General features: G+C 70.2%; 122 protein-coding genes and 1 tRNA gene (1 of these 123 running past the window's edge). 87 read left to right on the forward strand and 36 right to left on the reverse strand.

Going from position 1 to position 112,034, the window contains the following annotated elements; genetic code table 11:
* Positions 1 to 23: 23 nt before the first annotated feature.
* On the reverse strand, positions 24 to 1,211 hold the full coding sequence (locus tag OG764_RS38330) for a SpaA isopeptide-forming pilin-related protein (protein ID WP_328973426.1): 1,188 nt from the start codon (positions 1,209 to 1,211) through the stop codon (positions 24 to 26).
* 344 nt (positions 1,212 to 1,555) lie between these two features.
* On the opposite strand from OG764_RS38330, the gene OG764_RS38335 reads away from it, so the two are divergent.
* Positions 1,556 to 2,458, forward strand: coding sequence for a helix-turn-helix transcriptional regulator (locus tag OG764_RS38335; RefSeq protein WP_328973427.1), 903 nt, complete (start codon positions 1,556 to 1,558; stop codon positions 2,456 to 2,458).
* A 330-nt stretch (positions 2,459 to 2,788) separates the two neighbouring features.
* On the opposite strand, the gene OG764_RS38340 is transcribed toward OG764_RS38335, so the two are convergent.
* From OG764_RS38340 to OG764_RS38350, 3 genes are all read right to left on the reverse strand, one after another.
* Positions 2,789 to 3,418 (reverse strand): HAD-IA family hydrolase, encoded by a 630-nt coding sequence (locus OG764_RS38340; RefSeq protein WP_328973428.1) that lies wholly within the window; start codon positions 3,416 to 3,418, stop codon positions 2,789 to 2,791.
* A 329-nt stretch (positions 3,419 to 3,747) separates the two neighbouring features.
* The gene (locus OG764_RS38345; RefSeq protein ID WP_328973429.1) at positions 3,748 to 4,971 is read right to left on the reverse strand and encodes an MAB_1171c family putative transporter; all 1,224 of its coding nucleotides are present in this window, start codon (positions 4,969 to 4,971) and stop codon (positions 3,748 to 3,750) included.
* A gap of 8 nt (positions 4,972 to 4,979) precedes the next feature.
* Positions 4,980 to 5,585, reverse strand: coding sequence for a hypothetical protein (locus OG764_RS38350; protein WP_328973430.1), 606 nt, complete (start codon positions 5,583 to 5,585; stop codon positions 4,980 to 4,982).
* A gap of 932 nt (positions 5,586 to 6,517) precedes the next feature.
* On the opposite strand from OG764_RS38350, the gene OG764_RS38355 reads away from it, so the two are divergent.
* From OG764_RS38355 to OG764_RS38370, 4 genes are read left to right on the forward strand one after another with little or no spacing between them, the layout of a single operon-like run.
* On the forward strand, positions 6,518 to 7,006 hold the full coding sequence (locus tag OG764_RS38355) for a hypothetical protein (RefSeq protein ID WP_328973431.1): 489 nt from the start codon (positions 6,518 to 6,520) through the stop codon (positions 7,004 to 7,006).
* 45 nt (positions 7,007 to 7,051) lie between these two features.
* Positions 7,052 to 7,606 (forward strand): hypothetical protein, encoded by a 555-nt coding sequence (locus OG764_RS38360; RefSeq protein WP_328973432.1) that lies wholly within the window; start codon positions 7,052 to 7,054, stop codon positions 7,604 to 7,606.
* Between the two features lie 15 nt (positions 7,607 to 7,621).
* Positions 7,622 to 8,842, forward strand: a complete 1,221-nt coding sequence (locus tag OG764_RS38365; RefSeq protein WP_328973433.1) for an MAB_1171c family putative transporter — start codon at positions 7,622 to 7,624, stop codon at positions 8,840 to 8,842.
* Positions 8,839 to 10,413 carry an amidase family protein gene (locus tag OG764_RS38370; protein WP_328973434.1) on the forward strand — a complete coding sequence of 525 codons (1,575 nt, stop codon included), beginning with the start codon at positions 8,839 to 8,841 and terminating at the stop codon, positions 10,411 to 10,413. Before OG764_RS38365 ends, OG764_RS38370 begins: the two co-directional genes overlap by 4 nt.
* A 21-nt stretch (positions 10,414 to 10,434) precedes the next feature.
* On the opposite strand, the gene OG764_RS38375 is transcribed toward OG764_RS38370, so the two are convergent.
* The 3 genes from OG764_RS38375 to OG764_RS38385 form a co-directional block, all read right to left on the reverse strand.
* Positions 10,435 to 11,250, reverse strand: coding sequence for an SDR family oxidoreductase (locus tag OG764_RS38375; RefSeq protein ID WP_328973638.1), 816 nt, complete (start codon positions 11,248 to 11,250; stop codon positions 10,435 to 10,437).
* 103 nt (positions 11,251 to 11,353) lie between these two features.
* Positions 11,354 to 11,596, reverse strand: a complete 243-nt coding sequence (locus tag OG764_RS38380) for a DUF397 domain-containing protein (RefSeq protein ID WP_328973435.1) — start codon at positions 11,594 to 11,596, stop codon at positions 11,354 to 11,356.
* On the reverse strand, positions 11,593 to 12,501 hold the full coding sequence (locus tag OG764_RS38385; RefSeq protein WP_328973436.1) for a helix-turn-helix domain-containing protein: 909 nt from the start codon (positions 12,499 to 12,501) through the stop codon (positions 11,593 to 11,595). Before OG764_RS38385 ends, OG764_RS38380 begins: the two co-directional genes overlap by 4 nt.
* Before the next feature lie 224 nt (positions 12,502 to 12,725).
* On the opposite strand from OG764_RS38385, the gene OG764_RS38390 reads away from it, so the two are divergent.
* From OG764_RS38390 to OG764_RS38410, 5 genes are read left to right on the forward strand one after another with little or no spacing between them, the layout of a single operon-like run.
* On the forward strand, positions 12,726 to 13,112 hold the full coding sequence (locus tag OG764_RS38390) for a hypothetical protein (RefSeq protein WP_328973437.1): 387 nt from the start codon (positions 12,726 to 12,728) through the stop codon (positions 13,110 to 13,112).
* 16 nt (positions 13,113 to 13,128) lie between these two features.
* Complete coding sequence (locus OG764_RS38395; RefSeq protein ID WP_328973438.1) at positions 13,129 to 14,493, forward strand: hypothetical protein; 1,365 nt, start codon at positions 13,129 to 13,131, stop codon at positions 14,491 to 14,493.
* An 8-nt stretch (positions 14,494 to 14,501) separates the two neighbouring features.
* Complete coding sequence (locus tag OG764_RS38400) at positions 14,502 to 15,260, forward strand: 2'-5' RNA ligase family protein (RefSeq protein ID WP_328973439.1); 759 nt, start codon at positions 14,502 to 14,504, stop codon at positions 15,258 to 15,260.
* A 34-nt stretch (positions 15,261 to 15,294) separates the two neighbouring features.
* Entirely contained in the window at positions 15,295 to 16,689 is a 1,395-nt protein-coding gene (locus OG764_RS38405) for a hypothetical protein (protein ID WP_443056286.1), read from the forward strand.
* A gap of 10 nt (positions 16,690 to 16,699) precedes the next feature.
* Positions 16,700 to 17,587, forward strand: a complete 888-nt coding sequence (locus OG764_RS38410; protein WP_328973441.1) for a bifunctional diaminohydroxyphosphoribosylaminopyrimidine deaminase/5-amino-6-(5-phosphoribosylamino)uracil reductase RibD — start codon at positions 16,700 to 16,702, stop codon at positions 17,585 to 17,587.
* A 47-nt stretch (positions 17,588 to 17,634) separates the two neighbouring features.
* Here OG764_RS38410 and OG764_RS38415 read toward each other — a convergent pair whose 3' ends face one another.
* The 4 genes from OG764_RS38415 to OG764_RS38430 form a co-directional block, all read right to left on the reverse strand.
* Positions 17,635 to 18,045, reverse strand: coding sequence for a hypothetical protein (locus tag OG764_RS38415; RefSeq protein ID WP_328973442.1), 411 nt, complete (start codon positions 18,043 to 18,045; stop codon positions 17,635 to 17,637).
* Positions 18,042 to 18,383, reverse strand: coding sequence for a hypothetical protein (locus tag OG764_RS38420; RefSeq protein ID WP_328973443.1), 342 nt, complete (start codon positions 18,381 to 18,383; stop codon positions 18,042 to 18,044). Before OG764_RS38420 ends, OG764_RS38415 begins: the two co-directional genes overlap by 4 nt.
* A 115-nt stretch (positions 18,384 to 18,498) precedes the next feature.
* A complete protein-coding gene (locus OG764_RS38425; protein ID WP_328973444.1) occupies positions 18,499 to 19,554 on the reverse strand; it encodes an aldo/keto reductase in 1,056 nt (351 codons plus the stop codon).
* A complete protein-coding gene (locus OG764_RS38430) occupies positions 19,551 to 20,039 on the reverse strand; it encodes an ATP-binding protein (RefSeq protein ID WP_328973445.1) in 489 nt (162 codons plus the stop codon). The genes OG764_RS38425 and OG764_RS38430 overlap by 4 nt, the downstream gene beginning before the upstream one ends.
* Positions 20,040 to 20,827: 788 nt before the next feature.
* Here OG764_RS38430 and OG764_RS38435 point away from each other — a divergent pair.
* The 18 genes from OG764_RS38435 to OG764_RS38520 all read left to right on the forward strand — a co-directional run bounded on the left by OG764_RS38435 (position 20,828) and on the right by OG764_RS38520 (position 37,663).
* A complete protein-coding gene (locus tag OG764_RS38435; protein WP_328973446.1) occupies positions 20,828 to 21,331 on the forward strand; it encodes a hypothetical protein in 504 nt (167 codons plus the stop codon).
* Positions 21,332 to 21,524: 193 nt separating this feature from the next.
* Positions 21,525 to 22,838 (forward strand): sensor histidine kinase, encoded by a 1,314-nt coding sequence (locus OG764_RS38440; protein WP_328973447.1) that lies wholly within the window; start codon positions 21,525 to 21,527, stop codon positions 22,836 to 22,838.
* Positions 22,839 to 22,867: 29 nt separating this feature from the next.
* Positions 22,868 to 23,302, forward strand: a complete 435-nt coding sequence (locus tag OG764_RS38445) for a roadblock/LC7 domain-containing protein (RefSeq protein WP_328973448.1) — start codon at positions 22,868 to 22,870, stop codon at positions 23,300 to 23,302.
* 1 nt (position 23,303) lies between these two features.
* Positions 23,304 to 23,663, forward strand: coding sequence for a DUF742 domain-containing protein (locus tag OG764_RS38450; protein WP_328973449.1), 360 nt, complete (start codon positions 23,304 to 23,306; stop codon positions 23,661 to 23,663).
* 4 nt (positions 23,664 to 23,667) lie between these two features.
* Positions 23,668 to 24,267, forward strand: coding sequence for a GTP-binding protein (locus tag OG764_RS38455; RefSeq protein ID WP_328973450.1), 600 nt, complete (start codon positions 23,668 to 23,670; stop codon positions 24,265 to 24,267).
* Positions 24,264 to 24,806 carry a GAF domain-containing protein gene (locus OG764_RS38460; RefSeq protein WP_328973451.1) on the forward strand — a complete coding sequence of 181 codons (543 nt, stop codon included), beginning with the start codon at positions 24,264 to 24,266 and terminating at the stop codon, positions 24,804 to 24,806. Before OG764_RS38455 ends, OG764_RS38460 begins: the two co-directional genes overlap by 4 nt.
* 52 nt (positions 24,807 to 24,858) lie before the next feature.
* Positions 24,859 to 26,115 (forward strand): acyl-CoA dehydrogenase family protein, encoded by a 1,257-nt coding sequence (locus OG764_RS38465; RefSeq protein WP_328973452.1) that lies wholly within the window; start codon positions 24,859 to 24,861, stop codon positions 26,113 to 26,115.
* Between the two features lie 54 nt (positions 26,116 to 26,169).
* The gene (locus tag OG764_RS38470; RefSeq protein ID WP_328973453.1) at positions 26,170 to 27,402 is read left to right on the forward strand and encodes a cytochrome P450; all 1,233 of its coding nucleotides are present in this window, start codon (positions 26,170 to 26,172) and stop codon (positions 27,400 to 27,402) included.
* Positions 27,399 to 27,824, forward strand: coding sequence for a hypothetical protein (locus tag OG764_RS38475; protein WP_328973454.1), 426 nt, complete (start codon positions 27,399 to 27,401; stop codon positions 27,822 to 27,824). Before OG764_RS38470 ends, OG764_RS38475 begins: the two co-directional genes overlap by 4 nt.
* Before the next feature lie 12 nt (positions 27,825 to 27,836).
* Positions 27,837 to 28,556, forward strand: a complete 720-nt coding sequence (locus tag OG764_RS38480) for a hypothetical protein (protein ID WP_328973455.1) — start codon at positions 27,837 to 27,839, stop codon at positions 28,554 to 28,556.
* Positions 28,557 to 28,561: 5 nt separating this feature from the next.
* Complete coding sequence (locus tag OG764_RS38485; RefSeq protein WP_328973456.1) at positions 28,562 to 29,260, forward strand: HAD family hydrolase; 699 nt, start codon at positions 28,562 to 28,564, stop codon at positions 29,258 to 29,260.
* A gap of 249 nt (positions 29,261 to 29,509) precedes the next feature.
* Positions 29,510 to 31,345, forward strand: a complete 1,836-nt coding sequence (locus OG764_RS38490; protein WP_328973457.1) for a glycoside hydrolase family 15 protein — start codon at positions 29,510 to 29,512, stop codon at positions 31,343 to 31,345.
* The gene (locus OG764_RS38495) at positions 31,342 to 31,959 is read left to right on the forward strand and encodes a helix-turn-helix transcriptional regulator (protein ID WP_328973458.1); all 618 of its coding nucleotides are present in this window, start codon (positions 31,342 to 31,344) and stop codon (positions 31,957 to 31,959) included. Before OG764_RS38490 ends, OG764_RS38495 begins: the two co-directional genes overlap by 4 nt.
* The gene (locus OG764_RS38500) at positions 31,956 to 32,612 is read left to right on the forward strand and encodes a hypothetical protein (RefSeq protein WP_328973459.1); all 657 of its coding nucleotides are present in this window, start codon (positions 31,956 to 31,958) and stop codon (positions 32,610 to 32,612) included. The genes OG764_RS38495 and OG764_RS38500 overlap by 4 nt, the downstream gene beginning before the upstream one ends.
* Complete coding sequence (locus OG764_RS38505; RefSeq protein WP_328973460.1) at positions 32,609 to 33,115, forward strand: hypothetical protein; 507 nt, start codon at positions 32,609 to 32,611, stop codon at positions 33,113 to 33,115. Before OG764_RS38500 ends, OG764_RS38505 begins: the two co-directional genes overlap by 4 nt.
* Positions 33,116 to 33,127: 12 nt before the next feature.
* Complete coding sequence (locus OG764_RS38510) at positions 33,128 to 33,421, forward strand: helix-turn-helix domain-containing protein (RefSeq protein ID WP_328973461.1); 294 nt, start codon at positions 33,128 to 33,130, stop codon at positions 33,419 to 33,421.
* The gene (locus tag OG764_RS38515) at positions 33,405 to 35,480 is read left to right on the forward strand and encodes a tetratricopeptide repeat protein (RefSeq protein ID WP_328973462.1); all 2,076 of its coding nucleotides are present in this window, start codon (positions 33,405 to 33,407) and stop codon (positions 35,478 to 35,480) included. The genes OG764_RS38510 and OG764_RS38515 overlap by 17 nt, the downstream gene beginning before the upstream one ends.
* Positions 35,477 to 37,663, forward strand: a complete 2,187-nt coding sequence (locus OG764_RS38520; RefSeq protein WP_328973463.1) for a tetratricopeptide repeat protein — start codon at positions 35,477 to 35,479, stop codon at positions 37,661 to 37,663. The genes OG764_RS38515 and OG764_RS38520 overlap by 4 nt, the downstream gene beginning before the upstream one ends.
* A gap of 164 nt (positions 37,664 to 37,827) precedes the next feature.
* Here OG764_RS38520 and OG764_RS38525 read toward each other — a convergent pair whose 3' ends face one another.
* Entirely contained in the window at positions 37,828 to 39,150 is a 1,323-nt protein-coding gene (locus OG764_RS38525) for an XRE family transcriptional regulator (RefSeq protein WP_328973464.1), read from the reverse strand.
* 233 nt (positions 39,151 to 39,383) lie between these two features.
* Between OG764_RS38525 and OG764_RS38530 the strand changes: the two genes are divergently transcribed.
* From OG764_RS38530 to OG764_RS38580, 11 genes are all read left to right on the forward strand, one after another.
* Positions 39,384 to 39,989 carry an rRNA adenine N-6-methyltransferase family protein gene (locus OG764_RS38530; protein WP_328973465.1) on the forward strand — a complete coding sequence of 202 codons (606 nt, stop codon included), beginning with the start codon at positions 39,384 to 39,386 and terminating at the stop codon, positions 39,987 to 39,989.
* On the forward strand, positions 39,977 to 41,155 hold the full coding sequence (locus OG764_RS38535; protein WP_328973466.1) for a phosphodiesterase: 1,179 nt from the start codon (positions 39,977 to 39,979) through the stop codon (positions 41,153 to 41,155). Before OG764_RS38530 ends, OG764_RS38535 begins: the two co-directional genes overlap by 13 nt.
* Positions 41,152 to 41,967, forward strand: coding sequence for a TauD/TfdA family dioxygenase (locus OG764_RS38540; RefSeq protein WP_328973467.1), 816 nt, complete (start codon positions 41,152 to 41,154; stop codon positions 41,965 to 41,967). The genes OG764_RS38535 and OG764_RS38540 overlap by 4 nt, the downstream gene beginning before the upstream one ends.
* A complete protein-coding gene (locus OG764_RS38545) occupies positions 41,964 to 42,524 on the forward strand; it encodes a dCTP deaminase (protein ID WP_328973468.1) in 561 nt (186 codons plus the stop codon). Before OG764_RS38540 ends, OG764_RS38545 begins: the two co-directional genes overlap by 4 nt.
* Positions 42,521 to 43,045 (forward strand): dCTP deaminase, encoded by a 525-nt coding sequence (gene dcd / locus OG764_RS38550; RefSeq protein WP_328973469.1) that lies wholly within the window; start codon positions 42,521 to 42,523, stop codon positions 43,043 to 43,045. Before OG764_RS38545 ends, dcd begins: the two co-directional genes overlap by 4 nt.
* Entirely contained in the window at positions 43,042 to 43,785 is a 744-nt protein-coding gene (locus OG764_RS38555; RefSeq protein WP_328973470.1) for a PIG-L deacetylase family protein, read from the forward strand. Before dcd ends, OG764_RS38555 begins: the two co-directional genes overlap by 4 nt.
* Entirely contained in the window at positions 43,782 to 44,522 is a 741-nt protein-coding gene (locus OG764_RS38560; protein ID WP_328973471.1) for a WbqC family protein, read from the forward strand. The genes OG764_RS38555 and OG764_RS38560 overlap by 4 nt, the downstream gene beginning before the upstream one ends.
* Positions 44,519 to 45,625, forward strand: coding sequence for a glycosyltransferase family 4 protein (locus OG764_RS38565; protein WP_328973472.1), 1,107 nt, complete (start codon positions 44,519 to 44,521; stop codon positions 45,623 to 45,625). The genes OG764_RS38560 and OG764_RS38565 overlap by 4 nt, the downstream gene beginning before the upstream one ends.
* Entirely contained in the window at positions 45,622 to 47,292 is a 1,671-nt protein-coding gene (locus OG764_RS38570; RefSeq protein WP_328973473.1) for an aminoacyl--tRNA ligase-related protein, read from the forward strand. The genes OG764_RS38565 and OG764_RS38570 overlap by 4 nt, the downstream gene beginning before the upstream one ends.
* A gap of 195 nt (positions 47,293 to 47,487) precedes the next feature.
* Positions 47,488 to 47,562, forward strand: a tRNA-Ala gene (locus OG764_RS38575).
* Between the two features lie 74 nt (positions 47,563 to 47,636).
* A complete protein-coding gene (locus OG764_RS38580) occupies positions 47,637 to 48,716 on the forward strand; it encodes a UDP-N-acetylglucosamine--N-acetylmuramyl-(pentapeptide) pyrophosphoryl-undecaprenol N-acetylglucosamine transferase (protein WP_328973474.1) in 1,080 nt (359 codons plus the stop codon).
* 7 nt (positions 48,717 to 48,723) lie between these two features.
* Here the strand turns inward: OG764_RS38580 and OG764_RS38585 are convergent, their stop codons facing one another.
* Positions 48,724 to 49,101, reverse strand: a complete 378-nt coding sequence (locus tag OG764_RS38585; RefSeq protein ID WP_328973475.1) for an HIT domain-containing protein — start codon at positions 49,099 to 49,101, stop codon at positions 48,724 to 48,726.
* Between the two features lie 120 nt (positions 49,102 to 49,221).
* On the reverse strand, positions 49,222 to 49,641 hold the full coding sequence (locus tag OG764_RS38590) for an SDR family NAD(P)-dependent oxidoreductase (protein ID WP_328973476.1): 420 nt from the start codon (positions 49,639 to 49,641) through the stop codon (positions 49,222 to 49,224).
* Positions 49,642 to 49,789: 148 nt separating this feature from the next.
* Between OG764_RS38590 and OG764_RS38595 the strand changes: the two genes are divergently transcribed.
* The 11 genes from OG764_RS38595 (at position 49,790) to OG764_RS38645 (ending at position 61,793) form a co-directional block, all read left to right on the forward strand.
* Positions 49,790 to 50,821 (forward strand): radical SAM protein, encoded by a 1,032-nt coding sequence (locus tag OG764_RS38595; protein WP_328973477.1) that lies wholly within the window; start codon positions 49,790 to 49,792, stop codon positions 50,819 to 50,821.
* On the forward strand, positions 50,818 to 52,224 hold the full coding sequence (locus OG764_RS38600; RefSeq protein ID WP_328973478.1) for a B12-binding domain-containing radical SAM protein: 1,407 nt from the start codon (positions 50,818 to 50,820) through the stop codon (positions 52,222 to 52,224). The genes OG764_RS38595 and OG764_RS38600 overlap by 4 nt, the downstream gene beginning before the upstream one ends.
* Before the next feature lie 89 nt (positions 52,225 to 52,313).
* Complete coding sequence (locus OG764_RS38605) at positions 52,314 to 53,270, forward strand: S66 peptidase family protein (protein ID WP_328973479.1); 957 nt, start codon at positions 52,314 to 52,316, stop codon at positions 53,268 to 53,270.
* On the forward strand, positions 53,267 to 54,271 hold the full coding sequence (locus OG764_RS38610; RefSeq protein ID WP_328973480.1) for an amino acid--tRNA ligase-related protein: 1,005 nt from the start codon (positions 53,267 to 53,269) through the stop codon (positions 54,269 to 54,271). Before OG764_RS38605 ends, OG764_RS38610 begins: the two co-directional genes overlap by 4 nt.
* A gap of 19 nt (positions 54,272 to 54,290) precedes the next feature.
* Positions 54,291 to 54,701: a hypothetical protein gene (locus OG764_RS38615; RefSeq protein ID WP_328973481.1), complete on the forward strand. Its 411-nt coding sequence runs from the start codon at positions 54,291 to 54,293 to the stop codon at positions 54,699 to 54,701.
* Positions 54,698 to 55,429: an SDR family oxidoreductase gene (locus OG764_RS38620; protein ID WP_328973482.1), complete on the forward strand. Its 732-nt coding sequence runs from the start codon at positions 54,698 to 54,700 to the stop codon at positions 55,427 to 55,429. Before OG764_RS38615 ends, OG764_RS38620 begins: the two co-directional genes overlap by 4 nt.
* Complete coding sequence (locus OG764_RS38625) at positions 55,429 to 56,454, forward strand: helix-turn-helix transcriptional regulator (protein ID WP_328973483.1); 1,026 nt, start codon at positions 55,429 to 55,431, stop codon at positions 56,452 to 56,454. Before OG764_RS38620 ends, OG764_RS38625 begins: the two co-directional genes overlap by 1 nt.
* A gap of 1 nt (position 56,455) precedes the next feature.
* Positions 56,456 to 57,436 (forward strand): DNA-3-methyladenine glycosylase family protein, encoded by a 981-nt coding sequence (locus tag OG764_RS38630; protein WP_328973484.1) that lies wholly within the window; start codon positions 56,456 to 56,458, stop codon positions 57,434 to 57,436.
* Positions 57,437 to 58,018: 582 nt separating this feature from the next.
* Entirely contained in the window at positions 58,019 to 60,028 is a 2,010-nt protein-coding gene (locus OG764_RS38635) for an ABC transporter ATP-binding protein (protein ID WP_328973485.1), read from the forward strand.
* The gene (locus tag OG764_RS38640; protein ID WP_328973486.1) at positions 60,025 to 60,561 is read left to right on the forward strand and encodes an HIT family protein; all 537 of its coding nucleotides are present in this window, start codon (positions 60,025 to 60,027) and stop codon (positions 60,559 to 60,561) included. The genes OG764_RS38635 and OG764_RS38640 overlap by 4 nt, the downstream gene beginning before the upstream one ends.
* Positions 60,562 to 60,923: 362 nt before the next feature.
* On the forward strand, positions 60,924 to 61,793 hold the full coding sequence (locus OG764_RS38645) for an endonuclease (RefSeq protein ID WP_328973487.1): 870 nt from the start codon (positions 60,924 to 60,926) through the stop codon (positions 61,791 to 61,793).
* A gap of 291 nt (positions 61,794 to 62,084) precedes the next feature.
* On the opposite strand, the gene OG764_RS38650 is transcribed toward OG764_RS38645, so the two are convergent.
* A complete protein-coding gene (locus OG764_RS38650) occupies positions 62,085 to 62,927 on the reverse strand; it encodes an SGNH/GDSL hydrolase family protein (protein ID WP_328973488.1) in 843 nt (280 codons plus the stop codon).
* Between the two features lie 93 nt (positions 62,928 to 63,020).
* Complete coding sequence (locus tag OG764_RS38655) at positions 63,021 to 63,386, reverse strand: hypothetical protein (protein WP_328973489.1); 366 nt, start codon at positions 63,384 to 63,386, stop codon at positions 63,021 to 63,023.
* Positions 63,387 to 63,685: 299 nt separating this feature from the next.
* Here OG764_RS38655 and OG764_RS38660 point away from each other — a divergent pair, with 299 nt between their 5' ends.
* From OG764_RS38660 to OG764_RS38675, 4 genes are all read left to right on the forward strand, one after another.
* The gene (locus tag OG764_RS38660; RefSeq protein WP_328973490.1) at positions 63,686 to 64,237 is read left to right on the forward strand and encodes a hypothetical protein; all 552 of its coding nucleotides are present in this window, start codon (positions 63,686 to 63,688) and stop codon (positions 64,235 to 64,237) included.
* Between the two features lie 154 nt (positions 64,238 to 64,391).
* The gene (locus OG764_RS38665) at positions 64,392 to 64,601 is read left to right on the forward strand and encodes a hypothetical protein (RefSeq protein ID WP_328973491.1); all 210 of its coding nucleotides are present in this window, start codon (positions 64,392 to 64,394) and stop codon (positions 64,599 to 64,601) included.
* A gap of 203 nt (positions 64,602 to 64,804) precedes the next feature.
* Positions 64,805 to 64,975, forward strand: a complete 171-nt coding sequence (locus OG764_RS38670; protein WP_328973492.1) for a hypothetical protein — start codon at positions 64,805 to 64,807, stop codon at positions 64,973 to 64,975.
* Positions 64,975 to 65,145 carry a hypothetical protein gene (locus OG764_RS38675; RefSeq protein WP_328973493.1) on the forward strand — a complete coding sequence of 57 codons (171 nt, stop codon included), beginning with the start codon at positions 64,975 to 64,977 and terminating at the stop codon, positions 65,143 to 65,145. The genes OG764_RS38670 and OG764_RS38675 overlap by 1 nt, the downstream gene beginning before the upstream one ends.
* 205 nt (positions 65,146 to 65,350) lie before the next feature.
* On the opposite strand, the gene OG764_RS38680 is transcribed toward OG764_RS38675, so the two are convergent.
* Positions 65,351 to 66,358, reverse strand: coding sequence for a DUF6624 domain-containing protein (locus OG764_RS38680; RefSeq protein WP_328973494.1), 1,008 nt, complete (start codon positions 66,356 to 66,358; stop codon positions 65,351 to 65,353).
* 113 nt (positions 66,359 to 66,471) lie between these two features.
* On the opposite strand from OG764_RS38680, the gene OG764_RS38685 reads away from it, so the two are divergent.
* Positions 66,472 to 66,915 carry a hypothetical protein gene (locus tag OG764_RS38685; RefSeq protein ID WP_328973495.1) on the forward strand — a complete coding sequence of 148 codons (444 nt, stop codon included), beginning with the start codon at positions 66,472 to 66,474 and terminating at the stop codon, positions 66,913 to 66,915.
* A 35-nt stretch (positions 66,916 to 66,950) separates the two neighbouring features.
* Here the strand turns inward: OG764_RS38685 and OG764_RS38690 are convergent, their stop codons facing one another.
* Positions 66,951 to 67,517 carry a GNAT family N-acetyltransferase gene (locus tag OG764_RS38690; RefSeq protein WP_328973496.1) on the reverse strand — a complete coding sequence of 189 codons (567 nt, stop codon included), beginning with the start codon at positions 67,515 to 67,517 and terminating at the stop codon, positions 66,951 to 66,953.
* Positions 67,514 to 68,320: a GntR family transcriptional regulator gene (locus OG764_RS38695; protein ID WP_328973497.1), complete on the reverse strand. Its 807-nt coding sequence runs from the start codon at positions 68,318 to 68,320 to the stop codon at positions 67,514 to 67,516. Before OG764_RS38695 ends, OG764_RS38690 begins: the two co-directional genes overlap by 4 nt.
* A 538-nt stretch (positions 68,321 to 68,858) precedes the next feature.
* On the opposite strand from OG764_RS38695, the gene OG764_RS38700 reads away from it, so the two are divergent.
* From OG764_RS38700 to OG764_RS38735, 8 genes are all read left to right on the forward strand, one after another.
* Positions 68,859 to 69,047 carry a hypothetical protein gene (locus OG764_RS38700; RefSeq protein ID WP_328973498.1) on the forward strand — a complete coding sequence of 63 codons (189 nt, stop codon included), beginning with the start codon at positions 68,859 to 68,861 and terminating at the stop codon, positions 69,045 to 69,047.
* Positions 69,047 to 69,565: a hypothetical protein gene (locus tag OG764_RS38705; RefSeq protein WP_328973499.1), complete on the forward strand. Its 519-nt coding sequence runs from the start codon at positions 69,047 to 69,049 to the stop codon at positions 69,563 to 69,565. Before OG764_RS38700 ends, OG764_RS38705 begins: the two co-directional genes overlap by 1 nt.
* Complete coding sequence (locus tag OG764_RS38710; protein WP_328973500.1) at positions 69,562 to 69,723, forward strand: hypothetical protein; 162 nt, start codon at positions 69,562 to 69,564, stop codon at positions 69,721 to 69,723. Before OG764_RS38705 ends, OG764_RS38710 begins: the two co-directional genes overlap by 4 nt.
* A 248-nt stretch (positions 69,724 to 69,971) precedes the next feature.
* A complete protein-coding gene (locus OG764_RS38715; protein ID WP_328973501.1) occupies positions 69,972 to 71,549 on the forward strand; it encodes a DUF2637 domain-containing protein in 1,578 nt (525 codons plus the stop codon).
* Complete coding sequence (locus tag OG764_RS38720; protein WP_328973502.1) at positions 71,542 to 72,846, forward strand: hypothetical protein; 1,305 nt, start codon at positions 71,542 to 71,544, stop codon at positions 72,844 to 72,846. The genes OG764_RS38715 and OG764_RS38720 overlap by 8 nt, the downstream gene beginning before the upstream one ends.
* A 13-nt stretch (positions 72,847 to 72,859) precedes the next feature.
* Positions 72,860 to 73,333, forward strand: a complete 474-nt coding sequence (locus OG764_RS38725) for a hypothetical protein (protein WP_328973503.1) — start codon at positions 72,860 to 72,862, stop codon at positions 73,331 to 73,333.
* Positions 73,330 to 74,358 (forward strand): hypothetical protein, encoded by a 1,029-nt coding sequence (locus tag OG764_RS38730; RefSeq protein ID WP_328973504.1) that lies wholly within the window; start codon positions 73,330 to 73,332, stop codon positions 74,356 to 74,358. Before OG764_RS38725 ends, OG764_RS38730 begins: the two co-directional genes overlap by 4 nt.
* A gap of 244 nt (positions 74,359 to 74,602) precedes the next feature.
* Entirely contained in the window at positions 74,603 to 74,866 is a 264-nt protein-coding gene (locus OG764_RS38735; RefSeq protein ID WP_328973505.1) for a hypothetical protein, read from the forward strand.
* 164 nt (positions 74,867 to 75,030) lie between these two features.
* Here the strand turns inward: OG764_RS38735 and OG764_RS38740 are convergent, their stop codons facing one another.
* From OG764_RS38740 to OG764_RS38765, 6 genes are all read right to left on the reverse strand, one after another.
* Positions 75,031 to 75,429, reverse strand: a complete 399-nt coding sequence (locus tag OG764_RS38740; protein ID WP_328973506.1) for a hypothetical protein — start codon at positions 75,427 to 75,429, stop codon at positions 75,031 to 75,033.
* Positions 75,430 to 75,463: 34 nt separating this feature from the next.
* A complete protein-coding gene (locus OG764_RS38745; RefSeq protein WP_328973507.1) occupies positions 75,464 to 76,267 on the reverse strand; it encodes a hypothetical protein in 804 nt (267 codons plus the stop codon).
* A gap of 73 nt (positions 76,268 to 76,340) precedes the next feature.
* A complete protein-coding gene (locus OG764_RS38750) occupies positions 76,341 to 76,868 on the reverse strand; it encodes a hypothetical protein (protein WP_328973508.1) in 528 nt (175 codons plus the stop codon).
* Between the two features lie 119 nt (positions 76,869 to 76,987).
* Complete coding sequence (locus OG764_RS38755; protein ID WP_328973509.1) at positions 76,988 to 77,893, reverse strand: hypothetical protein; 906 nt, start codon at positions 77,891 to 77,893, stop codon at positions 76,988 to 76,990.
* 191 nt (positions 77,894 to 78,084) lie between these two features.
* The gene (locus OG764_RS38760; protein ID WP_328973510.1) at positions 78,085 to 78,633 is read right to left on the reverse strand and encodes a hypothetical protein; all 549 of its coding nucleotides are present in this window, start codon (positions 78,631 to 78,633) and stop codon (positions 78,085 to 78,087) included.
* Positions 78,634 to 78,958: 325 nt separating this feature from the next.
* The gene (locus OG764_RS38765; protein ID WP_328973511.1) at positions 78,959 to 79,318 is read right to left on the reverse strand and encodes a hypothetical protein; all 360 of its coding nucleotides are present in this window, start codon (positions 79,316 to 79,318) and stop codon (positions 78,959 to 78,961) included.
* 173 nt (positions 79,319 to 79,491) lie between these two features.
* On the opposite strand from OG764_RS38765, the gene OG764_RS38770 reads away from it, so the two are divergent.
* The 4 genes from OG764_RS38770 to OG764_RS38785 all read left to right on the forward strand — a co-directional run bounded on the left by OG764_RS38770 (position 79,492) and on the right by OG764_RS38785 (position 85,998).
* Entirely contained in the window at positions 79,492 to 81,270 is a 1,779-nt protein-coding gene (locus tag OG764_RS38770; protein WP_328973512.1) for a recombinase XerD, read from the forward strand.
* Positions 81,270 to 83,243, forward strand: coding sequence for a hypothetical protein (locus OG764_RS38775; protein ID WP_328973513.1), 1,974 nt, complete (start codon positions 81,270 to 81,272; stop codon positions 83,241 to 83,243). The genes OG764_RS38770 and OG764_RS38775 overlap by 1 nt, the downstream gene beginning before the upstream one ends.
* A 185-nt stretch (positions 83,244 to 83,428) precedes the next feature.
* A complete protein-coding gene (locus OG764_RS38780) occupies positions 83,429 to 85,600 on the forward strand; it encodes a hypothetical protein (RefSeq protein WP_328973514.1) in 2,172 nt (723 codons plus the stop codon).
* Positions 85,600 to 85,998 (forward strand): hypothetical protein, encoded by a 399-nt coding sequence (locus tag OG764_RS38785; RefSeq protein WP_328973515.1) that lies wholly within the window; start codon positions 85,600 to 85,602, stop codon positions 85,996 to 85,998. Before OG764_RS38780 ends, OG764_RS38785 begins: the two co-directional genes overlap by 1 nt.
* A gap of 90 nt (positions 85,999 to 86,088) precedes the next feature.
* Here OG764_RS38785 and OG764_RS38790 read toward each other — a convergent pair whose 3' ends face one another.
* Complete coding sequence (locus OG764_RS38790; RefSeq protein ID WP_328973516.1) at positions 86,089 to 87,480, reverse strand: sporulation protein; 1,392 nt, start codon at positions 87,478 to 87,480, stop codon at positions 86,089 to 86,091.
* Between the two features lie 329 nt (positions 87,481 to 87,809).
* Between OG764_RS38790 and OG764_RS38795 the strand changes: the two genes are divergently transcribed.
* The 20 genes from OG764_RS38795 (at position 87,810) to OG764_RS38890 (ending at position 104,374) form a co-directional block, all read left to right on the forward strand.
* On the forward strand, positions 87,810 to 89,576 hold the full coding sequence (locus OG764_RS38795; protein ID WP_328973517.1) for an asparagine synthetase B family protein: 1,767 nt from the start codon (positions 87,810 to 87,812) through the stop codon (positions 89,574 to 89,576).
* Between the two features lie 28 nt (positions 89,577 to 89,604).
* Positions 89,605 to 90,042: an NUDIX domain-containing protein gene (locus OG764_RS38800; protein ID WP_328973518.1), complete on the forward strand. Its 438-nt coding sequence runs from the start codon at positions 89,605 to 89,607 to the stop codon at positions 90,040 to 90,042.
* 71 nt (positions 90,043 to 90,113) lie between these two features.
* On the forward strand, positions 90,114 to 91,433 hold the full coding sequence (locus OG764_RS38805; protein WP_328973519.1) for a UDP-glucose dehydrogenase family protein: 1,320 nt from the start codon (positions 90,114 to 90,116) through the stop codon (positions 91,431 to 91,433).
* Between the two features lie 378 nt (positions 91,434 to 91,811).
* Positions 91,812 to 92,396 carry a hypothetical protein gene (locus OG764_RS38810; protein ID WP_328973520.1) on the forward strand — a complete coding sequence of 195 codons (585 nt, stop codon included), beginning with the start codon at positions 91,812 to 91,814 and terminating at the stop codon, positions 92,394 to 92,396.
* Between the two features lie 195 nt (positions 92,397 to 92,591).
* The gene (locus OG764_RS38815; protein ID WP_328973521.1) at positions 92,592 to 93,224 is read left to right on the forward strand and encodes a hypothetical protein; all 633 of its coding nucleotides are present in this window, start codon (positions 92,592 to 92,594) and stop codon (positions 93,222 to 93,224) included.
* Entirely contained in the window at positions 93,221 to 93,934 is a 714-nt protein-coding gene (locus tag OG764_RS38820) for a DUF6884 domain-containing protein (RefSeq protein ID WP_328973522.1), read from the forward strand. The genes OG764_RS38815 and OG764_RS38820 overlap by 4 nt, the downstream gene beginning before the upstream one ends.
* Before the next feature lie 94 nt (positions 93,935 to 94,028).
* Positions 94,029 to 94,760, forward strand: coding sequence for a VWA domain-containing protein (locus tag OG764_RS38825; RefSeq protein WP_328973523.1), 732 nt, complete (start codon positions 94,029 to 94,031; stop codon positions 94,758 to 94,760).
* 107 nt (positions 94,761 to 94,867) lie between these two features.
* Positions 94,868 to 95,251 carry a hypothetical protein gene (locus OG764_RS38830; RefSeq protein WP_328973524.1) on the forward strand — a complete coding sequence of 128 codons (384 nt, stop codon included), beginning with the start codon at positions 94,868 to 94,870 and terminating at the stop codon, positions 95,249 to 95,251.
* 199 nt (positions 95,252 to 95,450) lie between these two features.
* Positions 95,451 to 96,233 carry a hypothetical protein gene (locus tag OG764_RS38835; RefSeq protein ID WP_328973525.1) on the forward strand — a complete coding sequence of 261 codons (783 nt, stop codon included), beginning with the start codon at positions 95,451 to 95,453 and terminating at the stop codon, positions 96,231 to 96,233.
* Between the two features lie 164 nt (positions 96,234 to 96,397).
* Entirely contained in the window at positions 96,398 to 97,363 is a 966-nt protein-coding gene (locus tag OG764_RS38840; protein ID WP_328973526.1) for an AAA family ATPase, read from the forward strand.
* 155 nt (positions 97,364 to 97,518) lie between these two features.
* A complete protein-coding gene (locus tag OG764_RS38845) occupies positions 97,519 to 98,049 on the forward strand; it encodes a hypothetical protein (protein WP_328973527.1) in 531 nt (176 codons plus the stop codon).
* A gap of 117 nt (positions 98,050 to 98,166) precedes the next feature.
* Complete coding sequence (locus OG764_RS38850; protein ID WP_328973528.1) at positions 98,167 to 98,694, forward strand: hypothetical protein; 528 nt, start codon at positions 98,167 to 98,169, stop codon at positions 98,692 to 98,694.
* Positions 98,695 to 98,709: 15 nt separating this feature from the next.
* A complete protein-coding gene (locus OG764_RS38855; RefSeq protein WP_328973529.1) occupies positions 98,710 to 99,501 on the forward strand; it encodes a hypothetical protein in 792 nt (263 codons plus the stop codon).
* Positions 99,502 to 99,538: 37 nt separating this feature from the next.
* A complete protein-coding gene (locus tag OG764_RS38860) occupies positions 99,539 to 100,819 on the forward strand; it encodes a phosphoadenosine phosphosulfate reductase family protein (RefSeq protein WP_328973530.1) in 1,281 nt (426 codons plus the stop codon).
* A 28-nt stretch (positions 100,820 to 100,847) separates the two neighbouring features.
* Entirely contained in the window at positions 100,848 to 101,003 is a 156-nt protein-coding gene (locus OG764_RS38865) for a hypothetical protein (protein ID WP_328973531.1), read from the forward strand.
* A gap of 43 nt (positions 101,004 to 101,046) precedes the next feature.
* Entirely contained in the window at positions 101,047 to 101,484 is a 438-nt protein-coding gene (locus OG764_RS38870; RefSeq protein ID WP_328973532.1) for a hypothetical protein, read from the forward strand.
* Positions 101,481 to 101,807 carry a hypothetical protein gene (locus tag OG764_RS38875; RefSeq protein ID WP_328973533.1) on the forward strand — a complete coding sequence of 109 codons (327 nt, stop codon included), beginning with the start codon at positions 101,481 to 101,483 and terminating at the stop codon, positions 101,805 to 101,807. Before OG764_RS38870 ends, OG764_RS38875 begins: the two co-directional genes overlap by 4 nt.
* 133 nt (positions 101,808 to 101,940) lie before the next feature.
* Entirely contained in the window at positions 101,941 to 102,564 is a 624-nt protein-coding gene (locus OG764_RS38880) for a cell envelope biogenesis protein OmpA (protein ID WP_328973534.1), read from the forward strand.
* Between the two features lie 50 nt (positions 102,565 to 102,614).
* Positions 102,615 to 104,150, forward strand: coding sequence for a hypothetical protein (locus OG764_RS38885; protein WP_328973535.1), 1,536 nt, complete (start codon positions 102,615 to 102,617; stop codon positions 104,148 to 104,150).
* A 20-nt stretch (positions 104,151 to 104,170) separates the two neighbouring features.
* Entirely contained in the window at positions 104,171 to 104,374 is a 204-nt protein-coding gene (locus OG764_RS38890; RefSeq protein ID WP_328973536.1) for a hypothetical protein, read from the forward strand.
* 98 nt (positions 104,375 to 104,472) lie between these two features.
* On the opposite strand, the gene OG764_RS38895 is transcribed toward OG764_RS38890, so the two are convergent.
* The 10 genes from OG764_RS38895 to OG764_RS38940 form a co-directional block, all read right to left on the reverse strand.
* Positions 104,473 to 105,072 (reverse strand): hypothetical protein, encoded by a 600-nt coding sequence (locus OG764_RS38895; protein WP_328973537.1) that lies wholly within the window; start codon positions 105,070 to 105,072, stop codon positions 104,473 to 104,475.
* A 136-nt stretch (positions 105,073 to 105,208) separates the two neighbouring features.
* A complete protein-coding gene (locus tag OG764_RS38900; RefSeq protein ID WP_328973538.1) occupies positions 105,209 to 105,367 on the reverse strand; it encodes a hypothetical protein in 159 nt (52 codons plus the stop codon).
* Positions 105,368 to 105,369: 2 nt separating this feature from the next.
* Positions 105,370 to 106,605: an MFS transporter gene (locus OG764_RS38905; protein ID WP_328973539.1), complete on the reverse strand. Its 1,236-nt coding sequence runs from the start codon at positions 106,603 to 106,605 to the stop codon at positions 105,370 to 105,372.
* A gap of 325 nt (positions 106,606 to 106,930) precedes the next feature.
* Positions 106,931 to 108,139 (reverse strand): hypothetical protein, encoded by a 1,209-nt coding sequence (locus OG764_RS38910; protein WP_328973540.1) that lies wholly within the window; start codon positions 108,137 to 108,139, stop codon positions 106,931 to 106,933.
* A gap of 44 nt (positions 108,140 to 108,183) precedes the next feature.
* A complete protein-coding gene (locus OG764_RS38915) occupies positions 108,184 to 109,023 on the reverse strand; it encodes a hypothetical protein (protein ID WP_328973541.1) in 840 nt (279 codons plus the stop codon).
* Positions 109,024 to 109,129: 106 nt separating this feature from the next.
* Positions 109,130 to 109,354, reverse strand: a complete 225-nt coding sequence (locus OG764_RS38920; protein WP_328973542.1) for a hypothetical protein — start codon at positions 109,352 to 109,354, stop codon at positions 109,130 to 109,132.
* A gap of 17 nt (positions 109,355 to 109,371) precedes the next feature.
* Complete coding sequence (locus OG764_RS38925) at positions 109,372 to 110,124, reverse strand: HNH endonuclease family protein (RefSeq protein ID WP_328973543.1); 753 nt, start codon at positions 110,122 to 110,124, stop codon at positions 109,372 to 109,374.
* Between the two features lie 58 nt (positions 110,125 to 110,182).
* Positions 110,183 to 111,013 (reverse strand): tryptophan synthase subunit alpha, encoded by an 831-nt coding sequence (gene trpA / locus OG764_RS38930; protein ID WP_328973544.1) that lies wholly within the window; start codon positions 111,011 to 111,013, stop codon positions 110,183 to 110,185.
* A gap of 130 nt (positions 111,014 to 111,143) precedes the next feature.
* Complete coding sequence (locus tag OG764_RS38935) at positions 111,144 to 111,482, reverse strand: SH3 domain-containing protein (protein WP_328973545.1); 339 nt, start codon at positions 111,480 to 111,482, stop codon at positions 111,144 to 111,146.
* A 100-nt stretch (positions 111,483 to 111,582) separates the two neighbouring features.
* On the reverse strand, positions 111,583 to 112,034 hold the 3' portion of the coding sequence (locus OG764_RS38940; RefSeq protein ID WP_328973546.1) for a hypothetical protein. 391 nt of this gene lie beyond the right edge of the window; only the last 452 of its 843 coding nucleotides appear in the window; its start codon lies off the right edge, out of view — the gene reads right to left on this strand; its stop codon occupies positions 111,583 to 111,585.

A 112,034-nucleotide genomic window follows, 5' to 3' on the forward strand; every position in this document is an offset into this window, starting at 1 on the left:
GTGGACGCGGGGCGCAGCGGTGGTCAGGCGCCGGTCTGCGGCAGGACCGGGATGGTGACCGGGCGCGGCTTCGGCTTCGGCTGCTCGGGGATCTTGGTGTCCTTGACCGCGACCTCGGCCGTCTTGCCGTCGGTGACGGTGGCCTTCTGGTCGGCGGCGAGCTGGTAGCCCTCGACGGCCTTGACCTCGTGCACGGTGTAGGTGCCGGGTGCGAGGTCCTTGGCCTGCCAGGTCCCCTTGGCGTCGGTCTTGCCGGTGGCAACGGTCTTGCCCGCGCTGTCCTTGACGGCGAACTCGACGCCGTCGAGGGCCTTCTTGGTGTCGGCCGCGGTCTTGGTGACGACCAGGGCGCCCTTGGGGCTGTCGGTCTTCAGGTGCACCTCGGCCTGGGCGCTGGAGGCGCCGCCGGCGAGCAGCAGGCGCTGGGCCTTGGCGTTGTTCGGCGTCAGTGCGCGCAGCTGGGTGGCGGGCAGCGTCTTGGCCTGGGCCTTGAAGTCGACGGTGCCGTCCTTGGCCGGGGTGATGGTCGCGGTGGCGATGCCGTCGGCGTTGGTGGTGATGCTTGCCGCTCCCGCGGCCGCGCCGGAGACGTCGAGGTCGAGCTTGATGCCGGGCACCTTGTGGCCGGAGGCGGCGGTGACGTCGAGGGTGACGGACGTCTTCACCCCGGGCTTGAGCGGGCTGTCGATCGGCTTGACGTTGACCTTGTACGGGCCGGCGAACATCGCGGCCTCGTTGAGGTAGCCGGTGGCCCACTTCTTCGCCGACGGCGAGACGTTGGAGTAGCCGAGACGCTCCAGGGCGCGCTTGCCGTCGGGCAGTGCGTACGTCGTGCCGGCCTCGAGGTAGGTGTAGACGACGGCGTCGACCGCGGCGGCCTGCTCGTCGTTCTTGGTCTGCCCGTACTTGCCGAGCACGTAGGCGGCGCGGGCGAGGTCCTCGGCGGAGGCGTTCTTGCCGGTGGCCTTGGAGGTCCAGGCGGTGACGGACTTGGCGGGCCCGTATCCGCCGGCCGCGTCGGGGCCGGCGAGCTCGGGGTCCGCACAGTAGGCGAGGCCGTCGACGCCGGCGACGGTGTAGCCGCCGATGTGGGAGGTGTCCGGCTTTCCGGTACTGTCCGGAATCAGGTATCCAGGTCCCCACTTGTCCGCCGCGACCGCGTGCGGCGCGAGCAGAATGCCCGTGCCCAGCGCAACCGCCGTGCCAAACACGACATGACGCTGAATTCGGGAGCGGGCATGCGAGCGGGGGCGTGTTGATGCAACACTCATCCAGATCTCCGTTCGGGGACTGCCAACCGGACCCGGCCATTAACGGTTCCTAGGCCACTTCGTGACCGGGTCCGGTGGACCCGTCCCTCGCGGGACGGGTAGTTCAGTGGTGAATAAACAGGGCATAAGATCAACGTGCGACGCGATGCCCCACTCACCAGGTGCGATACAGAAACGTACGGTAGATTCGTGTATCGATCAAGCCGGTTGCTGTCAGCCGGTTGCCGTTATGGTGCAGTGATCGTCGCCGAAGTCGTCTAGACCACCACCTCGCAGGAGTTCATGTGCCCCGTCAGTTCGACGGCCGCAAAGTACGCGCTGTCCGACGCGGTAGAGAGCTCAGCCAGAAGCAGCTGGGCGCGTGCGAGGGCGTGGGCGTCAGCGGCCCCACCGTTGCCCGGTGGGAGAGCGGCGACGAGATGCCCAAGGGCGACAAGCTCCCCGCGATCGCTGCCGCACTCGGTCAGCCGCTCGACGCCCTGTTCCCCCACGAGGGCCCCGCGGACCTGCAGCTCCTGCGCTGCGACGCCGGCCTCAGCGTGGCGCAGGCCGCTGCGGTCATCGACGCCACCCGCGTGCCCCTGGCCAACGCGGAATCCGGCAGACGCCGGCTACAGGACGCGTACGTGGGCCCTCTCGCGGACGCCTACGGGGTGACCCGGGAAGAACTGCTGGCCGCCCAGGACGTCTCGTTCGGCCTTCGCACTGCACGAGCGTCTGCGCCGTCGCGGGACGAGCAGCCGTCCCTGCCCCGCACAGTCGCGGAGAAGATCAACTACCTTCTGCAGTACGGGTACGAGGGCCAGACGGCTCCGTCCGACGAACAGATCGCGCAGGCCGTCAACGAGCACGCGCGCGCGCACGGCCGCATGGGAAGTACCACAGCCGACGACATCGCCGCGCTCCGCGAGGGTGCCACGACTGACGTCTCGGATTCGGTGCGTGCCGGCCTGGCTCACGCTCTCCAGGTCGATGCCGCCCTCTTCCGGGACGACGAGGAGTTGAGCCCCACGGTCCGCGAGTTCCTCGCAGCCGTCCGCTTCTTCCGGTCGATCCAGGAAGGTCAGATCCTCGGCCTTGCTGCCCGCGGCAACCACACGGGCTTGTCGGCCGAAACGATGACCAAGATCAACGAGATCGTCGGAGAGCTGAAGCACAAGTTGCCGGGCGTAGAAGACGGGTCCTGAAGCCGGCCGCCGGCGCCAACCAGGAGGTCGTGCGCAGCGGACAGGTCCACAGGACATCGGCGGAGTCGTCGTGCCACGCGCTGTGATGGCAGGACCCGGCGCCCCAGGAGCACATACTGGCGCCCTTCAGTAGGGCGGTGTGCGGAGAGCGGGCCAGAAGGCGAGCTGTTCATCCGGGCGCCGGCCTGCAGCAGACGTCCGGTCCGGGCGCCGGCCCCCCTCGGGTGCGGCCCCGAAACACAGATCCCCGGCCCTATGCCTCCTCGCGGGGAGGCATAGGGCCGGGGAAAGCTGAGCGGCCAGGCACTGAGGTCCTGGCGCACCGTACGGCTACGCGGCTGCGGTGAGGTCCACGCCGAGCAGGTTCGAGAGATCGGTAACCGTCTGCTGGGGGTCCTTGTTGTGCACCCCTGCGAAGCCGAGCTGCTCCGCCGCCTGGACGTACGCCTCGGTGTCGTCGACGAAGACGCACTGGTCGGCGGGCATGTCCATGAGCTTGAGCGCGATCTCGAAGAGCTCGGGGTCGGGCTTGCGCATCTGGTAGTGCTCGGAGATCACCACGGCGTCGTAGAGCTTCTCCAGCTCGTATCCGTCGTACAGATCCCACGGGGCGAGCCCCACGGAGTTGGACAGGATGCCCACCTTGATCCCGGCGCGCCTCGCCGCGGCGGCCGCGTTGATCAGCAGCGGCTCAGGACGCAGGCCACCGAAGATCCTGCCCATCAGGTTGTCGGGAGAGACACCCAGCTTCTTGCCCGCGAACTCGTTCCACTCGGTCTGGCTGACCGCTCCGCGCTCGAGATCGCTGGTGATCCGGACGCCCTCGCCGTCCTGGTAGAGGGCGTTGATGCAGGCACCCTTGGGGAGCCCTTCGCGCTGCTCGAAGGCGAGCACCACAGGCAGCAGCGGGGTGGTGAGCACGCCTCCGAAGTCGAGGACGAGGCCGGTGCGGTGAGACATGCAGGAACTCCATTACTGAGAATTTGGGCGCCGTCCGTACTGGACAGCGTCCGGCCCGGCTTACGCGTGGCGGCGACAGCGCCTGCGCTTCGCATGCCAGGGTCGGCGGTACCTACGGGGCGGGATCGACGCCACCCACAGTCTGGCCCAAGGTACCAGCCGTCATTTTGAGGACGCGGGTAGCCCCGTCCGCGCTTGATGGCTCGGCCGGGTATCTCGGGCACTTTCGCATTATGCATTCCTCCCGTCTCGGTGTGTGGGGCTGCTGAATTCGGCAGCCGAATTGGAAACCGCAGTGTGATGTGGATTTATGGTCTGCCGCGGACCGCTCACGTCTTCAGTTCTGCGGACTGCTGGAGAATTCTTTGAGCGTCGGCCGGGGTTATGTGGGCGTATATCTTGCTCACCTGTGTGAGCCAGGCTGCTTCGCTATTCGTGTCGACGAAAGGTTTCTCCTGCAGCTGCCCTGTCGCGTACTGGCCGGCCTTTGAGGAGGCGGCGGCCCGGATCGCGGCCGCGATCCAGTACGCCTCGGCGGCCGGCTCGGGGTCCTCGTGCGACTCGGTCGCGTCCTCCGCAGCCCACAGCAGTGCTTCCGGAGCGTAGTACCGGAGCTTTTCGCAGGCATCGGCGATGTCCTGGGTCCATCGGTCCAGGCGTACGTCGCTGGGGACACGCAGGTGGATCAACTCCGACAGGCGTGACCCCGGCGGGTAGAGGCTCGTTCCGGGGAAGGTCTTCACCAGGTCGAACCAGAGCGGGTGCAGCAGGTAGAGGGTTTTCATGGTTTTCCAGCGAGCAGCGGCCGCACTGGTTGTGGGAATACTCGCTCCTGTCGCCACAATCAGGAACAGCAGATTCATCCACATTGCCGTGAGGTCGATGAGCGTATCCATCAAGGACTGGCTCACCGGGAACAGCACTGCCGCCCACACAATGACGATTCGGGCCATGGTGTGGACGAGTCCCATCCACATCGAGATTCCCATCAAACGGAGACCGATGCGCATGCTCGTCGTCTCCGCTTGCCGCGATGCACGTGACCACTGATATCCGCATACGGCAGTAGTGACCAGCGGGAAGAAATAGAAAACGCTCATGTATGCCGCGGCGCCCCATTCCCCGGCATGGTCGCTGAGGAAGTCATCGCTCTGCCTGGGGCGGTCCACCACGGTGAAGAACAAGATGGTGAGGAGAGTCACGCCGATGGCGCCCGCCGGGTAGGAAGCGCGCGCGATCCAGCGCGAGACCGCGACATGCCGGGGCACCACCGCCTCGGAGCTCTTGCCGTAGCTGGTCGCGACGTACGTCAGGGACGCGATGATCGCCGCGGTGCTGGCGAAGTGCCTCATCAGTGCGCTCAGGTCGACCACGGGAATGCGGTCCACGGCCAGCATCACGGCCGGCGTGTACAGCCACAGGGCTACGGCGAATCCGGCGTAGCCACCCCAGAGGGCGCGGCGGTGCGCGTCTGCGTACCGGACCGCCGGGAAACGCCAGACGGCGATGATGGTCATCACGGCCGCAGTCAGGTACCTGAAAGAGTCGAGCATGCCGTCCGTCATTCCTGGTGAGAGCCGCGGCGCGGCGGCGCAACGGGGTGGGACAGCGAGGACTCCAGGAGGCTGGTCATGTCGTCCCCGTCGAACGGGTGCCTGCGGGCCAGCCGCTTGATCAGGGATGCCGACAGCTCGGCCTGCTTCTCCTCGGGACTGTCGAAGTTGACACGCCCCTGGACCAGGGCCGAGGGGAAGCGGCGAAGGACTTCCTCCCGGATGTGTTCAGGGACGTACCGCTCGATCTCTTCAGCGGTCAGGGTCGTCCCGTGGTCCAGCCACTCGTGTGCGAGTTCGTGAAGGATGATGTGCTCGGTCTGGTTGCGGCTGGACCGGCGGCGGTAGAGCACGATCGTGAACTCCGGCGCCTTCACCCGAAGGCCGCACGCGGTGCCCATGCCTCCGTCAGGATCATCGAAGGGCACCAGCCGAATCTGGCGCTTGAGCACCTGCTCCATGTTCCGCACCAGCGCCTCGACACTGAACGGGGTAGGGACAGGCAGATCGGCGAGCAGCCTCTCGCATTCCTTCACGAGAGCGCGCTGCGACGGGTCCCTACGCCAGCGCAGCAATCCATTCGCGAAGTGCAGGGGGTGTCTGCCGATCTGCACTCTGCGCAACCCGGAGCTCCAGCTCCGGGCGGTCGTCTGCCGTGGAACCCACCTCTTCATCACGTGCGTCCTCCTCGCCCCTGCCCCGATTCACTTCCGGGGGCGCCTTCCAACCCGTACCCAAACACGCGTTCTATTTGCATGTCGAACCGGTTGACGCCGCACGCGCCATCCAGCCGGGCGATACCCCTACAAGACCCGTCGCTGTAAGTGACGGAAGATCAACAACCCTGCGCAACGGCTCAACTGCGTAGCGGGTGGGGCGGAGCCCACTATGTCCCGCCGATTCGCCCAAATGCAAGCAAGAATTCCGGTTACTCGTGGCAAGTCCGGTTGGACCGCCGGTTTCCGGCATCCCTGAATCCGGGACCGCCGCTATTGCCTAAGAGGGCGCCATTCGTCCCTGATAGGAAGTCACAAAGACTGTTGCCGCAGCTCACAGGCGGTGCATCCAATGCTCTAGCCTGTCCCAGCAACACATTCCATCCATCCGCGAAAGAGGTATCCGTGCGCGCTGCCGCACCGGCAATGTCCGGCAATCCCGGATTGTCGCGAGATGCCTATCTCCGCCGTTCTCAGGCACGTCTGTCCCAAAATCGACATATTGCGCAGCGTAAATGTGACGCACGCCGGAACCTCAGCTCCGGCCGCCCTTTGTGCTGGGCTCAGGCCATCCGAGCGCTTACACTGAGTCACGATCGCGGCATGAGTCGACCGTAAGAACCGCCGGAGCGGTGGAGCGGATGGCTCACCGCCGGGACTCGGAGCAGCTGATCCTGCTCGTCCCGCGACGTGCACGTCACTACCCCCCCGATGGTCATCTTCCGGGCCCAGTGGTCCAGCCGCACCCTCGGTGCGTGCAAGGTGAACCTAACTTCCGGACATCACAGCGTCAACTATAGTTGAACCACTTCGAGAGAGAGCAGCGCACCGTGCCCCATGCAGGCGAGAGAGCGGACAGTGAGACGCCGCCGCCAACGGCCCCGGTTCCCGCACCCGGCCCCGGGGCGTCCTTTGCCGACCGACTGAACTACCTGTTCGACCGGGTCAGGCCGCCGGGTGCGGACGAGTACAGCAACGCCCATGCCGCCCGGGAGATCTCCTCGTACGGCGAGGAGAACATCACCGGCGCGTACATCTCACTGCTCCGCAAAGGGCAGCGGAACCCGACCGTCAAGCTGGTGCCGCTGTTCGCCCGCTTCTTCGGCGTGGAGGCGGGATTCTTCGTCCAGGACGAAGTCACGCTCAGGGTTACCAAGCAGTTCGAGCTGCTGCGCAGGCTGAGCCAGGCCAATGTGAAAGAGATCGCACTTCGGTCCATCGGCCTGTCCCCGCAGAGCCTCGACGAGGTGCTGAAGAAGATCGAGGCCGTGCGTGAGCGGGAAGGGCTGCCCTCCGCCCCGGACCAAGATCTTCCCTGATCAGCGGATACGCTCGGCTATCAGCGGCTCTTGAGAGGAACACGCATGTGGCACAGCCGTCGTGCGCGCCGGCCCGTCGACCACGTCGGGGAAGTCGAGCAGCGCTGCCGAGCATTCGTTGAGGAACTGGATCTTCCTCCCGTCGACAGCGTCCTCGGCCTGTTGCCGTTCGTGCAGCAGAAGATCGGACGGGAGGTCCAGCTGGTCCCGTTCACGCCGGACCTTTCGGACCTGGAGTCGCTGGACCCCTCCGCACCATGCGGCATGTGGATCGTCACCGACACGACGGACTACTTGTTCTACGACGAGGGCGTCAGCCCTGCGTACACAGAGATCGTCGCCGGTCACGAGCTCGCTCACATGCTCAAGCACGGCAAGAAGAGCAAGTCTTTGGACATCTCCGGCTTCGGCGGTGTGTTCACCGACATCGACCTGGCCACCGTCCGGCTGGTCCTCGGCCGGACCGAGTACACGGAGCCGGACGAGTTCGAAGCGGAGCTGATCGGCTCACTCCTCCAGGAGCATGTCCGCCGCTCGCGGGCCGCTGCCGCCCGCGGTTCTGCCGATGACGACCCCATAGCCCGTACGCTGCTGCGCTGACCAGAACTGAGCACCGTGAAAGACATACTCCACCCCCTGTGCCTGGTGATCGCTGGCACAGGTTTCCTCTTCCTGCTCCGCGACCTGGGCAAGCGCCCGCGCAACCCCGCTGTGATCGCCCTCGCGTTCACGTACGGGTTCTCCGCCCTCAGCTACCTCATCTCGATCACTTGGGTCTGGGTGCGCATCGACAGCACCTTCGGCGTCACGAACATTGCCGTGCCCCTGGCCCAGAGCTGCGTGATCCTCGTGTTCGCACTCCAGGCTGCCGTCCTCGCCTACTGGTCCCGGCCCGCTGAAGCGGCCCGGCGCCGTAGCCGTCATCTGCTCCTCGGAGCCGTCGGCGTGATCATCGGGATGGCAGTGCTCTTCGCTCTGCTGACTCCCACCGCCCAGCGGCCCACCGACTTCTCGAACTACTACGCGCACGATCCGTTCTTCCAGTGCTACATGACGCTCTACATCGGCGCGTACACCGTGGCCGAGGTCTATCTGGTGCGGGCCTGCTGGAAGTACGCGCGCTCCGCGGCCAACGGGTCGATCGCCACTGGCCTGCGCCTCGTTGCGGTCGGGGCGGCCATCACCCTCGGCTACTGCACGATCCGCATCGCAGCCGTCGTCGGCGGGATCTTCGACTTCAGCGTCAAGGGCCTCGACCCCTACGCCTGGCTCTGCGGCGACGTGGGCGCCACCCTCACGCAGATCGGCTATTTCCTGCCGACCCTGTCCCGGCGCATCGGCAACACCAGGACCTGGGCGAACACGCACCTGTCGTACCGGCGCTTGGCGAAGCTATGGACCGCCCTGGCCCAGGCCCACCCCAAGATCACCCTGCTCCAGCCGGATCCCCAGCACGGCTCGCTCCTCCACCGCGGTAGTGCGCAGTTCCCGCTGCTGCGGCGCCGCGTGGAAATCCGCCACGGCCAGAAGCTGCTGCGCCGCTACCTCGACCCCGCCGCGCGCGCCGAGGCCGAAGCCCGCCGCGCCGGCGAAGGACTGGGCGGTGCCACGCTGGCGGCGGCCGTCACCGCGGACCAGATCCACGCTGCCCTCGTCCGCTTCTACGCAGATGCCCCGGTCGACGCTCCCACTGAGTACGCCGACGTGCACCTGCCCCTGCCCACGGCCGCGGAGGAACTACTCCACCTCGAGCGAGTCGCCGGCTTCTTTACCCCGCCTCGCCCAGAGGCACCCACCGCCGACCTTGCCAGCATCACTTCAGGAGCCGTTACGTGATCCTCCGCCGCACCGTCCTTGCCACCACGGCTGCCCTCGCCGCCGCTACCGCCATGCCCACTTCCGCCAGCGCGCGCACCGGTGTCGGCAAAAGACCACCGAGCACGATCCCCCTGCGCCAGGCGTCCGCCGCCGATCAGCTGGCCGCTCTTCGCGAGCGCCGGATCACCAGCCGCAGCCTGCTGGAGCAGCACCTCGAACACATCGCCAAAGCGAACCCGAAGCTGAACGCCATCGTCACCCTCGACGCCGACGGCGCCCGCGCCGCCGCCGACAAGGCGGACCAGCACCTCGCCACGACCGGCAAGCCGCTCGGTCCGCTCCACGGCCTGCCGATGACGGTGAAGGACGCCCTCGAGGTCAAGGGGATGCGCACCACGTGCGGGTCCCCCAGCCTGACCGACCACGTTCCCGACCGTGACGCCGACGTCATCGCGCTGCTGCGCAACGCCGGCGCGATCATCATCGGCCACACGAACGTGCCCACCATGTGCCAGGACATCCAGACGTCGAACCCGATCTTCGGCAAGACCGTGAACCCCTTCGACGCCGAGAAGACCGCCGGCGGCTCCTCCGGCGGCCCGGCGGCCGCGGTCGCCGCAGGCTTCACCAGCCTCGAAGTCGGCTCCGACCTCGCCGGCTCGCTACGCCTTCCCGCCGCGTACTGCGGTGTCTACGCGTTGCGGACCTCCCGTGGCGCCAGCCCGATCGTGCCCACCCGCGGCCACATCCCCCGCCTGCCCGGCTGGGACACCAGCAGCGACATGATCACGCTCGGCCCGATCGCCCGGAGCGTCGAGGACCTCGGCCTCCTCCTGGACGTCATCGCCGCGCCCTCGCCCGCCGACCGCGCCGGCTGGAAGATCGACCTGCCTGCCCCGGCCAAGACCAAGCTCCGCCACTACAAGGTCGGCATCTGGGCCGACGACGCGTACTGCCGTGTCGACGCCGACACCCGCGCCCTCCTCGACCAGGTCGCCAAGCTCGTACGCGGGCTCGGCGCCACCGTCGACGACTCCACCAGGCCCGTCGACTTCGCCGAAAGCGACAAGCTGTTCCAACGCCTCATGTACGCCACGGCCTCGGCCACCGCCACCGATGCGGCGTTCTCGGCCGACGTCGCGGCGGCCGAGAAGGTCCCGGCAGACGACCCGAGCGGCCTGTTCCTGCACTCCCGCACCATGCGCCATCGCGACTGGTGCGTCGCCGATGAAGCACGCCAGAAACTCCGCGCGACCTGGGACAGCTACTTCGACGAGCACGACATCCTCATCACCCCGGCTGCGCCCACGGCCGCCGTGCCCGACCAGACCAGCACGCCGGCGCCGCAGCGGTACATCACCGTCGACGGGAAGAAGCGCTCGTTCTACGACCAGACCAGCTGGCTCAACTTGACCAGCCCGGTCGGCCTGCCCTCCTTGGTGCTCCCCGCTGGCAAGACCGAAGCCGGGCTGCCGCTGGCCATCCAGATCATCGGCCCGTACCTGGGAGACCGCACCGTCCTCGAAGCGGCCAAACAACTCGCGTCCCGACTTCCCGAACCCATCCGGGCATCGGCGTTCTCCGTGTGAGTTCCAGGAAGGTCAGCCGTGTCACGCACGGGGACGCAGAAACTCGCGTGCCCCGCGCAGGATGGTGTTCAGTTGCCGCTGGGTCGCCTGACTGCGGAGGCGAACATCGATGGCTCCCGGAAGGGAGCTGTCTGCCCGCCGGCCTGCGGGCAGACCCGCGGGATCGAGACCGTCCCGCTCGGCAATGAGGACACCGAGTTCGTGACGGCTCAGCGCATCCGCCCCCGCGAGGTGACGGACGCCGGCCGCGTTGCTGACTGCCAGCTCCAGGAGCGCGGAGGCCAGGTCGGCGACATCTACCGGACAACGGACATCGTCGGTGAACAGGGCGCCATCGACGGTACCCGCGGCGAGATGGTGCACGAGGCGTTCGTGCTCGGACCTGCCGTAACCGATGATCAGCGACGTGCGGGCGACGACCGCCTCCGGATACACGGCCAGGACCCCGGTCTCCGCTGCGGCTTTGGCTGCGCCGTACGGAGTGACGGGGTCGGGGAGAGCGGACTCGTCGTAATCCACCGCGGCGCCGGAAAACACGGCGTCCGAGGACACCTGCACCATGCGGACTCCGCGCTGCGCCGCCAGCATCGCGAGCCGGATAGGGCCCGTTGCCGTGACCGCCCAGTCGGCCCCGCCGCTCGATGCGTTGATGATGATGTGCGGGTCCACCTCGGTCACGACCGCCTCCAGACGGTCCACGTCCCGCAGATCAAGGTGATGCCACGTGGCCCCGGAGGCATCGCCGACCTTGGTGGCGCACGTCGCGGCGGTGGGGTACCCGGCCGCTCCCGCCTGACGGATCAGTTCGGTCCCAAGGAAGCCGCTGCCACCGACGATCAGTACTGTCCTGAACGGAGTCGGAAGGTCCAGCGGTGTGGTCGCCCCAACTTCCTTGCGGACGACCACACCTTGATCTGGGACGAACGATGCGCCAGCGATGTCAGCCGAGCCCGGCAAGGTGATCGAACTCGCCGGCCTTCGCCCCGAGGATGGCCGCCTCAAACTCCTGCTGACTAAACACCAGCGGGTCACCGTCAGGGTTTTCCGTGTCACCGACCAAGATCCACCGTCCCTTGCGCGCGAACCGCATGCAGTTGCCTCCGCCACCGCTATCGAAGCTAGGCACTTGCCACTCGACGTCGCTCAGATCCAGAGTCGACGGGTCGGGCTTTTGTACAGTCACTGCAGCTCCCTGATCATCTTCTTAAACAACATACGGGTGTCGTCTGGGTCGAGCGCCCTCTGCCAGAGGCTGCTGAAAGCCGATGTGTACGCATCCGTATACAGGGCTTCATCGAAGTATCCCGAGCTGACCATGTTCTCCAACCACACGACGGAGCGCGCTGGTTCGGGAAAGTGCATGAGGACGAACGCCCCGGATGTGCCGGGGTGGCAGTCCACTGACTCGGGCAGGACGCGGATGGCGTTCCAGGGCTTCTCGGACTCCAGGAGCAGCCGCTCGAGCTGGCCTTTGAGGATCTCCTTGTCCTTGACCGTCTTCCGCAACCCCTCTTCGTCGAGGAGCGCACGAAACTGGCGCGGGGCGCCGCCGGCGATGCGGCTCTGCCGGTCCATGCGGATGTCCACGAGGCCTTTGATCTCGACAGGACTCAGTTCTTCGCGCATCGCCGAGATGACGTACTCGGCGTATTCGCGGGTCTGGAGCCGACCGGGAACGATCTTAGGCTCGTAGTTGTCCTCGCCCGAGGCCCGCAGCTCCAGAGCGAGGAAGCCCTCGAACCGCATCGGGCCGAGTAGGGCTGCGTTCCGGCGCCACAGGGCGGGCCGGGGGCTGTTGGTTGTTGTGTCGCTGTCGGCCTGCAGGAAGGCCAACACCTCACGGCGCTCGGCGGGATCTGCCTCAAGACAGTCCAAGATCGCTTCCGCAAGCTCTGGGGCGACGCGCTTCCTCCTGCCCAGCTCAATCCTGCTGACCGCGGATCCGTCCAGTGCGAAAGGGGGGTTATGCCGCCCGAGTCGTTCCGCTACGTCGCCCTGCGTCAGATCCCGCCGCTCGCGCAACTGCCGGAAGGCAACACCGACTTCACGGAGCATCAGCGACCCGGGGGCCTCGTTCCCATGCGACATGGTGGCCAGTGTGACGGCTCGGAGCGATCCCGACAACCAATCTCTTCAGCAATTTGCTCAACCATGTTGCTAGGGCTACGGCGTTGGGCCATCCTGGCCAGGGTCACGATCTGTGTCGGCGCTGTCGCTTCTCATGGCATCTGCCGCCGGACTGTGCGGACCGTTGCTGGTTCCACCGTTGTCCGAGGAGGGCTGCAAGGATGCCCCGCCCCACGTTGTTCCACGTGCTGGTCCAAGAGCGCCGATGGGACAACTGGGCTGTCTTTGCTGGTCACTTGGAGCGCACGGCCCGCGACTTGGCTCTGAAGAACGACTCTCCCCGGTTCTCCGGGGTCTTCATTGCCCGGCGTACGTTCGACCGGTGGATGCTCGGTGATTTGAGAGCAATACCGCAGCAGGACACCCGGGTGGCTGTGGAACACCTTCTGGGGTTCCCCTTCGATGAACTGTTCGGCCCACCCCGCGATGTCCCTAGAGAGGCTGACATCCGGGGCGACCGCGGCGAGCCCGGCGCCGAACGGAGTGGAGCCGCTCTCGCCGATCCTCAGTCCCAACGGGCGGCACAGTACGACACGGCGATGCCGGCGTTCGACGAACGGCCTGGAGGATGACGTGCATACGACACGGATGACGCTGTTTCGCCGGCTGGTTGAGGAGCGGGGCTGGACCACGGTCGAGACGTTCAACCCCCACTTCTCCCGCGCGGGGCGAGAACTGGCCAAACAACCCGACATGAAACGCCTCGCGGCCGTCAACGTCGCCCGCCGCACCTTCGACCGGTGGATGGCCGGAGAGTTGAAGGGCCTGCCGCAGCGCGACACCCGAATGATCCTGGAACACCTCTTCCAGCAACCCGCCACACTGCTGTTCGCCACGCCGGATGGCACGCATCAGGAGGCTGCCGCAAACCCCAGGCCGGCCGATCGGTCACACTCGGCGGTCCCCGTCCTGCGCCCCGCCGGGGCCTTCGACGACCCACAGGCCGTGATCACGCAAACGGAGTTACTGACGCAATCCAGCGTAGATGCGGTGGTATTGGATCATTTCAGTGCGGAGATCCAGGGGATCGTCGACCGGTACGAGACCCAGGGCCCACAGGCATTGGCCGGCGAGGCACGTGTCCTGCGGGGTGCACTCGGCGCCCTGCTGAGCGGCCGCCAACACCCGCCAGCCGTACACGCCGAACTGTTCAGGCTAACTGGACGAGCGGCAGGCCTCTTGGCGTACATGGCCGTCAACGCGGGGGCCGAGTCCAGCATCGCGGAGGCCTACTGTGCGCAGGCCGAAACCTTTGCCGAGCACGTCGGAGATACATCGCTCCAGATGTGGGCCGCGGGCACCCGGTCTCTGAGCCTGTACTACCAGCAGCGTTACGCCGAGGCCGATGCCGCGGCGGCCGCCGGAATCGACTTGGCGCCCAACGACGGGCAGGCCATCCGGCTCCTGGCCAACGGACGAGCGCGGGCCCTGGCCCGGCTCGGCGACCGAAGGGGCGCGGAGCGGGCCATCGGCAGGGCACTGGACCTTTCTGAACAGCAGTCCTTCCTACCTTCCGGGATCACCTCGTGCATTTCCTTCGTGCCCTACAGCCTGGCCCGGACCCTGGCCAACGAGGTCACCACGAGGTTGTCCCTCGATGACACGGGCGAGGTTCTGTCCTGTGCCCAACGAATCGACGGCCTGATCGAGGAGTCCGACTCCGAGTGGAGCCGGTCGCTGGTGGCGCTCGATGTCGCCACGGCGCTCCTGCAGCACAAGCAGCCGGAGGTGGAGCATGCCATGGCTCTGGGGCGCCGCGCGCTCCATGCCGGCACGACCGCGCCGATCACCTCCGTATGGAAGCGGGCGATCGAACTGTACGAGCGGGCGGAGCGCTGGCACGGCGAGCCCGATGTAGGTGACTATGCCGAAGAACTTCGGACCTGGCGGTCACGCCCCCAGGCCAAATCGATCGTCAGTGGCTCGGGCGTGGAGCTCGCACCGCAGCAGTAAGGAGAATCGTGACGCCCGAACTGGACGTCTTTCCCGGAGCTTTTCCGCACCGTCCGCCCCCGGACCTCGACAGCACCGGCCTTCTCGTTGAGCACGACTGGCGGGCGTTCTCCGCCGTCGAGCAGATGGCGAACCACTGGGCACGCCCGGGGTGGGCGGAGGGCTTTCGCGTCTACTACTGGATGTTGACATTCCCCGATGCCGAGGACCTGGTGAGCCGCGCGCGACACTGCCAGGACGCACTCGCGGACCTGGGCATGGACCCCGTCCCCCAGGACGGACTGCATGTGACGGTGACCCGCATCGGCGATGCCGGCGTGGTTACCAATGATCAGTTGTATCTCCTTGCCGACCTGGCAGGAGAGTTGCCGTTGACGTCCTTCCAGATCGCTGCCCACCCCATGGCGGGATCGCGAGGGGCCGTTCGGTTCACCCTCGCTCCGTGGTCGCCGCTGGTCCGCCTGCATGCCGCCCTCAGCGAGGTCGGACGACGCGCTGGCGTTCCCGGCGGCAAGCCCACCCTGGCTTTCCGGCCCCACCTGGGCGTGCTGTACAGCAACCGGGAGCGTCCCGCTTCCCCGGTGGTCGAGAGCGTGGCCCGCCTGCGCACCCTTGATCCGGTCCCCTTGGAGATCAGCAGCGTGGAACTCGTCGAGCTCTGGCGTACCACCGGTCCCGTGCCGGCCTACCGGTGGCGTGTCGTGCGGAGCGTCCCCCTGCGTCCGCGCTCGGATCTCCCTGCCCTGTCCGGTCGGCAGCGGGGCTGACGGGGACGGAGGGCACGAGGTGCACACCGTGCGGATGACGCTGTTTCGCCGGCTGGTTGAGGAGCGGGGCTGGACCACGGTCGAGACGTTCAACCCCCACTTCTCCCGCGCGGGGCGAGAACTGGCCAAACAACCCGACATGAAACGCCTCGCGGCCGTCAACGTCGCCCGCCGCACCTTCGACCGGTGGATGGCCGGAGAGTTGAAGGGCCTGCCGCAGCGCGACACCCGAATGATCCTGGAACACCTCTTCCAGCAACCCGCCACACTGCTGTTCGGCTCCCCCGGCTTAGGCAGTGAGGACAGCGCCGGCGAGGCAGCGGGCAGGTCCCGCGCTTCCCAGGGCCCCCTGGGGTCGGGGCCGGCGGAGGGGGGCATCCTCACCCCAAGCCCGTTCCTCCCGCAGGAAGGCGCAGACGTGGACCGACGTCAGCTGCTCCTGGCCGGCAGCGCTGCAGCGGCGCTACCTTTCCTGGCTGGTCACGCCGAGGATTCCGCGCAGCATCATTTGGACGGCATGACGTCCGACGAGGCGGAGGCGATGCTTCTGCACCTGCGAGAGATGTGGCACCTGCTCGTGCAGAGCGACAACCTCCTGGGCCCTCGGCACGCGCTTGAAAGCGTCCATAGAAACCTCAGCCTGCTCCAAGACCTCCTGGAGCACACCGGCTCTCACCTACGCGGCGAAGCGCTGGTGCTGGCCTCCCGCTACGCCGAGTCCGCAGCCTGGCTTCATGAGGACTGCGCCACCGACGCCGCGGGCACCGCGCGGGCCGCGCACTGGACGAACCAAGCCATGGCCTGGGCGGTCGAAGCCGGCGACGACGTGATGACCGCATGGACCCTGTTCCGGCGTGCTCAACAGGCCACCGCCAGTGGCCGCGCCGCTCCAAGCATCAGCCTCTCCCGCGCCGTCCAGCGCTACGACCACGCCATCACCCCGCAGATGCACGCGGCCGCCCTCCAGCAGGAGGCGCACGGCTACGCCCTCGCCGGGGACGAGGTGGCGTGCCACCGGCTCATCGATCGGGCCGAGACGTTCGCCGCTCGACCTGAGAGCGCCGGGGACGGCCGCAGCGGGCATGGCGACTTCGCTACCCCGGCGTACCTGGAGGGGCAGCGCGCGAACTGCTGGCTCCTCCTGGGGCGCCCGGACCGCGCCGTTCCGATCCTGTCCACTGCCCTCGCCGCCTTGCCGCAGGTCTACCGTCGGGACCGCGGCCTCCTGCACGCTCGCCTCGCCATCGCCCACGCTCGCAACGGCGAACTGGACCAGGGCGTCGATCAGGCGCGCCGGGCGCTGGTGGTCGCCCGCAGCGGAGGATCGACGCGAACTCTCCGTGAGACGATCGCTGCCGTTGACGCGATGCGTTCCTCCCCCGACACCCCCGGGGTGGCCGAGCTGGTCCGGGCGGTCGCGCAGAGCTGAGGGAGGGGCCATGCCCACGTCGGTGGAGCTGGCGGCGATGCGTCGCGCCATCATCATCTCCGCGAGCGGGCTTGGCGCCGCCAGCCCGAACCCGGCCGTCGGGTGCGTGATCCTTGATGCCGCGGGCCGCTCGGTGGGCGAGGGCTACCACCTCCACAAGGGGGCCGCGCACGCCGAGGTCAACGCGCTCGCGGCCGCCGGCACCCGAGCCGCGGGCGGCACGGCCGTGGTGACGCTGGAGCCCTGCAATCATGAAGGCCTCACGCCGGCCTGCCATCAGGCTCTACTGGACGCCAGGATCTCTCGCGTGCTGATCGCCGTCATGGATCCCACTTCGCGGGGCGAGGGTGGAGCCGCGAGGCTGCGCCAGGCGGGCGTGGATGTCCTCGCGCATGTCCTGGAGGAGGAAGCACTGGCCGTGCTCGGGCCCTGGCGCGCTTCTCTGTCGGGGCAGCGTCCCGTCTTGCACCTGCTCCTCCAGACTGACGCCGCGGGCAATCCCCTCGCCCCTGGGCCAGAGGTGCTTGCCGAGATCGCGGTTCAGCGTCATTCGCACGACCTGGTGATCTCGAGCGACGGCTCGGCCGACGAAGGCCGGGCAGGAAGTCACGGACGCGTTTTCAGCGTGCCAGGCTGTCCGGTGTCCGACGATCCCGAGGAATCGGTTGCCGCACTCACCGCGGCAGGGGCCCGCACGGTGTTGCTTGTCGGGCCCTCGAAGCTGAGCGAGGAGCTGCTCGATGCGGGATTGGTGGACCGCCTCACGCTCCTCCAGCCGGTTCCGGAGCCCTCGCAGGACACGGTGGGCGGCGCACCGCTGTTTCCCGACGGCTTCGTCCTGTCCGGGGTCACTCGTGTGGGCGGGCAGCTTGTCGTCACCGCCGAGCGAGCGGGCTGACCGGCGCCCATTCTGGACCGGCTGTGGGCTGACGATGCGGGAGCCGTCTAGGGCGCTGGAGCGAAGGCGGCGTTGTCGGGCATCCGGTCCCTGAAGGCACCTGGGATGGTGCCCATGAGCCAGACCCGATGGGTTGCGTGCACGGTGCCATGCGGGTCGTCCAACAGTACGTAGTGCCGCCGCTCGACACCGGCGTAGCCGATCTCGGGCGGGAAGCCCTGCTCCTCGGTCCACGTCAGGTAGTGACGACCGTCGATCCTCAGTACGCGGCGCCCGTCGGGGTCATGGTCTCCGAGCATGACATAGCCCAGACATGTCAGCCAGAAGTCGCCTGAACTGCACACGTGGTAGGCCGCCATCCGCGCGCCGACACCGCGAATTTCACGGTTGGTCCCCTTGCACGGGCACAGCTTGCACTCGAAGACTTCATGCCGCTCGGGAACGCGGGCCGGCCTCATCGGCGGGACTGGACGGACGCCCGCCCCCGGATGTGCTGGCACTTCATGCCCCGCTCGACGTCCTGGAGCGAGGGTCTGCGGGGTGCGCCGCAGGTGATGCACTCGCTCGGCCAGGGCATGGAACGGGCGCCGGGGAACCGTGCCTTCGGTTCGTAGCCCGCGGCGCGCATCGTCTTCTCGCCCTCGCGCTCCTCGTCGGTGTAGGGGGCGGGAGGCGGGGGCAGCTCTGTGTGGCTGTCCCTCGTGGCGATGGGCAGCACGGACTCGGAGGGTGGGGTGGGGCCTCCGAACAGCAGCCCCAGGCTTATCCAGCGCTTCGGTTCTGACGGCTCGTGCATTGCGGGTCCTGTCTCTTGTAGAGCGGTCCAGTTTCGGCGCGTCATCCGTCCTGTTGGCCGGGGCGGGCTGTGGGCCGGAGCGCGGCTGCGGCGTACTTCGTCGGGCGCCCGGTGCTCATAGCTGCAGTGCCTTGACCGGGGCGTGTGTTGCCGCTTCCTGGACCTGAGCCCGGAGGCCGGCGTAGACGTCGTCGACGACCCCGAGTTCTGCGGTTGTGAGTGGATCGCCCAAGCAGCTGTAGTTCTCCTCTACCTGCCCCGCGTTACTGAAGCCGACCACGACCACGCACTGATCGCCGCGCTGCAGGCACGAGCGAAGAGCCAGTCTCGTCAGCGTGCCGGGTGCGTCGCCGAAGTGGCGGCGCAGGGCGTGGAGTTGTTCGTCGACCCGGTCTCTGAGCGGAGGCAAGAGCCCCGTACGCCGCGGGGAAGCGGTGGCGGGTGATACGAGCCCGCTGCCTCCGCTTCCCGCAAGCACACCGTGGGCCAGGGGAGCTGCCAGCACCAGGCCGACGCCGTGCCGCGCCGCGAAGGTGAAGAGATCCTGCCCCTCAAGGGACACGGCCGGGGTGAACGCATTGAACCGGGTCCAGACCACGTCCGGCTTGATCAGCCGGAACAGGTACAAGAACCGCTCCGCCTGAGCCGCCCACTCCTCGGCGGACGCGGCGTAGTGCGTGAACGGTCCCCGCATTCCGATCGCCCTGATCGCCCTCACTTCGCGGAGCGTGCGCATGGAGTCGATGGCATTGCTCAGGTAGCAGTCTCGTGGGCCGAAGTCGAAGCTGTCCAAGGTGTAGAGGTGGAGCTCCTCGGCGTACAGGTTCTCCAGGCTCTGCTCGAGCTGATGGTGGATGTGCCGGCCGGCGTACGGGTGCTCTGCGCTGCCGCGTATCTGGCCTACCTTGCTGCTCAGTTGAAGGGGCAGGTCCGGGTTCTCGCGTACGAACTGACCGATGACGCGTTCCGAGTACCCGTAGCCGTAGGAGTCGGAGGTGTCGAAGAAGGTTGCCTCCTGCTCGACGGCACGGTGGAGTCCGTTGAGGATCCGGCTGACCCTCGGGGATCCGTCGGGGGGTACCGCTCCTGTGGACACGTCGCAGTGGAGCCCGAGCGGGTGGGTGACGATCCCGCGGCACAGGTGCCGGACTCCGAGGTCGTGAGGGGTCATGCGGCGCTCCCTGCCAGGCAGAAGGCGGCGGTCACGATCTTGCCCTCGCGGGCGGGCTCGACTCCCCAGCCGGTGGCGAACGCGGAGATCAGGGACAGCCCCCGGCCGTCCTCGGGCAAGCTCTCTCCCCCGGTCGCGCCGGTCATCTCGTCCAGGCCAGCCAGATAACTGGCCGGTTCGGTCGGAATGGCGGTGGTGTCCCGTCCGCGGTCAACGACGCCCACGGTGACGCCCTTCTCGTAGAGATCGACGGTCAGGGATACAGGCCCGCCCGCGTGCTGGATTGCGTTGGTGAGGAGTTCGGTGGCGACCAGCACGGTGTCGTCGATCCGGGCCTCGTCGGCCCGGTCTTTGAGCAGTCTGCGGACCGTCTCACGGGCCCAGGTCAGCAGTTCCTCCTCCTCGGCTACGAGTGCGAAGGCGTGGTGGTCGACCATTGGCCCCAGGGTCAATTCCCGGATCAGTTCGGCGGCTGTCGGCAGCACCTTCGTCTCCTCGCGTTTCGAGACGCCTTGTGGCGCGGGCCGGATATCCGTCCCGCCACCAACCCTGGCCGACGGGCTGTGGCACCGGTACGCCAAACCTTGGCCACGTTGTGGCCATCTCGCTGCTGCGGATCAAACCCGAGGCACTCGGGAGACCAAGGACACTCCGACGGCTCACGCTCCGTCAAGGACAGTGCCGTGCCGCTGTTTGCCCCTCCTGGGGCCTCGACCAGCCATAACGCAGGCCGGTGACAGCGGAGCCGAGATCGGGGGCGCACGAGCGGACGTTCACTGGGCTGTGCCCCGTCATGGCGGGCGATCGGTGTCCGGCCGAGTGCATCGGCGCTCTGACCGGGCCCACGGCCGAACACCCTCCCCAATCCACCCCAAATCGCCACCGGAGAGCGTTCCCGTGGCCCCAGCCCAGCACGCCTCGCCACTCCGATCACTCGAAGTCAGCACTCCATCCAGGGGACAAAGGTACTCAAGTTCCGCAAACAACGCGGCACATGAGTGCACTGCGGCGCGCACTGTCAAGCGGTTCCGGGAAGGTGGCCGCGAGATGGCCACGCATCGCACGCGCCGCGAAACCTCTCGATGATGGGCGGATTTCGCCCGATTTGCCCCCCAGGTCGAGGCGACGTGAATGCATGGATTCCGTGCCTGGCACCGCAGAGATGGCCACGACGTGGCCACGCTTTGGCGTACCGGTGCCAAGCCGAGGCGATCACGCTTGATTCCAGATGAGTCCTCGTCCAGATCCGTCCCCCGTCCCCTCCGGAGTTCCGATGATCCGCACCGTCTTCTCCCTCCCTCGGCGCGCTCGCCGCGCCGAGGTGGCTCCGCGCACCTGGCGCCGCCCGCGCACCATGGGCGGGGAGATCGTTCTGGCGGCCGGCTCGCGGGTCGCCGACGCTGAGCGCGACGTCCTGCTCGTACTGGGCGATGACGGTCCCCTGCCCGCCCTGCAGTCTGAGGTCGACCGGCTCCTGACCCGGTTCTCACTCCACCTCGAGGGCCTTGTCCGAGCGCTCGACGCGGGTTCCGGATCGGCTGCCGGGGTCGACCGTGCGCGCCGTTTGGGGCGGTTGCCCCCTCCCCGCGGCTACCTGGAATCTCGGGTCCACCTGGTGATGGCCGCCGAAAGCGCTCAGGAGCTGCTCGCCCGCATCGCCATCGAAGGTGTAACTGCCAGTCCGCGGCCCCGCATCTGGAGGCCTCCGGGTGTCCGAGCCCCCCGTCAACCCGCCGAAGCCCACTGGGCCCGTGACCGTGAGGAAGCGCATGTCTGAGCACCGCCGGTCGACTCAACTCCGCCGTCGCGCACCCGGATCGGTGGCACTGACTCAGTACTCGCTGCGTGGGCTGGTCCTGCGGCCGATGCTGGGGGCCGGTGTCGCTGCCATTGCCGCCGGGGCTGCTCACCAGGCAGGTCAACTCCCCCTCCCAGTGGCGGCTTCCAGTGCGGCCGCGGTCTGGATCGGCATGACCCTCCACGGAGTGCGCCGCGCCGATGCCGCCCTCGCGGGTGCCAACGTTCACCTGGAGAACGTGGTGAGCGGCCTCGAAGAGCTGCGCACAGCGGTGAGCGAAGCCCTGGAGCGGGTGGGCACGGGAACCCTCAACGGCGCCCCAACTGCAGCATCGCCGCAGTTCAGCGGCTCTCTGAGCGCCGACCCCGTGCTCGCCGTCGAGCAGCTGCTGTTCGTCGTGCGAGGCGAGGTGGAACAGGCCATCGCCAGTGCCGCGCAGCTCCAGCAGCACAACACTCTTGGGGAGCGTGCGCAGACGGACCTGCTGCGCACGATCGCTCAGCGGCAAAGCGCGCTCATTGCCCGTGCGTTGGAAGCCCTCGACAAGGCGGAGAGCAGCGTCGAGGACCCCGACATCCTCGACAGCTTCTTCCGCATCGATCATCTGGTGACGCAGCTGCGCCGGTCGGCGGAGAACATCGCGGTCCTGGGCGGCCAGCCCCTCGCCGGCCGCAGCCGCACGCCGCTTCCGGTGTCCACCGCCCTGCGTCGCGCTGTCGAGGAGATCGAACGGTACGACCGGGTCGGGATCATGCCGCCCCCGGACAAACTGGCCTTCCCCGGTCACGTGGGACCGGATCTCGTGCACCTCCTGGCCGAGCTACTGGAGAACGCGGTCCGGTTCTCCGACTCCCGCACCCGAGTTGTCCTGACTGCGACCGAGGAGCAGGGGGGCCTGATTATCGCCATCCGCGACCAGGGCATATCCATCCAGCCCGCCCAGATGGTGGAGCTGAACGCGCAGTTGGACGCGCCGGACACCGTAGATGTGTACGCGCGGCTGAGAGCGGGCGCCATCGGCCTGGTGGTCACCGGCCAGCTCGCCCAGCGCTGCGGTATCCGGGTCCAGCTGCGCGCCAACCACGACGGCCCCGGCGTGACCGCCTACGCGCTCATCCCGAACTCCGTCCTGACAACCACCTCCGTGCAGGTCCGGAGCGAACCCGCACCGGCGCGGGCCGCGACGCGGTACGGGGCACGCCCCGAGCCGCTGGCGCACCACAGCGACTACGGTCCGCCGCACCCGGCAGGCACCTCGCACCCGCCCCCCGTGGGTGCGGCACCGGCCGCGCGTCAGCACACGGCCGTAGCCCCAACGGAAGGGCGCATCCCTCTGCCCGTCCGCCCGGCCCAGGCCGCCCCCCACCCCGGCCCGGCACGCACCGACGCTGCGCCGGTGACGAGCAAAGGTCCCACGCCCGGACTCGTGGCGACCTACCGCCAGGGAGTCCAGAGGGCAGCGCAGCACCGCCCGGACGGCGTGTAACCCCCCTACCCCCGATCTGGAGAGATCTCATGTCGCAACGCACCATCGAGCTGAGTCCCTTGGGGCAGATGCTGGCGGACTTCGTCGACCACACCCCCGGCGCAGTCGCATCCGTCCTCGTCACGTCCGACGGCCTGGTCGGGGAATTCCACGGCCTCCCCGAGGAGGACGCCGACACCCTGGCGGCCGCGGTCAGCGGGATCGCGTCCCTGGCCAACGGAGTATTCCGGGACGCCCCCGGCGAGGTCCAGCAGACCGTAGTCGAGCACGACTCCGGCACGCTGTTCGTCATGCGGGCGAAGGTTCCGCAGCAGGTCGAAGGCAAGGTCGGAAACCTCCTCGCGGTCCTCACCAACGACACGGCCGATGCAGGCGTGGTCGGCTACGCGATGCTCCAGTGGATCGACAGGATGCACGACCACCTGCTCAACCCCGTCCGTACCTCGCCGCGGCCGGTCCAGTGACGTGGTCCGCCCTCACCCGGACCCGGCCGCCGAGGCGGTCGGCTCGCGGCTGCGCCCCTACACACTCACCGGGGGGCGCACCCGGCCCGACTACCCACTACAGCTGGACACCTTTCTGGCGGCCCGCCCCGCGCCGGACAACGTCGAACTCGGGCCGGAGAGCGAGTGGATCCGGCTGTTGTGCGCGAAGCCCCGGGCTGTCGCTGAACTCGCCTCGCGTTTGGGCCAGCCCGTCCAGGTCGTCAAGATCCTCGCCTCCGATCTGCTCCATCTGCGCGCCCTGGCCGTCGCGGAACAGAACGACGAAGGCCCCACCCGAGAACTCCTGGAGACGGTCCTTGTCCGTTTACGCGCCCTCTGAACCGGTGCCCTCACGCCTGCACAAGATCAAGATCGTCGTGTCGGGGGGGTTCGGGACCGGCAAGACGACACTGGTCGGCGCCATCAGTGAGGTCAAGCCCCTGCTCACCGAGGCCCCGATGACGCAGGCCAGCGAGGGTATCGACCGGCTGGACGGGGTGGAGTCCAAGACCACCACCACCGTGGCCATGGACTTCGGACGGGTCACCCTTGCGGGGCCGGAAGCCGAGCCGGACATCGTGCTGATGCTGTTCGGCACCCCCGGGCAAGACCGGTTCAACCGCATCTGGGACGACCTCTCCCACCGCGCGGCCGGGGCGGTGGTACTGGTCGACACCCGCCGTCTGGAGGACGCCTTCGCGGTCGTGGACTATTTCGAGGCCCGGCACCTGCCCTTCCTCGTCGCGGTGAACCTGTTCGACTCCGCTCCGCGCTACCTGCTCGACGAGGTCCGCCAGGCCCTTCGCCTCGGCGCGCACGTCCCGGTCCGCGCCTGTGACGCCCGCAGGCGCGAGTCCGTCCGCGATGTCCTGTCCGACCTCGTGGCCCACGCCCTTTCCCACCTGCCCGTCTCTGCACGCGCCGCCCTCGGAGCCCGCCCATGATTCCCGCCCTCGGCACCCCACCAGCCGACGCCCGCATACACCTGCTGAACCAGCTCGGCATGGACCGGCCCGACCCGCAACTGGACGCTCTGGCGACCGAGTTGGCCGCCGCGGCCGGAGCGCCGTACGCCATCGTGAACGCGTTCAACCCGGCCACAGGCCGCCAGGAGTTTGTCGGCCTGTCAGCGCCACCCGGCAACGGCCTGGCGGAGGTGGACCGGTCGATGGCCCCCGACTGGGGCTACTGCCCCGAGGTCGCCCGCCGCACCACCGCCCTGGTGCTGCCCGATGTCTTCGCCAAACCGCGCTTCGCCGTGAACCCCGTCGTCGACCAGCTCGGCATCCGCACGTACGCCGGCGCCCCGCTCATCCACACGTATCCAGACGGGTCGGCCGGCGAAGTCTTCGGCACCGTCTGCTTCGTCGGACTGGAGCGGATGGACCGGTCCACCGGCCAGGCATCCCTCGTGCTCATCAAGGAGTACCGCGACCTCGTACAGGAGCTGGTCTACCAGCGTTCCGGCATACCGCTTCCGTAGCCACCGCTTCGCCGACGGCACCCGGCCGGGTGTCCCTTTGGAGGGGAATTCAGTGTCCGAGTCGTATCTGACCGACCACCACCTGCAGCTCCGAGACGAAGTCCGCGCGTTCGCCGACGAGGTCGTCGCGCCCCGCGTTGCGGACATGGAAGCCAGCCGCGAGATTGAGCACGACCTTGCGGGCGAGATCGCCCGCCGCGGCTGGGTCGGCGCCACGATCGGCAAGGAGTACGGCGGGATGGCGGTCGGCCATCTCGCCAAGACCATCATCATCGCTGAACTCTCCCGGGTGAGCGCCGCGATGGGGGCGATGGTGCAGGCCTCGCAGCTCGGCACCGCGAAGATCGTGTACTTCGGGACCGCGGAGCAGAAGGACACCTGGCTGCCGCGGATCGCCGCCGGAACGTGCCTGCCCACCATCGCGGTCACCGAGGATGTCTCCGGCAGTCACGTACTGGGCATGCAAATGACCGCCGAGCGCGACGGAGACGACTATGTCCTCAACGGCGCCAAGGTCTACGTCGGCAACTCCCATGTCGGCAACCTGCACGGGGTTGTGGCCCGCACCGGTGACGGTTCCCGGGGACTGACCGCCTTCCTCGTGGAGTCCGACCGTCCCGGCCTGACCCTCTCTCCACCCAAGCAGACCCTCGGCCTGCACGGCTTCTCCTTCGGCGAGCTGGTCTTCCACAACTGCCGCATCCCCGCCACCAACCGCCTCGGCGCCGAAGGCGACGGCCTGGACGTCGCCTACTCCTCCAGCATCCTGTACGGCCGTCCCAACCTCACGGCCGTGGCCCTCGGGATACACGAGGCCATTCTGGAAACCACCACAGCCTTCTGCCACGAGCGCATCCGCTACGGCAAGCCGCTGCACGAGCTGCCGACCGTCCGGGCCAAGCTCGGCCAGATCCAGTCGCGGCTGATGACCGCCCGGCTCACGGCCTACCACGCGGCGAGCCTCCTCGACCGCCACCGGCCCGAGGACGACGCCCACGAGGAGCACACCGACCTCCCCTCGTGCGACGCCGAGTTGATGAATGCCAAGTACGTCAACACGGAGTACGCGCTGGACTCCGCGCGCACCGCGATGGAGATCCACGCGGCCGCGGGACTGCACACCGACCGCCCCATGGAGCGCTACCTGCGCGACGCGCACCACATCTACGCGCCCGCCGGCACCTCCGACATCCAGCTGCAGCGGCTCGCCGAGACCGCCCTGGGCCTGGCCAAGGGCGACTACTCCCGCCGCTTCACCGGAGCGGAGCCCGCCGCACCCCACCCCGCGACGGCTGCCGTGCCGGCCTGATCCCGCACAGGACGCCCACCCCCGCGTCCCGTCCCCCATCCCTGGAGACTCCCGATGCCCCCGCACACAATCGCCCCCAGCAGTTCCATCAGCCTGTTCGACGAGCGCGTCCTGGCCGACCCCTACCCCACGTACGCGGCGCTGCGCGCCACGGGGCCGGCCGTCCACCTGGAGAGGCACGGGGTGTGGGCCGTGCCCGGCTACGCCGAGGTGCAGGCCGTCCTCCAGGACCCGGACACCTTTACCTCGATGGGCGGGGTGGCGCTCACGGAGCAGGCCAACACCGGGTTCCTCGCCGACTCGGTGGTGTCCCGCGACGGTGAGGAGCATGCCCGGCTGCGGCAGGCCCTGGCCCGGCGGATGGGCCCTCGGGCGATCTCCAAACTCCGCGAAGAGCTCTCCGCACGTGCCCGCCGTCTGGTGGCGGAGCACGCCGAGAGCGGCTCCTTCGATGCCGTCGCGCTGTCGAGGCAGATGGTGTGCGACACCATCGGGCACCTGGTGGGGCTTGCCGAGCCCGAGCACACCACCCTGCTGGGTGGCACCTTCGACGTGTTCGGCCCCGACAACGACCGCCTGAGCCAGGCCCTGCCGGAGGCCGCCGCGATGCGCGCCGCCCTGGTGCGGGCGATCAGCCGCGACGCTGTCGATCCCGGTTCCCTGGCGGGCGCCGCGTACGCGGCAGCAGACCGCGGCCGTCTCACCGAGGCGGAGGCCGTGGGCCTGGTCTGCGACTATGCGGCCGCCAGCGTGGACACCACCGTCTTCGGGCTGGCCGAGACGATCGCCCGGCTCGCGATGGACCCCGTGCAATGGACCCGGCTGCGCAAAGACCCCAACCGGGCGGAGGCTGCCTTTCACGAGGCGCTGCGTCTGGACGCCCCGATACAAGGACGCGGCCGGATCGTGTCCCGCACGACCGACCTGAGCGGCGTGCGGATCGAGGCCGGTGAGCACGTGTGGCTGCTCTACGGCTCCACCGGCCGAGATGAGCGCAAGTGGTCGCGGGCCGAAACTTACGACCTGGCCCGCCCGTTCGTCGACCGGCATCTGGCCCTGGGCGCGGGCGCCCACCAGTGCCCGGGTGTGTCGCTGGCCCTGATGCAGGCTCGCTGTCTGCTGCGGGCGCTCGCGCACCGGTGCACCCACCTGGAACTGGTCGGCGACCCGGTCCGCGCCCTACACAACACCGTCCGCGGACACTCCAGCGTGCCGGTCGCGGTCGAGACGTCCCCGTACGCCGGGGACGCCACGGCGCCCGGCGCCACCTTGAGGAGGCCGCGGTGAACTCCCGCGCTTCAGCCGCCTTACCGTGCGAGGTTGAACTCGCCGACCGTCTGCTGCTCCAAAGCGGCGCCGCCTTCCCCACCGGCCACGGCCTCGATGCCGTCGTCGTGCCTGAGCCCCTGGCCCACGACGCCCTGGACACCCTCGGCCGCCACCCGCTCGACCCGGTGGGTGCCGTCGCCGCCCTCACCAGCGGCTGGGCGTTCTTCGTCCCCCCCATGTCGGACGATCCCGGCTGGCCCGAACCGGTCCGCTACCTGAGCGACGGCTCGACGATCACGCTCCCGCCGTCGCCTGGCACCCTCGCGGCGCACGACGACGCCCGGTGGATCCGCTGGCGCCCCTGCGGGCGCGTGTTCACCGCTCCCCTGCTCCTTCAACTCGCCCTGCATGCCCTCGGCAGCCGGATCCTCATTTCCTGACCAGGAGCTCCCGTGCAACCCCTCAGTCTTCCCACCACCCCCGGCCGGCCTGCCACCGTAGGACGCCCGGCCCCGGACAGTCCGCTCTACATCGCCCCCCGCCAGGGCGAGTTCCTGTGCGATGTCAACGTGCTCTTCGACGAGCACGGGCACGTCTGCTACGAGGACGAACGTCCCGACGACCGCGACGTCGACAACATCCTGTGGGAGCGGTGGGGCGGAGTGGCCTCCGGCCCGGTGGCGATGGCCCACCACCACCCCGTCCGGCAGCGCGAAGTGATGGACGCCGCCTTGAAGTGCGCGGTGTGCAAGGGCGAGCCGGACCGTGATGACCGCGGGGTGCTGTGGCTGCTGCACGTGGACGACAACACCCGGTCGACCCTGACGTTCCCCACCGACATCACGACCGCCACCCCCTCAGTGTGCGCCAAGGACGCCGTCCGCGCCCTGGAGGCGTGCCAGGTCCTGCAGCGGGGCTTCATCGCGGTGCGGGTGCGGGAGGCGGAGATCGTCGGGGTGCGCGGCACCGTGTACTCCCCCAGCGCGTCGCCCCTGCTCGACCAGGACGTGCGGCTCGACGACGACCGCATCCACAGGGTCGTCGCCCGCCAGTTGTTGCGCCAGCTGCGCAACGCCGAACTCGACGAGACCACGCTGTCCACGGCCGGCCTGCCCACGCGCACCGGCACAGGCACGTGCTCGGTCGACGTTCCGGGGCCGGTGTGGGGATGACGACGATGCGGCACACGAGCAAGGTCGCGCTGTTCGACCTGGACGACACCCTCACCGATCACACGGCCGCGTTCGCCGCGTGGGCCGGCGAGTTCGCCCACTCCACGGGCATTCCGTTGTCCTGGCTGATGCGGGCCGAGACGTTGCACGCCGGCGCCCGCCACTCCTTCTTCGCCGACCTCAAGGACGCCTTCAAGCTCCGGCGGTCCATCGCCTCCCTGCACGCGGACTACCGGCTGCGTTCGGCCGAGCTCGTGCCGTACCGCCCCGAGGTCTGCTCCGCTCTCCAGCATCTGGCCGACGACGGATGGGCGCTGGGCGTGGTCACCAACGGGTCGCCCGACGCGCAACGCCTCAAGCTCGAAGTCGCCCGTCTCACGCCGTACCTCGGATCGGTGGTGATCTCCGGCGAGTACGGGGTGCGCAAGCCCGACCCCGCCCTGTTCCACGTGGCCCTGGACGAACTACAGGCTCCGGACACCGACGCAGGCGTCATGGTCGGCGACTCGCTGACCGCCGACGTCGCCGGTGGTCAACTCGCCGGCCTGCAGACCGTGTGGATCTCCCACGGCCGCACCCTCCGCCTTGAAGACCCGGTACCCACCCGCACCACGCTCGAGGTGGTGTCGGCCGCCAACGCGCTGCGCACCCTGGTGCCCGCGCTCGGCGCCAGCGTCCTGCCTCAGCCGGTGGCGGCGCCATGACCGGCAAGAACCTTGCCCGGATGGGCACCTTCGTCCTCGCCATCACGGTGATCATCCTCGCTGCCCAGTTCCCCGGACCGCACTGAGCCCCGTCCGGGCGACGGTGCACCTACCCGCCGCCCGGACGGCACCACCCACGACCGCATCACAGCCCGCCCGCTGCGGGCATCGAGCCACACCACACCACGTATCCGCCACGTCCCCTCCTGCCCCGGCAGGCCGAGGACCCCTTTCGCAGAACGGACTTCCATGGCTGGGCGTATCGAGGACTACGCACTGATCGGTGATCTCCAGACGGCCGCACTCGTCGGCCGCGACGGGACGATCGACTGGTTGTGCCTGCCCCGGCTCGACTCGGAGGCCGTGATCGCTGGACTTCTCGGCACCCCGGACAACGGCTACTGGCGTATCGGCCCGTCGGTGTTCGGAGTCGGCCCGAGCCCTGCGGCCGACCGCCGTTCCTACCGCGGGGACTCGCTGATCATGGAGTCGGAGTGGGACACCCCGACCGGCACGCTGCGGGTCACCGACTTCATGCCGCCGCGCACGGACGACGACGACAGCCCGCGCGTGGTCCGGGTCGCCGAAGCCGTCACCGGAACCGTCGCCGTCGACGTCGCCCTGTCCTTGCGCTTCGACTACGGCAGGGTGGTGCCCTGGGTTCAGAAGACCGACGACAACCGCATCTCCGCGGTTGCAGGCCCTGACGCAGTATGGCTCGACACCGAGGCGGAGACCCACGGTGAGAAGCTGACCACGCGCTCCCGCCTCACGCTCGCCGAGGGCGAGCGCGTCACGTTCACCCTTAGCTGGCAGCCCTCGTACAAGGGCCCGCCGGGCAGGCTGGACGTCGACCAGGCCTTCGAGGACACCGAAAAGTTCTGGGCGGACTGGGTCTCGCGGTGCACCTACAACGGCCGCTACCGGGCCTCGGTCATCCGCTCGCTGATCACGCTGAAAGCGCTGACGAACCCGCTGACCGGGGGGATCGCCGCAGCAGCGACCACCTCCCTGCCGGAGGAGATCGGCGGCGTCCGCAACTGGGACTACCGCTTCGTCTGGATCAGGGACGCCGCGAAGATCCTGTCGAGCTTCTTGCGGGCCGGCTACCTCGACGAAGCCCGTGCCTGGCGGAAGTGGCTGCTGCGCGCGGTCGCCGGCGACCCGGAGAACCTGCAGATCATGTACGGCATCGCCGGAGAACGCGAGATGCCGGAGACCACGCTGGACTGGCTCGTCGGCTACGAGGCGTCGGGCCCGGTCCGCATCGGCAACGGAGCCGCCGGCCAGCGCCAGCTCGACGTGTACGGCGAAGTCATCGGAACCCTTCACCTGGCCGCTCAATGCGGTCTCGAGCGTGACGAGACCAGCAACACCCTGCTGATCGAGCTCGTGCGGTCGGTCGAGCTGCACTGGGGTGAACCTGACGCGGGCATCTGGGAAGTGCGCGGCCCGAACCAGCACTTCGTGCACTCCAAGGTGATGGCCTGGGTCGCGGTCGACCGGGCCGTCAAACTCGTCGAGGACGGCCACGCCGACGGCCCCGTCGAGCAGTGGAGGCAGCTCCGCGACACCATCCACCTGGACATCTGCACCAACGGATACGACGCCGAACGCAACACCTTCACCCAGTACTACGGCAGTCAGGAACTCGACGCCGCACTGCTGCTCATCCCCCAGGTGGACTTCCTGCCGGCGGACGACAAGCGGGTCATCGGCACGATCGAGGCCGTCCAGAGGGAACTCTCCACCCCTGACGGGTTCCTCCTGCGCTACCCGACCAACGGCGATGACCCCGGTGTGGACGGGCTGCCGGGAGATGAGGGTGCGTTCCTCGTCTGCGCGTTCTGGATGGTCAAGGACCTGGCGATGATCGGCCGCCACGGCGACGCGCGGACCTTGTTCGAGCGCCTACTCGACCTGAGCAACGACGTCGGGCTGCTGGCCGAGGAATGGGACCCGCACCTGCAGCGCCAGCTCGGGAACTTCCCCCAAGGCTTCAGCCACAAGGGAATCGTGGAGGGAGCCCTCGAACTGGAACTCGGTGAACAGCGGGCATCGCTCCTCGCGGGTGCGTCCCGATGAGCCTGAACACCACTACCGAGGGCTTACCCACGTCGACCGCGCCCGCCACGGATTCCGTTGGCCACAGCGCCGTTGCCCACAAGGACGTCACGGTCTTGACCACCGACCGCGTCGACCGCGCCTTCCATGACGACCTGAAGTCCCACTACGCGCACCACCCCGACATCGCGGTCGTGCTGGTAGCCGGCCGCGTCACCGCGCACGACATCGTCGCTGTCGCGCCGTACGGCGTCGCGGCGGTGGTGCGATCCGCCGAGCTACACGATGACCCGGACTTCCTCACGGGCGTGAAAGCCCTGGTGGCTGACGGCGGTCACCGCCTTCCCACCGGTGTGGGCAGCCGCATCCGGACCGCAGCGGCCGCGCCGGTGCGCCGGCAGGAACTCGGCCGGCCCGGCGTCCTCTTGAAGCCGCCGGAGGTCGCCGTCCTGGCCCTCGTGGCGGAGGGTCTCACCCGTACGGGCATCGCTCGGCGCCTCCATCGGGACGACGAGCATGTCCGGTACACGCTCAAGAGCATCTTCGGGCGGTTGGGCGTAGACCGGCGGGCCGAGGCAGTCGCATACGCCGCCCGAGAAGGGCTTCTGTGGGGCCCCGACTGGGAGGCGCGGTGAGCACTCAGCCCCCGCGGCCGGCACACGCCGGAGCGCTCGACGCCGCCACCCCGGCGCCGGCGCCCTCACTGCGCGGCCACCGCAGCTTCCAGACGTACCGGCTGGGCGAGGCCACGGCCCTGGCCGGCTCGTCGGTCTCCACCGTCGCCCTCCCCGTGATCGCGGCGATGGAACTCGACGCCACTCCGGGCCAGGTTTCCACCCTCGCCTCCGCCGTGATGGCACCCGCGTTCCTCCTCGCACTGCCCGCCGGGGTAGCGGGCGACCGCTGCTCCAAGACCCCGAAGGGATGCCCTGTGAAGGCATTGCTCCCACTGTTCCGCTCTGCCCGATCTCCGCTCTTCACCGCTCTGAACGGCAACCCGCAGACGCCCGACCGCCCGACCGGCGGTGCCGATCTCGCCGGCGATCCCCCGGACCAGCAGGCAGATGTTCGCACAGAGCGACTCCTCGCGATGGCCCGCCGGCTCCTGGCGGCCGGCCATCTCCGGCTGCTCGCCGTCGCGGAATACACCGTGCTCGCTCGCCTCCAGGGCCCTGAGCAGTATGGCGTCGAGTATCCGGCCGCCGCCTTCCGGGACGACGGGACCATCCGAGTCCCCGACGGACCGCCCGCCCTGCGCCCGCACCCGATGGCGGGAGAGCCGGCATGAGCCAACTCCTGGAAAGCGCCACCAGCGTCGATGAGTCGCTCCTGCTCGCTCGCCGCTCCGCACCGGGGCCGCCGGTAGCCGCGGCCCGCGAGAGGCGCCCCGTTTCTGCGGTGGAGCGCTCACGCTGGCTGAGCGCCCTGCGCCTGCGGATCCTACGCTCGCTCACCACGGGCATCTCCGGCCCGCCGCGAGTCGCCCTGTACGTCCTGGTCAGGGACAACAGCAGCGCCGCTGACCGGCGCGCGATAGCGCTCGCCCACGCCGGGCGGGCGGGCTTCGAGGTCGCCGAGACCTACGTCGATGACGAGTGGCAGAGCGACCCGGGGGCCCGTTTCGCCTTGGGCCGTGCCTACGCGGCGCTGCGCCGAGGTGACATCCACGGTCTGGTCGCCGCCTCGCAGGTCGACATCTCCTCCTGCGACTCCGTGTACGAACAGGAACTTCACCGTCTGCAGGTCGCAGGCGGCTTCCTCGACCTCGCTCTCGACGAAACCCGAATCTGAACAGGACACGTCATGTCGAAATCCACGAACTCCTGCGCGTCTGACGCCGCTCCCGCCGTGAGCGGGAAGGCGCCGTCGGTGAAGCCCGGTCAGCGCCTCACCGGCGAGCGCGCGGAACGCTTCGGCGCCTACGTCGTCTCGCTGTACTCCGAGCCCGATCCCATGGCGATCCGGGCCATCTGCGAGAAGACCGGACGGTCCTACGGCAACATCCACCGCATCCTCACGGACGCCAAGGTCACCATGCGCAGCCGCGGCTACCAGAAGCCGTCCGGCACGGAGGAGCACCGTGACGACGTCGAATGAGATCAGCGGGAGTGCCTGGCTGTCCGGCCTCGTTGTCCAGGCCCGCGACGTCCACGGCGGCCTCCACCATCACGCGGCTCCGCAGCAGCTGCCCACACCGCACCAACTGCCGCGCCTCACGCCGCACTTCGTGAATCGCACGGAGGAGATCGACACCCTGGACGAGGCACGCCGCACCGGCAGCAGTCTGGTGGTGATCACCGGACTTGTCGGGGTCGGCAAGTCCGCCCTCGCCACGCGGTGGCTCTCCTCCACCACCGACGCGGCCAGGCCGGAGCTGTACGCCGAGCTGAGCGGACTGGCAGGCCCGGCCCGGCCCGAAGACGTACTGCAGCCGTGGCTTCGCGCCTTCGGGATCGACCGTCCGCCAGCGGGGCTGCGGGAGCTGAGCGCCTTGTGGCGCTCGGTCACGGCCGCCCGCCCGGTCTCGGTCCTGCTCGACAACGTGAGCGACGCCGATCAGGTGCCGCCGCTCCTGCCTGCCGGAACGTCCAGCATGACCGTCGTCACCAGCCGCCGGTTGTTGTGGGAGCTGGCGGTGGACGGCGCGGCGGCCCTCTCGCTCGGCCCTCTCGACCCGCGTTCCTCGATCGCGCTGCTGGCGCGTTTCACCGGCGAGGAGCGGATCGCGGCCGAGCCCGAGGCCGCCTCCCTCCTCGCGGACCGGTGCGCGCAGCTGCCCCTTCCGCTTGTCCTGGCCGGTGCCCGGCTGAAGTTCCGGCCCGGTCGCAGTCTCGGCGCGGCGGCCGACGCCCTTGTCCACCCTCGTCGTGAGGACCCCGTACGCATGGCTATCTCCGCTGGACTGACCGAGACCTATGCCTCCTTGGGGGCGGCCGCGCAGTACGTGTACCGGTCGCTGGCCCTCCTGCCGCTCGTCGCCGTCGATGCGGACATGGTGGGCGCCGCCTGCCGTCTGGAGCGGGACGACGCCGAGCGGCTGCTGGAAGTCCTCGCTGATGAGCAGCTGCTGACCCCGGGCACGTCCTATGTGGGCCCTGGGCCGCTCTACCGGATGGCCGCGGCCGTACACGAGCACGCCCTCGGTCTCGCCGAGCGGCACGACGAGCCGGACGAGCGGCAGAGACTGGTCGGGCGGCTGTGTGAGTGGATGCTCGCGATCGCCACCCAGGCACAGCGTCTGCTGACTCCTGCCCAGGCCACGCTGCGGAGCCATCTGCCCGCCGGGGCAGATGCCCCTCCTGTCTTCAGCGACAGCCGCGGCGCGATGACCTGGCTGGAGGAGCGTGAGTCCGACCTCCCGGCCGTTCTGGAGGCGGCCGTGGCCAGCGGGGCGGACGAGCTCACGTGGATGCTCGTCGACGCCTTCTGGCCCCTGTTCCTGCGCCGCCACCCCTACGCCCTGTGGGTCCAGGCGCACGAAGTCGGCGTCGCCGCCGCGCGTCGTACCGCAAATGCCGCCGCCGTACGGCAGATGCTGCTCTCCGGAGCGATCGGCCTGAGCTCGGCCGGCCGCCTGAAGGAGGCGCTCACCTGGTACGGCCAGGCCCGGCAGGAAGCACAGGCTGAAGGTGACGTGCGTGACGAGGGGCAGGCGCTGCTCGGGATCGGCTCCTGCCACCACGAGGGGGGGCGCCCCGCGCAGGCCGAGCCGTACCTCACCCAGGCGGTGGCCTTATGGACGTCCTGCGGCTACCGGCGCGGCGTTGCCCTGGCGACGGTCCTGCTGGGCGAGATCTCCCTCACCCGCGGCGAGTCGTCCGAGGCTCTCGACCGGTTTGCCATCGCGCACAGCGTCCTCGCGGGCATCGGCGACTCCTACGACGCGGCTCGCGCCCTCGCGCTGCAGGGCCACACCCGGGTCCTGCTCGATGATCTCGAAATCGGCGTCACCGAGCTGCAGAACGCGCTGACGGTATTCGCCGCGGCGAACAGCACCCGCTGGCGGGCCCGCACGCTGGAGATGCTCGGCGGTGCCTACCGGATTCGCGGGAGCGAGCACGCTGCCCGGGACTGCTTCCGGCAGGCTGCGGAACTCGTCGAGGTGATCCGGCCGGAAGAGGCGGAACGGCTGCGCCGGCTGGAGCGCGACCGATGACGGCCGCATCCCCCGTGCCGGGATCACAGACGAGCAACACCATGCGCGACGCCACCGTTCACGGACCGACGATCCAGGCAGGCAGCATCAGCGGCGGCGTCCACTTCCACCAGACGCCCTTCGGCCCGCCCACCCCGTGGCAGGTCAGACCGGTGCCCGCCTCCTTCACGGACCGCACCGAGGACCTGGAAAACCTCACCGCTTGGATCCGCAGCAGGTCGCCGTACGTCCGCGTGGTGGCCGTCCACGGGCCGCCCGGAGTCGGCAAGAGCACCCTGGCCCAGCGCCTCCTGGACGAACTCCGCGACGAATACCCCGGCGGACAGCTCTACGTCGACCTGCGCGGGTACGACCAGGCGGGCCCGGCCCGGCTCGACGAAGCCCTAGGCCAGCTGCTGCGCTCCCTGTACGGCGGTGGCCTGCCCTCCGGGGTGGAGGAACGTGCCGCGTGGTGGCGGTCGGTGACGGCCGAGCGCTCCCGCCAGCCGATCGCGGTGCTCGTGGACAACGCCGTCCATGCCGATCAGGTACGAGCCCTGCTGCCCGGCGGACGCGAACACCTGCTCGTGGTCACCAGCCGGACGCCGCTGACCGATCTCGGCCGCGACGGAGCCCGCCACCACCACCTTCAGCCCTTCTCCCCCGCCGCCGCCCAGGAGTACCTGGCGGCCGTGGCCGGCGAGCAACGCGTCGCCGGCGACCGGCGGGCCGCGCACGCCATCGCCTCCCTGGCCGTCGGACTTCCTCTCTCCCTCGCCCTGGCCGGGACCGTACTGGCCTCCCACCCCGACCGCTCCCTGGCCGAGCTGGCCACCGCACTGACCCACAGGCGCCAGCAGGTCCTCGCCTCACCTCACGGCCTCACCCCCTTCGGAATCGCCATGAACAGCTCCCTGAACGAGGCCTACTGGGGCCTGCCCCGCCCTACCGCCAGCGTCTTCCGCAGCTTGGGCCACCTCTTCCCCTACGACCTGGACGCCGGCGTAACCGCCGCCGTCTGCGGCCTCACCCCGCAGGAGGCTGAGGACGAGCTGGCCGCGCTCGCCGGCGCAGGACTCCTGATCACGGCACGCGAGGACGCGGCCCGGGGCGCGGTGTACAGCTTCCACGACGAGGTCCGCGCGTACGCCCGGCACCGTGCGGTGACCGAGGCGACGGACGGCGAACTCGACGAACAGACCCGCCGTGGTCTCGACTTCTACCTGGCCACCATCACCGCGGCCGAGTACCTGCTGACGGACACCCACCGCCGCCTGGCCCGCGACTACCGATTCGAGCCGGACGGCCCCGCTCCGTTCACCGGTAAGGACGGAGCGGCCGCGTGGCTCCACGCCCAGAGCGACAACCTGCTGCCCGCTGTCCGCGCCGCGGCGGCGGGCCGTCTTCCCCGAACCTGCTGGCAGCTGGTCCACGCGCTGTGGGCCTACCTCCGCCTGGTCCACGACCACACCCTCTGGTTCGAGGCGCACAAACTCGGCCTCGCGGCCGCGCGCGAGTGCGGCGACCGGCTCGCCGAGCAGGAGATGCTGAACACCTGGGGGGTCGGCCTGCGCGGGGACAACAAGGTCGAGGCCGCCGTCGAGCGGTTCGAGCAGGTACTGCAGATCGCCCGTGCCGACGGCGACCGTCGCGGCGAGGCCCAGTCCCTGCACGAGATCGGCGCCACCTACCTGGCCGCCGACCGCATGGACGCCGCCCGAGGCCCGCTTGAGCAGGGCCGCGCGCTGCGCCACGCTCTCGGCGCCGAGGCCACCGACCCGCACGAACAACGCACATACGCCCGCGCTGTCGCCCTGAGCGACACCGCCCTCGGCCAGGTCGCCATCGGTCTCGGTGACGCTGCCGCAGCGATCACCCGGCTCACCACCGCGCGCACGACGCTCCTCGGCGTCCAGGACGCCTTCGACGCGGCCCGAGCCCTGGCCTGGCTCGGGCGCGCGCACGCCCTAGCCGGCGACCGCGACACCGCCGAGCGCGAGGGACAACAGGCCGTCGCCGAGTGCACCGCAGCCCGCTCCCCGCGGTGGACGGCCCGCAGTCTCGAACTCCTCGGCCGCACCCTGCAGGAGTCCGGCCAGGGTGCCCAAGCCCGCGCCGCGTTCGAGCGGTCGCTTGAGATCTACATGTCGGTTAACCCGCGCGACGCCGACCGCGTCCGCCGCCAGCTCCTCGCCGTTTCATGACCCGCCCTGCCTGTCCGAGTCCCTCCGGTTGCGGAGGTCGCCACGTTCGCAGCTCACGAAGGAAGATCATGGGCGTACAGCCGCACTCCAGCTCGGTCACCAGCGGAGGGGAAGCCGGACGAGGGTATGGCAGCGTCGGTATCAACGTGCCGTTCGTGCCCGAGTTATGCGACGGCGTGCAGGAGCTCAGGCACGCCTTCCGCCGTCTGGTACGGGGTGAAGGCGGGGGCCAGATCGCGGACGAGTTGAACGCACCGTGGTGCTCCGATTCGTTCGGCCAGGTGGAACGCTTCGAGGGCGTCGGCAGCTGCTGCTTCGGGTTCGCGACGGCTGAGGTGGCCTTGCGCCCGGTAGGCGAGGAAGATGCCACGGGTCTTGTCGCGACTGGCCGGCAGGAGGGCTTGGCCTTCGGCGATGAGCCGGTGCGCCTGGGCGGTGTCGCCGAGGTCGAGCAGACAGCGGCCCGAGTCGACCGCGAGGTCGGCTTGCGACATCCACGAGCACCAGGCGGGGATGTCGCCGTTGTCTCCGGCGTCGAGCAGTCGTTCGGCCGCGTTCAGCGAGTGCTGGGTGGCGCGGCGTTCGCCGAGCGCGGCTTGGGCGCGTGCCAGCCGCAGGTGCAGCAGGGAACTGGCTGCGGGGTGGGTAGTGCGGCGGAGGGCCTTGGTGAGGATGCCGGCGGCGGTGGTGGGATCGTCCCGCCAAGAAGCCTGGTAGGCGAGGTCGCTGAGAAGGGCCGCGCCCATGTCCCGGTCGTCCCCGGCGTGAGCGTTGTGCAGCCCAGCGATCCAGTACCTGCTTGCGGCGCCGTGCTGGCCATGGTCGAAGCGGATCCAGGCGACCGTCTGGGAGAGGCTGGCGGCGAGCTTGTGCAGGCGCACTCCCACGGGGCGGGAGTAGCGCTGCTCGTCGATCAGGTCGGTGACGCGAGCGAGGTGTGCGTCGTAGAGGGGCGCGATGTGCTGGCGTTGCTCGGTGGCCAGCGCGTTGAGGCGGGCGCTCGTCTCCTCCAGCAGGGCCACGACATCCTCGCCCACCTCGGCTCCGGGCCGTGGGGGCCCGACGGCGAGAGCCGTGGGTTCGGTTCCGGCCCAGCTTCCGGCCAGGACGATCAGTGCGGATCCGGGGATGGCGCTGAGGAGGGTTCGACGGTCCATGGTGTGCAGGGCCTCTCGCAGAGCGGGCACGGAGTTGGCGTGGCCGAGCGGTACGACACCCCTGTCGACACGAGGAAGCCAGGCCGGCCAGGCGGCAGGGTCGACGTCACCGGCCGGGATGCCCAGGACCTCCGCGATGTAGGTCTGGGAGACGGCGTCGGGCCGTACTCCATTGACCTCCCACTTACGCACCCGGGCTTTGTCGACGCCAGAGCGAAGCCCGCGACGACGGGCAGCGCCGTGCACGGCCTCGGCGAACTCAACGCGGGTGAATCCCAGCGCGATTCGCAGCGCGGCCAGCGGGTGGGGTGTGCGCTCGTCCTCGTCCACGACGAAATCCAATCAGGCAGGCACGGCCTGAGCGTACTGCCGCAGGCGGCAAGACTCCCGCGGGACTCCCGCCAAACCCTGGGGCGGTACGCACAGTTGGCCGACACTCGATCACCCCAGCGAACTTTCAAGCGCTGCGGCGCATCACCCCGGTTCCGTCTGCGCGGTGCCCCTGTGCGCACCCGGCTGCGTCCCTCGACGCCGAGCAGGTGCCTTGCGAAAGGACTTCCTCAGTGATCAAGCAACCCTTGACGGTGGACGAAGTCGTCGGCGTGGCCGACCGTTACGCCGCTCTCGGTTTCCAGACCCGTGGAGATCTCGGGCAGCACTTCCTGCGGACCCCGGACGCGGCTCACGCGCTGCTGGAGCGAGCGGGCATTCCGGCGGGAGCGCACGTGCTTGAGGTCGGAGCGGGGCTGGGCACGCTCTCGTCCGCGATCGCGACCGCCGGACACCGCATCTGGGCGGTGGAGAAGGACGAGCGTCTGCGAGACCACCTGACGGAGCGGCTTGCCCCGTTCGGGGCTCGGGCTCGTGTCACCTTTGACGACGTACGCCGCGTCGACCTGGACGACGGACTGGATCTCGGCAGCGCGCTGGTGTCCATCATGCCGTTCGACCCCGAGCTGTCCGCCGACCTGATCCGGCATGTGTTCACCTGCCCCCGCGTGGAGTACGGGCTCGTGGTCGTACCCAGTGCCAGCGCCCAACTACTTGCCAACTGCCCAGACTTGGTCGTCGAAGAAGTCGACGGCATCGCCCGGTCCTCCTTCTGGCCGCCTGCGCCCACGGTGCTGCGGGTCCTCGCGATCAGCCGCCGGTCGACATGCAGGAGCTGATCGCCACGGGGTGCTTCCACTCCTCGCTGCCCGACGGCCACCGCGCCCTGTCGGCGCTGCGCACCGCGCGGAAGGCCGGGGCCCTCACCATCGACGCCGGAGACTTCTTCTCCGGCAGCGCCTTCCACACCTACTCCGCCGGCCGCGTGGAGGAGAGGCTCCTGGCCGAGCTGTACGACGCGGTCGTCCCCGGCAACCACGACCTGCCCGACCTGATGCGACTGCGTCATCCCGAGACGTTCCCTCCGGTCGTCTGCGCCAACGTCTCTCCGCCGAGCACCTTCGCCGGCCGGTGGACGGCCGGGCTGGTGCTGCACGGGGCGTCACTTCGGGTCGGGATCGTCGGATATCTGGGCGAGCAGGCGTACGAGGCGATTCCTTCGGCCGAGCGCGCAGGGTTCACCTATCGGGCCCCGACGGCCACGCTGATCGGCGCCGAGGCCGATGCCCTGCGGTCGGCGGGGGCTGATGTGGTGGTGGGGGTGAGCCACAGCGGTTTCCTCGCCGATGTCGCCGACCAGGAGTCCCGGTGGCCCCTCACCACGGTGATCGCCTCGCACTGCCACTCGCCATGGACGCACTGGACGGAGCAGAACCGGCACGTGGTCAAGCCGGCTGCGCAGGGCGCCGGCCTGCTCCGCCTCAGCCTGGGCGTCGACGATCTGGTCAGCGTGCGCCACGACAGCCCCACCACGAGTAGCCCGGCGCAGGCGCTGCCCGGTATCGGCGCCGAACTCGCAGCTTTCGCGGCGTGGGGGGCGCATCCCGTGGGCCGGCTCGCGGCCCCCCTGCCCGAGCGGGAGGACATCGCCCGCCTCCTGGCGGCCCGCGCGCTGCTTGGGACGGGCGTCGACGCCTTCGTCCTCAACACCTACACGCTGCGCGGGGGACTGCCGTGCGAGGTGACCCGGGCGGCGTTGTGGGCCTGTGCGCCCTTCGACAGCGACCTGGTGGTGCTTGACGGCACCCACCGGCCGCGTGCCCTTGCCGCGCGGGCTCGGGAACTGGGCGAGGACCTCACCGTCGCTCCCGCCCCGGCAAGCGAGGAGCCGGGACGCGTCGCCACCACCGCCTACCTCGCCGAGCGCCTCGGACTGCCCGCCCGGCCTCCTGCCCAGCCGTGCACGCTGCACGGCGCCCTCGCCGCCTGCCTGGAGACGTCATGACCGACCTGCTGAATCTGAACGCCCGCGAGCTGACCTGCGGCCCGATCGCACCGGATGCCTTCGCGTACGCCTTCGACGGTCCCGGCGCGGGTCGCGCGCTCGTCACCTTCGAATCCCAGGAGCACGACCACAATCTGGACCTCGCGCTGAGCCTGCTGTCCACCCTGGGCACGGTCCTGGCCCTCTACCCCGACCGGGGCTGCTGGGACGAACTGTCGGTCCGCGACGACGTCGACCCCGGACGCACCCACGGCGTGGGTGAGAACCGCTTGCATGTCGACCTCGTCGACCGCGACCGCACACCGCGCCTGATCGCCCTGTACTGCGTGCGCGCGGACCCGGCCGGCGGCGGCGCCTCCGCCCTGTCCGACCTTCACGCCGCTGCGGGGGACCTCGACCAGGCCCACCGTGACCTGCTGCGGCGGCCGGTCTTCTCCTACTTCACCGACCACGGGGTGAACGGCGTCGGCAAGGGCCTGGCCCGCTTCCCCGTCCTGCCCGAGCACCTCGACGGCAGTGAGCCGATCCGGTTCACCTCCAAGATGCTCCCCCACCTTCAGCGCGGCGAACTGGTGGACAGCGACACCCCCGAGCAGGTCGCGGCCGCGTTCGGTCGTCTCGTGGCCGCCGCCGAGGCCCGGCGGACCAGCGTACGACTGCAGCCCGGTCAGCTCCTCATCTTCGACCAGTGGCGCTACGCCCACGGCCGCATGCCGCTGGGCCCGGCCCAGAGCGAACTGCCGCCCGGCCAGCGCCGACTGCTGAAGCAGGCCTACGGCCACCGCCCCCAGCCGACCGGAGGAGCACGATGATCCTCACCGGACCCGCGATCCGCGACGCCGTCACCAGCGGGACGATCACCATCGACCCGTTCGAGCCGCGCCTGCTCAACCCCAACAGCTACAACTACTGCCTGGGAGCCCAGCTCGAAGAGCTCACCAGCCGGCCGGCCGACCCCACCGTGCCCGCCCGCACGCGCACCATCCACCTGACCGCCGACGGCTTCGTGCTCCAGCCGGGCACCGTCTACCTGGGCACCACCGTCGAGACGATCGGCAGCGCGGCCTTCGTCACCAGCCTGATCGGCCGCTCCTCCCTCGGCCGGCTCGGCTGCTTCCTGCAGATCTCCGCCGACCTCGGCCAGCTCGGTGCCGTGCACCGCTGGACGCTGGAGATCACCGTCGTCCAGCCCCTGCGGATCTACCCGGGCATGCGCGTGGGCCAGGTCTCCTTCTGGCAGCCGTCCGGGAGCCGTTCCCCCTACCACGGGCACTACGGCACCCTCAGCGTTCCCGCCGCCTGGTCCCCCCGCGCGGCCGCCGGCCACGGCGCCACATCCGCCCCTCTCCTCCAGGAGGTGACCGCATGATCCTCACCGGCCCCGAGATCACGTCCCGCGTCAAGGACGGCCACATCCGCATCGAACCCTTCGACGCGAGCCACGCCCAGCCCAACTCCTACGACTTCCACCTCGGCGAGACCATCGGCTCCTACACCAGCCACGTCCTGGACTGCGCCCGAGAGAACCCCTTCGAGGAGCAGCCCATCCCCGCGGACGGGTTCGAGCTCCAGCCGCACCGCATCTACCTGGCCGCCACCCGGGAGCGGATCGGCAGCGACCTCTTCGTGCCCATCATCCGGGCCCGTTCCTCCATCGCCCGCCTGGGCCTGTTCGTCCACGTCACCGCCGACCTGATCGACCTCGGCTCCTTCGGCCAGCTCACCCTGCAACTGCACGCCGTCCAGCCGGTGCGCATCTACCCGGGCATGCTGATCGGACAGGTCACCTTCTGGGAGCCGACCGGCGAGCGCGTGCTGTACGACGGCAAGTACCAGGGCAGCCGCGGCCCGCAGCCCTCCAAGGCCCACCTCGACTTCGAGGCCCGGTGAACACCACCGCCGCCCTCGGCGGCGCGCCGAACGGTCCTGGGCCCGCCGGGCGGGGGGAGCGGGTGGTGGCGCTGGTCGCCCACCCCGACGACGCCGAACTGCTGTGCTACGGAACGCTGCGCCGGGCTGTGACGGCCGGGGCCACCGTGACGGTGGTCGTGGTCACCCACGGCGCGAACGGCGTCTCCCTGGCCGACGCCGCCGACGGCCGCCGGCTCGGCACGGACGAACGGTCCGAGGAGGTCCGCGCGGCCTGGCACTCCACCGGCATCCAGCTCACCTTCCTCGGCCTGCCCGACGGCGCCCTGGTCGCCGACCGGCACCTGATCTCCACCGTGGAGGCCGAACTGACGCGCCTGGGCTGCACGCTGCTCATCACCCACAGCCTGAACGCCGACACCGACCACCAGGACCACCGCGCCCTGGCCAGCGCCGCCGCGAACGCCGCCACCCGCGTGGCCACCTGCCACACCGTGCTGCACGGCGAACCCCATGCCCCCCGCTCCGCCTTCACCCCCACCGTCCTCGTCGACATCACCGAGCACCTCGACGCCAAGGTCACCGCCCTGGCCGCACACCGCACCCAGGCCGGGCGCTGGTACCTCGGCAAGGACTACACCCACCACCGCGCCGCCCAGGCCGGATGGCACCTGCGCCCCGCGGCCGCTGCCGCGGGACGCGCCTACGAGTCCTTCGAGACCTCCGTGCTCACCCTCTTCCCCCAGGAGGAACGGCCGTGACCGTGACCTACATCGAGCAGCCGCCCTTCGCGCCCTGGCTCGGGTTCTGCGAAGCCCTCTTCGCCTGCGACACCGTCGCCCTCTACGACGACGTCCCCTACACCGACGGCGGCTACCAGAACCGCAACCGAATCAAGACCGCCGACGGCGTGCGCTGGCTGACCGTCCCGGTCACCCGCGCCCCCGGTCAGCTGATCCGCGACACCCCCATCGCCTCCGGCTTCGACGCCGACAGCATGCTGCGCACGATCCGCCTGGCCTACGCCCGCACCCCGCACGTCGACGAGGCGCTGCACGTACTGCGGCCCGTCCTCGGCGCCGGGCACACCTGGCTGACCGACCTGAACCTTGACCTGCTCACCCAGATCCGGGCCGCCCTCGGCGCGCCCGCGCGCCTGCAACTCGCCTCCGAGCTGCACATCGACGACGAAGACCGCACCCGGCGTCTGGCCGCCATCTGCGCGGCCACCGGCGCCGAGATCCTGTGGGCGGGCTCCGGCACCCGCACCTACCTCGACACCACTGCCCTGGCCGAGCACGGCGTCAGCGTGCGGTGGAACGAGTACGCCGACCGCCACCCGGCCTACGTCCAGGCCTGGGGCCGGCAGGGCTTCGCGTCCAACCTGTCCGTCATCGACACCGTCTGCGCGCTGGGCTGGGCCGGCACCGCGGCGCTCCTGCGCACCGGCCTTGCCGCCTACCTCCAGCAGCACGCCCCGAAGGAGGCGACCGCATGACGCGCCCGCTGATCCTCACCGGCATCGACCTGCCCCTAGAGCCCTCGTGCGGCTCGACCATCTGGTGCAGCGACGTTTACACCCGCCTGACCGGCCACGGCTACCGCACGGTGTTCGCACACCTGCCCGGCAGCGGAACCTGGCAGCACGGCTTCACCGACACCGCCGAACTGGCCGCGCAGAAAGCACCGTACGGGCCCGGCTTCGACGCATACGCCGACGCGCTCACCGACGAAGTCCGCAGCCTCGTCAGCGAAAGACGGCCGGACCTGATCCACGCCCAGCACCTCGGGTTCGGCCTCGCGCTCGCCTTCGCGCGAGCGGCCGGCAGCACGCCGATGGTGTCCGTCGCGCACGGCACCGACGTCATCACCGCCACCGAGCACGTGCAGGCGCGAGCCGTCCTGAACGAGATCGTCGACGCGAGCGTGCGCGTCATCGTCCCGAACGCGGCCATGGCCGACGAGGTGGACCGGCTCACCGACGGCCACCACACCGACCGCCTGGTGATCGTGCCCTGGGGCATCCCGCTGCCCGCGGCACCGACCGCGCACCCGCGCCCGGGAAAGCACCTGCGCCTGGTGCACGCGGGCCGACTGGACGCCAACAAGGACACGATCACCGCCATCGAGGCACTGGCGCGGACCACAGGACACCAGCTCACCGTGATCGGCAGCGGCAGTGAACTCGAGACCCTCACCCGGCGCACCGCCGAGCTCGACCTCGCCAACCGTGTGACGTTCGAGCCGTTCCTGCCCCGCCAGGACCTGTTCAAACGGTTCGCCGACTTCCACGCGATGCTGTTCACCACCCGCAAGCTGGAGGCCTACGGGCTCGTCGCCGTCGAAGCCCAGGCGCACGGCCTGCCAGTCCTCTACAGCAATGTCCCCGGGCTGGGGGTCACGCTCGGAACCGGCGGCCTGAGCTTCCCACCGGGCGACGCCGGCGCCCTCGCCTCGCTCATCGACAACCTGGCCGCCAGCCCGGCCACCCGGCAGCTCCTGCACCAGGCGGCCCTCGCCAACGCCCGCGGCTACGACGTCGCCCACACCGCGGCCCACTTCGCCGCGCTGTCCCGTACCGCGATGGAAGGCGCCCGATGAACGACATCCCGCTGTACGCCAGCCGCCTGTGGCCGCCGGTCAGGCCCCGCACCGGCGACGCTTCCGCCTCCACCCTCGACCTGCTGCACACCCTCGGCTTCATCGCCCGCACCGACGCGACCGGCGTACACAGCCTGCTGCCGCTCGGCGTGCGGGTGCACGACCGGCTCAACGCCATCGCCCGGCGCGCCTTCGAGGAGCGCGGCGCGCTGACCTTCGCCCCGCCCACGCTGCAGAGCCGCACCCTGTGGGAGCAGACCGGGCGCTGGGACGTCTACCGCCGCGAACGGGCGCTGCTGACCGTGGCCTCCTCCAGCGGTGAGGAGATGTGCCTGGCCCCCACCTCCGAGGAGATCGCGGCCGCCACCGTCCGCGAGCACCTGCGCTCCCACCGGGACCTGCCTGTCCGCCTGTCGCTGAGCACCGCCAAGTTCCGCGACGAGCTCTCCCCGCGCGGCGGGCTGATGCGCGGCCGCGAGTTCACCATGGCCGACGCCTACACCTTCGACACCGGCCCCGACACCATGCGCGAGTCCGTCGACTTCCTCAACCAGGCTTGTACGGCGGCCCTCACCGGAATGGGCCTGACCGGTACCTTCACCGCGCCCGCCGACGGCGGCAGCATCTCCGCCGGCCCCAGCACCGAACACCTTGTCCTCGCCGACAGCGGGCAGGGCACGATCGTCGCCTGCGCCCACTGCGGCAACCGCGGCGACGGTGCCGTCGTCGCCGCCGGGCCCCCGCCGCCCGGCCTGGACCCGGTCGTCAACGTCATCGCCTTCACCCTCACCCTGCCCGACGGCGCCACCCAGACCGCGACCGTCGCCATCCGCTCCGACCTCCACGTCAGCCCTCGCAAGGTCGCCGCCGCCACGGGCGCCGCCCGCGTCGACCTCATCGACCCCGACCTCCTTCCCGACCTGCTCAGCAAGAAGGCCGGCACCCTCACCCCCTGGGACGCCGCCGGCGCCACCGACGTCGTGCCCCTGTACGACGTCTCCGCCGCCGAACTGGACACCTTCTCCATCTCCGACGGAGACACCGGGCTCCGGACCGGTGTCCGCTGGAGCGGCACCCGCGCTCTGCCCGCCCTGCACCCCAGTGGCGTCGACCTGCACCACGCGACCGAACACAGCGGCTGCGGTACCTGCCGCCAGGGCCGCTACAGCCTCCTGCGCGCCATCGAGGTCGCCCACGTTTTCGAGCTGGGCACGCAGTACGCCGCCCCGATGAACCTCCGCTACAGCGATCCCGCCGGCCGCCCCGCCACCCCGTGGATGGCCTGCTCGGGCATCGGCATCACCCGATGCCTACAGACCGCCGCCGACCTCAACCGCGACCGGCACGGCCTGCGATGGGCACCGGGCACCGGCCCCGCCGACGTCCACCTCGTGGTGCTACGCGCCGATCAGCCCGACATGCGCGACCGCGCGGACCGTCTCACCCGCAGCCTCACCGATCGCCGCGTGAGCGTACTCGTCGACGACCGGCCCCTGCCCGCCGGCGACAAGCTCCGCTACGCCCGCCTCCTCGGCCTGCCCCATGCGGCCGTCCTCTCCCCCGACCACCCTGACACCGAGATCGAAGTCATCGCACGCTCCACCGGCCGCACCACCCGTACCGATCTCAGCCACATCGCCGCCCAAAATCCTTTCACGCCCACATAGATCCATCGCGGTAAACCGCCGAGAACACAGGACGACACCGACCCCGGTGACGTCTCGAATTGTCATTTCAAAAATCGGGAAACGGGCTTGCAGTTCAATCGGTCTGTGCGGCGGCGGAATGTTTTCGCTCGGCCGTACGGACCCGTTGACCGCAGGCGACAGGCGGTCTAGCGTCCTTCCCATCGCAACTCGAAACGGGTCGTAGCTCAATCGGTGGAGCACGGCAAAAGCGTTGCCGAGGAGCTGGTTCGAATCCAGCCGACCCGACCAATTAGCCATATTCAAGGCGACAGAAGAACGCTCCCGTGGTGAAACACGGTGCGGTCATTTCAGAAAAGGGTCCGATGAAAATCGCCATCACGGGCGGCGCCAGTGCCGGTCACGTTGTTCCGGCCCTCGCTGTCGCCGGCCAGCTCCGCGACCGCGGCGCCGAGCTGGTCTTCCTCGGACGCGAGAACACGATCGAGCACGACTACGCCCAGCGCGCCGGCATCCCCTTCCGTCACGTCCCGTCGGCCGGGCTGCGCCGCCACCGCTCCGCCAGCAACCTGCTGATGCCGTTCACCGTCGCCCGGGGCATCGTCGCCGCCTTCACGGCGCTGCGGCGCGAACGGCCCGACGCCCTGTTCTCCAAGGGCTCGTACGTCTCCGTGCCTGTCGGCATCGGCGCCGCCCTCGCCCGCGTCCCCGTCGTCATCCACGAGAGCGATCACTCCCTCGGGCTGGCGAACAGGATCCTGGGACGCCTGGCCACCACCATCTGCATGAGCGTCCCCGCCTCCGGCCCGATGCCGCGCTGGATGCGCGGCAAGACCCAGGTGACCGGGCTTCCGCTGCGCGCGGACCTCGCCGACGCCAAGCCCGAAGCGCTGCGCGACCGTCTCGGCGTTCCCGCCGACAAGCGGGTACTGCTGATCTTCTGCGGCAGCAGCGGATCGCAGCGCATCAACAGCGCCATCCGCACCCAACTCGCCGCCCTGTCCGAGCGGTACAGCGTGCTGCACGTCGTCGGCAAGGGCAACCTCGACCCCCAGTTTGCCGACCGGCCCGGATACTGGCAGCTGGAGTACCTGCACAACGACATGCCCCACGCGCTGGCCCTGGCGGACCTCGTCATCGGCCGGGCGGGGGCCACCACCCTGGCCGAACTCGACGCCCTGGAACTGCCCGCCGTCCTGGTTCCGCTGCCCGCCTCCGTCAGCCGCGGTGACCAGCTCGACAACGCGCGCGCCTACGCCGCTCAGCACCCGGAGCGCTGCCGCGTCGTCGCCGACGAGTATCTGACCGACACCGGCGTGCTCGTCCAGGCCTGCGCTGCCCTGTCCGCCGTCCCCCGCGGCGGACAGGGCGCCCGTCCGCGGCCGGAAGCCGCAGCCGAGCGCGTCGCTGATCTCGTACTGCAAGCGGCGGATCAGCACCGGTAACGCAGGGTCAGTCGTGGTTGCCGTACATGTCGCGGATCTCCGCCTCGCTTTCCCCCCGGTAGGTGACGTGCCAATGCATGTGCTTCGACTCCTGGTACAGGCCCAGGTTCGTCGTCACCGAGCACGCCCCGTGCTCCTTCTCCACTCCGGCGGCCACCTCCCGCACCACGGCCACCACCTCGTTCAGCAGACCTTCCTCAGCGTTGCCGAGGTCAGTGAGCGAGGGGACGTGCTCCTTGGGGATCACCACGATGTGGACCGGGTACGAGGGGTTGGTGTGATGAAAGGCCAGGACCCGTTCGGTCTCCTTCACCCTCTCGATGGGTACCGCGCCGGCCAGCGCCTGATGGCAGTAGAAGTCGGAGACGGTCGCGGTACCGGTCACAAGCGCACACCTTCGTTGGGCAGGAATGTCGGAAGGGCGCCTGCCCGACGTGGTCGTCGGGCAGGCGCCGACGACAGCGTAGCGACCGGCCACCCCGCAGCCGAAATTGCCCAACTCCCATCATCCGAAAGGGTGTTCGTACATGTCGGCCGCTCGCCTCCGGAGCTCGCCCGCAGGCGAGAACGGATCCAGCTCGGCCCCGGCGGCGTCGGCGAGATCCGCGCAGACGGCGAAGGCCTCGCCGCCGGGGCTGTGGATCTCACGGCAGACCTGTTCCAGAGCCTCGGCCCGGCGGGCGCGGAGCGCCACGGTCGCCCCCAGTCGCGCCAGCCGGCGTGCCGTTGCCCGCCCGATGCCGCTTGACGCGCCGGTGACCAGCGCCGTGGTGCCCGTCAGTTCAGCCCGTATCGGCAGCCTCTTTCCGTTGTCTTCCGCTGTTCGCCAGGCGACTGACCGTATGGGCGCCGCCCGGTCGGCGCGCTGCGGCGCGTGCATCGCCACAGCCGGGATCTGGCGGCGCCGCACCCCGGGCAGGTGCACGAACTTATCGACCAAGAGCGGTGTCAGGGATTGGAGTTGGGCGTCCAGTAAACCCTGACATCGACTCTGTCCAACGTTGTTGCTGGCCAGGGGAAGGGACCACGAGGCTGTGAGCGTGAATGTCAGCGATGTGCGAGGGAGTGGTGACATGCGGAAACCGCAAGTCCGGGTAACGGTGAACTCCCGCTGCAAGCGGAGCTGCTACTACTGCCGGCCGTCGGGGGAGGCCGTGGCCACCGAGTCCGGCACCGACCTGGCGCCCGAACGGCTGATCGCCGTCGCGAAGGCCGTCCGGGCTCAGGGGGTGGAGAGCATCAAGCTGACCGGCGGGGACCCGGCGCTGTACGGGCCGCTCGTCGAGGTCGTGCGCCGGCTGCGCCAGGATGCCGACATGAGCGAGGTCGAGGTGATCTCGCGGCACCCGAGGATCGGCGAGCTCGCGCCTGCGCTCGCTGAGGCCGGGGTGACCCTGTTCAACGTCTCCCTGGACACCCTGGACGCGGGACTGCATCACGAGATCTGCGGCGTGAACGACCACGCCGAGGTGCTGGCCGCGATCGAGGCGTGCGTGGCCACCGGCGTACCCGTGAAAGTCAACGTCGTGGTCATGGACGGGATCAACGCCGCGGAGATCGACCCGCTGATCGCGTGGTGCGAAGAGGCCGGGGTCGAGAGCGTCAAGCTCCTCGACATCATCAAGGACCTCGGCGAGGGCAGCGAGAGCTTCGCCCGGCGCCTGGAGATCAAGCGCAGCCGGAACCTTCCCGACCTCTACGTCTCCATGGAGGAGCTCGCGGGCGACCTCCGCGTGCGGGCCATCGACGAGGAGACGGTGCAGCAGGGCGGCCTCGGCCACCCCATGACGGTGTTCACCATGCCCTCGGGCACCAAGGTGGTCCTCAAGGACTCCACCGCTGGCGCCTGGTACGGATCGGTGTGCCGCGGCTGTCCGCTCTTCCCGTGCCACGACGCGCTGATGGCGCTGCGCCTGACCGCCGATGCCCGGCTGCAGTTCTGCCTCCTGCGCGAGGACGTTCTCGTCGACCTCGTCCCGCTGCTGGAGAAGGACGACCAGGAGGCGCTGGCCGCCCAGGTGGAAGCTGCGTTCGAGATGTACGCCGACGCCTACTTCCGGCCCGGCGACGCCACTCCGCAGGACCTGCTGGAGGCGCACCGGTGAGCGGCGTGTTCATGGGCCTGCCCTCCGGGCTGACGACCGTCCCGTCGCCCCCGGCCTCCGAAGCGCGGGAGGGTCTGCCGACGGTCATCCTGGTCTATCCGAAGATCGACCACGAGAAGGACTACGTCTACTTCTGGATGCCGTTCTCGCTGTTGACCATCGCCAAGCCACTCATGGAGAGCGGCCTGGTGAACGTGGTCCTGTTCGACGGCAACCAGAAGGACGCCGCGGCGTGGGAGCGGCTGCTGGACGAGCACCTCGGGCGGACGGTGTGCATCGGGGTCAGCATCATGACCGGCGGCGGGCAGATCGGGCACGGCCTGGAGATGGTGCGGGCCGCGAAGAAGCGCCCCTTCTGCCCGCCGGTCGTTTTCGGCGGGCCGCACGTCAACGTGCAGCCCGAGCAGACCGCCGCGCACCCGCTCGTCGACGCTGTCCTTCAGGGCCCTGGGCAGAACTCGATGCTCGAGTACGTGAAGTCGCTCCTCGGCCGCGTGCCGCGCCGGCTGGTCCCGGGCCTGCGGATCGACAACGGCGAGTGCGTGATGTGCGGGAGGGTGAACCCGCCGCGGACCGGGAACCTGGGCGCCTACCCCTGGACACTCCTGGACGTCGCGAAGTACATCCGTGATGACCCCACGGTGGCCACCCGCACACTGAACTACGTGTCCAGCCAGGGCTGCGTCTACAAGTGCCAGTTCTGCTTCGAACTCACCTACCAGCGTAAGTACTCGGCGATGGCCGCCCAGGACCTCCTGGACGACGTGGTCGCGCTCAAGGCCGCGTACGGCATCAACGGGGTGAAGTTCTACGACGCGGACTGGTTCGTGAACCTGCGCCGGTCCATCGGCTTCTGCGACGGGCTGCTCGATCGCGGCGTGGACATCCGGTGGGCGGCCAGCATCAACCCCAACGACATCCTCAAAGCCCGCCGCGCCAAGCTGCCTCTGTTGGAGCGGATCGCGGAGAGCGGCTGCTCGCGGCTGCTGATGGGCGTGGAGTCGGGCAACGACCGCGTGCTGGCCGACGTGGTCCGCAAGGAGATCACCCGCGCGAGCATTCTCGAAGTCGCGGCGGACATCGCCGCTCACGGCATCCTCGGCTCCTACACGTTCATCGTCGGGTTCCCCGGCGAGAGCGACGCGGAGATGGAGGACACCTACTCCCTGATCGAGGAGCTGCGGCAGCTCGACCCGCAGCCCGAGACGCGGGTGCACCTGTTCGCCCCGTACCCGGGCACCCCGCTGTGGGAGCAAGCCCTGGAAGCCGGCTTCGTCCCGCCCGCCTCGCTGGAGGAGTGGTCGGGCTTCGACTACTACACCTCCCTGACTCCCTGGACGACCGACGCCACCGCGGCCCGAGCCCGAGAGGCGACCCAGATGCGGCTGGCCCCCGCCCGCTGACACCCCTTACCGTCACGCTGTGCACCGGAATCATCACCCCTCGGGCGATCCGGTGCACGGCGGCCGGCCCCAGCCAGAGGAGACCTCGCTTGAGTACCGCACGTGTTCTGCCCGCCCCGCTCACCAAGGGCGACCGCATCGGCATCGTCACCGTGTCCGCGCCCGAACCGGCCCAGAGCCCCGACCAGTTCGAACGCGGGCTTATCGCTCTGCGCGGCCGCGGGTTCGAGCCGGTCACCGCCGCCCACGCGCTGGACACCCACGGCTACCGGGCCGGCAGCGAGACCACTCTCCTGGACGACTTCCACTCCTTCATCGCCGACCCCGACATCGCGGCCGTGGTGTGCGCCGGGGGTGGCAAGACCGCCAACCGGCTCCTGCGCGGCCTGGACTACGCGCTGATCGGCGCCCACCCGAAGCCGATCGTAGGGGTGAGCGACCCGACGGTGCTGCTGAACGCGATCACCGCCCGGACCGGCATGCCGACCTTCCACGGGCCCGCTGTCCTGTGGGACTTCGGCTCCGACGACGCCCCCGCAGCGACCGGCGATCACTTCGCGGCCGTGCTCGCCGGCGAGGCGCACGCCGCCCGGATCGACGCCCCGCTGGGGTGGGCCCGCACCGGATCCGCGCAAGGGCCTCTGATCGCCGGATGCCTGTCCTCCCTGCGCTGCCTGCTCGGCACCGTGTGGGAACCCCAGTGGCAGGGTGCGGTCCTCGCCTGGGAGGACGCGTTCAAACCGATCGAGCATCTGGACCAGACCCTGACCCACTTCCGGGACTGCGGCGTCCTGGACCAGATCTCCGGCATGGTCGTCGGCGAACTCCTCGGCTGTGAGCCCTCCGGCGGGACGGGCGCCCAGCAGATGGTTATGGACCTGTGCGCCGAGTACGACTTCCCCATCGCCATCGGCCTGCCGTTCGGACACACCCCCCTCAAGCACACCCTGCCCATCGGCGCCGAGGTCCTGCTCGACTCCACCGCCGAGCACCCCCTCACCTTCACCTCACCCTGGACCACCCCGTCCGAAGGAGGAGACCGGTGACCATCGCCCCCGCCGACCGGCGCCTGTACGGCACTCTCCTCAAGCAGCACCCCGCCGAGCGGACCCTGCTGCTGGCCAAGGCCGACATGGTGCGCGCCATGCGCGGCTGGCTGCACGAGACCGGCTACACGGAGGTCGCCACCCCCGTGCTGTGCCAGGACCGCGAGAGCGCCCCGATCCCGCAGTTCGCCACGCGCCACCCGCTGACCGGGCAGTCCTTCCACCTCCGGCACTCCGCCGAGGAACACCTGCGACGCGTCGTCGTCAGCATCGACCGCGTCTTCGACCTGTCCAAGGCGATCCGCGCCGAGCAGGCCGACGACAGCCACGCGATCGAGTTCACCATGCTGCAGACCGCCGCCCGCGACATCGACCTCCAGACCGGAATCAGCCTGGTCACCAGCCTTGTACAGCACACGGTGCAGACCACGTTCGCCACTCTGGCCACCCCCGCGGTCGACTTCACCACCATCCGCACGCGGACCGTCGACGACGCGATCGCCGAAGCGCTCGGCGTCACCGAGGCTCCGACCGGTGCGGAACTGGTCGCCGCCGCCCGAGGCTGGCTCAAGGACCGCGGCCTGGAGGCGGACGGCACCGACTGGGCGGTGATGGAGGACTTCGTCAAGCACGCCGTGGAGAAGCCCGTCACCCAGCCCACCGTGCTGTACGGATTCCCCTGGGAGCTGCGGCACAACTCCCGCATCAACGAAGCGAGTGGCCGCGCAGAGCGGTTCTCCCTGATAGCGGCCGGCACCGAGATCTGCGACGGCGGCGTAAAACTGCGCACCGCCGACGACTACCGGCCGATGGTCGAGGCGAACATCACCCTGCGCACACAGCTCCACGGCATCCCCGCGGACCAGGGGCCGGTTGACTTCTTCACCGACATCGACTGCGACCCCGCCGACGTGTTCACGTTCGGCCTGGGCGTCGAACGGCTGCTGGCGCTGTGCACCGGCCGGACCGTGTTCGAAGCCCTGACCTTCCCCTACCACTGACCGAGAGGACCCGTTCCGCGTGACCAGCATGCGCGCCGTCGTCATCACGGAAAGCCTCACCGACGGTGAACTCCCCTCCGCGTTCTCCGGCATGGAGGACCGCCGCTACCCGCACCTGCTCGACGAGCGCACCCCCATCGAGATCATCGAGCTGACCGTGCCGGCCGAGCGGACGGCAGCCCTGGCGCTGGCTCTGTCGGCCGCACTGAAGTCCCGGCTGTACTACGCCCACCTCATCGACGAGACACGGATGCTCGTGGCCTTCCCGCGCACCGTCGTCGACATCCCCCGCGACAACGAGGACGCCATCGCCCACGCCCGGACCGTCGGCGCCCTGTTCGACATCCCCGTCGACCAGATGCGCTTCGCCGAGATGTGGGACACCGACCACCCCGACGCCCCCGCCCAGCCGGAGGCCGACGCCCGGTGACCGCACCCCCGTCCGCTGTCGCCCCGCTGGCCGTCGTGACCGGCGCCAGCGGGGCCCTCGGCGCCGCGATCCGCAACCGCCTGATCACAGCGGGCTGGCAGGTCGTGGCCACCTACCGCACCCGCCCGCCCCAGGACGAGGACTCCTCCTGGGTACGGTTCGACGCCTCCGACGACGCCGCGACCGCCGCCTTACGGCATGCTGTCGACTCCTGCCCCGGCCGGCTGCGCGCGGTGTTCGCCTGCATCGGTGCCCCCTCGACCAAGCGGACCGTCGCGGACAGCGACGTCAGCGAGTACGAGTCGGTCCACCAGGCCAACGTCGTCAGCTTCGTCCGCACCTGGCACGCCCTCGCCGACCGGGCCCGGCACGATGGCGCCCGCGTTCTGGCGGTCGGCTCCGACGCAGGACAGGCGGCCCGTCCCGGCAACGGCCCGTACACCGCGGCGAAGGCTGCCCTCGCCTCCCTCGTCATCACCTTGGCCAAGGAGGAGCTGCACCACGGCGTCCGGGTCAATCTCCTCGCACCGTCGCTCATCGACTCGCCCCTCGCCCAGCAGATCATGGCCCTCAAAGGCGTCACCGACCCCGGCGCCTACTACGAGCAACTGCCTTGGGGGCGCCCCCTGTCCCTGGACGAGGTCGCCGCCACCTGCATCGACCTGGCTACCGCTGAGCATTGGTCGTACGCCACCGGCCAGGTCTATCCGCTGGGGGCGGCACTCTGATGGTCGACGCCGTCCGCGCCCGGCAGCTGGGCATCGTGCACATGCTCCGCAGCCGCACCAACGTGCCCGCCAGCGAGCTGGCCGACCGCTTCGGCGTCACCGAACGCACCATCTACCGCGACATCACCACCCTCACCGCTCACGGCATCCCCATCCAGGCCCAGCCCGGGAAGGTCGGCGGATACCGGCTCTCCCCCGACACCGCCCTCGACCCGCTGACCATCGACTCCGACCACGCCCTGCGGCTGTACGTCCTGGGATTCCTCGACCCCGACGCCGCCGCCACCGAAGACCGCGCCCGCGCGGTCGGCATCAGCGACACCGTCCAAGAGGTCATCCGGCGCCTGGCCCGGCGCATCCACTTCGACACCGCCGACTGGTACTGGCGCGATGAAGGCTCCGGGCACCTTCCGATCCTGCGCACCGCCATGCTCGCCGCGACCGCCGTCGAAGCCACCTGGCGCACGAAGACCGGCAGCCAGGAGACCGCTCTCCTCAAGCCCTACGGCGTGGTGTGGAAGGCAGGCGAGTGGCACATGGTCGCCGCCCGCGCCACCGGCGGCCCCGCCCGGTACCGCCTCAACCTGGTCGACCGGCTGGTGCCCACCGACCTGACCTTCGCCTACCCCGAGTCCTTCTCCGTCCGCGACTGGTGGGCCCAGGCCATGGAGGACTACGGCAAGGGCGAGGTACGCGTCGCCCTGAACGTCACGGCCGCGGCACGCGACGAGATGCTGCGCCTGAGCCTGAAGTCCACCTCCCAGGTCCACGAACACGACGACGGGTCCCTGACGATCGTGCTGTTCGTGGACCGGTGGGAGTGGCTGATTCCCCTGGTCAGCAGCTACGGCCCGGACGTCATCGTCACCGAACCGGAAGAGCTGCGCACGGCGATAGCCGGCCAGCTGCGCCGCACCCTGGCCGTCTACGACACCGCCGCGGCCCCGGGCCCGGCACCGCCGGACGGACTGCCCGACGACGACTCCCGCCTGAGATCCACCCACGGCCGCCACCCAGGAGCATGACGTGACTCCCCGCCACCTCGACCACGCCGACACCCTCAAACTGCCCGTCACCGGAGACGGCCCCTTCGACTTCCTCCACACCTTCTGGAAGCCGTCCCATTACGCCACCGGGCTCGAGGCGCACACCGCCACCCGCTCCTGGCGGACCTTCCGGGCCGGCGACCTCGTCACCGGCGTACGCCTGCACGCCGAAGACCGGCTCGTCATCGCCGACATCTACACCGACGGCGACTACAAGCCCGCTCACCGCGAGCACCTGGCACGCCGACTGACCGCCTCCTACGGCCTGGACGAGGACCTCAGCCAGTTCACCGAACTCGCCTCCGCCGTACCGCAGATCCGCGAGCCACTCGAAGCGCTGTCCGGCATGCGGCAGAGCTGCCCCGAAGACCACTTCGAGATCGCGGTGGTCGCCCTGCTCCTGCAGAACGTCACCATCGCCCGCACCACCCAGATGACCCGCAACCTCCTCACCCACCACGGCCAGCTCGTCCACTTCGACGGCATCACGCTCCGGGCCTGGTTCACGCCCGAGGAACTGGCGCACGTCTCCGCCGAGACCTTCAAGGAGCAGGACCGCCTCGGCTACCGCGCCAAGACCCTGCCCGACTTCGCCGCCTTCTTCAGTGATCACACCACCGAGGAACTCCAGAGCGCCGGCGACCTCGTGCAGACCTTCCAGCAGATCAAGGGCGTCGGCCCCTACACCGCCGCGATCATGGCCTCCCACGCGTCCCGGAACACCAACTCCTTCGGCCTGGACGTGTGGAACCGCAAGATCCTCGCCCGTCGGCTCCTCGACGCCGAAGACGCCGCACCGGAAGCCGTCACCCGCCGCCTGAACAAGCTCTTCCCCGGCCACGCCGGAACCGCCGGCCTGTACTTCGTCGAGCACGAGTACCTCAACGCCCCCGTCGCACCACTCCTCGACCCGGACGGCATCGACGCCTGGAACGAGGCTCTGGAACACCCCGTCCCCTGACCTGACCCGACCCCACCACCGACCCGGCAGCGCCCCGGCCGACGCTGCCGTCACAGCCATGCGTCCACGGCCACGAGGACAAGTCCACGAACGGGTGACACGCCGCGTTCGAGTGCATCTCCGCCACCCCCGGGCGCGGCCCTGACGCCCACCACCGACCAATAGAACGTTCGTTCACGATCTGCTCCCGGCCAAGCCGTTACGGACCCCCCACGGGGGCGTTCTTAGAGCACCAGTACCCCTCACGCCCCCAGATGGAGGACTTCATGAACCCCGTACTCGCCCTTGCGCATCGGCCTCTCGGATTCGAACAGCGGCGGCCCTCGACTACTCCTCTCGCCAGCCACTCACAGCGGGTTGACGCCGTCGCCCACCGCTCAGCACGACCGGATACGAGGTGGACAGCATGAGCGAGCCCACCCATGCAGCGGCCAGCCGCCGCGGGACGCAGGCGCGCCGCCACGCCCCCTCGTCGCTGTTGCCCCCCACCCACGACGGTGGCTGCCGGGCGGCATCTTCCAGGATTCTGCCCGCTGGCCGGCCTGTCCCGGCAGCGCGGACCGCCGTCTCCGGGAGCCGGTCATGACCGATCCGCTGCGCCCGGCCGCCCCGAGCGCCCGATCCGTACCGCACGCACGTACCGAGCCCCTGCCGCTCCCTCCGGCATCTGCCCCGCCCTCGCCCGAAGGTGCGGAGCTTGGCGACGAACTCACCGATGCCTACTGGGCGACCTGGGACGGTGAGGCCTCCCGCACCAGCATGTGGAAGATCTTCGCCACGCTCCCCGCGATCATCCGCCGTGTGCTGGAGATGGCGTGGCGCGCCGACGCACGGGCCACCTGGGCCGTGATCGTCCTGCAGCTGGGTTCGGCGGCGATGGCGGCGTTCGGGCTCCTGGCCTCGATCGGCGTCCTGCAGGCCCTCTTCGCCCAGGGCGCCACACCAGACCGGATCCGCGCAGCGTTCCCGTCCCTGGCTCTGGTGGCCGGGCTGCTGATGTTCCGGGCCGTGCTCGATGCCGGGGTCGCCTTGTATCAGGCCCGGCTGACACCGAAGATCCGCCGCATCGTCGAGATGGATTTCCTTCGCCTGGCGGCCCACGTACGGCTTGAGGCCGTCGACGACGCGAACTGGGCGGATGACTCCAACCGCGCCAACGACCGGGGGCTCTACTACGCGCGCCAGTCCATCACCCAGATCATGGAACTCGCGTCCGCGCTCCTGGGACTCATCGGTGCCGCCTCCGTTTTGACCCTGCTCCACCCCCTTCTTCTGCCACTACTTCTCGCCTCGGTGATTCCCCAGGGGCTCGCCTCGGTGCGCTCCGCACGCATGCGGTTCCTCAGCCAGGTCCGCTACAGCACCCTCCAGCGGCGCGTGCGGCTGTTCACCTGGCTGCTGCTGGACCGGGACGCCGCCGCGGAGTTGCGCTCCTCGACCGCGCAGCCAGCGCTGCTGGGCGAGCACGAGCGCATCGCCCGGCGGATCGAGGAGGAGGACACCCGGCTGGGGCGGGCCGAGGCCCGCACGGCACTGTTCGGCCGAGCAGTCGGCGGTGTGGCCACCGGCCTGACCTACGCCGCGCTCGCCTGGATGACGATCGTGGGCTGGCTGCCGCTGGCCTCCGGCGGCGGCGCCGTTCTGGCAATCCGGGCCAGCCAGGGCACCCTGACCCGGATCGTCCTCGCGACGCACTACGTGTACGAGCACGCCCTGTGGGTGTCGGACCTGTACACCTTCCTGGAGAAGTGCCGCACGTTGCTCCCACGCCGCACCGGGCTCGCCGCACCCGGCCAGGTCAAGACGATCAGCATCGAGAACGTCGCCTACACCTACCCCGACGGGAAGAAGCCCGCGCTCAACGGCGTGTCCCTGGAACTGGCCGCAGGTTCCACCGTCGCGTTCGTGGGGGCGAACGGCTCGGGCAAGTCCACGATGTCCAAGCTGATCGCCGGGTTGTACGAGCCGACGGCCGGCAGCATCGCCTGGGACGGCACCGACGTACTGACGATGGACGCCGAAAGCGTGCAGGCCCAGGTAGCCATGGTCCTCCAGGACCCGGTGGAGTGGCCGCTCTCGGCCCTCGCGAACATCACCATCTCCACCGGGACGATCACGCAGGCCGATCCGAAGCGGGCACACGAGGCCGCGACGGCGTCCGGCGCCGACCGGGTCATCGCCGGGCTGCGCCAGCAGTGGACGACCCCGCTCTCGAAGCGGTTCAAGGACGGCGAAGAGCTCTCCGGCGGGAACTGGGCGAAGTTCGCCGTGGCCCGCGGTCTCTACAAGGACGCCGCGGTCCTCCTGCTCGACGAGCCGACCGCCAGCATGGACCCGCGTGCCGAGCACGCCGCCTACACCGCTGTGCTGCGCGGCCGCCGTCGCGCGGACCGCATCACGATCCTGATCTCCCATCGGCTGGCCAGCGTGATCGAGTGCGATCGGATCTTCGTGTTCCAGGACGGCCAGATCATCGAAAACGGTGATCACGCTTCGCTGATGGCTCAACGCGGTGAGTACTACCAGATGTTCACCCTCCAGGCCGCCGCCTACCAGGCCGAGGCTCCGAGCAAGAACGGGGACAGCGGATGAGCGCCGCCGACAGGCGGATCGCGCCCGCCCCGCGCACTGAATGGCCGGAGCACTTCGAGGACCACCTGGCCGGGACCGGCTGCCCGATCTGCACCAACGACTTCACCGCCGAGGACATCGGGTGGGGCCTGCTGATCAACAAGGGCCCGTTCGCCAACGCCTATCTGTGGCGCAGCGGTCAGGTCCGCGGCTATGTGGTGGTGATCTTCACCGCGCGGCACGTCGCCGAGCCGACCGCGATGACCTCCGCTGAGGCCGCGGGTTTCTGGAACGAGGCGCTGGCCGCCGGTCGCGCGGTGGAGCAGTACTACCGCCCGCTGAAGCTCAACTACCAGCTCCTCGGTAACGCCGTGCCACATGCCCATTTCCACATCACTCCCCGGCGCTCCGCCGACCAGGATCCGGCGCCCGGCGGGCCGCTCCCCTTCGACGTCCTCGATCACGGCCGTCAGGACGAGGAGCAGTTGCAGACCGACGCCCGGCGCCTGCGCGAGCTGCTGGGCCGCACTGGGTCCTCGGTGGTGTCACGATGAGCGCGGAATCCGCCGTGATGGTGGTGGCGGGAGTCCTGGCGCTGTACTACCGCATCATCCCGACCGACGTCTCCGCGGGGCCGTCAGGGACCGCCACCTGCAACTACGTGGCCCGGGACACCGACGGCCGGCGATGGTTCGTGAAGGCCTATCCGGCGAGCGCTGATCTGGCGGCCGAGCGGCGCGCCCTCGAGCTGCCCCTTCGAGGTGTGGGCGAGGGACGCCGCTCGGGAGCGGATGGAGGGGCTCCCCGCTGCGGCTTCCATGCTCAAGGCGCTCCCGCCGACCCTCGCCGTGCAGATCGTTCACGGCGACCTTTCCTCCCTGAACTTGATGCTGAAAGGCGAGAAGGAAGCCGGCCGATGAACGCCGCCACGGAGCAGCTGTCCCTGCTTGCCACCGACGAACCCGCCCACCAGCCGGCCACCGACGCCGTGCGGCTGCTCCTGTTCAACGCCCAACACGCCTCTCCGGAGCGCTCGCGTCGCCAGGCCGAATGGATCGCCAGTCAGGAGGACGCCGATATCGCAGTCCTCACCGAGGTGTCCTCCACCCAGGGCGGCGACGCCCTCGTCGCCGCGCTCACCGAGCGCGGGTACGCCGCTCTGGTCGCCCCTCAGCCGTCCACGCCCGACTACCGCACGGTCATCGCCTGCCGTACCAGCGATGTCCGGCCGGTCCCCAGCCCGGTCAGCGTCACTCCCCATCGGGCCCCGGCGGCCCGCGTCACCGTCGGCGGCCACGACATCGGAGTGCTGGGCCTGTACGTACCCTCCCGCGGTCCGAAAGACCAGCGCAACGTCGCCAAGCGCGCCTTCCAGGAGGCGGTCACCGAGGGCCTGCCGCGGTTGCACGCCACCTTCCCGGACATGCCCGTCATCGTGGCCGGGGACCTCAACGTCATCGAGCGCGGGCACCAGCCCCCGCACAAGGTGTTCGGCGACTGGGAGTACACCTTCTACGACTCCTTCCAGGCCGCTGCTCTCACCGACGTCTACCGGCATCTCCACCCCGACGAGGTTGTCCACTCCTGGTTCGCGCTCACCGGCAACGGCTTCCGCTTCGACCACCTCTTCGTCTCCACACCCCACGCCGACCGCGTCCTCGCCTGCGACTACCACCAGGAAGCCCGCAAAGCGGGGCTGACCGACCACGCGGTCATGACGCTCCGCCTGGGGCTGCCGTCCACCCCAGGCGGACACGGCGAAGCCCCAGCTACGAGCTCCGGCTGACCACCGGGCGCCGCAGCGCCCGAACGTCGGCGTTTCGCCAACCTCACCCGAGCCCCGTGCCCTTGCGCGGCAAGGGCCAGTGCACCACGCACGTTCATCCCGACCTCGCCCGCGGCCTCGCAGCCTGGCGCACCATGGCCTCTGCCCTGCTCATCCACTCGACCACCGACATCTGTTGGCTGTCATCTGACTGCCCTGCGTCGCGCGCCCGGCACGAGGGCATCGCCGACCTCTACGGTGTCCGGGCATCGCGTGCAGGATGGACGTCGCTGCGTCCAGGCCCGCACTCGGTCAGCCCAGGAGCTTCTCAACAATGCAGTGTTCAGCGAGGAAGTGCTCTGTCTGCTGGAGCAGGACGGTGTCGCCGAGTTCGGTCAGGTGTACTCCGTCGCTCCACAGGGTGCCCGAGGGGCCGGTCATGTGCTGGGCGACGGCGGTGAACGGGTTCCACATGTCCAGATACTGCGCGTCGAGCGCGGCTGCGGCCTGGGCGGCGGCTTCGTTGTAGCGGGCGAGTTCCGTGTTCATCGAGGTGACGGTGGCAGGGTCCTCGATCGGCCCGAAGGGGGTTTCGGAGACGACGACGATCCGGCGGGCGTATCCACGTAGCTGGTCGAGCATGCGGGTCAGGTGCTGGGTGTACTCCTCAAGGTCGACGGCCTCGGAGGTCCGGCCCTGGAAGCAGCGCCAGACGTCGTTGATGCCGCATCCGAGGAACACGAGGTCGTATTCGGTGCCGTTGGTTGCCCGGTCGGCTTCGACAATGCCGGCGACGTCGCGGCTCGTGGCGCCGCCCTTACCGTGGTTATGGACGTCGAAGGCAATGTGCGGCCAAGCAGCGCGCAGAGACAGGGTCAGCCGGTGGACCCAGCCTCGCCGGGCCCAGCTTTCGACAGTGACCCGGGAGCCGACCTCGGGCAAGTTCGCCTGGGTGGTCATCTGCGCGTTGACGGCTTCCAGGTGCTCCATGATCGAGGTGCCGAAGAAGCCGACGGTCAGGGTTCGGGGGGCCTCGCACGGCCCTGGATCACCGTCGAAGTCGCGGATGGATGTCGCCGGAACGCCGGTGTCTCGCCGCTGAGCAAGGCGGCGCCCTGCCGGGACGTCGCCCTGACGGTACGTTCCCGGAGTCACCGGAGTGCTCGCATGGCCATCGCTCCGTACTCGTCTTTGGGTGTCGGCCTGCGAGGACTCCGCAAGCTCGTCAATCCCATGAATGCACCCAGGTCACTTTGGCTCCGCGACTTCCGCTGATGCGGCACCGTCTCCACCAATCGGGTTCTCGCTGCTGACGTGGGCGTGCCACTCGGGCGGGACCGCTACTGCGGCTGCTCTGCCCCGGTAGGTCACCGCCACGTGCTCCCCTGCGTGAGCGCGGTCGAGGAGCTCGGCTAGTCCGCGGACGGCGTCCTGCGCGGTGATCGTGTCCGTCACGGCTCCGCCGGCCTCTGCGTGCCAGGCGGCCGGCACCAGCACAGCGGCCGGGTGCCCGTGCCGAGTGACCACGTGGTGGCCCCCTTTCAGGCGCACCCGGGTCAGGACTGGGCTCCATCCGGACCGGGTGTCGTCGGCGCTGCTGCTGGTCGTCTCCATGGGCCGAAAGTGTACGGACTGCCAGGACTTCACGGACAGCCACAGACTTCCCGAACTTCCATAACTTCCCGAACTTCAAGGTTTTGCGCTACGGTCGTTCTCGTCGGAGCGAAAGCCCCGATGGCTCCACCTCCGCCTCAACCAGGCGGAGTTCGCCATGCCCTTGGCTCCGTCAAGGCAGCGCACAGCACCACACGAGGTGAGAGGGGGATCCCCCTCTCCCGCCTCCGCCGGGGTCGGCGTCTTCAGCGCCGGCCGCCGACGAGCCCGATCACCTCACGAACCGAGGAGCTCCACCGATGAACAGCACCAACAAGCGCGCGACCGTCGCGGCTGTCGCAGCCGTCGGGATGCTCGGACTGCTCTCGACCACCGCGCAGGCCGACACCCCGGATCCGGACAAGCCCCTCCGCACGTACACCGAGGAACGCTTCAACCCGGTGACCGGCAGGACGGAAACGGCCACCATCACGGAGTACCCGGACGTCATCAAGCGCGGCGACGGTCCCAAGCCGGGCCACGACTCCACGTCCGCCGACGCCCCGAACGCCGGCACCCGCGACAGGGCCGCTTCCTCCGGCCAGCCCGGCACGGCGAACAACGGGTCGGCCTCGCCCTCGGGCACGCTGGAGCCTGCCCCGGGCACCGGCGGCCTCTTCATCCGCAACGCCGGAGGGTCGGTCAAGGGCCTCATGGGCGAAGGCGACCGTGCGCGGATCATCGCCTGCCACCCCAGCGACCCCAATCTGGTCAAGGTCGAGCAGATCACCAGCGGACACAACGGCTGGGGCGCGTACATCGGCTACGTGAAGATCGCCGCTTCCTCGGCGCCCAGCCGCATCGCCTGCTGACCCCTCCCCCGCTGCCGTGCCGGCGCCGCCCTGCACCCCGCATGGGTGCGCCGGTCACGGCACCAGCTGCCCGGCACCGCCACCACCCCGCCGGACGGAAGAGCACCGGGCCGCCGATCCACGAACCCTCATACGCACATTCAAGGAGAGCCACGTGCCCAAGGACATTCAGATCCTGGCCGAGCGCCGCTCGGACCTCGTCCGTCAGCTTCTGGCGTCGAACGAGAACCTCCCGACCATGAGCGCCGGGCCTGACCGTGCGGACACCGACTACGCCCGCACCCTCCTGGCCGCGGACGTCGCCGCACTTGAGGCCGTGCTGCTCGCGGGCCTTGCCGACGCCGAGCACCGTCACAGCAACTGATCTTCGGCGGCCCCTTGGTGCCGCCGCCCTCGGACAGCGACGTCATGGACGCCGCGCGGGCCCGGCCCCTGGGCCGGGAGGCGAATCTGTCCCGGACGCCGAGGCGTCCCGTCACTGAAACGGCCCCGGCCCGGTGTCTTCAGCACCCGGCCAGGGCCTCGCCAGCAGAGCCACACACCACGAACCGGTAGGAGCTCAGCAGCATGGCCAACCGTACCCGCGGCCGCGATTTCGAGCGCCGCATCCAACGAAGCAAGAGCGCCGCGTGCGGCGCCGAGCAGGCCCGCACGGCCGTCGCCCTCCTCCGCCGCGTCCCCGGCGGACCGCACAGCACGCCGGCCTCCGGCACCAACTCCACGATCGGAGGCGCCTGATGGCCTTCCGCCGCAGCAGCGAAAGCGACAACCGCTCCTCCAGCAGCGGAAGTTCGACCCCGAAGGGCTTCACGCCGGAGCACCAGGCCGGGCAGCAGCGCCTGAATGACCAGCTGACCTGCAGCCGCCTGGAAGAGCGCCCCAAGGACGCACCCCCCGGCAGCTTCTGACCTGCTCCCGGTCCATATCCCTTTGACGGGCGCACCTCCGCCGTCCCGGCCCACGCCGGGGCGGCGTTCGTGCATTCAGACCGCGCGGTCAAGGGAGCAGCCTGGCCCCCGCCGGACAACGCCGGCGCCGCTGCGCCGGAGCGCACGGTCGTTGACGCCGGCGGGCACCGCCGTTCGGACGCGAGGTCCCCGCGCAGGGTTCTGCCTATCGGGCGGCCGTCTGCCGACAGGCGTGGAGATAGTCCTCAAGCGGCTCCAGGCCGACCTCGAGTCGTCGAAGGTCAACCTGTTCGGCCTCCCAGATCGGCGCCGGGGCGAGCACCCCCGCCTCATCCGCGTGCAGCTGCGTGCCGAATACCTGCGGCCGGCCCTGGGCGACGCGGACTCGATCCTGCAGCAGCGCTGAGTGCCGCGGGTCTGCCTCGCCGGCCAGCACGGCCTCCGCCAGCAAGTCCCGGCACCTGAGCTGGAAGTCGGGTGCCGGATCACTGTGCTGGGCGAACAGCCACACCGCCGTAGCGGCACGCTCCCCGACTTCCGAGATGCCCGGCCACCCCCGCACCGCGAGGAGCTGCTGCAGCCAGATCCGGTTGTCCCGGTCGATCTCCTGCCATCGCTCCATCACCTCCGGCGTCCGCGACGCCGGAGGCAGCAGCCGCACCTCCTGGTCCAGCTCCATCCGGCGCAGCAGCTCCGCCGCCAGCTCCTTATCCGGCGCGGCCGCGGCGCGCGGCCGCGCTGCGGCACCGATGACGTCGAAGAGATGGGCGCCGAGGACCTTGATGTCCGTCGGGGTGTCCAGGACCTCGAGTTCGTCACGATCCACCCAGCGCACCCGGTGCGCGGGGGCGCCCTGGGGCTCGTAGGTCAGCGGCACGACGCCGACGAAGACGTGGTCCCGGTGCAGGTGCCGCCCGTCAGCTCGGCTGTCCGGGTCGGCCGCGATGTCCACGGTCCACCACGGGCCGGGGACGGCAGGGTGGGGGTACCCCTCCGGAAGTGGGGGTGGCAGGAGGCGCGGGCGGTATCCGGACTCTTCGAGTGCCGTGCGCATCGCGGTGTCCTGGGGCGTCTCGGCCTGGTCCTCGTGGGTATGGCCTCCCGGCGGGAGGTGGCCGCCGTGCCGGGGGTGCGCGATGACGCACATCCGCCACGAGGCCCCGAAGCGCGCGAAGAGAAGCGTGCTTGCGGTCAGGTGCCGGACTGAGTCCATGGCGAACCTCCAGAGTCGACGCGTCGGCCTGCCGAGGTCCTACCCTGCGGCCTCTGTCCACAGCTTCACGCTCGTACGGTCCGGTTCCCTATCACGGAACGGAAGGGCCCTATATGTCCGCAATGGCTTGGCTTCGGCTGTCCGATGACCGGCTAGTTCGAGCCGATCGTGTCGTCGCCGTCGACCTGTGGGGCCCGGGGCCCGAGAACACCGCCCAGGCGGAGGTCACGCCCGCGGTTCTCGGGCAGCCGGCGCGGATCGTGGCCCAGCTCGCCGGCCCCGACACGTCCTGGGTTCATGTCGCGACCTGCGCTGCCGTACGCGGCGGCGAGTTGATCGCGGGATTGCTCGGCGCGATCGCGGCCGCGTCCGCGCGGCCTTCGGGCATCGCGTTCGTCTACGGGCTGCGGCATGGCGGGGAGCTGTCGCGGTGGGCGTACGGGGCGACGATCCCGCTCACCGATCCCCGTGTTGCACCGTTCCATGAGGTTCACGATGCCGCTCCGGGGCGGTGGCTGGTGCGTCCTCTGCGGGGTGGGGCGCAGGAGGGTTCCTGAGCCCCGTCACGCCGGGCGATCGTCGGCTGCAGTGGTCAGGGGCGGGGCTCGCCCGGCTCCTGGCCGTTGTCCGCCGGCTGGAGGTGGAAGGGATGTTCACACGGAGCGGCCGGCCGCTGCGCCACCCATCCCGACTCGTATGCGGCGGGATCATCGACGGTGCGCAGGTGGGTGAATCCGAGGCGCTCGTAGTAGGCGTGGAGGCGGGTGTTGGTCGTCCAGGCGTCGAGGCGTAGCCACTTCGCCCCGTCGCGGGCCGCCTGGTCTCCGCACCAGTCCAATATCGCGGCTCCGAGGCCCTGGCCGCCGCCTGGCCGCGCAAGGGTCAATTTGTGCACGTAGAGGGCCGGTTCGCCTCTCTCCTCTTCGCTCCACAGGACCGGCTCCGCCTTTCGGTCGAGGGTGACGGTGGCCACGGGCAAGGCTTTCGGGGTCGGGTGGAAGAGGTAGACCTCGCCGGCGGACACGCTGGCGATGAGGAGTTCGGGTGGGTAGGGCGTGGACCACTGGTCGCTGCCCTTCGCGCTCAGCCAGCTGGCCGCGTCGGTGCGGAACTTCAGGAGTCGGGGGATGTCGGCCGGCACGGCCCGGACGACGATCACTCGCTGCCTCGCTCGGTGTGGCGGAAGCGCTCGTACACGGTGATGTTGCGGTGGGCCGGCAGCGTGAAGAGGGTGACCTGCACGGGCAGGTCGGCGGCGTCGTAGTTGGTGCTGACGATTTTGATGGCGGGGACCGAGTTGCCTGCGCCGAGGCCCAGGCGGATGTTCTCCCCCTCGGTGGTCGTGTGGGGGTGGATCTCGTCAATGGAGCGCACGATCTCGTGCCCGAGTTCGGCGAGGACGCGGTTGGTGCCGCGCTCGACGTTGTCCTGCAGGACCCAGTCGCTTCTCTCGACGATGCGCAGCGCCACGTAGGAGTCGTCGGTGTGGGCCGCGGCGCCGTCCACCATGTTGGTCCTGCGCCGCACGGCCACGTATTCGCCGTCCAGCAGGTCCAGTCGGCTGCGGACCAGTTCGTCTGCCGGCTCGCGGGTGATCTCGTCCATCCGGGCGTCGCCCTTGCGGTGCGCGGCGTCGAGGAGAGACGTGTAGACGTCGATGTTGGGCCCTTGCTCGCGGAACTCCGACTGCGGATAGAAGAGCAGCGGCTTCCAGTCGTGGACCCAGGCGCCCGAGCCTTTGCGTGTCCGCACAATGCCCTCGGCCTTGAGTTTCTCCAGCACGCGAACCATTGACTGCCGGCTCAGCCCGTACTCGTCGCCGAGAACCTGTGCTGAGGGCAGCTTGTCCGGAGAGCCGTCCGGTTTGCGGAAGTCTCCGGCTTTGATGCGTTCGCGCAGCAGGATGACGGCGTCGTCAACCGTCGCCTTCTCCTGCGGATTCCGCGGGCGATTGTTACTCATGGCCGCACCTTAGCAACCTGTCGCGACAGGTTAGCAAGAGTCGCCGGGCGATGCACACCCCACCCATTAGGGCATTGCCGCCTCGGAGCCACATTGACCGATCCCCGCAACTCAACCTGTCTTGACAGGTGTTGACGAGCCGCCAGCTGATCGCTACGGTCGTGATCGACGCCACAACCTGTCTTGACAGGTTGGAGTGTCTGGGGCCCTCATTCCGGGTCTAAGTAGCTCAATTCGGCGCACTGCCGGGGCTCGCGCGATGCAGGCCCGCTCCTTGAGAACTCCACAGCGGACACAGGACTGAGCGTCCGAGGGGTGCCCGTCGGCCTTGCCGTACGGCCCCGCTCGGGCACGCAGCAGTCCAGGCAACCAAGGCCCGGCGCACCACGGGTGTGCCGTGGCCTTGGCCGTCTGGCCAACACGACGGCCCTGGTCAGGAGTTACCTCCCGGCCAGGGCCGCGCTCGGCCCCTCATGGGGAGTCGCCACTCCCGCACGGGGCCTCATCCGAACACCTCACTCAGCGAGGAGTCCGAACTGTGTCCCAGATTAGTGATCGCTCCGCCCGCTCCACCGCCCAGGGCGGCGCCACCAGCTCCGCGCACTCCAAGACGATCGCCGCCTCGGTCGACACCAAGGCGCGTGCACGCGCCGCCGAAGTCGCCGGGGCGTACCTGACGAACCTGAATCTGGCCGCCAACTCCGCGGCCGCGAAGGCGGTGCACTGATGGCCACGCCCACCGCCTTCGAGCCCGTACACCCCAGCCCGGCCGAGTTCGTGGGGATGGCCCGCAACCGCCTCGGCAACCTGAGCCCGGCGCAGCGCCGCGTCCAGGCAACCGAGGCCGCCCGTGACGTACTGCGCCGCGTGATCAGGCTCGACCTGAACGGCATGCAGACCGACGAACTCGTCCTGGAGGTCTTGGAGATGCGGGCTGCTCTGGCCGGCCTGCTGACCGTCACGGCTCCGGCCGTCACGCCGCCCGCTCCCACCGCTGACGGTGCCCTCAGCGACGACGACCTGGTCGCCAGCCTCTTCGACCTCATCAGCGATGCGGCGCCGCTGGACGCCGACGTCGCCGTCCACGTCGGCCGCCCGCTGCCCAATCGGCTCTTCGACTCCCTGGTGCGGGCGATCAACGCGCCGGGGCTGCACGACGCCGGTGAATACCTGGAGGCCCGCGGGCACTGCGGGACCTCCACCGTTCACATCACCGCGATGGCCGCCCGCGCAGGTGCGCGGTGACCCAGGGCGAGCCGCCGGACCGGCGGCCCCGCGAGAGCCAGATCCTGGCCGAACCCGCCACGGTCGAACGGTGCCGGAAGGACTACGACACCGGCTCGGCCGACCGGGCCACCGCCTACAAGCAGATGAGCCGCCGGGCGGTCCCTGATGCCTCGTGAACTCGGCCCGCCCCACACCGCCTCGTTCGGACTCCGCCTCCACGGCGGCAGCGCAACCGACCGCCGGTGACCTTCAGCTCCACGCCGCGGGGGACAGCTGTACCCCGCGGCATCTCGCGACTCCGCCCCGCGGAGCCGCCTCGCACAGGAGAAATACGGTGACCACCCCATCCAGTTCGCCCACCACGACAACCCCGACGGACTCCGCCACCGAGGCCGACCGGCCTCAGCTGAACAAGGCGCAGCGCGTGATCGTCGGCATCGTGGTCGGCGGCGCAGTGGTGATCGCCGGCATCGGGTTCGCCGGCTCGTACGCCGCAGTCCGCGACCTTGCGATCCGCAAGGGCTTCGGCACGTTTGCCCATGTGTTCCCGCTCGGGGTCGACGCGGGGATCCTCGTGCTGCTCGCGCTGGACCTGCTGCTGACCTGGCTCCGGATGCCGTTTCCCATGCTGCGGCAGACCGCGTGGCTGCTGACCAGCGCGACGATCGCGTTCAACGGCGCGGCGGCCTGGCCGGACCCGCTCGGCGTCGGCATGCACGCCGTGATCCCCATCCTGTTCGTCGTGACGGTCGAGGCCGCCCGACACGCGATCGGGCAGCTGGCGAACATCACGGTCGGCCGTCACATGGAGCCGGTCCGGCTGATCCGGTGGCTGCTGTCACCTCTGCCCACGTTCAAACTGTGGCGGCGGATGAAGCTGTGGGAGCTGCGGTCGTACGAGCGGGTCCTCGAACTCGAGCAGGAGCGCCTCGTCTACCAGACCCGCCTGCAGGCCCGCTTCGGCCGCAGCTGGCGCCGCAAGGCTCCGGTCGAGGCCCGGCTGCCCCTGAAGCTCGCCCGTTACGGCGTTCCACTCACCTCCAAGCGCGCCCCGGCTTCGGCCCCGGCGCAGACGGTGAAGGGCGACGCACTGGAGACCCACGTCGCCGACGCCCTCGCGATCACCTCGACCGCGTCCGAAGACCCGGAGCTCTTCCTCGCCACCGAGGGCATGAACGTTCCTCCGCACCCCGTGAACTCGGGAGCCGACGCCAGCGTGAACCCCCGCAACGGGGGTGCGTCGGCACCGCGGCCAGCAGCCGTGAATCCGGCTGCCGAGCGTGAACGTGGCCCCGTGAATCCGGGTGCCGCCTCGGGCGTGAACCCATCGGTTCACGCGCCGACCAATGCCCCCGTGAACGGTTCACGCGGGGGCGATTCACGGCCTCCCGTGAACTGGTCAGCGAGCGCCCAGGATTCACGCATGAAGCAGTTCACGCCCCCCGTGAACAGCAGCAGCGTGAACCGCGTGAATGCCGTGAATCCGCTGCTCACGGGCACCGTGAACGGGTTCACGCCGGGCGTGAATCACCGTGAATTCACGCGTGAACCGGAGGCCGTGAATCGGCGGGACTGGAGCGTGAAGCGGCCCGTGAAGCTGACCGTGAACCGGGCGGCCGATCGTGAATCCGACGGCGTGAACGACCCATCCGACACCGTGAAACCGGATGCGGACGAGGTCGTGAACGAGGACGAGGGGGACCGTGAAGACGGCGGCGTGAACGACCGCGCCGTGAATTCACGCGGCCCGCGCGTGCACGCCGCGAAGACGCCGGCGCCGACGTCAGTTCACGCCGCTGTCGGTGCTCCCAGCCCTGAGCAAGCCGAGCGCGCCAAGGCCGCGGCCTCGTGGCACCAGGCCAAGAAGAAGAACCCGGCCCTGACGCAGAAGGAGTTCGCGGAGAGCCTCGGCAAGTCGCCGGCCTGGGTGACCAAGGCCCTCAAGGAGGCCCGTGTGGCCGAGAAGACGGCCGGCGCCTCCCCGGACGCACCCGATGGCTGAGCCGGTCAGCAAGGACCATCCCGGCCGGATACGCCCGGGGCCGGGCACAGAGCCCGGCTCCGGCGAGACCCGCACCAGCCAGCTCTCAGGGCTGTTGACCTGCGATAACGCAGACCACGACGAAGAGTTCATCCGCATGCTGATCTACCTCGCCCTGGAAGGCGAGCGGATCACCGGAGCCTCCGAGGAGGGAGGGAACGTGACCACCGCAGATGAGAAGACCGACCCGTTCCACGTGCCGCTGCCGGATGAGGTGCCCGTACCCGCGGCGCACGCGGAGGCAGCAGGCCCTGACGGTGGCCAGGCGACGGCCAAGGCGTCGCCTCCAACCCCTGCCGACGCGGATGTAGACGCTCCCGTAGATGGTGTAGATGCGCAGGTCAGCGCCCCGGAAGCGGGTGTGCCGACCCCCCGGGGGAGCGGGGCGGAGCCTGCCATTCCGGCCATGCCGGCATCGCCGCCCGAGCCGCCGGAGAAGGACTCCGATTGGTGGCGCATCGACCGGGCCGGGCCGAAGCCCGAACCTGCTGCGCAGGGCGCGCCTCGCGAGACCAAGCAAGGCTGGTGGGACCGCCTCTACAGGGACCAGGACGCCGACCTCGACACCTACAGCGGGCACGTCCTGACCGTGCCGCCCGGCAGCGGACCGGTTCTCATCGAGGTCCAGAAGACCCCCGAACCGGAGGCATCAGAGCCGGAGGAGGCCGAGGCCGGGGCCGGGGAGCCCGACGCCCGCCCGCAGGTCCTCGATGTCCACAAGCCGCAGCCGACCCTCCAGATCCGTACGCAGCCGGTGAAGCAGTGGCGCCCCACCCGCTTCTGGCGCGTCATCACCTTCAACGGGACCGCCGCCGCGGTCGGCTCCGCCATCGGGCTGAACGCCTACCTGTCCCAGTTCCCCCCGGCCGCCGTCGCCGCTGCCGGCGGACTGCTCGGGGCCGGCATGGCGCTCGGCTTCGGGTTCACGGCGTGGAAGGCCGCGGGCAGCGAGATGCTCGCGCCGTTCGTGCCGTTCGGCGCCCTGGGCCGCCTCGCCGCGGTCTTCGTCGCCGCCGAGGTCGGACGCCGCCTCGGGCAGGAACTCCTGCCGTACACCTCCGACATCGTGGCCCGCCAGGTCGGCCTGAACCAGAGCGACACCTCTCTGCTCGTCGTCGGCCTCACCATGTGCGGCGCCTCGGGCTGGCTGGTGTGGCGCACCCGCCACGGCGGCCTGCTCAAGCGCTGGCTGGCACGCATCCCGCTGGCCACTTCCCTGCTCGTCTGCGCGCTGTACTCCACCGGCCCTGTCATCTGAAAGGCACCCACCCGTGACCCCCATGAACACCGTGCTCGCCGCACCCGCCTCCGGCGCCAGCTTCACCCAGGGCCTGGGAGCAGTCGGCCTCTCGTCCCTCGCGGCCGCCGGTTTCATCGTTCTGATCATCGCCATCCGCAACAAGTCGAAGATCACCAAGAAGTACTTCGACGACCGCCGCTACCTCGCCGGGCTCGCTGCCGTGATCGGCGTCCTGTTCATGCTCGCTGGAGGGACCTGGAGGAGTCTGGCCGAGGGAGTCCACGGCACGGCAGCCTCGACCCTCACCGATCCGAACCTCATCGCTGGTGCTACGCCTGCCGGACTCGCCCTGGTCCTCGGCGTCATGGCCTTCCTGCCCGAATGGCAGCGGCGTCTTCCCCCGGCGTTCTTCGGCCTGAGCTTCGGCGTCGCGTGCGGCCTCGCGGGCGCGTTCTGGGGAATCCTCTTCAAGGTGACCGGCGCGTTCCTGGAGAAGCTGGCATGAGAGCGCTGCTCAAGGAGATCAGCATCCCGTTCCAGGGCGGCAGGCAGACGCCGCGGCTGCTGCTCCTTCCGCTCCTGACCGGGTCGCGCCTCATTGCGTCGTTCCTGCTGCGCAGGGTGGGCCGGGTCGTCAAGCTCGGCTGGACGGCGGCCATGAACCTCGACGCCCCGCCGGCGAAGGCCGCCCCGGCCGCAGCGGAGCAGGGCGGCGACCCCGCTGACGACGACTCCGCGAGCAAGGCGGGCCCGAGCGCCACCAAGGTCTCCAAGAAGGCAGCGCATGCCGCTGCCGACGACGTGATCGAGCGGGTCGGGCTGGGCTGTCTGATCATCCTGTTCGTCGGCGTCGTCGTCGCGGGGCTCCTCTGGCTGTTCATGTGGCTCGTCTGGCCGCACATCGCCCCGTACGTACCGGTCAGCTGCACCGTGCTCGGGGTGGTGTGGGTGATCGGCGCGTGGATGATCGCTCCCCCGCTGCAGGAGACCACCACCCAAAATGATCATGAAAAATCTGCGGGGGAGCAGGAGCAGGAATCCGACCAGGACCGGTTCGCCCGGTTGCTCGTCCGGTTCATCGTGGCCGCGGTCCGGGACGCAGCGCCGGAGCACATGGGCGTTCACATCGCCGAGCTCCTGGCGCGGCTCCAGCAGGAGGCGAAAGGCTTCGACAACTGGGAGCAGCTCCAGCTGCGGGAGTGGTGCACTGCCGCCGGCATCCCCGTCAGCAGGAACGTCCGCGCCAAGGGGAAGGGGCCCACCTGGGGGGTCCGCGCCGACGAGCTCCAGGGGGCCTTCGGCGCCTCTCTGGACGAGACGGTGGAGGCCCTCTCCCGACCCGTCCTCCGGGCCCCGTCGGAGGGGTCCCCCGCCGCCCCCGTCCAGGCCGGGGAGGAGGGCCCCGCCGCACCCCTCCCCCCACCCCTCTCCGCACCCCCCGCCGAGGCCCCCGTTCCGGCCGGGCAGAGCACCCCCGTCCAGCCCCACCTCCAGGCTGTTCCCGACCCCTCCCCTGGCGCCGTCGCGTGACCGTGCCCTGTGGGGGTGCAGATGCCGTCTACACCCCCATCTACCAGGGCATCTACCGCTCATCTCACCGTGATCGACAGGCCGTCGACACCTCCGTCTACGGTCTGTCGACACCACCGTCGACGGGCGGCGCCAGAACTGCACCGGCCTCTTCGCCGGCGGCGAGAAAACGCCCCTGACCATCCGCGGCCACGGCCTTCGCCCTCTACGATCCGGGGACCACCGATCGGATCAGGAGGCGTCCGTGCCGTTCACGTACAACTGTCCGCCCTGCGGCACGGCATCCCGGCCTTACACCTTCCGCGCCGGCGCGGAAGGCCACGGCGTTCGTCACCGCCATCGGCGTCACGACGGTGACTACCCCGTGGGCGAATGCATCCAGCACATCGCCTGGGTCAACCCGCTCGCACGCGCGGGTGTCTGGCGGCCCTCCCGAGGCGACGCCGTCGCCGCGGTGGTCGCCGGCCTGCTCGTTCTCTGGAGTGTCTGGCACGCGTTCACGAACTGACCCCGGTGGGCTGCACATCTCGCGAGATGTGCAGCCCACCGGGGTCAGTTCGTTTCTACGTTCCGAACGCCCAGATTCCTGGCCCACCCGCCGCGGGCGGTGGGGCGCCGGCTGGGCGCCGACTCGGGCTGGGAGTGCAGTATCTGCCTCTCCGTCGCCGACGGTCAGGGCGCCAGCGGAAGATCATCCCGCAACGACTCCGGCAGCGGGTAGGCGGCGGCGAGCGCCTTGATGATCTCGTGTGCGGTCTCCCGGTCGGCCTCGGGATCCGCCTTCTCGACGAGCGCCCTGCCGTCCTCGTCGGTATCGACGCCGAAGAGTTCCGCGAGATCGTCCTGGAGGTCCTCGTCCCCGGTCTCGGCTTCAGCGTCGAGATGGGTGTCCTCGGCGCGCTGCTCTGCGTAGTGATGGACCCGCGTCAAGCTCGCCGGGTTGGCGGCCTCGCCGTTGATCTCGGTGCCGGTGGCGAAGACCGTCCGGTGGACGGGACCGTCCGACGGGATGAGCAGGGTCAGGACGGCGTCCTTGAGGGCGGTGCGGTCAAGGTAGACGCTGGCACTCACAGGTGGCCACCTCTCAGGTAAGGGGGCGGGCGGGTCAGCGGGTCAACTCGAAGGCCAGGTCCAGGCGGCGGGTGTGGTCCGGGGCCAGCAGGTCGCCCAGGCTCACGGTGGAGCCGAATCGGTAGCCGGCCCAGTCGGGGGTCATTTGAAGGAGCTCAGCCGTACGGGCGCGCAGCGCCTTCAGGCCGTGCGTCCACTGCTCGGCCGTGGGGAGCGTCTCCCAGGTCCGCTCGGCCTCCTCGTCGTCCAGGAACTCGCCGGCGGGTGTCCGCAGGCGGGCGTCCCACCAGGTGGGGAAGGGATCGCTCCAGGAGACGACGACGGGGTGGTCGTCGCGTTCGAGCAGGAGGCGCTGGACGTCGTGCCAGCCGCACTCCGGGCGGAACTCCCCCGAGGCCAGGCCCTGGGTGATGACGCCGGCCAGCCAGCGGCGATCGGGGCCGTCGACCCAGGTGTTGATCTCGCATTGGCCCATCAGGCGGGCGGCGAGGCGTAGCGGCTCGGTGCCGCCGTCCATCGCGGTGTTGAGGAGCAGGGTCAGGGGGCGGACCTGGTGTCCGCGGTAGTCGACGATCGGGTCGTCGAAGATGACGTTGTGCAGCGAGCGGGCGTACACGCCCAGCCAGCGGTACGGGCTCACCTGGCCGCCGAGCCGGATTTCCCTCAGCTCGTGGTCCTCGGGCAGCAGGTCGAACAGGGCGTAGGCCCGCTCGCCGGAGTCCGGGGAGTCGAAGAGCACCCGGCGGGCGTGTTCGTGTATCAGGTTGAGGAGATGGGGGCGCTCGGGGCCGTTGAGGTGGGCGGAGCCGTGGGGGTCCTGAAAGCGGATGTAGCTCACGAGGAGTCCTAACGTCGGTGCGTGGGTGGGCAGGAGGCTGCCGGGGCGTTCGGATGCAGGTGGAGACGCGGGCCTACTGCCAGTCGAGGCCGGTGGAGCAGTTCGCGGGGAGCGGGGCGCCGCTGACGAGGTGGTGGACCAGACCCAGGCCGATCCGTACGCAGCCGAGTGCGGCTTCCTCGTCGGTCTCGCTGGCGAAGAAGCCCTGCGCCGCGGAAGCATTCTCGATCTTGTGCGCCTGCTCCAGGAGCTGGCTGCGGGTGCGCAGTTCGCCGCGGGGACCGTAGGGGCGGCGTACGAGCGCGGCGGCCTTGAGCAGGCGGAGCATTCGTGCCTCGGTGCGGAAGAACTGCTGGTAATGGGCCTCCCGGCTGTCTCGGGCTTGCCATCCGCGGCCGTGGATCGCCGCGTGGAGTTCGCCGCCTGTCGCGACGGTGCGCAGCGCGGACCGCAGGAGGAGGCTGCGCCAGGAGTGCTCGCGCAGGATGCTGCGCGTGGTGTCCCCGTCCGGGGCCTGCAGTGCGAGGGTGGTGAGGACCTGCTCGGCGCGCGCCAGGTCGGTGGCCCGGGTCGGGCGGGATGGGCGGTGCGTGGGCGGCACGGTGTCGGATCCCCTTCACGGTGATGTGGCGGCGGGTCGGGCGGCATCCGCGGTGCTGCGCCGGCTGCTGGCCTCGCAGTTCCTTGTACCAGTCAGGTCTGACAGCGGCGTCGGGCGGATCAGTTCTTGGCCAGTGCGGGCCGGGTGTTCATCTCGAGGGCGGCGATCGCTTCCTTGGGGACGGGGATGACGCTCTCGATCAGGGTCAGTGCGCGGCGCAGGGCGATCTGGCGCTGGGGGGCGTAGCCGCGCTCGTCGAGGGCGACGGCGAGGGCGGCCTGGGCCTGTTCGATGTTGCGGCGCTCGGCGGGCGGGAGGTAGCGGGCACCGGTCGTCCGGGCGTGGTGGTCCGCGCTCTTCCAGGCAAGGTCGAGTGCGGTGATGGTTTTGCGGTAGGCGTCGAGGGCTTCCGGGGCGGTGGAGATGCGGGCATCGCGCGCGGCGTCGAGGGCGTCGATGAGGCGCGCGGTTTGGGGGACGTTCACGTCGGCCAGGGCCAGGCGGTGGAGGTTGTCGAGCAGGTTCATCTCGAAGTCGCCGTATGCCTCCCGCACTGCGTCGTGACGGGCTTCCAACTCGGCGCGTCGTTGTACGAGTTCGCCGGTGCGGCGCTGGTGCGCTTGGGCGCGCTCGCGTCGGCGGTGCAGGTAGGCGGCGAGCGCACCTGCAAGGAGCAGGAGCACGACGACGGCCGCGATGGCGCCGACGACGGTCGCGATCGTCCCCCACGGCGGGCTGCTGTCCGTGTGCCGCGGCCCGTCCGAGGCGCCCGCGCCGTGCTCCGAGGGGCTCGGCTCGGCTTCGAGGTCCTTGGCGACAAACGCCCGCAGCTTGGACGCCAGCTCCATGGGGAGCCTCGGGTTGAACACGAGGGTCGACAAGACCATCACCCCGAGCAGGGCCGTGCCCACGCGCGGCCAGTCCTTGGCGAGCCAGAACCGGAATGCCTGGACACCGAGGAAAAGGCACATGAGGTTGCCGATGAGGGTGAGTATCCAGGTCGCGGTCGTGGACGTGGCTGCCATGGGCCGGGGGCCTTTCACGAGGTGCCTGCCGCCGGCCGGGCGTGTGAATGCCAACCTGCGGTGTCCTGTGAGAGATCAGGACACGATCACCGTGTGCCAGGGCCCCTGTGGACAGAGTCCGGCGACCGCACCCGCCCCTGTGGACAGCGCACGGAGCACGCCGTGGCCGGTCGCCGGGCCCGCTGGGCGGGTCAGATCTGGTCGCCGACCTTGATCTTGCGCCACTTCGTTTCGGTGACCTCCTTCCAGTTGGAGCGCTTGTCCTTGACGATCAGGACCTTCCACACGGCCGGGTGCTGCTGCACCCCGGTCTGCACCCGCCCGAGGTACTGGCGGTCACAGACCCGGCGGGAGCTCCGCTTCCCCCCGCTGGCGCCGCCGTTGGATCCGCTCGAGCTGCCCTTGTCCAGCTTGTTCGGCGAGCCCGGCTTCACCTTCGAAACGCCTCCGCCGCCGCTGCCTCCGCCGGTGGTGGAGCGGCTGCCGGAACCGCCGGTGGAGGGCCGGCTGATGCCGGTGAGGGTCAACGCGTTGGTGGTGACGGTGCGGCAGTTCGTCTCGCGGTAGCGGTCCTCGTAGATCGGCGTGGAGGGCCGCGCCGCATCGTGGTCCTTCTCCTTCACGGTGCCGTGCTCCAGCGGCTTCGGGGGCTTCGGGGTGCTGGAGGTGCAGGCCGCCAGCAGGATCGCGGCGGTGACGGCGGTGACGGCGATCGTGAGCGGTCGGGCGGCGGGAGACATCGGGGCAGCTCTCACTTTCTGGCGTGTGCAGGGGAGTTGGCGGGGCGCGGGCGGCGGGACGACTGTCCGCCAAGGAGCCTGTGGACAGCGGCCGCCCGCGCCGTGGGCGTCAGCGGCCGGGCTCGTCAGCGAACGTCTCGGCGTACGCGGGCTTGAGGGAGTGCCAGACGGTGAGGTCCGCCGGCTTGTCGTCGAGGCGCAGGAAGACACCGGCGCGGATCGTCGGGTCCTCGATGCGGTTGACGGCCGCGGCGAAGGCCCGGCGCGTCGGAGGGTTGGCCCTCGGCGCAGGTGCCGAGGGCCGGGCGTGGGGTGTGTCCGCTGGTCAGCGGCTCAGGGTCTGGAGCTCCGTGATCACGAGGGGGCCGTCGCTGTCGCGGAGGATGCGGTGGACCAGGAGGTCGCCCCGGTGGAGGGCGAGGTGGCGGGCCTTGGCCTCGATGGCGGCGAGCTTGCTGCCCGTGGCGTGCAGGGTTCCGCAGCTGCACAGGAAGCCGTATCCGTCGCGGCCTCCGCGGGCGGCGCAGTCCGGGTGGAGCGGGCGGCCCTGGTAGTGGCGGTGCTCTCCCGGTCCGCTGAGGGGGCACGGTGAGCGGTCCGTGGCGTGCAGGGCGACGACGTCGGCCGTGAAGACCTGCTCGTCGGTGCTGTGCGTGTCTTCACTGTTCCCTGCGTGCGTGGCCACCGGTGCCCCCTGCCGTAGTTGGGCACCGTCGAGCGGTGCCTTCGAGGTCGAACCTTCAACCTGTTGACGCTATTAACTTTACTCATAGTGGGGTTATGAGTCAAACTAAAAGGGTCAGCGTGATGGGCGGGCGGTCCCGCGCATCACCGGGAGTTCGACACCTTGGAGACCTCTTGGCCCGCCCGCTCGGCCGCCACCAGCTCACTGCTCTCAGCGCGCTCGCCCGCCTCAACGGCGGCACCTGGAGCGCCGACTGTGCCTGGCGGCTGCATACCGTCGCGCACACGGTGCGCGTGCTGAACACGCTCGTGGAGCGCGGCTATGCGACACGGACGAGCGCGTCCGCCCGCTACGCGATCACCGAGCAGGGCCTCAACCGGCTGGTTAGGTCAAGTATCTGTAGCTGTCTCAGCGGGGTCTTTGAGGGGCTGGGGCGAGTGATCGTCAGCGTTAGGTTCAAGTGTTCGTACATGTCGCATGAGTTGGGGGGACAGGTGGACTACTTCTTCGTTTCACCGGACAAGACCCGGAAGTTCTACGAGGCGCCTCCTGGTCTGGAGGATCTGGACGCGGTGGCCTACGTGACTCGGAAGGGGGCTCTGAAGACGGGTACACCGTTCTTCCTCGGCCCCGACATGCGTCCGGCGGAGCCGCTGAGTTCGTTCTTCCACGAGATGGCGAAGTCCCTCAAGGCCAAGTCGCTGTCCGACTACACCTACGACGCCTTGGGCCTCGTCGACTTCCTCGAGGCCCTGGACCTCCCGACGGATCTGCTGTCGGCGACGGAGGACGACCTCGTCGCCTACCGCGAGGACCGAACGGTGCACCAGGAGACGCCCGTAGAGGCGGCTACGTGGAAGCGGCACCGGGCTTTGATCAACAACTTCTATGACTGGGCGGTCGATGGAGCGAAGATCCTCGACAAGCGTCCGTACTACCGCCGAAAGAACGGCAAGGACGTCCTGGCCTGGGGGGATACCAGCGAGCTGGACGTACGCCACCTGGCTTACGGGCAGTGGCGGTTTCTGAAGCAGGTGGGCCTTCGCGGCCTGCTGCCCGATGACCGCGCTGACGGGCGTTTTCGGGTGTCGGCGCCGTTGCGGAACAGCGCAGGCGGCGAACTGGCGGTGACGACGGGGATGAGGCTGCGCGAGTTCAGCACGCTGCTGGACATCGAGGTCGGCCAGCCGCGCCGGGATGGTATGCCGACGCCGGTCGAACTCCAGGCGACGGCGAAGTACAGCCTGAAGCGGATCGTCGAGATCCAGTACGACACGTCGCGCGAGATGGATCTCTACCGCCGCACCGAGCGGGAGTGGACGGTCAGGAAGGCGGCGAAGGCGCTGCACAGGCGCCGCGCCGAACTGTTCGTGGTGGATGACGTCGATCTGCGAAGGATGAAGGTCAGCGGTGTGTTGCATGGCCGGCGGCGGGTCTTCAGCGTCTCGGGAATGACCGAGGAGATCAGGCGGCTGGCCGTCATCGAGGGTGATCACGGCTTGGAGGCGATGGCCCTGTTTGTGGGCCGCGGCGGTCAGATGCTCACCAAGTCGCGCTGGAACCAGATCTTCGATGCGGCTCACGCCCGCACCTTGCGCATCTGCAAGGAGGAAGACCTGGACCTGGAGATGCCTGCCCGGTTTCGGATCCACGATCTCCGGCACACGTTCGCGGTGATCATGCTGGAACTGCTGACCAGGATGGTCCTCGAGATGGAGGCCGAGCGACGCCGTTCAGGTCAGGACGCCTATGTGACCGAACACATCAATCTGAATGCCCTGTTGATGGTTCAGGGCCTTTTGGGACATAAGCGCGTCAGCTCGACGATGCGTTATCTGCGATACATCCGCCGGACGAACCTGCTGGTCGCGCGGGCCATCGCGGAGTGGAACGACCAGAACAAGACCTACGCGGAGTATGCCTCCCGCCTGGCCGATCGGACGGTGGCCTGATGGCTCGCCGGGGCGAGCGGAAGGCACGGCCGAAGCTCGCAGGGGGCCAGATCCAGGCACAGGCACAGGCACAGGCCGGGCAGGGTCGCGTCGGAGTGCGCGAGCTGACTTACCTGACGCCGAAGGGTCGCCTGAAACGGCACCGGGTCGACCCGGGTGGCTACGGCTGCTCGACGCTGGCGGCACAGCTGGCGGACGGGTGGATCGACTACCACCGGGCCGCGGCCTTGACCGACAGCGGGGACTACGCGGGGGCAGTGCGGTCGTTCGCGGCGTTCGTGGACCAGTATTTGGCGGCCAAGGGCCTGGATTCGACGATGGTCCGCCTCGATGGCGGGGACATCGACCTGGTCGAAGTCATCTACGAGTGGGAGAAGTGGCTGCAAGAGCAGTACGCGGCGGCGTCGGGTCGGCCTTATGGCCTGGCCGGGAGGCTGCTGACGTTGATCGGCCATCGTGCCGTTCGTGATCCGAACGTGCCGGAGAGGCTCCGGCGGAGGGCAGAGACCACGCCCACCTTTCGACGCCCGAAGTCCGAGCCGCTGGACGAGTTCGCCAACCACGAGCGTCTGGCCCTGCGGCAGGCCGCGCAGGCAGGTGTCCGTGAGCTGGAGAAGCGTCTCGCCCTGGGGCGGGATCTGCTGGAGGCGGGGGAGGACCCTCGCGTGGCCGGCTGGCATGACCTGCCGAATCTGGTCTGGGCCGCACGCCACCGAATGCTGACCGCAACGCAGTTGAAGAAACATCTCCCCGCCCGCGCCGACCGGTGGCCTGAGCCACTGAAGGAGCTCGCGCTCGAACCGGAAGGGTTCTCCTCGAGAACCGGATACTGGCTGATGAGGGCAGTGCACGGACTGCTGTTCCCGCACGAGATTGATCTGCATCCGTTCCGGATCTTGCTGCTGCTGGAGCTCACTGACTGCACCCCGGAGGAACTGCACGTCGTCTGCGAGGGCGACATCGCATTCAGCCGTGAGGGCGTCCGGGTGGTTCAGCGGAAGCGGCGGGCCGGACGCGTCCGCGCGGACTTCCACCCGCTGGACGAGGTTGCCCTGGACGAGGAGCGACCAGGCGAATGGGTCTACCCCGGCGCGGGCAACTGGGACACCCCCGGCCTGTTCCGTCGCCTCCACGCGGCGACGGCTCTGAGTCGGGAAGCGTTCGAACAGCCGTGGCTGTTCACCGCGGTGGAAGCTGACAGGCACCGGGCCGCGATGCTGGCCGGCCTCGCCCTCTTCACCCGCAAGGGGCGCCGCTTCACCCAGTGGATTGGCGCACATGACGGCTCCGACGGCACACTCGCCCTGGACATCTCCCGCCCGCACGACGTCAGGCGCCTGCGGAAGACGGCCAAGACCAGCAAGGTGGCCGCGTTGGGCGGGACCCTGACGGACCTGGCCGGAGATGATCACCACATCGAGGTCTTCCGCGGGCACTACGCACACGGGACTACCGTCCATGTCCTGGCCGGCAAGGCCATCAACAAGGCCCAGAATCAGGTCTTCAAGAAGGTGACGGCCACCAAACCGGTCCTGATCACAGCGGAGGCCGAGGCGTCCCTCGTCGAGTCCGGAACTGCCCAGGCCCTTGATCTGACCCAGGAGCAGGCCGGCGCCCTGGCCAGTGGGGACTTGGACATGGGGCTGACTGGCTGCCGAGATCCGTACGCCTCGCCCCACACCGCGGAGGGCAAGCTCTGCCATGTTGCTCCGGCGATGTGCATGCTCTGCCGGAACGCGATCGTCTTCACCTCGCAGTTGCCCCGACTTCTGATGCTCTCCGACCACATCGACCAGATGCGGCTGGTGCTCGCACCTGAGCGATGGCAGGCGGTCTGGGGTGGCCAGGCCGCAGCTCTCGCGGAGGTCTTCCAGGAAGTCGCCGACCAGATCCCCGCCGCCCGGCAGGAGATCGAGGACAAGAAACTGAGACTGGATCTCCCCTTGGGGATGCGAACGGAGTACGAGCGATGATGCGACGGGCCGCGACGGCCCCCGCGCTTGAAGAATCGGAGTTCTTCCCGCCGAATGAACCGGTCTTCGCCGGGCGGCGCACGCTGATAGCCGGCGCCCCGGTCCCGGTCTTCGGGCAGCGGGACAGCTGGCCCGGTGACTGCCTGCGACGTCCGGTCAACCGCGCCAGAGCCCAGTGGAAGCTGGTGTTCCCGGCCGATCCGGTCTGGAATCTGCGGGCCCGCGAAGTGGCCTTCGCGATGATGAACACCACCCACCCCGTTCTGCGCGAGGCGGGGATCTTCCTCCAGGCCGAGGAATGGCAGTTGGGCACGGTGCGGATCGTCTGTGACGGCCTCCACGTTCTGGCCCGGTGGGCGACCAAGGAGGGCATGCCCCGCGATCTCAACGCCTGGTCCGCCGACGACTGGAAGATGTTTCTCGATGACGAGTTGGACGGCATTGAGGCGTCAACTGTGTCGAGGTACGTCTCGTCGATCCGGCGGCTGCACCAGTTCACCGCGGTGATAACCGGCGGAGGGCTCGTGGAGGACCCCTGGCCTGGCAAGACCGACAGCGAGGTCGCCGAATGGACGCCCTCGGGGATCATGAAGACGCCGTCCGTCACTCCGGCGACCTGGTGGCCCCTGCTGCGGGCGGCCTGGGCCTACATCGACCGCTTCGCTCCGCAGATCCTTGACCGCCGAGACGAGCGGGCGGAAGCCGAAGACCGCAGCTCGCGGACGGACAGGACCTCCTCCGAGGACAACGACACCCGGCTGAAGGAGTGGCTGGCTGACCCGAAGAACCTGATCCCGGTCCACCAGGTTCCCTTCCGGGGCCAGGAAGCAGGAACTCCGATCTGGGCGGCGGTGAGTCTGGCCGTCACCGGCGGCCGATCCAGCCACCTGTTCAACGCGAACAGCGCGGGCAACCGCGGGAGGCCAGCGGCCCGCCGCGAGATGGTGCTCAGTGCCGTCCAGAGCGGAGGGACCGTTGCCATCCACGGCAACCGTGGGGCGGACGCCCTCGGGGTCAAGACGGCACCGGGCAGCTACACCCCTCGCCCCCAAGAAGAGATTGATGCCGCGATCCGCGACTGGCTCGAGGACCCCTCACACCTTGTCCCCGTCCGTTTGCTGAAGGACCCGGCGGATGGTCCGGCCGAGCCGGCCTGGTCATCGCTGGCACGGGATATCTTCGGACCCGACGCCGTCGTCAGCGTCTTCAACGGCCGCTCAGGGCCCTGCCACCAGCGGCGGGAGTGGGCCCGGCAGGCCGTGGCAGCCGGCCGCTTCCGGGAAGAGCAACACGGGGAGCTCTTGCGAGAGCTGCGTATGGTCCGTGCGGCCTGCTACATCTTCACCGCCGCGTTGACCATGATGCGCGACAGCGAGATCCAGGAAATCGAGCGGGGTGCCCTCACCCAGCACTACGGCAGCCCGGCGGTGACGTCCCGCAAGATCAAACGGAATCCGTCCCAGTCCGAGGTCCGCTGGTGGATCATCGACCCGGTTGCGAAGGCCATCGCTATCGCCGAGCGGCTCTCGTGGCATGACACCCACGTCTTCGCCTCGATCGCATCGAATCAAAGGCGAAGCGGGCCCGGCATTGACGCCGCCAGGGACATCGACTTCTTCATCGAGAACGTCAACCAGCGCAGGCACTTGACGGGGCTGGAGGAGATTCCGGCCCAGGTCGTGCGCCCGCACATGTTCCGCCGGACCATGTCGATCATCGCGAGCCAGCAGCCCGACGGAGAGATCGCGCTCGGTATCCAGCTCAAGCATGCCGCCCGGAGGGCTCTGGCCAACCGGACCACGGCCGGATACGGGGCGATCGACGCGAACTGGGTGAAGGAGTTCGACAACCAGCTGGAGCTGGCTGCCGCGAAACAGCTGGTCGAGGCCCTCAAGGCCCGCCGCCGTGGCGAACAAGTGGCAATCGGTCCGGCGGCTCCGCGGTTCCACGCCGAGTTGGACAAGGTCATCGAGGACATCGACACCTCCCCGCGGTTCCAGGGGCAGATCGCGGACGAACGCCTTCAGGTCAGCCTCCTGCGGGACACATTCGCCGATCTCCACCTCGGCACCATCAACCACTGTCTGTGGAAGGCGTCCACGGCCGAGTGTCAAAACCAGCTGCCACCTGAACAACGGGGTCAGGCGCCCCTGATCGGTGCCTGCCAGCCCGCCAAGTGCCGCAACTCGGTACTGACCCGCAAGCACGCTCCCTACTGGATCGCAGAGGAAGACGACCTGATGGAGACCCTCAAGCGCGAGAAGCTCTCGCCGCCCCGGCGCGAGCTGATCCGTGCCAGGCTCACCGAAGTCCGGACGGTCACGGACCGCTTCAAGGACCAGGGGGTCAGCATCTGATGGCGGTCTCTGCCGCCTCGGAGGCGAAACTGCGGGAGGCCATGGCCCGACTGCTGGCCGGTGAGCCCCTGCACACCGACGGGGCCCTGACCAAGGAGAACCTTGCCCGCGAGGCCAAGGTCAGCCACGCGACCGTCCACCGGGCCGAGGACATCCTCGCCGAGTGGGACGCCAAGGTTGCCCGGCCGGTCCTGCGGACTCCCGGCGAGGTCGCCCGGGACGAGACGATCGCCGAGCTCCGCCGCCAGCTGCGGGAGACAAAGGGCCAGGTCACCGAGGTTCACGGCAAGCTCGACGCACTCGCGACGGTGGCCGCGAACCTCTACCACGAGAACATCGCCCTGAAGAAGAAGCTCGGCAGCAGCCGGCGGCTGGCCTCCATCCCGGTCCAGAAGTAACGACGGACGCCCGCGACGAATCCGTACGCGACTGGGGACGTTCGGCTGTACTTCCCCCCTCGAGGAGGGGGGAAGTACAGGGAAACGTGCTCAGGCGGCGATGGAGAGTTCGGTGCGGGTGCGGTGGATGAACTCGCGGACGGCCGGCTCGCGGCGCCAGGGGCCGAGAGCGGTGTTGAACTCGCGGACGTAGTCCTTGGCCCGGGAGGACTGGACGCGGGCAAGGATGTCGACGGAGCGGTGGCCCAGCTCGAGGCCGTGGTCGAGGTCGCGGGCCTGGAGGTGGGCGGTTCCCACGATCGCGAGCCGCATCCCGACGGAGCGGGTGAACACCCCGGACGGCATCGCGGCGGCCCGCTGATTCCAGGCGAGGGCCGCCTTGGGGTTCTTCAGGTCGCGGAAGACTTCGGCGGCATCCGCCGACAGGCGGGCATGGTGATAGAAGTCGATCCAAGCGGGTTCTGAGCCGCTGGTGGCATCCGCCTGGACCAAGAGGTCCTCCGAGGCCGCGAGAGCCCTGGAGGCGGCCCTGGCGTTGTTCTCGCGGGCATGGGCACGGGCTTCGATGAGCTTGGTGAATGCCAGGACACGCGGGGCGGCCTGGCCCTTCGCCCGTTCGAAGGCTCCCTGAGCCATATCGACGGCCTCGGAGGGGAACCCCCGCAGCAGGGACTGCATGGCCATCGTGGTCAGGACATAGCAGCCGAGCTGGACGTCCCCGCCCGCGCGGGCCAGCCGGAGGGCCTGGATGAAGTGCCGCTGGGCAACATCGTGCTGCCCGACGTCGAAGGCAGTCCAGCCGGCTAGGCGGGAGAGCTCGGAGGTGACGGAGAACAGATCGCGGCCCACGTCGTCGGCGAAGGAGCCCCGCAGGAGCGGGGCGGCCCGTTCCTGGAGGCAGACGGTGACGGAGTTCGCTTTCCAGTTCCCGCCGCCGTATTTGGAGTCCCAGCGGCGGGCCTCATCGGCCGCATCGCGGAGTTCTTCCAGGTCGGCCCGGCCGACCTGCTTGCCGCCGGCGAGGTCGGCGGCCTCGTCGGCGGGGGTGACCAGCCAGCGGGTCACGGGGGTGGTGAACGCGGACACGGCGAAGCCGGATCCGGTCAGGAAATCGCGGCGGTTCACGAAACTCCAGAACGACGTGGCCACTCGGACCGCATCAGCACGGTCCCGCGGGAAATCCAACCCCACATCCGCGTCCGGTGTCTCCGCATCGCCCATACCGATTTCGCCAAGCGCCACCGGACGGCCGAGCCGTTCGCCGATCGCCTGCGCGAGGAACGTCGGCACCGGCCACTTGGGGATCATGCCCCGCTTGCACCAGTTCACGATGGAGGTATGCGAGTAGTCCGTCTCCACCCCGGCCTGCTGGGCGAGCTGGTTGACCCGCAGGGCCAGAGACTTGTGGCTCGCGCCGGAGGTCTCGATGAGCCGGTCCAGGTCCGCGTTGGGCGGACGCTTCCGGCGGCTGGTCGACGCCACCCGAATCCCCTTTTCCACCAGGTCAGCAACAGGGCCGCTGACGAGGAAACGCCACGGGGCCGGCTGCGTCGACAGGGCATTTTCAGTCGGCGCATTCCGGCTGGGCACGGAAAGTCGTACGGCTTCCCGCACCGTGAGGCACTGAGGGTATTGCCCTGCGGACCCTGGGTGAACCTGCTTTGCGAGTTGTGAGCCCCCCTGCGAGCCCTGACCGGCAGGGGCCGCCCAGCGGTGTGATGACGGGGCAGGCCACCGCCGGGACGCCAGGAAGGGCTCCCGGTGGTGGCCGCCGCCAAGGCACCACGACTTCACGCTCGGGGGTGAACCAGATGTGCGGAATTGCAGGACTGGCCGGAGGCGACGCCGTCCGGCACGAGAAGACGGTGGCCGCGATGGGTGCCTCGCAGCACTACCGCGGCCCGGACGGCACCATGCACGCCGCCAGCAGCGACCGGCGGGCGGTGCTGGCCATGAACACGCTGCTGATCGTCGACCCGCAGGCCATGCCCGGCCCCTACCTCGACCGGGCCACCGGCCTGCTGCTGGCCTTCAACGGAGAGATCTACAACTGGCGGTCCCAGGCCGCCGCCTGGGGCATCGAGGTCCGCGACCGGGAGTCGGACGCCCACTTCCTGCTGCGGGCCTGGGCCAAGATCGGTCCGTCCTGCCTGGACGGCCTGGACGGCATGTTCGCCCTGGCCGTCTATGACCCGCGGGTCGCGAAGCTGTTCCTGGCCCGCGACCGCCTCGGGGAGAAGCCGCTCTACTGGCGCCTGGACGGCGGCCGGCTCGCGTTCGCCTCCGAGGTGACCACACTGACCGGCTACGGGTCGGCCCCGCTGGTCTTACGGCCGGAGGTCACCGCGATCGAGACCCCGACCGGCGTCGACACCCCGTTCCAGGGCATCCAGCTGCTGGCCCCGGCCACGCTGCTGTCCTTCGACGTCACCACCGGCTCGATCGACCAGATGACCTGGTGGCACCTGGAGGACCGGGCACCGTTCACCGGCACCTACGACGAGGCCCTGGCCAAGTTCTCCACGATCCTGGCCGAGCAGATCCCGCTCAGGTCTCCGGCCTGCGACTTCGCCCTCCTTCTCTCGGGCGGGCTGGACTCGGCGGTCCTGGCCTACCTGATGCGGCCGCCGGTCTGCGTCACCGTTCGCTACCCGGGCCAGGACCGGCTCGACGAGTCCTCCACGGCCGCGATCATCGCCCGGGACATCAAGGCCGAGCTGGTGGTGGTCGAGCCGGACCACGTCGACTTCACCACCGCTTTGCCGCACATGATGCGGGCCCTGGACTACCCGATGGGCAACGCTTCCACGTTCTCGGAGCACATGGCCTACCGGAAGATCTCCGACCTCGGCCTGCGGGTCGCGATCGGTGGGCTGGGGCCGGACGAGTTCCTGATGGGCTACGTCCGCCAAGCCCTGGTCCTCTTCGGCCCCGACGCTGTCCTCGGCGCCGGCCTGGAGGCTTACCGGCCGCTGGCCGCCAAGCTCATGCACGCCGCCGGCGAACCCCTCGACCCGGCGGAGGCCGTCACCCGGCTGATCCTGCGGGGCCCGGACCCGGACGGCCGGCTCCGCGACCTGGTCGCGGACGCGATGGCCCGCGCGGGCGGGGACCTGGCCCGCGGCCTGACCCTCGCGGACCTGGCGACGGCCTGGAGGCCGCTGGTGATGACCAGCGACAAGCTCGCCTCCGCCTACGCGCTCGAACGCCGGTCGCCCTACCTCGCCCGCGACCTGGTCGAGTTCTCCTACCGGCTGCCGGTCGACTACAAGATCACCGACCCGGCCCAGGGCAAGCGGATCCTGCGGGACGCCGCCAAGGCCCTGGGCCTGCCGAAGGAGGTCTGGGCCAGCCGGGACAAGCTCGGCTTCGCCTCCCCGGTCCCCTCCTGGCTCAACGGCAACCTCGCCACCTGGGCCGATACCCAGATCCGCATGGCCCTCACCGACGCCCCGCCCGCATTCCGACCCCTCCTCGAGGGGGGTTTGAAGCCCGGCGGACGCTTCGACCGCACCCGCATGCAGGCCCTCATGGCAGCCGCCTGGTTTTCGGACCAGACGGTGAGGGCTGCCGCATGATCCCCAACTCCGTTACTACGGTGAGGGGATGCACTCCGAGACCACCGCCACCGATGAGCCGGCCGCCGCCCGCGGAGCCGTCGCGATCATCACCAACCGCCGCGGCGAACTCCTCCTCCACCTCCGCGACGACCTGCCGAACATCGCCTGGGCCAACCACTGGTCCGTCCTCGGCGGCGGCTGCGACCCCGGCGAGAGCCCGGCCACCGCGATCGTCCGCGAACTCGACGAAGAAGCCGGACTCACCGCCGAGAACCTGACCGAGCTGTTCGAGATCCGCGACGAGCACGGCTCCGGGCAGATCATCACCTTCTTCGCGGCCAGCTGGGACGGCGACGAGACCCGCCTCCCGCTCTCCGAGGGCATCAAGCTCCAGTTCTTCGCCCCCGAGCACCTCGACATCCTCACGATCCCCCCGTTCATCCGGGCCGGGATCCACCGCTATCTGGCCGCCCGGCCCTCCTGACACCCCGCCCTTCCGGACGGGGCAAGGGTGGGGCCGCCGCTGGCGGCCCCACCCGAAGGGACACCCCGCTCATGAAGATGACCGTCATCGGATGCGGCTACCTCGGCGCCACCCACGCCGCCTGCATGGCCGAGCTCGGCCACGAAGTCCTCGGCATGGACAGTGACATCGACAAGGTCCACACCCTGAACTCCGGGAAGGCCCCGTTCTTCGAGCGCGACCTGGACGACCTCCTCGCCAAGCACACCGCGACCGGCCGACTGCGTTTCACCGCCTCCTACGGCGAGGCCGCCGACTTCGCCGACCTGCACTTCATCGGGGTCGGCACCCCGCCGCAGCCCGGCACCGACGCCTACGACCTCACCCACCTCTTCGACGCCGCCCGACGCCTGGCCCCCGGCCTGACCCGCCCGGCCGTGATCGCGGTCAAGTCCACCGTCCCGGTCGGCACCGCACCCCAGGTCGCAGAGATCCTGCGCGAGTACGCCCCCGCCGGAGACCTCATCGAGGTCGCCTGGAACCCCGAGTTCCTCCGCGAATCCTTCGCAGTCGACGACACCCTCCGCCCCGACCGCCTCGTCCTCGGCTTCAACCGCGACCACTCCTGGGCCGAGACCCTGCTGAGGCAGGCGTTCGCGAAGATCATCGAGTCGGGGACACCGACGATCGTGACCGACTGGGCGACCGCCGAGCTCGCCAAGGGCGCCGCGAACTCCTTCCTCGCCACGAAGATCTCCTTCGTCAACGCGATGGCCGAGGTCTGCGAAGCCTCCGGCGCTGATGTTGCCGAGCTCGCCGACATCCTGGGCCACGACCACCGCATCGGCCGCCACGGCATGCGGCCCGGCCTCGGCTTCGGCGGCGGCTGCCTTCCCAAGGACCTCGCCGGATTCATCACCCGCGCCGACGAACTCGACGCCGGCCAGGCCGTCGGCATGCTCCGCGAAGCCAGCGCGGTCAACGGCCGCCGCCGCCAGCGCGTCATCGACCTCGCCTGCGAGGAACTCGGAGATGACCTGAGCGGCAAGCGGATCACCGTCTGGGGCGCCGCCTTCAAGCCCGAGACCGACGACATCCGCGACTCGCCCGCGCTCGCCGTTGCTCAGGCCCTCCACGACCTCGGCGCGACCGTCACCATCACCGACCCCAAGGCCCTCGACAACGCCCGCAAGCTCCACCCCGAACTCGACTACGTCGAAGACCCCATCGCCGCAGTCGATGACGCGGACCTGCTGCTGCACCTCACCGAGTGGCACCAGTTCACGACCATCGACCCCAAGAGGCTCGCCACCCGCACCACTACCCCCAAGGTCATCGACGCCCGCGGCACCCTCAACACCGACCAGTGGCGCGAAGCCGGCTGGACCACCCGCACCCTCGGCCGCCCCTGATCAACACCCCCATGCGGAAGGGACCGGCCCTGACGGGCCGGTCCCTTCCGCATTCCACGATCACAGATGGATAACAGTCACGAGCGCTTGGTGAGACACAAGCAGCCCTCGATCCGCCCAGTTGAAGGACGGAGCATCCTGCGACAGCTGAGACACCAAGCCCACTGAGACACCCGAACTATTCCTAACGCCGGGCTGGTTCACCTGCGGAAGCTGCACCCGGCTGACCCGCGACCCGGTCATCGAGCAGTCCTCCGCTTCATGGCGGCGGGTGCGGTGCTCCTGGTGCGCCGCCCCCGAACAGGCGCCGCCCTCCGGGGAATCCGGGGCCGGCGGGATGCGGTGGCCCACCGCGTCGGCCCGCCGGGTGCCGGCCTGATGGCCGCGACCTCGGCCAGCTCCGCCGTCGCGCACCGCACGAGGAGGTGCTCACCCATCGGCTGGTTCAGCATGCGGGCGAAGCCGGAGGGCCTCGCGCGCGCGGACCGGCGGGTGACGTGGACGGTGTCGGTCTATCGCCGGTCCGGCGACACCGAGGTCCACGAGTACACCAGCCACCGCCTCGACTCCCCCGAACAGACCCGGGAGCACATGCGGCTCGCGCGGGAGCGGCCCTGGGTGTCGCGGATCGCCCTGACCGAGCTCGTCCGCGAGACCTCCCGGCGCGCCATCGGCGAGGACGAACTGCCGGACCGCGGTCGGCCGCCCCGGCGGGTGGCGGCCCCCGCGGGCGGGCGCCTGGTCGCGCACTTCTACGAGATGGAGGGCCTGGCGGCCGCCAGGCCGCTGAGCGCCGACGACGTCCGCTGCCGGCTGCACTGGCTGCGCGAGACGGCTGCGGGCTCGGCGCGGCTGCCCGGGGGCGCCGGGGCCGGGAGCGCGGTCGTCGTCCTGCGGGAGATCACGGTGGTCGACTTCGCGCGCCCGACGACGGAAGGCGCGCTCCCCCCACACCCCGAATGACCCTTAAAATTTGACGCACGCTCGACTCGTGGCTTACGTTATATGGGTCGCCCGGTGGGTTGCCCCACCCCCGGGCGACACCTCACGGCCACCGGGAGCCGCCAACTGCGCCTCACGGCCCCCTGATTCCGGGGCGGCAGGACACTTCCCAGCTGGCTGCTGGTCCTGCCGCCCCGGCCCCCTGACTCCCTGGAGATGACCCTGCTGCCGCCTGCCCCCTGCCGGCCCGCCGTACCTGCGTACACGCCCGTCGCCCACGCGGAACGGTGGGACATCCGCCTCGCCCGCACGCTCCTGGCCGACCGCGGTGAGCTGCGCGACCTGGATGCCGATGATGCCTCCGGGACCGGCTACTTCCTCGGCGCCGACGGCTGGCGAGTCCAGGCCGTCTGGATCCAGAACAACAGCCTCACCCTGCCGAGGGCCGGCACCGCCGCGCGCCGCCAGTGGGACGCGGCCCTGGACCACATCGAATGCGCCCTGGCCTCGGCGGAGTTCACCGCCCTGCGCCGTAACCGGTACTGCGTGTCCGCGGCCGCGGTGGTTCCCGAGGAGCCGCAGAGCACCGCACGGCTGCGCCGCGTAGGCCCGCTGGATGCGTTCCGCAGCGAGGTGGCGTTCGACGGGTACGGGGCCCGGACCGCGTCGGGCACGGTGGTCCTCGCCTCGCACGGCGCTTCTCCCACGTCGACTCTGATCCTGACCGACGCCTCGGGCACCGAGGTGGGGCGCGGCTACGACAGCCACCGGCACGCGATCGAGTCGCTGGCCCACCACTACGGCCTGCCCATGCCGCTCACCGTGATCGACGAGGGACGCCGCACATGAACCGCCCCGCACCCGCGTCCCCCTCGCAGCGGGCAGCGGCCCGCGAGATGCCGCTCAGCGTGCACCAGCGCTCGGGCCTTCATGCCGCCGCCGTGCATGGCGAGGGCCATGTTCCTCCGTGCGTGCCCGTTCCCGAGGTCCGCCAGCTCGCCGAGCTGGGCCTGGTCGAGGCGATCGCTACGGGCGTCGACGCCCGGCTGGGTCCCCTGACGCGGGCGCCGCGGTACGGCATCACCGGGGCCGGCCGCAGCCGGGCCAGGCGGGAGCCGCTGCCGCGGGTCCTGCTGGTGCCCTGCTCGATGGGCAAGGCCGCGGTGCCTGCCGCCCCAGCCGCCGAGATGTATGTGGGCCCGTACCACGTCGCGGCCCGCAAGGCCGCGGCCGCCGCGGCTGCGGACGGCTCCGTGCAGGTCCTGACGCTGTCGGCCAAGTTCGGGCTGCTGCGCGATGAGGACCGGATCCTGCACTACGACCTGCGCGCCGGCCAGAGCGGCACGGTGTCCCCGCATGTGCTGGCCCGCCAGGCCCACTTCCTCGGCGTGAGCGCCGCGCAGGTGACGGTCTTCGCCAGCCGGTCCTACGCGGACCTCGCCGCCACGACCTGGCCCACGCTCGAGCACCCCCTCAAGGGCCTGGGGATCGGCCAGCAGCTGGCCTTCTTCGCCGACCTGTACCGGCCCTCGCGCCGCAGCGGCATCCCGCGGCCCTAGGCGCCGCCGGCCGCCCGGACTCTGTCCACAGGCCGCTCCGCGCACCGTACCTAGATCAACTCCACGGCCGCACGGCCCGATGACAGGAATCTCCATGTTCAAAAAGCTCTTCGCTGGTTCGCCCTCCGCCACTGCCTCGCCGGCCCCTGCGCCGGTCCGCTCGACGATGGAGGGTCTGACCCAGAAGGCCTCGCACAGTCTGCGGAAGTTCGGTCTGGCCGGGCAGCGGGCGGCGGTCTACCTCGTCCTGGACCGCTCGGGGTCCATGCGCCCGTACTACAGCGATGGCACCGTCCAGTACCTCGCCGAGCGGATCCTGGGCCTGGCACGGAACTTGGACGACGACGGCTCGGTGCCGGTGACGTTCTTCTCCACCGGCATCGACGCCACGTTCACGGTGAGCGTGGACGACTACGCCGGCCGGATCGAGGAGGCCCACAACCGGCTCGGGCACATGGGCCGCACCTACTACGCGACGGCCATCCGGGCCGTCCTGCAGCAGCACCAGGAGTCCGGGGCGACCGTGCCCGCGCTGATCGTCTTCCAGACCGACGGCAACCCGGACGACCGGTCCGCGGTGATCGCCGTCCTGCGCGAGATCGTCGGCGAGGGCGAGTTCGAGGCCATCGAGGCGTTCATCGCCTTCGTCGCCTTCGGCAAGAAGGTCGACTTCCTGCGCACCCTCGACGTCCTGGGGCTCAAGGACGACCACGTCTCGCTGTTCCAGGCAGACGAGCCCGAGCACATCACCGACGAGGAGCTCTACGACGGCATCACCCACGAGTTCGTCCCCTGGCTCGTCGCCCGCCAGCCGGTCCGGCACTGATCCGCACCGGGGACGCCGACCGCCGTTGCGCGGCCGGCCCGCCGGGCCTTCCTCCTCATCCGGGCGCGCGGCCGCCCTCCACGCCCGAGCGACGAACGGGATAGACAATGAGCAACTCGACGCTCCACGCGACCTACGCCGGCGCCTCCCGGGCGGCGGGCGCGCAAGCCGCGGCCCTGCAGCTGCTTCTTGCCCGCACCGGGGCGGACCGGGATCTGGCGCTGGCGCTGGCCCAGGTCGACATCACGCAGATGAAGGGCGTGCTGGATGCGGCCGGACTGCAGGCCGCGCTCGCGGAGGCACGAGCCGAGCGCGACATCACCGCGGCGCTCGCCGAGCGATGCCGGCGGCGCGAGGCCGCCGGGGTCGCGCTGGGCGCCACGTGCGCGTGTGGACACTCGGCCGCCACCCACGCCTCCCGCCTGGTCAACGGCGCCCGGCTGCCCTGCCGGCACACCGGCTGCGGATGCGGCGACCTCGCCTTCAGCTGACACCGGATCGGCGCCGGAGGACTCGGTCCTCCGTCCCGGATGCCCCCGCCTCGTCTGTCCTTGGCCCTGGGATCTCGTCCCGGGGCCTTCGGCGTCCCCGCCGGCTGGACAGCGCCGCGCCGCACCGCCCAGTATCTGACCCTGGAAATTTGCCGTACCATCGGCCGTGAGTTTACTTTTAAGCGACAAGGAGCCCGCAATGGCCCGCAAGGACGAACTGCTCAACCTGAGCGAGATCGCGAGGCTAGCCGGCGTGGGCCGGACAGCCGCGCAGAAATGGCACGCGGTGCCGCGAAAGAGCGGCGGGCTGCCGCCGCTGCGCCTAGTCGCCAAGGCACTGGAGGACAACGCCAGAGAGGCCGAGGACCTGGAGGGCGAGGCCCTGGAAGGGGAGGCGCCGGAGACTGAGGCACTGGAGGGCGAGGCTCCGGAAGGAAGCGGCGACACGCCGCCGCTCTACCCGCGCGAAGTGGTCGTCGCCTTCCTCAAGGCCGTCGGCTACATGAATGCGGACGAGAGCCCGATGGAGCGGCGAGCGGGGAAGGGGAAGTGGGCGCCGGCCCGTCCGACCATCGACCCCCGCCGTGCCAAGCAGCCGGATCCGGACTCCGGGGAGAAGCCCTTCAAGGTGGATCGGCAGACCGGGGGCCGCTACCGGTACTACGTGCCCCACGCCTGGGAGATGGCCGGCTTCGGGTCCGAGAACAGCTTCACCTCCTCCAAGACCCACGGCCGCGCGCCCGAACCCGACGGGATCGACGAGCTCGAGCGCCCGTACTGGTTCGCGGAGACCCTGGAAGCGTGGAAAGCCGGCGCCGAAGAGCGAAAGGCCGACCGGTACGCCAGCCGCACCGTCGCGCCGGACGGCTACACGCCCACAGGCCAGCCCTACCGAGTCCTGCCCGGCACCAACTACTACGCCCGGCAAGCGGCGAAGCAAGCTGGCCAAAGCGGCCAGGATCAGCCCTCCAGAGAGGAGTGAAATGTGGCCTGACCTGCCCGTTTCCTAATGTACCTGTGGTAAAATTAATAGCGTCAGAGGGTGTCGGCTCCAGCCCTCGGGGCGTCTTTGCGCCCCGTCCTGGACCCTGTCGAGCCGGCCCCTGAATCCACCGAGGTGTTCCCGGAGGGCTCTTGACGGACACCATGACGCACCCACAGGAAACCCCCAACCCCACGGCTCGCCCGCTCCACCCGCAGTTCCCGTTCGGCCCCGCGGTCAAGACCCGGCTCCCGGGACGTATCGCGCTGACGGGGCCGAGCGGATCGGGCAAGACGTACACCGCGCTGGAGCTGGCCTCCGCGCTCGGCCCCACCACCGCGGTCATCGAGGCGGTCCACGGACACGCCTCCAAGTACGCCGACCGGTTCGACTTCGACCTCTGCCCGCCCCTGACGTACTGCTCGCCGGAGGCCCTCATCGCCGTCCTGGCCGAATGCGCGGCCCGGGGCTACGCGACCGTGGTCGTCGACCCGTACACGCTGTTCTGGTCCGGCAACGGCGGCGTCCTCGAACAGGTCGACGACGCGACCAAGCGCGGCGCCGGAGGCAACAAGTCCGGCTGGAGCGAGGTGCGGCCGCGCGAACGCCGGATGTGGGACGCCCTGTGCGCCTATCCCGGCCACGTCATCGCCACCTTGCGGTCGAAGACGGAGTACCACCTGGAGGCAGACGAGCAGGGCCGCCACGCGATGCGCCGGTTCGGTGGCAAGCCGGAGCATCGCGACGGCGCGGAGTACGAGTTCAACTTCGTCGGCGCGATGGACTCCGACAACACGCTCGTCGTGCTCAAGGCGCTCTCCGCGGACCTGTCCGGAGCGGTCGTCACCAAGCCCGGGGCCGAGTTCGCCGCCCGGGTGCGGGACTGGCTGGAGGACGGCGAGCCGTCCGCCGTGCCGGTGCCGGTGACCGAACTCATCGCGCAGGCACGCCACCCCGAGGCGACCTATGCCGGACTCGGCCTGCTGCGGGACACCGTGCGTGGGCGCTTCCTTGAGGACGTCCTGCTGGCCGACGACGACGGCGTGACCCTCGTCCGCATGGACGACTACATCACCCGTCGCGGCCGCTCCCTGCAGGCCACCGCCCCGCAGGACACCCACGCCTCGTGACGCCAGCGTGGCGGCCGCAGTCGCGGCCGCCACGGCGTCCGGCCCCAACCACCGCTCCCCACCGTCCACTTCACCTCTGGAGGACCCGTGCGCTCCACCTCGCTAGCGGCCCGCCTAGGCCGCGAACCACCGCGACCCCGACCTCTGGAGCTCCCTTGCCTCTCACCCTGCTCGTCCCCCGCGCCACCGCCGCGCTGCACGACCGCACCGCGCGCGCTCTGATCTTCCTGGCCGACCGGGCCGCCCGCCGCTCCCGCGTCCCCAACCCGGTGGCCGCGATCCGGATCGTGCTCGTCCACGTCGCCGACCAGAACAAGTCCGGCGCCGACGTGCACATGGAGATCACCTCGGGGCTGGCGAACCTCGGCTTCACCTGGCCCGCCGGATGGTGCAACAACTGCAACACCGCACTCACCACGGACCAGGCCGAGGACGATGGCCTGTGCAACGCGTGCGGTACCTGGCTCTGTGCCTGCGCGTTCGAGAACTCAGGCGCCGAGGAGCAGTGCGGCGGCTGTCATCTCACCCGCAGCGGGCTGGGCGAGACCATGCCGGCGTGCACCTGCGGGTGCGACACCGCGTTCGGACGGTTCGGCGACTACGACACCGAATCCTCCGTGTCCCGCCAGCACTTCATCGACACGGGCCGCTTCCTCCGGCCCGGCGAGACCATCGACGCCAGCTGACCGGCTGCTGCGGACCGCGCCGGCGTCCGCACCGCGCGGTCAGCTCCCGCATACCGGCCTCCCCCGGTCATTCCACACACCCCTGACGACCCTTTTAACTTGATCTATAGCCAATGCATGAGTAAACTTAGAAGCGTCAACAGGGAGTGGCTCCGGCTGCTGCTCGTACGCGACCCCAGGAGGACACCCATTTCCGACACCGTGATTGAGAAGGCACTCCGGGCAGCGAACGAGCAGCAGGAGGAGACCGTCCGCGAGGTCTTCCGCGCGGCCGGCCTGCTCTGGCAGTGCAAGGGCGGCGACTGCCGCTTCGACAACACCGCCGCACAGGCACTGTGCGAGGGGTGCGGCCGTCAGCGCGATGGCCGCCGCGTCACCGACCGCATCCCACCGTCTGCGCACCCGGACGACTTCGCTGGCCTGCGCCCTCTGCTGAAGACGTACTTCGCCGACCAGGGCGAGCAGCTGCCGGACGCGGTGACGTTCACGAAGGACTTCGCCAACGACTGGCGCAGCGACGGCGCGACCCTCCACTACGGCCCGCGCACCGAGCCCCACGACTTCGACGAATCCGTGGAAGAGGCCCTCGACGCGCTCGGTCGCGCCGAGCCCGGCGAGCACCTGCGCGTCGCCCTGTACCGCTGACCACTGGAGATCGAGATGTCCACGTTCCTGGCCGCTGACCCCAACGCCCCGGCGCCGACCTCCCGTCAGCGCACCTGGCTCTTCGCGGCGCTGCGCGCCGATGACGGGCTGATGCCGCCGGGCGTCCCCTTGCGCTCACTGAACCTGATGCGCGAGCGCGGCTGGCTCAAGAGAGCCCCCGCTACCGATACCGACCCTCTGCAGGCCCGCCACGCGCTCACCCCGGCAGGCCGCTTCGCGCTGCTGAGCGTCGGCAAGGCCGACGCCCTGCTCAGCGTCCTCGTCTCCATCGAGCCCGGCCGCATCGAAAAGCCGGTGCAGCAGCAGATCCTCAACTCGCTCATCCGCGAGGGCCTGGCGTGCCGCCTCACCCGGCGCGGTGAACAGGACGACGACCAGGAGCAGTTCACCTACATCACCAACCTCGGACGCCGCCTGGTGGCTCTGCCCGAGGTCGACGACACCCCGGCCGGTGACTACCTGGTCGCCGCGTTCGCCGCGAAGGGGATCACCGTCGACGCGGAGAGCGACAGCGCCGGCGACACCCGCGTCGTCTACCGGCTCGGCGACGTCGAGGCGCGCTTCTTCCGTGAGGTCTGGAACCCCGGCCACTACACCTACAGCGCCCGGCACCCGGCCTGGATGCACAACAAGCCGTGGACCGCCCTGATCACCTACGGCGCCGACGCGGCCGTCGAGAAGCACCTGCCCAACGGCCTCGGTGTCGAGGAGGAGAGCGCCCGCATGGCGGCCGCCTTCACTGCCTGGCTCACCGACCGGGACGACGCGGCCTTCGCCGCCGCCTGACGTCCACCGCCCACTTCCACTTCGGGGACCTGCCGCCATGGACCTGACCACCCGTCTGCATCTGCTCGACCTCATCCGCCTCTCGGCCAGCGCCGAGAGCACCTGTCGCGCCGCCGAGCGCGCCGAGCACCGGGCCCGGCTGCACCGCAAGGAGGCGGCCGCCACACGGCGCCGGTGCCGCAGTGCTGTGCGCACCGCCCCCGGCCGTGAACTCGACGACGCGGTGAAGGCCCTGGCCGACGCCGAGAGCACGTACGAGGCGCGCGCCGCGCAGGTCGTTGCCACCGGCGCCCGGTGGCGGCGCGCCTTCACCGCGAGCGAGCGGGCCGACGCACGCCTGGGGGAGGAACTCGCCCGTACCCGGAAGCTGACCAGCGCGAGCCAGCCCCGCCGCAAGGGCGCCCGGCTCACGGCCGAGATCGCACTGCTGTCGGAACTCGCCGCGATGCCCGAGGAATTGATCCGTGCCGCCTCGGCGCTTCTCGTGCAGTCTTCGGCCGGCAAGGACAGCGTCGTGGCGCTCGACCGGGTGGTGCGGTGGGCGAAGGCCGCCGGCTGCCTGGACAAGGTCGTGGTCGTCCACGCCGATATCGGCCAGGACGCGGAATGGCCCGGAGTTCGTGATCTTGCCCGGCAGCAGGCCGATCGGTACGGGCTGCGGTTCGTGGTGGTCAAGGCGCCCGTCGGATTCCTCGGCATGGTCGAGAAGCGCGGCATGTGGCCCGACGCCCAGAACAGGCTGTGCACCTCGACGTTGAAGCGCGACGAGGCCGCCAAGCTGTTCACGCAGATCGTCGACGAGCTCGGCCTCGACGAGCAGGCACTGATCGTCAACTGCCTGGGAATCCGGGCCGACGAGTCGCCCTCCCGCCGCAAGAAGCACGAGCTCGCCATCGACCACCGGGCCAGCAACGGCCGCCGCCTCGTACTGACATGGCACCCGGTGTTCCACCTCTCCGAGCAGGACATCTGGCAGGAAATCGTCGACAACACCCTCGACTACCACCCGGTGTACGACACCCTCATCCCCCGCCTGAGCTGCATCTTCTGCATCCTGGCGTCGTTCGACGTCCTCGTGCGCGCCGTCCGGCTGTGCTGGGTGCTGGGCCTTGAGACCCCGAAGACATACACCGACCTCGAGGACCGGATCGGGCACCGCTTCAAGAACAAGTTCAGCCTTGCCGAGGTCGTCGCCGAGGCCTCCCGCCTGGAGGCCGCCGAGGGCCCGATCACCTGGCGCCGGGGTGATGCGATTCGCCACCACCTCGGCGAAGAGGCGGCGACCGCCTACCTGCAGCGCCTGGCCCTCGCCGCGTGACCCGGCACCGACGCGAAACCCGAGCCCCATGACGATCACCGAGCCGAGTGCCTGCCAGCACTGCGGCATCACCCGCCGCGAGCACATGCAGCGGTGGACCACCAGCGCCGGATGGCACCAGTGGACCCCGCCCACCACGCAGCAGATCAAGGCCCGCATGCGTGCCCGCTCCGCACGCGGCTGACCAGCCGTCCCCCTGCCCCCTTCCGAAAGGCAGCCCCTTGCTCATGTCCCCCTCTCCCGCCGCTCTTGCCCCGCTCGTCGGCACCACCGACTTCGACGCCGAGCTCGGCCGGCTCCTGGACACCCTCACCGCCGCGCAGCTGTACGACATCGAGACCGCATGCGTGGAGCGGCAGCGCGCGCACTACGGCCGCCGGTTGGTCGACGCGCTGCGCCACCGCACCCGTGAGGCGGTCGCGGACCGGGAGACCGACTCGCGCTGGCCGGTGGTCGGCGTCGTCTTCGGCACCTGCGAGTGGGACAACGGGTGGTTCTGGGAGACCACCGGTCAGGTCCGTCACCTCGACGGCACGCGCAGCGTCGTCGACCTCGACTTCGACGATGTGAGCGGACTCCTGGCCGACCTGTCCGGCACCGAGCGCCTGTGCGGCGGCGAACGCCTCCGCGTCGACCTGCGCACCGGCGACGTCACGTTCTCGTGACCAGTTGCACGGTCGCGGCGCCCGGCCCGCGCCCGGCGTCCAGCGGACGGCGGCACGTCGGGCGCACCCGCACCACGACCCTCGTCTACGACTCCGCTCACCTGCGGGTGCGGCTACGCGATGGCCACCTCCTGTGGTTCGTCCGCGACGTCGCCGGGGCCCTGGGGTTCCGGCCGCCGCTGACACCGGGATCCGACGTCCCGCAGGTCCTGGTGACCACCGCCGAGCTGGACGCGGTGATGGCGGCCGCCGGCTTCTGCCCGCCGGGCGCCTTCACCGCCTGGGCCGCCCACCTTGACCGCCAACTGCCCCGCCCGCACTGACCGGCCGCCCCTCTCCGCACGTCGGCTGCGCCCCCGCTTGCCCCTTCTGAGGAGTCATGGACAACCACCCCGCCGACCCTGTGCGCCCCGACGCGCCGCACCGCCAGAACCTCGCCTTCTCGAGGTGCCGCGCGTGACTGGTCTTCCCCTTCCCGTGCGGCTGCTCGGGCGCCCTCGCGTCGGCGGCCTCGTGGTGCCGTTCATCTCCTACGAGCACGCCGGGGCTGCGCTGTTCGGCAGCGTCGATCCGCGGCGCCACGCCGCGGCACTGCTGCGGCGGCTCTGCCAGATCTGCGGTCAGCGTCTCGACGAACGCGTCTGCCTGATCGTCCGCCCCATGGACGTCCGCGCCGGCATCGCCCCCGAGCCCGGCCTCCACCCCGAGTGCCTGGCCTACACGGCCAAGGCGTGTCCCATGCTGAGCGGCACCGCGACGCACTACCGCACGAGTGCCGCGAGCATCCGCCATCCCGCGGGCAGGCCGTGCGGCGATCCGGACTGCCCGTGCCCGCGGATCGCCCCCGATGAGCAGCACGAGATCCGCTCGGGGCGGCCCGCCGACGACTTCGACTCCTGGATGATCCGCGCCGAGAACTACCGGATCAAGAAGGATCCGCAGCGCCCCGAGCGGCTCCTCGGAGTGGACCTGGACATCCCCGTGCTGCGCATCCGGCCACTGCGACGCGCCCCTCGGCCACGGCTCGACAGCGAGCAGGCCGAGCTGCTGCGTACCGCCCTGCGCTCCCTGGGCCTGTAGCCCGCACCGCGCCCCCCTTCCCACCGCCCTCACCGCCTCAAAGGAACACCGTGTCTTCCGCTCCGCCCGCCCTGTTCACCCTGCCCGCGCCCCGTAGTCCCGCGTCCCGGCCGGTCAAGCCCATGACAGTGCTGTCGTACGGGCTCGGCGCCGACTCGACCGCGATCTTGCTGATGTACCTCGAGGACCCGGTGCGCTACGGGCTCGAGCCGGACCTCTCCGACTTGATCGTTTTGCATGCCGTCACCGGCAACGAGTGGCCGACCTCTCTGTCGTACGTGGATCGGCTCGTGCTCCCGCTGCTCGCCGAGCGCCGGGTGCGCGTGGTGCAGGTGGCGAGGATGGGCTTCAGCGATTCTGACGGGGTCCTGGTCCTCGAAGACTCCCGCGCCACCCGCCACATCCATCAGGCCGGTCCGTGGCGGCTGTCGGACTGGCTGGTGACCGGCGGCACCGTGCCCCAGATGGCTTCGGGGCGCAGGACCTGCTCAATTCGCTTTAAGGGCTGGTGCCTTGACCACTGGGCGGTCGCCGAGTTCGGCCAGAGGGCGTTCCGCCGGGTGATCGGCTACCACGCCGGGGAGCGGAAACGGATGGAGAAGGACACCAAGATCCAGAACCGGCTCAACGAGCGGGCCGGCCGGGTGATCTGCGAGCCCTCCTACCCGCTGATCGAGGCCGGGATGGACCGGGCCGCGGTGGAGGCGTACGTCCTGCAGCGGCTCGGTGAGCCCATCCAGAAGAGCTACTGCACCTTTTGCCCGTTCAGTGGTGTTTGCGCATCGCGGGACCGGCACGAGGCACGCCTGCGCGAGCACCCGGACCTCGCCGCCGAGGCGCTGGCGATGGAGTACGCCTCGATGGCGCTCAATGAGCCGATGTCGCTGTACGGGACGCGCTCGCTGTACGAGCAGCTCACCGAAGACGAGCGCAACGACGCGGTGCTCACCGCCTTCGAGGAGCGCCTGGATGCGTCCCCGTTCTCCCTGTACGAGGTGCGCCGCCTGTACCTGCCCGGCCGGACGAAGGACTGCCGCCACCATCACGGGGACCGGTGCGCCCGTCCGCGCTGGTGGTGCCGCACCGAACGGACGGCGGCCTGCCGGCGCGAACACGCAGTGTTCGAGACCGGCGCCGACGGCACGCGCACCGAACTGCCCCCACAGTGCGCGGGCCTCGACGACGGCTGCCACGGCAACCCGGTCAAGGGCCCGGCGTGGCGGTCGGTGCGCACGGTGTGGGAAGGCCCGCGCCTGGAAGCGGAGTTCACCCTGATGCGCTGGGGACGCGAGGACGGCGTACAGCTGCGCCAGGGCGAGCGCTCGATGATCAAGCGGCTGCACTACCTCGACCGCGGCGAGGGCTACCCCGCGGCGGAGGCGTACCTGGTGGCAGCACCGAGCGGCGCCGACGACAAGAACAGGGAGTCCTTCGAGCGCCGCTGGACCGAATTCACCGGACTCATCGGCCCCCGGTGGGAGCCCATCCGGCCGCTCGTCAGCCACCGGCGCACCCGCGGCAGCCGCACCGTCCCGGTCATCCGGCCCTCGGGCGTCGCGCACGTGCCGGCCCTTGCGGCGGCCTGAGAACAGAGGAGATCACCATCATGAGCGTGACGCCGGAGACGGTGGAGTGGTGCACGAGCCGCGATCACCCGTACGTCACCTACAACCCCTTGCTGGACCGCAGTTACTGCCGGTGCGGTCTCCGTCAGGAGTCCGGGGCACAGCCGATGGACTCGGAGGCGAAGCGCGAGATGTTCCATTCGCATCCGCCCGGCGCTCCCTGCCGCTGCTACCTGCCCCGGTGAGGACCGGTCCGCGCCGCGCCGGGCAGGAGGTTGTGGGATCCCCGGCCGAATGGAGCGGGCTGCTCCGGGTCTGGGGCTCCGCATCGCGTCCGGTTCGGCTACGGGTCTCTGCGGCTTCGGCGGGCGGCGCTCTCCCACTCCTGCCAGGCGGTGTACTCCTGGCGTACGTAGCCGCGCAGCCCGTCGGGTGACTGCCACTGCGGCGAGTCGGCCCCCAGCACGCCTTCGACGTGGACCTGGTCGAGCTCGAGGTCGAGGTGCAGCAGCAGGTCGGCGGCCATCACGGCGGCGTCCGCAGCGTCGTCGGCCGGCTGCTGGGTGATGAGCCGCCCGCGGGCGGCGACGGCCATCGCGTGGGCGGCCCGGTCGAGGTAGGCGGCCTGGCGCAGGTAGAAGAGCCGGTAGCCGCCGCGGTCGACGCCGGGACCGTTGCCGCTCGCGGCCGCCTGGGCGCGCACGTTGATGCCTTCGGCCCACAGGGCGAGGGTGAGTTCCTCTTCGGCCAGGGCGGGGGCGGTGCCGTACGCCTGGTCGTAGTCGGGCGCGAGGAGCGTCGGGAGCTCGGTGGGGTGCCAGCGGTGGCCGCACAGCAGGCAGGCAAGGGCCGCGACGGCCGTCGGGTCTTCTGGCGAACCGAGCTGGGCCTCGACTTCGTCGCTCGGGCAGCGGGGGCAGTGGATCACCAGGTGGTCGGGCATCGGTGCGCCTTTCGCCGTGCGGGTGGGTTCGGCTGCGGGTGGCTCGACGAGGGGCCAAGGGGCGGTTCATGACGGCGGCCCCGGCCACAGATGTGGTCGGGGCCGCCGGCGTTGGTCCGCGAGGTCCTCATCGTGCTCAGCCGGATGCCGTAGAGGGCGCCGTGGTGTCCGGTCCGACCGGTGCAGGCTCCGCGGCGGCCGGCACGGGCCCCTCGGACTCCGGTGTCTCCTCGCGCGGGTGCACCGTGGGCGGCACGGGGACGGGCCAGGGCAGGTTGGTGAACTTCGCGGTCATGGTCAACTCCTGTCGTCGGGGCGGGGGGTGGCGCGGCTGCGCAGGGAGCGGGCGAGGGGGTAGCAGGCGGTGACGGCGAGGGCGGCGCTGGCGGCGAGGAGGCCGGCGACCAGGGGGCGGCCGCCGGCCTCCAGGGCGAGCGCGATGCCGAGGGGCGGCAGGGAGGCGAGCGCGGTCGCGCCGCTGATGACGGCCTGGTAGCGGCCGGTGGCGCCGGGCGGGGCGGCGGTGGAGATGTAGGCGCCGACGGCGACGCTGTAGCAGACCTCGCCCGGGACCAGGACGACGGCGGCGATCGCGTAGCCCAGGACCGTGTGCTGGAACGCCGCGATGGTGATGCCGAGGCCGAGGATGGCCGAGCCGGCCGCGAGGACGGGCACGAACGGAAACCGGACGGCCTCGCCGCGGCCGACGAGCAGGCGCATCAGGGGCGGGGTCAGGGCGAGGACGCCCACGGTGTTGGCGACCATCGCCAGGCCGAAACTCGTCGCCGGGAGGGCGTCGTTGGTCATGAGCAGCGGCAGGACCGAGACGAGCCCCCAGGCGCAGACCATCGAGCAGACGGCGACCACGGTGATCCAGCGCAGGGTGGGGTCCGCCAGGACCTGTCGGTAGCCGGCCGACGGCGTGTCCGCGGTGGGTGGCCTGGGGGCCAGGGTCCGGCGGGCGACGAGCGCGAAGGCCAGGCACACGAAGGCGTTGACGACGAACAGGATGCGGTAGCCGTAGGTGTGGGCGAGATATCCGCCCGCGCCACCGCAGATCGCGATGCCCACATTGCTCGCGAAGTACGTCCAGGTCTGTGCGCGTGTGCGGCCGGCCTCGCTGGGGATCGCCTCGTTGATGGAGGCCGACACGGCCGGCCGGTGGGCCTCCATGGTCAGTCCCAGGCAGACGGCGACGCCGAGCAGCGCGGGCAGGGAGGTGGCGACGGCGAGCGCGAGGCACGCGAGCGCGGACAGGATCATCAGGGTGACCAGGGCAGTGCGCTGGCCGAGCCGGTCGGTCAGCGCGCCGGCCGATGCCTGGCCCAGACACCAGCCGACCCCGAATGCGGTGAGCGCGGCTCCGGCTGCGGTGGTCCCATGTCCGGTCCCGTCGGCCACGTAGTAGCCGAGGAAGTCCCAGCTGAACCCGCCGGCCTTCACGACGAGCGAGCTGGTGATCAAAATCCAGACGACGGAGTGCGCCGTGCGGGCGGGCGGCACGGCCGTGGTGGCGGAGGTGTGAGTGGCCATGCAGCTCTCCCTGCAGGCCCGGCCTGCGGTCGTCACGAAGGGGGCGGACAGCCCGAAGGCGGCCGAACCAGAGGTGCGGCCGCCTTCGGGGTGCTGCTCGTGGGCCTTACGGGCGCACGAAGCGGACGGAACGAACGGAACGGACGGAACTCTTACGGCAAGGGCGCATGAGCTTCTCCTCTTCGGTGGTGCCGACTCCCCGAGGTCCGGGGATGAGGTGAACGTATGGGCAGGCCGGCGGTGCGTTGGCCGGTCCGGTGCACCCCGGACATGGTTGAAAAGCGGATCATGTCCGGGGTGCACCGCTGCCCCGGGGAGCTCAGCATCACGCCGCTGCGCGGCGGGCCTCCTCGGCTGCGGTCGGGAGCCGGTCGGCGTCGCGGTGCGGGATGCCGAACTGCAGCGCGGCATGGTCCGCGACGGCGGCGGCCGTCTGCTCGGCCAACTGCGGGTGATGCCGGGTGAGCCAGCCCAGGACCTTCTCGACACTGTCCGAACGCGCCTGCCCTGCGCGAATGTTGGCGAGGGCGGCCTGGGTGAGGACCTCGGCGAGCGCCTGGGCGGGCACGGTCTCCTGCAACTGGTCCGCCGCGAGGTGCGCGAGATCCTCAGCCACCTGCCGGACGGCGTCCGCAGTGCGGTGGCGCAGCACCCACCGTGCGCGGCGCTCGGGGTCTTCCCACAGGGCGGCGTACAGCACCGGAGTGAGCTGCTGGCGGATGAGTTCGGCGCCCGCCGCCAGGACCGGGCGCTCGCGCTGAGCCGGCCAGCGGTCGGCAGCGGGGCGACGCCGGTGGGCGGCCCAGTTCTCCGCGACGGGCCGCGACCACTTGGGCCGGTTGCCGACGAACGCCTGGGGCACGGGGACGGCGCCCTGCCCGCGGCTGATGTAGGCGCGCAGCGCCGAGGGGCTGATGGCGGCGGCCGCGGCCAGGGCGGGGGTGCCGATGAGTTGGTCACCGGCGAGCTCGGGCGCGGTGAGCGTGAGCACGCAGCGGTCCAGCGGCGGCCGGTCGGGACTTGTGGCGCGGTGGGCCGCCCAGCGCGCCAGGTCATGCAGCCATGACGCGCCCTGCGATGCGCCGCTCGGTGCGCCGAGGGCGTTCACCTGGTGCAGCCGGCCTGCGCCGGCATCCGCCCGCGGGTCCTGGAGGAGGTCGGCGGCGGTGACGGTGACCGCGGCGGGCACCGCCTGCCGCTCGACATCGCCGGTGGCCGCGTCCCACAGCTGCGGCGGCCGGAACCAGTTGGTGCCGTCCCACCAGTAGCCGCCACTCCGGGTCACCAGCGGGTGGCCGGTGTGTCCGTGCCACGGTCCGGCACCGTCGGGGCCGGCTTCGTACAGCAGCACGGTGCGGCCGAGGTGCGGGTGGGCGTGGACGATCCACACCAGGTCGGGGCGGTCCGGGTCGGTGATCCGGGCCGGCACCGAACCGGTGGGCCCTGCGGGGAAGTGGGTGTCGTCGGCGAACGGCAGGCCGGGGACGGGGTGATCGGTGCCGGCTCCGTTCGCGAGGAGGCGGTGGGAGGCCATGGGCAGGGTGTCCTTCGGGCGGGTTCGGTAAAAGAAGGGGGCGGTCAGGCGATGCGGCGGGCTGGGGCGGCCCCGGGCCAGGAGCCGGCGGCGCGGCCGGCCGCCCGGCGCAACAGGACGGCGAACTCCTGCGCCCTGAGCGGATCGTGGAAGAGCGGCTCGGCTCCGGTGAGGCTGAGGACGGCGATCAGGTGCTGCCCGCGCAGGACGGGCGTGGCCAGGGTGCAGACGCCGGGACATCGGCGCAGCGCGATGCGGGTGGAGCGGATGGTGTCCCGCACGGCGGGCGCCAGCGTGAGCGGGCGGTCATCCGCGCTGACGGCGAGTTCGGCGGGAGCATAGGCGAGCGCGGCGCGGCCGGCGGCGCTCGTCCGTGCGTCGCCCTCGTGCTGGGCTGCCGCGGCGCGCAGCTGCGGGAGCGGGCAGGCCAGGTCGATGAGGGTGAGGTGGAAGCCGAGGCCGGGGCGGAAGTGCGGCTCGTGCCAGGACACGGCGAGCCCGGTCTCCTGCTGGAGGTCCTCGATGATGCGTCGGACGGCCGGGGTGGTCCGGCCCGTTCCGGTACTCACCGGGGCGAGCGCGCGGGCGTCGCGGGTGAGCCGGTAGGCACCGCGGCGGGTGCCCGGCTCGACGAGGTTCTCCAGGCCGGCGGCCTTGAGGAGCTTGGAGGCGTGCGAGGGCTGCAGACCTGCGGCGCGGGCGATGTCGGCGAGCTGGTGTTCCTCCTCGGCGCCCAGGCGCAGCAGGGCGCGCAGGAGCCGGAAGCCGCGGCCGGCGGACTGTGGCGGCTGGCGCCCCTCGCTCACGGCGGCGAGGACCGGCGGGACGGCGGGCGGGGACCAGTACGCGGACGGGGAGGGTCTGGGCGGGACGTCGAGGGACATGCAACCTCCAGGTCGGTGCGGCGCGGTCAGGCTCCAGACGTCGTGGGGGGCCAGGGAGCCGGGCCCGGGTGGCGCGGCTCCACGATCGGCGACTTCAGCGGGGCGGTCAGGGCCGGTAGGGGCGGCGCGGGCGGAACGACGGCGGCTGGGTGGGGGCCGGGACATCGACGTCGTAGGCGTCGTCGGTGTCGGCGTCCGGCGGGCTGAGGTAGTGCGGCTCCACGAACAGGCGCTGGGCCCGCCACTCGGGCGGCGGGGACAGCGGCGCGGGCCGGGGCCGGCGTACGGCTCCCTCGGTCCGGCGCGGCGGGATGCGGTGCTGGGTGTGCATGGGCACAGCTCTCCTTGTTACTTCAGGTCCGGCAGGACGACGCCGCTGCTGGAATCGGTGGGCAGCGGCTGGTCGGGGCAGCCAGCCAGGATGCGGGTCATGGCCGCCTTCTCCGGCGGGGTGACCCACAGCCGGTACTTGGCCTTGACGGCGATCTGCCGGGCGACGTACGTGCAGCGGAAGCTCTTGTTGGCCGGCAGCCAGGTGGCGGCGTCACCGTCGGACTTCGCGGCGTTCGCCGGCCCCGCGGCCGCAATCAGATTTTCCGGGTCGTTCCCCAGGGCCGCCCGTTGCTGCTGGGTGAGTTGGGCCGCCCCCACCCGCCAGCTGGCGCCGAGCGCGACGACGTGGTCGATCTGGACCTGAGCGCTCTGCGGGCCGCGCACGAAGTGGATGGTCTTGCCGGTGTAGGGGTCGGCGAGGGTGCCGGTGGCGACCACACACCGGGAGGTCCCCTTGAAGGTGATGTGCTGCAGGTCGCGGCGGAGAACGTCGTTTCGGGTATCGCACGAATTCTGTGCCCCGGGTGCGGTCGTGGAGTCCGACCAGGCCGGTCCGAACTTGGCCTCGCGGTCGTATCCGGTCATCGGGGCCGGGCCTTTGACCATGAGTTGCGCCAGGGCGTGCTGGGCGGTGCCGGCCGCCGCCGGACCTGCGGCGGGCGCCTTGGCGTTGTCGCCGGCGCTCTGGTCGGCGAGGGCGGAGCAGCCGGTGAGCGTGGCGGCCAGGACGAGGCCGGCCAGCGCGGTGCGGCGGGTGGTGAGGTTCAACGCGGCGGTACCTCTTCTTGATGCGGGTGGGAGCCGCGGCAGCGGCGCCCCTTGATGATCACGCAGAGAGCGGGTGGGGACGGGCAGGCGTGTGCAGGGCGTGGGCGAAGGCCCGGACCTGTTCCACGGCGCCGTCGAGACCCGCGGGGCCCTCGAGCAGGGGCCGGACCAGCGGGGAGCCGATCACGACACCGTCGACGTACGGGGCGACGATCGCGGCGCGTTGGGGGGTGGAGATGCCGATGCCGCCGACCACGGGCAGGGAGGTGTAGGACCGCAGCCGGGTGGTGAAGGCGTCGATCGCGGGCAGATCCAGGTCTCCCTGGTAGCCGGTGGGGGCGGAGGCTGCCGGGGCGTAGATCCAGCCGGAGGCGGCCGCGGTGATGGCGGCCAGCTGGTCGTCGCTGGCGCCGCGCGGTGCGAACTGCGGTGTGTGCAGTCCTGCTTGGCGGGCGGCGTCGATCCACTCGCCGGCCTCGGCGACGGGAAGGTCGGGGATCATCGCGCCGGCGGCCCCGGCCTGGGCGAGGTCCTGGGCGAAGCGGGTGGGGCCGAAGTCGAGGACGGGGGCCCAGTAGCTCATGGCGACCACGGGGACGGCGGTGCTGGAGGCGGCGAGGCGGATGGTGGAGAAGACGTGGGCCATGCGTGCGCCCTGGCCCAGGGCCTGGGCGTAGGCGGCGGCGATGTCCGGGCCGTCGAGGCTGGGGGTGTGGTGGGGGACGCCGACTTCGAGGAAGCCGGCGCCGTGGCGGGTGAAGGCGCGCAGGGTCTCGATCCCGGCCGTCCAGTTGGGGAAGCCGGCGGGCAGGAACGCGCCGAGGGCCGGTCGCTGCCGGTGAGCGAGCAGTGCGGTGAGCCCGTTGGCGGCAGGGGTCAGCGTGGTCATGACGGGGGCGCCTTTCGCAGGGCGTGGGGGTGAGGGGGCCCGCGATCCCGCAGCGAAGGGGGGTGCGCGCGGGGTCCACAGGGGCTGCCCCCGGCCGCCGCGGTGCGCGGCGGCCGGGGAGGAGCCGGGACTATCCGGCGAGGTGGAACTTGATCATGTCCTGGCGGATCCAGCCGTACGTGCCGGCCGGCAGTCCGCCCTTGGACCGCTTCTTGAGCTTGGCCTTGTACCAGGAGCCGCTCTTGCAGTAGAGGGCCAGCTGGTCCGCGTTGTAGACCAGGCCCTTGGACTTGTACGACGTCGACGGGCCGGAGCGGAAGTTGATGCCGTTCCCGTCGACTTCCGCGCTCTGGTCGTAGGTGGAGCAGTCGCTGCTGGCGGCCGATGCGGTCGGTGCGAGGGCTGCGGCGCCGCCGGCGAGCAGGGAGACGGACAGGGCGACGGTGGCGAAGCGCTTGAGTGCGGCCATGGCCTTCACGGTCCTTTCAGGAGTGGTGGGTTGGCCCGGCGGCCCGCCAGTGCGCGGGCCACCGGGGCCGGGGCGCGGAGGGCGCCCCGGCGTGGTGCCGTCAGGCCTGGTCGGCGGTGCGGCGCTCGGTGCGGCGCTTGCCGTAGCCGATGGCGCCCACGGTCGCCAGGCCCGCGGCGAGCAGGCCGCCGGCGGTGAGGGCCAGCGCCGTGTTCCCGTCGGCGCCGGTGTGCGCGAGGCTCCCGGCCGGCGTGACGGTGTCGCTGGCGCTGATCTGCTCGGTGGCGCCGCCCTTGGGCGAGTCGTGCGAGCTGCCCTTGTCGGAGCCGCCCTTGCCCGAGTCGCCCTTGTCGGAGCCGCCGCTACCCGTGGTCGGATCCGGGGACGGCTTGGTGGTCGGGTCGGTGCCCGGGTCGGTCGTCGGCGGAGTGGTCGGGTCCGTGGTCGGCGGGTCCGTCGGGTCGGTCGTCGGCGGATCGGTCGGGTCGGTCGTCGGCGGATCGGTCGGGTCGGTCGTCGGAGGATCCGTGGGGTCCGTCGTCGGCGGGGTCG

Origin of the sequence: Streptomyces sp. NBC_00239, assembly GCF_036194065.1 — a bacterium.
Lineage (GTDB): Bacteria > Actinomycetota > Actinomycetes > Streptomycetales > Streptomycetaceae > Streptomyces.

Bases quoted from the DNA above. Each gene is read 5' to 3' on its own strand.
- trpA (WP_328973544.1), bottom strand. From the start codon at position 111,013: ATGACCACGCTGACCCCTGCCGCCAACGGGCTCACCGCACTGCTCGCT.
- OG764_RS38655 (WP_328973489.1), bottom strand. From the start codon at position 63,386: ATGGAGACGACCAGCAGCAGCGCCGACGACACCCGGTCCGGATGGAGC.
- OG764_RS38345 (WP_328973429.1), bottom strand. From the start codon at position 4,971: ATGCTCGACTCTTTCAGGTACCTGACTGCGGCCGTGATGACCATCATC.
- OG764_RS38825 (WP_328973523.1), top strand. From the start codon at position 94,029: ATGTTCAAAAAGCTCTTCGCTGGTTCGCCCTCCGCCACTGCCTCGCCG.
- OG764_RS38670 (WP_328973492.1), top strand. From the start codon at position 64,805: ATGGCCAACCGTACCCGCGGCCGCGATTTCGAGCGCCGCATCCAACGA.
- OG764_RS38755 (WP_328973509.1), bottom strand. From the start codon at position 77,893: ATGGCAGCCACGTCCACGACCGCGACCTGGATACTCACCCTCATCGGC.
- OG764_RS38685 (WP_328973495.1), top strand. From the start codon at position 66,472: ATGTCCGCAATGGCTTGGCTTCGGCTGTCCGATGACCGGCTAGTTCGA.
- OG764_RS38340 (WP_328973428.1), bottom strand. From the start codon at position 3,418: ATGTCTCACCGCACCGGCCTCGTCCTCGACTTCGGAGGCGTGCTCACC.
- OG764_RS38660 (WP_328973490.1), top strand. From the start codon at position 63,686: ATGAACAGCACCAACAAGCGCGCGACCGTCGCGGCTGTCGCAGCCGTC.
- OG764_RS38425 (WP_328973444.1), bottom strand. From the start codon at position 19,554: ATGACCCCTCACGACCTCGGAGTCCGGCACCTGTGCCGCGGGATCGTC.
- OG764_RS38360 (WP_328973432.1), top strand. From the start codon at position 7,052: ATGTGGCACAGCCGTCGTGCGCGCCGGCCCGTCGACCACGTCGGGGAA.
- OG764_RS38910 (WP_328973540.1), bottom strand. From the start codon at position 108,139: ATGGCCTCCCACCGCCTCCTCGCGAACGGAGCCGGCACCGATCACCCC.
- OG764_RS38410 (WP_328973441.1), top strand. From the start codon at position 16,700: ATGCCCACGTCGGTGGAGCTGGCGGCGATGCGTCGCGCCATCATCATC.
- OG764_RS38565 (WP_328973472.1), top strand. From the start codon at position 44,519: ATGACGCGCCCGCTGATCCTCACCGGCATCGACCTGCCCCTAGAGCCC.
- OG764_RS38935 (WP_328973545.1), bottom strand. From the start codon at position 111,482: ATGGCCGCACTCAAGCGCTTCGCCACCGTCGCCCTGTCCGTCTCCCTG.
- OG764_RS38705 (WP_328973499.1), top strand. From the start codon at position 69,047: ATGGCCACGCCCACCGCCTTCGAGCCCGTACACCCCAGCCCGGCCGAG.
- OG764_RS38760 (WP_328973510.1), bottom strand. From the start codon at position 78,633: ATGTCTCCCGCCGCCCGACCGCTCACGATCGCCGTCACCGCCGTCACC.
- dcd (WP_328973469.1), top strand. From the start codon at position 42,521: ATGATCCTCACCGGCCCCGAGATCACGTCCCGCGTCAAGGACGGCCAC.
- OG764_RS38470 (WP_328973453.1), top strand. From the start codon at position 26,170: ATGCCCCCGCACACAATCGCCCCCAGCAGTTCCATCAGCCTGTTCGAC.
- OG764_RS38720 (WP_328973502.1), top strand. From the start codon at position 71,542: ATGGCTGAGCCGGTCAGCAAGGACCATCCCGGCCGGATACGCCCGGGG.
- OG764_RS38540 (WP_328973467.1), top strand. From the start codon at position 41,152: ATGACCGACCTGCTGAATCTGAACGCCCGCGAGCTGACCTGCGGCCCG.
- OG764_RS38900 (WP_328973538.1), bottom strand. From the start codon at position 105,367: ATGACCGCGAAGTTCACCAACCTGCCCTGGCCCGTCCCCGTGCCGCCC.
- OG764_RS38385 (WP_328973436.1), bottom strand. From the start codon at position 12,501: ATGTCGCATGGGAACGAGGCCCCCGGGTCGCTGATGCTCCGTGAAGTC.
- OG764_RS38810 (WP_328973520.1), top strand. From the start codon at position 91,812: ATGGCCGCGACCTCGGCCAGCTCCGCCGTCGCGCACCGCACGAGGAGG.
- OG764_RS38510 (WP_328973461.1), top strand. From the start codon at position 33,128: ATGTCGAAATCCACGAACTCCTGCGCGTCTGACGCCGCTCCCGCCGTG.
- OG764_RS38695 (WP_328973497.1), bottom strand. From the start codon at position 68,320: ATGAGTAACAATCGCCCGCGGAATCCGCAGGAGAAGGCGACGGTTGAC.
- OG764_RS38795 (WP_328973517.1), top strand. From the start codon at position 87,810: ATGTGCGGAATTGCAGGACTGGCCGGAGGCGACGCCGTCCGGCACGAG.
- OG764_RS38445 (WP_328973448.1), top strand. From the start codon at position 22,868: ATGTCGCAACGCACCATCGAGCTGAGTCCCTTGGGGCAGATGCTGGCG.
- OG764_RS38850 (WP_328973528.1), top strand. From the start codon at position 98,167: ATGAGTAAACTTAGAAGCGTCAACAGGGAGTGGCTCCGGCTGCTGCTC.
- OG764_RS38570 (WP_328973473.1), top strand. From the start codon at position 45,622: ATGAACGACATCCCGCTGTACGCCAGCCGCCTGTGGCCGCCGGTCAGG.
- OG764_RS38645 (WP_328973487.1), top strand. From the start codon at position 60,924: ATGAACGCCGCCACGGAGCAGCTGTCCCTGCTTGCCACCGACGAACCC.
- OG764_RS38490 (WP_328973457.1), top strand. From the start codon at position 29,510: ATGGCTGGGCGTATCGAGGACTACGCACTGATCGGTGATCTCCAGACG.
- OG764_RS38545 (WP_328973468.1), top strand. From the start codon at position 41,964: ATGATCCTCACCGGACCCGCGATCCGCGACGCCGTCACCAGCGGGACG.
- OG764_RS38870 (WP_328973532.1), top strand. From the start codon at position 101,047: ATGTCCCCCTCTCCCGCCGCTCTTGCCCCGCTCGTCGGCACCACCGAC.
- OG764_RS38460 (WP_328973451.1), top strand. From the start codon at position 24,264: ATGATTCCCGCCCTCGGCACCCCACCAGCCGACGCCCGCATACACCTG.
- OG764_RS38505 (WP_328973460.1), top strand. From the start codon at position 32,609: ATGAGCCAACTCCTGGAAAGCGCCACCAGCGTCGATGAGTCGCTCCTG.
- OG764_RS38635 (WP_328973485.1), top strand. From the start codon at position 58,019: ATGACCGATCCGCTGCGCCCGGCCGCCCCGAGCGCCCGATCCGTACCG.
- OG764_RS38405 (WP_443056286.1), top strand. From the start codon at position 15,295: ATGACGCTGTTTCGCCGGCTGGTTGAGGAGCGGGGCTGGACCACGGTC.
- OG764_RS38730 (WP_328973504.1), top strand. From the start codon at position 73,330: ATGAGAGCGCTGCTCAAGGAGATCAGCATCCCGTTCCAGGGCGGCAGG.
- OG764_RS38535 (WP_328973466.1), top strand. From the start codon at position 39,977: ATGCAGGAGCTGATCGCCACGGGGTGCTTCCACTCCTCGCTGCCCGAC.
- OG764_RS38485 (WP_328973456.1), top strand. From the start codon at position 28,562: ATGCGGCACACGAGCAAGGTCGCGCTGTTCGACCTGGACGACACCCTC.
- OG764_RS38415 (WP_328973442.1), bottom strand. From the start codon at position 18,045: ATGAGGCCGGCCCGCGTTCCCGAGCGGCATGAAGTCTTCGAGTGCAAG.
- OG764_RS38420 (WP_328973443.1), bottom strand. From the start codon at position 18,383: ATGCACGAGCCGTCAGAACCGAAGCGCTGGATAAGCCTGGGGCTGCTG.
- OG764_RS38835 (WP_328973525.1), top strand. From the start codon at position 95,451: ATGGCCCGCAAGGACGAACTGCTCAACCTGAGCGAGATCGCGAGGCTA.
- OG764_RS38905 (WP_328973539.1), bottom strand. From the start codon at position 106,605: ATGGCCACTCACACCTCCGCCACCACGGCCGTGCCGCCCGCCCGCACG.
- OG764_RS38440 (WP_328973447.1), top strand. From the start codon at position 21,525: ATGACCCTCCACGGAGTGCGCCGCGCCGATGCCGCCCTCGCGGGTGCC.
- OG764_RS38865 (WP_328973531.1), top strand. From the start codon at position 100,848: ATGACGATCACCGAGCCGAGTGCCTGCCAGCACTGCGGCATCACCCGC.
- OG764_RS38805 (WP_328973519.1), top strand. From the start codon at position 90,114: ATGAAGATGACCGTCATCGGATGCGGCTACCTCGGCGCCACCCACGCC.
- OG764_RS38920 (WP_328973542.1), bottom strand. From the start codon at position 109,354: ATGCACACCCAGCACCGCATCCCGCCGCGCCGGACCGAGGGAGCCGTA.
- OG764_RS38895 (WP_328973537.1), bottom strand. From the start codon at position 105,072: ATGCCCGACCACCTGGTGATCCACTGCCCCCGCTGCCCGAGCGACGAA.
- OG764_RS38625 (WP_328973483.1), top strand. From the start codon at position 55,429: ATGGTCGACGCCGTCCGCGCCCGGCAGCTGGGCATCGTGCACATGCTC.
- OG764_RS38860 (WP_328973530.1), top strand. From the start codon at position 99,539: ATGGACCTGACCACCCGTCTGCATCTGCTCGACCTCATCCGCCTCTCG.
- OG764_RS38435 (WP_328973446.1), top strand. From the start codon at position 20,828: ATGATCCGCACCGTCTTCTCCCTCCCTCGGCGCGCTCGCCGCGCCGAG.
- OG764_RS38800 (WP_328973518.1), top strand. From the start codon at position 89,605: ATGCACTCCGAGACCACCGCCACCGATGAGCCGGCCGCCGCCCGCGGA.
- OG764_RS38785 (WP_328973515.1), top strand. From the start codon at position 85,600: ATGGCGGTCTCTGCCGCCTCGGAGGCGAAACTGCGGGAGGCCATGGCC.
- OG764_RS38890 (WP_328973536.1), top strand. From the start codon at position 104,171: ATGAGCGTGACGCCGGAGACGGTGGAGTGGTGCACGAGCCGCGATCAC.
- OG764_RS38395 (WP_328973438.1), top strand. From the start codon at position 13,129: ATGACGCTGTTTCGCCGGCTGGTTGAGGAGCGGGGCTGGACCACGGTC.
- OG764_RS38595 (WP_328973477.1), top strand. From the start codon at position 49,790: ATGCGGAAACCGCAAGTCCGGGTAACGGTGAACTCCCGCTGCAAGCGG.
- OG764_RS38520 (WP_328973463.1), top strand. From the start codon at position 35,477: ATGACGGCCGCATCCCCCGTGCCGGGATCACAGACGAGCAACACCATG.
- OG764_RS38915 (WP_328973541.1), bottom strand. From the start codon at position 109,023: ATGTCCCTCGACGTCCCGCCCAGACCCTCCCCGTCCGCGTACTGGTCC.
- OG764_RS38820 (WP_328973522.1), top strand. From the start codon at position 93,221: ATGAACCGCCCCGCACCCGCGTCCCCCTCGCAGCGGGCAGCGGCCCGC.
- OG764_RS38775 (WP_328973513.1), top strand. From the start codon at position 81,270: ATGGCTCGCCGGGGCGAGCGGAAGGCACGGCCGAAGCTCGCAGGGGGC.
- OG764_RS38855 (WP_328973529.1), top strand. From the start codon at position 98,710: ATGTCCACGTTCCTGGCCGCTGACCCCAACGCCCCGGCGCCGACCTCC.
- OG764_RS38840 (WP_328973526.1), top strand. From the start codon at position 96,398: ATGACGCACCCACAGGAAACCCCCAACCCCACGGCTCGCCCGCTCCAC.
- OG764_RS38815 (WP_328973521.1), top strand. From the start codon at position 92,592: ATGACCCTGCTGCCGCCTGCCCCCTGCCGGCCCGCCGTACCTGCGTAC.
- OG764_RS38830 (WP_328973524.1), top strand. From the start codon at position 94,868: ATGAGCAACTCGACGCTCCACGCGACCTACGCCGGCGCCTCCCGGGCG.
- OG764_RS38580 (WP_328973474.1), top strand. From the start codon at position 47,637: ATGAAAATCGCCATCACGGGCGGCGCCAGTGCCGGTCACGTTGTTCCG.
- OG764_RS38640 (WP_328973486.1), top strand. From the start codon at position 60,025: ATGAGCGCCGCCGACAGGCGGATCGCGCCCGCCCCGCGCACTGAATGG.
- OG764_RS38680 (WP_328973494.1), bottom strand. From the start codon at position 66,358: ATGGACTCAGTCCGGCACCTGACCGCAAGCACGCTTCTCTTCGCGCGC.
- OG764_RS38675 (WP_328973493.1), top strand. From the start codon at position 64,975: ATGGCCTTCCGCCGCAGCAGCGAAAGCGACAACCGCTCCTCCAGCAGC.
- OG764_RS38495 (WP_328973458.1), top strand. From the start codon at position 31,342: ATGAGCCTGAACACCACTACCGAGGGCTTACCCACGTCGACCGCGCCC.